The following is a 113,397-nucleotide window of genomic DNA, read 5'->3' as shown; positions in this document are numbered from 1 at the left end:
GTCGCCTGGCAGCGCCCCGAGCAGCCCGTCGTCACCGTGCTCCTGGTGGCGGCGGCCGCGCTGGTGCTGTTCGCCCGCGCGTACATCCTGCTGGCCCTGGCCATCGGCCTCACCGGTTACGGCACGGCGCTGCTGTTCCTCGCCCACGGCTCGCCCGACCTGGCGCTGACCCAGTTCCTGGCCGAGACGCTGAGCCTGGTGGTGTTCGCGCTGGTGCTGCGCCGCCTGCCGGTCGACCCGGTCAAGGGGCGGCTGCCGTTCGCGTTCCGGATGGGGCTCGGGCTCGCGGTGGGCGTGGTGGCCACCGGCGCGGGCATGCTGGCGATGGGCGCGCGGAACGCCGAGCCGGTGGGCGCGCTGCTGGGGCCGGCGGCCGTGGAGGCGGGCGCCCGCAACGTGGTCAGCGCGCTGATCCTCGACATCCGCGCCTGGGACACCATGGGCGAGAGCACGGTGCTCATCGTGCTGACGCTGGGCGTGACGAGCCTGGTGTTCCTGCGGCGCAGGTCGTACAGCATCGAGCGGGCCGAGGGCGGGCACCGCCCGAGAGCGCACTGGCTGGCGGCCACGCTGCCGCACGGGCAGCGGGCGCTGGCGTTCGAGGTGGCGGCCCGGCTGACGTTCCACACCGTGCTGCTGCTGTCGGTGTTCCTGCTGTTCATCGGGCACAGCGGGGTCGGCGGCGGGTTCGCGGGCGGCATCGTGGCGGGGCTGGCGATCACCGTGCGGTTCCTGGCGGGCGGGCGCAACGAGCTGGCGGTGGCCGTGCCGGTGCACGCGGGCGTGCTGATGGGCGCGGGCCTGACGCTGTCGGCGGGCACGGCGCTGCTCGGGCTGCTGTTCGGGCGGGCGGCGCTGGACATGCTGGCCACGGACGTGAGCGTGCCGCTGGTGGGGCACGTGCACCTGTCCACGGGGCTGCTGTTCGACCTCGGCGTGTACGTCTCCGTCATCGGCATGGTCCAGGACGTGCTGCGCGGCCTCGGGGCAGAGCTGGACCGCCAGATCGACACGGAGGGCGCGTGACCGTCTCCCTGCTGCCGTTCCTGGCCTGCTGCGTGCTGATCACGACGGGGGCGACGCTGCTGCTGGAGCGGAGCCTGGTCCGGATCCTGGCCGGCGTCATCGTGCTCGGCAACGGCGTGAACCTGCTGATCGTCACCTCGGGCGGCGGCTCGGGCGGCCCGCCCTTCACCGGCACGACGGGGATGGCCGATCCGCTGCCGCAGGCCATGGTGCTCACGGCCATCGTGATCACCCTGGGCGTGACGGCGTTCCTGCTGGCCCTGGTCCACCGATCGTGGCAGCTCACCGGCAGCGACGAGGTCCAGGACGACACCGAGGACCGCCGCGTGCGGCTGCGCGCCCGGCGCGGCGAGCTGGGCGACGCCGTACGCGCCCGGCGGGACGCCTACCGCCGGCTGGTCGTCGAGCAGCGGGCCGAGCTGGCGAATCTGGAGGCCGAGCAGGCCGAGCGCGAGCGGCTGGAGGAGGCCGACCTGGAGCGGCGCATCGCCCGGGTGCACGACGAGCTGGGGCAGTGGATGGGCCGGCTCAGGCAGGAGGGAGTCTCGCAGGAGGAGCTTGAGGACCGCTTCGAGGAGGCCGGGCTGCGCGCGGACGCGGCCGCCATGGGCAACCTGCAGCGCATCGAGCAACTGCGGGAGGAGCACCGGCGGGGGCGGGAGGAGCAGGCGGCCAGGGAGAAGGCGCTGCGCAAGAAGCTGAGAAGGCGCCAGCGGGAGGCGCTCAAGCAGATGCGGGCGGCCATCAGGGAGGAGCGCGAGCGGCAGGCCCTCGCGCTGGATCCCGAGCTGGAGGGCGAATGAGCCTGATCTGCCTGCCGGTGCTGCTGCCGCTGCTGGCCGCCGGGGTGAAGCTGGCGATCGGCGCCCGGCTGCGGCGGCTGCAGTCGCTCATCAGCCTCGTCACGCTCGGCATCTCGCTGGCCGTGTCGGTGGTGCTGCTGGTCGCGGCCGACGAGCACGGCCCGCAGGTGACCGAGCTGGGCGGGTGGGCCTCGCCGATCGGCATCTGCCTGGTGGCCGACCGGCTGTCGACGCTGGTGCTGGTCGTGTCGTCGGCGGTGACGCTGTGCGTGATGGCGTACTCGGTGGTCAACGCCTATGACGAGCAGGAGCACGACGCCCCGATGGCGATCTTCCATCCGGCGTTCCTGGTGATGGTGGCGGGGGTGGCGGACGCGTTCCTGTCGGGTGACCTGTTCAACCTGTTCGTGGCGTTCGAGCTGCTGCTGAGCGGCTCGTACGTGCTGCTCACCTTCGGCGGCACCGAGTCCAGGATCCGGGCGGGCGCCACGTACACGCTGATGGCGCTGGCCTCGTCGATGTTGTTCCTGATCGCGCTGGCCATCACCTACGCCGCCACCGGGACGCTGTCCCTGGCGCAGCTCGCGGTGCGCTTCGCCACGCTGCCCGAGCAGGTCAAGCTGCTGGTGGAGCTGACGCTGCTGCTGGTGTTCGCGATCAAGGCGGCGATCTTCCCCCTGTCGGCGTGGCTGCCCGACTCCTACCCGACCGCGCCGGCCCCGGCCACGGCGGTGTTCGCGGGGCTGCTCACCAAGGTGGGCGTCTATTCGATCATCCGGCTGGAGGCGCTGCTGTTCCCCGGCGGGCCGGTCTCGACGCTGCTGATGTGGGTGGCGCTGGCCACGATGCTGGCCGGTGTGCTGGGCGCGGTGGCGCAGACGGACCTGAAGCGGATGTTGTCGTTCACGCTGGTCAGCCACATCGGCTACATGGTGTTCGGGGTGGCCCTGTCCACCGTGGCGGGGCTGGCGGGCGCGATCTTCTACGTGGTGCACCACATCACCGTGCAGACGAGCCTGTTCCTGGTGACCGGGCTGATCGAGCGGCGTACCGGCACCACGTCGGTGACCCGGCTGGGCGGCCTGATGACGGCCACGCCGGTGATCGCGGTGCTGTTCTTCGTGCCGGCCATGAACCTGTCGGGCATTCCGCCGATGTCGGGCTTCCTGGGCAAGCTGATGCTGGTGCAGGCGGGCCTGGCCGACGGCGGCCGGCCGGCGGTCACGCTGGTGGCCGCGGGACTGGTCACGAGCCTGCTCACCCTGTACGCCGTCGCCAAGGCATGGGGCAAGGCGTTCTGGCGCGGCCCGCGAAGCGACCGGGTGGGCCGGGTCCTGGAGAGCGAGGAGTACACCGGCGAGGACCCCACCGTCACCACGGCCACGCTGCCGGTGGCGCTGCCGATCGCGGTGGCGGCGCTGGTCGCGCTCGGACTGTCGTTCACGGTGCTGGCCGGGCCGCTGTCGGCGCTGGCGGAGCGGGCGGCGACGGAGCTGATGGCGCGCGAGCCCTACATCACCGCCGTCCTGGGAGGGGTGCGATGAACCGGGAACCGCTGGCGCCCAGGCTGTTCGGCCGGCGGGTGCCACTGCCGCTCGTGGCCTGGCTGGCACTGGTGTGGGTGCTGTTGTGGGGCGACCTGTCGGCCGGGAACGTGCTGGGCGGGCTGGCGGCCGGGCTGGTGGTGTCGTGGCTGCTGCCGCTGCCGATCCTCGATCCGGGCATCAGGGTGCGTCCGGTGGCGCTGGTCCGGTTCCTGGTGTGCTTCGGGTGGGACATGGTGGCCTCGACCGCGCGGGTGGTGTTCTGGGTGGCGCATCCCCGGCCGCCGCCGACGATGATCGTCCGGGTGCGGCTGCGCACGTCGTCCGAGTCGATGACGGTGCTGATCATGATCGCGCTGTCCACCGTCCCCGGCAGCCTGGTGCTGGAGGCGTACGAGAAGGACCTGGTCCTGCACGTGCTGGGCATCCCAGGCGATATCGAAGGCGGCGTCGAAGGCGGTGTCGAAGGCGCGGTGCGGGCGGACGTGGCGGGGCTGGAGTCGCGGATCGTGGCGGCGTTCGGCACCCGCCGGGACCGGGAGGAGCTGCGATGACGATCGTGTACCTGGTGACGGTGGGGCTGCTCGGGTGCGGGGCGGCGGCCGCGCTCTACCGGGTGGCGCGCGGGCCCTCGATGCTGGACCGGGCGGTGGCGCTCGACGTGCTGACCTCGTTGTCGATGTGCGGCGCCGGGGCGTTCGCGGTGGCCAGGGACGACTATTCGGACCTGCCGATCCTGCTGGTGCTGTCGCTGCTGGGGTTCGTCGGGTCGGTGTCGGTGGCCAGGTTCTTCTCGGGGAGGTCGCGATGATGGACGTGCTCGCGGCGGTCTGCCTGCTCACCGGTGCCGCGCTGGCGCTGTCGGCCGGGGCCGGGCTCGTGCGCTTCCGCTCGACGCTGGACCGCATGCACGCGGGCACGAAGCCGCAGGTGCTGGGCGTGCTGCTGGTGCTGCTGGCCATGTGGCTGCACCGGCCCGGCTGGGCGAGCGCCGGGCCCCTGCTGCTGGCCGGGATCTCACAGGTGATCACCGTGTCGGTGGCGGCCTACATGATCGCGCGGGCCGCGTACACGCGTCAGTCCTCGGACGACGACACCGAGCTGCCCTCCGACGACTGATCGTCGGACCGGTCGAGGGACGGCTGCCCGAACCACGTCCACAGCGCCAGCACCGCCAGGACACCGGCGGTGATCCAGGCCAGGGTCGCGTCGAACAGGTAGTCGATCACGAACATGGTGGACGTGGTCATCGACACCACCAGGGAGAGCGCGCCTAAGATGCCGTAGATGTTCGAACGGCGTACCAGGGTCTCCTTGTGGCCCTGGCGGAACAGCACCCGGTGCTGCGCCGTCGGGGCGATGTAGCAGATCGAGGCCAGCGCGGCGCTGACCAGCGCCGCGTAGTACAACCACCGGTCCGTCTGGTCCAGCCGCGCGAACGATGAGGAAAAAGGCACGGTGAGCAGGAATGCGAACAGCACCTGCACCCCGGTCACCGCCACGCGCGCGCCCTGCAGGAGCTCCACGAAGTTCCGGTCCGCGCGCTCCTCGTGCGACTCGTTTTTCACGCCGCCTCCCGCTGGTCGACGAAAAGCTTCCTCTTCCGCATGACGGGCGGCTAAAACCTCGACGTGAGGATCTTGGCCGGAGTGAGCGGGAGATCGCGGACGCGGTGGCCGGTGGCGTGGTAGACGGCGTTGCCGATCGCGGCGGCCGTGCCGACGATACCGATCTCGCCGATGCCCTTGCTGCCCATCGGGTTGAGCTCGCCGTCCCGCTCCTCCAGCCAGTACGCCTCCACGCCGCCCGCGTCGGCGCAGGCGGGCACGTGGTACTGGGCCAGGTCGCGGTGGAGGAAGCCGCCGAACTCCTCGTCGGTGACCGTCTCCTCCATCAGCGCCATCCCGAGCCCCATGGTCATGCCGCCCAGGAACTGCGACCGCGCGAGCTTGGCGTCCACGATGTGCCCGGCGGCGAACACGCCGAGCAGGCGCGGCACCCGGACCTCGCCGGTGACCGCGCTGACGCGGACCTCGGCGAACTGGGCGCCGAACGCGTGCCTGGCCAGCTTCGCGTCGGCCTTGACCTCCTCGGTGGTGTCGGCGCGGCCTGTCCGGCCGTCGCGCCGCAGCTCCTCGCAGGCGCGTACGACCGCCGAGCCCCACGACGCCGTGCCCATGGAGCCGCCGGCGACGGGCGCGTCGGGCAGGGCGCTGTCGCCGAGCTCAAGGTGCACCCGCTCGGGCGGCACGCCCAGGGTGTCCGCCGCGATCCTGGTCAGGACGGTACGGGCACCGGTGCCGATGTCGGTGGCGGCCACCTCGACGCGGACGTCGCCGTCGCCCCGCAGCGAGGCCACGGCCTTGCACGGGCTGCGCCTGGCCGGGTAGGTGGAGGAGGCCACCCCCGAGCCGATCAGCCACTCCCCCTCACGCCTGACGCCGGGCTCGGGGTCGCGCTCGTCCCAGCCGAAGCGGCGGGCGCCCTCGCGCAGGCAGGCCACCAGGTGGCGGGAGCTGAACGGCAGGCCGGTCCCGGGCTCGGTGCCGGGGTCGTTGACGATCCGCAGCTCCACGGGGTCGATGCCGGCGGCGTAGGCCAGCTCGTCCATGGCGGACTCCAGGGCGTACATGCCGGGGCACTCGCCCGGTGCGCGCATCCACGACGGGGTGGCCACGTTCAGCCGGACGAGCCGGTGGGCGGTGCGCAGCGCCGGGGTGGCGTACATGGCACGCGCCGGGACGGCGGTCTGCTCGGCGAACTCCACCAGCGTGGAGCTCTGCTCGTACGCCACGTGCTCCAGCGCCGTGAGCCGCCCCGCCGCGTCGGCGCCGAGCCGCAGCCGCTGGATGGTGGGCGTGCGGTAGCCGGTGACGTCGAACATCTGCTGCCGGGTCAGCGCGATCTTTACCGGGCGGCCCACGGCCCGGGCGGCCAGGGCGGCGAGCACGGCCTGCGGCCGGGTGGTGCCCTTCGAGCCGAACCCGCCGCCCACGTGCCGGGACACCACGCGGACCGAGCCGGGGTCCAGGCCGAGCGTCCTGGCGATGGCGTCGCGGCCGGAGGAGGTGCCCTGTGAGCCGTCGTACACCAGCAGCCCGCCCTCCTCGTCCCAGACGGCCAGGGACGCGTGCGGCTCCATCGGGTTGTTGTGCAGGACGGGCGTCGTGTACGTGACGTCCACGGTCGCGGCGGCCCGCGCCAGCCCGGCCTCGACGTCGCCGTGCCCGGTGTCGGTGGGAAAGCCGGGGTTGACGACCTCCGGCTTGTAGAGGCCGGGGTGGTCGGCGCTCAGGCGCACGTCGTGGTCGTCGGGGTCGTACTCGACGCGGACGGCCGCGGCGGCGGCACGGGCGTTCTCGTAGGTGTCGGCCACGACTGCGGCGACGAGCTGGCCCCGGTAGGCGACGTCGCGGCTCTGGAACAGGGCCAGCTCCCCTTCGGCGCCCTCGCCCAGGGGCGGCGGATCATCGCAGGACAGCACGGCCAGCACGCCGGGCAGCTCCAGCGCCGGGCCGCCGTCCACGCGCTTGACGCGGCCCTTGGCGATGTGCGACTGCACGGGGTAGCAGTAGGTGACGCCCTCGACCGGATATTCGGCCGCGTACGTCGCCAGCCCCGTGACCTTGACGCGGCCCTCGATGCGGTTCACGATGCCAGCTCCTCCAGCGTGGAGACGATCAGGTTGCGGGCCAGCGGCACCTTGTAGGCGTTGCGTGGCAGCGGCCGGGCCTGCTCCAGCTCGGCCTCGGCGGCCGCCAGGAACGCCGCGCCGGTCGCGGGGCCGCCGATCAGGGCCCGCTCGGCGCGTTCGGCCCGCCAGGGGACGTGGGCGACGCCGCCGAGCGCGATCCGGCAGCCCGCGACCGTGCCGTCGGCCCCGACGTCGAGCACGGCGGCGATGGAGACGAGCGCGAACGCGAACGACGCCCGCTCGCGCACCTTGCGGTAGGTGGAGGCGCCGGGCGGCGGCGCGGGCAGCTCGACGGCCGTGATCAGGTCGCCGGGCCCGAGCACGGTGTCCTTCTCCGGCTCCTCGCCGGGCAGGCGGTGCAGGCCGGGCATGGGCACGATGCGGTCGCCGCCCGGCCCCGTGACGTGCACCTCGGCCTCCAGCGCGGCCAGCGCGACCGCCATGTCGGACGGGTGGGTGGCCACGCAGGCGTCCGAGGCGCCGAGCACGGCCAGGCCGGCGTGGTCGCCCTCGATCGCCGGGCAGCCGGAGCCGGGGCGGCGCTTGTTGCACGGCCTGGTCACGTCCTGGAAGTACGCGCAGCGGGTGCGCTGCAGCAGGTTGCCGGCGACCGTCGCGAGGTTGCGCACCTGCCCCGACGCGCCGCTCAGCACCGCGCGCGCCAACATGGGGTAGCGGGCCCTGATCAGGGGATCGACGGCGAGGTCGGTGTTGCGCACGGTGGCGCCGACGCGGACGCGGTCGCGGACGGCCTCGATCGTGTCGAGGGGCAGGCGGCTGACGTCCAGCAGCCGTTCGGGCTCGGCCACGCCCAGCCGCATGAGGTCGACCAGGTTGGTGCCGCCGCCCAGGTACATGGTGCCGGGGGCGTAGGCGCGCACGGCCTCGGCCGGGCCGGTGGCGCGGGCGTACTCGAAGGGTTTCACGGGGCCACCTCGGCGATCGCGCTCACGATGTTGACGTACGCGCCGCAGCGGCACAGGTTGCCGCTCATGCGCTCGCGGATCTCCTCGGGCGTGAGGTCCGGGTCGAGGGTGATGTCGCCGGTGACGGCGCTCGGGCCGGGCTCACCGAGCATGCCGACGGCCGAGCAGAGCTGCCCCGGCGTGCAGTAGCCGCACTGGAACGCGTCGTGCTCGATGAACGCGGCCTGCAGCGGGTGCAGGTCGTCCCCTTCGGCCAGCCCCTCGACGGTGGTGATCTCCAGCCCGTCGACGGCCACCGCCAGCGCCAGGCAGGAGTTGGCCCGCCGGCCGTCGATCAGGACCGTGCAGGCCCCGCACTGCCCGTGGTCGCAGCCCTTCTTCGCGCCGATGAGTCCCAGTCTTTCGCGGAGCAGGTCGAGCAGCGACATCCGCGGATCCACGTCCACCGCGCGCGACACGCCGTTCACCTGCAGGGTGATCTCCATGGCGACCGACTACCCGACCTCCAGAAGAGACAACCTCTGAGCCCGGTAAAGCCGTTCATCCCCGTGCGTCCGTTTTGTGGGCAGAGTGGCGGGTAGCCCGGCGGACATGGGCCGGGCTTGGGACGAGCAGATGACCGAATCGGCGGCGGTGCTGACCGTCAACGCCGGCTCGTCGAGCCTGCGCCTCGACCTCGTGCAGGGCGGCAGCGTGCTGGACAGCGCGTACGCCGAGCGCCCCGTCGATCCCGGGTCGGCCACGGAGGAGCTGTCGGGGTTCCTCGGCGGGCACTTCGACCGCGACATCAGGGCGGTGGCCCACCGCCTGGTGCACGGCGGTGACCTCGTCCGCGCGCCCACGGTGGCCGACGACGAGACGGTCGCGGGGCTGCGCGGCCTGACGAGCCTGGCACCGCTGCACCTGCCACCGGCGCTGGCCCTGCTGGAGGCCGCCCGCGAACAGCTTCCCGCCGTGCCGCACGTGCTCTGCCCGGACACGGCCTTCCACGCCGACCTGCCCGAGTCCGCCGCCGTCTACGCCCTGCCGCAGGAGTGGCGCGAACGCTGGGGCCTGCGCCGCTACGGCTTCCACGGCCTGTCGTACGCCCACGCCGCCGACCGGGTGGCCGAACTGCTCGGCCGGCCCCTCGCCGAGCTCGACCTGCTGATCACGCATCTGGGCGGCGGCTGCTCGGTGTGCGCGGTGTCGGGCGGGCGCAGCCTGGACACCTCGATGGGCTTCACACCGCTGGAGGGCGTGCCCATGAGCAAGCGCTCGGGCAGCATTGACCCTGGCCTGCTCGTGTGGCTGCTGTCCGAGGGCCAAATGCCGGTCAAGGAGCTGGCCGAAGGGCTGGAACGCCGCTCCGGGCTGCTGGGCCTGTCGGGCGGGCGCTCCGGCGACACCCGGGACCTGGTGGCGGCGGCGGGCGAGGGCGACGAGAGGGCCGCGCTGGCGCTGGAGGTCTTCGCGCACCGGGCGGCCAGGGAGATCGCGGCGGCGGCGACCTCGCTGGAGCGCGTGGACGCGCTGGTGTTCACGGGTGAGATCGGCTGGGACCAGGCCGAGGTGCGCGAGGCCGTGTGCCGCCGCCTGGGCCTGCTCGGCGTCCAGCCCCCCGTCCAGGGCAACCGGCATGACGACGGGCCGGTGAGCGCGTACGACGCGGCCGTCCCCGTCCTGGTGGTGCAGGTACGCGAGGAGCTCCAGCTCGCCCGCGAATGCCTGCGCATCCTCGCGGAGGAGGACGAATGACGAGCACCGACGAGGTACGGCGCTCCGCGCTGCCACTGAACACCGCCGACGACCTCGGCCCGCTCATCGAACGCGTCGGCGACGCCCGTTTCGTGCTGATCGGCGAGGCCAGTCACGGCACGCACGACTTCTACCTGTGGCGCGACCGGCTGACCCGCCGCCTGATCGAGGAGAAGGGGTTCGGCTTCGTCGGCGTCGAGGGCGACTGGCCGGACTGCGAGCGGGTCCACCAGGCCGTCACCGGCGACACGGACCCGTTCGAGGCGCTGTACACCTTCCGGCGCTGGCCCACGTTCATGTGGGCCAACGAGGAGGTCGTGCACTTCTGCCGCTGGCTGCGGCGCTGGAACGCCGGGCGGCCGCCGGAGCGGCGCTGCGGCTTCCACGGCCTGGACGTCTACAGCCTGTGGGACTCGCTGCGCGCCGTCCGCCGCTACGCCGCCGTGCACCTGCCCGAGCGGATGGACGCGGTGATGGAGGCCCTGCGCTGCTTCGAGTCCTACGGCCACGATCCACGGCAGTACGCCCTGGCCACCCGGCTGGTGCCGGACACCTGCGAGGACGAGGTCGTCGGCCTGCTGTCCGCGGTCGAAAGGGCCGCCCCCGACGACCTCGGGGTGCGCCAGAACGCCGAGGTCGTGGCCGGGGCCGAGCGCTATTACCGGGCCATGGTCCGTGGCGGCCCCGAGTCCTGGAACGTCAGGGACGTGCACATGGCCGACACCCTGGACCGGCTGTCCGGCGAGGACGGCCGCAAGGGTGTCGTCTGGGCGCACAACACGCACGTCGGCGACGCCCGCGCCACCGACATGACGGCCGCCGGGATGACGAACCTGGGCCAGATCGCCCGCGAGCGGCACGGGGACGCGGCGGTGCTGGTGGGGTTCGGCAGTCATCGGGGGTCGGTGGTGGCCGCGCACCGGTGGGGCGAGCAGCACCACGTCATGGCGGTGCCGCCGGCGCGCACGCCGTCCCTGGAGGCGCTGCTGCACGAGGCGGGCCTGTCCCGGGCGCTGTTCGTGGTGCCGCGGGAGGAGCGGCCGTCCTGGTACGACGAGCCGATGGGGCACCGGGCCATCGGCGTCGTCTACGACCCCGGGCGGGAGCATGTGGGCAACTACGTGCCCACGGCGCTGGGCCGCCGTTACGACGCCTTCCTCTGGCTGGCGGAGACCAAGGCCGTGCATCCGCTGCACGGCGAGCCGTGGTGGGACACCGAGCCGGAGACGTATCCGGCGGCCGTGTGAGCGATTGTCGGTGGCGGGTGGTTTGATCAGGTGCTGTGGAGGCGTCGGTCGAGCAGCTCGTCTACGTCCGGGAGGACGAATACACCGTCGCGCGCATGAGCGCCGACGGCGAGCCCGACTTCGTGGCCACCGGGCGGGCGCTGGCCGGGGTGCAGCCGGGCGAGACGCTGCGGCTGGCCGGCGAGTGGGGGCGGCACGCCCGTTACGGGCGGCGGTTCGCGGTCGGCGGGTGCGAGCGGGTGACGCCGTCGTCGGTGCGGGCGATCCGCATCTACCTGGGCTCGGGGCTGATCAGGGGGATCGGGCCGCGACTGGCGTACGCGATCGTCGACCATTTCGGCGAGGCCACGCTCAAGGTGATCGACGGCGAGCCCGAGCGGCTCACCGAGGTCATCAACATCGGGCCGCTGCGGCAGGGGCAGATCGTCCAGGCGTGGCAGGAGCAGAAGTCGATCGCCGCGCTGATGGTGACGCTGCAGGGGCTCGGGGTCAGCCCGCTGCTGGCGGCCAAGATCTACCAGGTCTTCGGCCAGGACGCCGACGAGGTCCTGACCACCGACCCCTACCGGCTCATCGGGCGGGTCAGGGGCATCGCGTTCCGCATCGCCGACAAGATCGCGCTGCAGTCCGGGGTGCCCGAGCGCAGCCCGCAGCGGGTCAAGGCGGCGCTGCTCGACCGGCTCGAGTCGGCCGGCAGCCGCGACGGGCACTGCTTCGTGCCCGTGGCCGCGCTGGTCAGGGAGACGGCCGAGCTCATCGAGCAAGACCAGGAGCTGGTGCGGCCGATGGTCGACGCGCTGGCGGCCGACCGGCGGGTGGTCGTGGAGTCGTCGCCCGACCAGCCGGGGCAGGTGGTGGCCTACTCCAAGCACGTGCACGCCCGCGAGCTGGCCCTCACCGGACAGCTCACCGCGCTCATGGAGGCCCGCTCGACGCTGCCGCTGCGCTCCTTCCAGGAGGACCCTGGGCTGCACGAAGACCAGCGCGCGGCCGTCACGATGGCGCTGACCAGCACCGTCTCGATCATCACCGGCGGCCCCGGGTGCGGCAAGAGCCACACGGTCAAGGCCATCGCGACCACCGTGCGGGCCGGGGGCGGCACGGTGACGCTCACGGCGCCCACCGGCAAGGCCGCCAAGCGGCTCTCGGAGCTGACCGGGCTGCCCGCGATGACCGTGCACCGGATGCTCGCCCAGCAGCCCGACCCCGACCCCGAGACGCTGTTCGACGAGCGGCCCTCGCAGGCCGACCTGATCGTGGTGGACGAGGCGTCCATGCTCGACCTGCACCTCGCCACCCGGCTCACCGCGGCGGTGCGGCCCGGCAGCCACCTGCTCCTCATCGGCGACAGCGACCAGCTCCCGAGCATCGGCGCCGGCGACGTGCTGGCCGACCTGCTGCGCGTGACGACGATCCCGCGGGTCCAGCTCACCCACGTGTTCCGGCAGGCGGGCGGCAGCGGCATCATCGACGCCGCGCACCGCATCCGCGCGGGCCGGCTGCCGGGCACGCCGGGCGGCGGCGGGTTCTGGTTCGAGGAGCTCGACGACCCCGCCAAGGTGGCCGAGCGGGTGGCGCACCTGGCGATGGTGGCGATCCCGCGCAAACAGGGCGTCGAGCCGGGCCAGGTGCAGGTGCTGTGCCCGATGCGCAAGGGCGAGACGGGCGCCACGGCGCTCGGCCGGCTGATCCAAGACCGGCTCAACCCGGCGGCCGACGACAAGGCCGAGCACTGGTCGGGGGCGACGGTGTTCCGGGTCGGCGACCGGGTGATGCCGATCCGCAACAACTACGACAAGGGCGTCTTCAACGGCGAGACCGGCACGGTGACGGCGGTGGTGCGGGAGGAGCGGGTGATCGACATCCGCACCGACGACGGCGAGAGCGTGCGCTACGGGTTCGATGAGCTCGACGACCTGACACACGCCTACGCGATCAGCGTGCACCGGTCGCAGGGCAGCGAATACCCGTTCGTGGTGGCGCCCATCGTGGCCGAGTCCGGCGGCATCATGCTGCGGCGCAAGCTGCTCTACACGCTGGTGACCAGGGCGAAGGCGTGGGTGGTGCTGGTGGGCCAGCGGGAGGCGCTGGAGCTGGCGGTGCACCGGCTGGGCCACCGCAGGAACACCGGCCTGGCCCGGCGGCTGGCCCTGAGCCTGGACGGCTGAGCACCGGGCGGCGCCGGAACGGGCCGTGGCGTCCGTGGCGCCCGGAGGGCGTGCGCCGGCGGTGGCGCGGGTCCGCCACAGGACCCGCGCCGCTACCGGAGGCTCAGTCCCCCTTGAGGTAGGCGCCGTTCCTGAAGTACGCGAGCAGGGCCGGGCTGTGCGAGCCCAGGGCCTCGGGGTGCACGAGCCAGAGGCCGTACCCCTCCGCGTACAGTTCCGACCCGGACTTGTCCTCCTCGAAGTACTTCTTCGTGTAGGCCGTCAGGGCGACGCCGACGTTGTTGTCGTTGACGAAGCCGACGAGACCCTGTTCACGGCCGGTCACGTATCCCTCGGCCCGGCTGTACTTCTTGCGCCACGCCGACTTGCGCGCGTGCACCTCGGCCCAGCGGTTGAGCTCGTCGTGGTAGGTCAGCCAGGGCTGGTGGTTCGTCTTCCCCGCCAGGTCCTCCTGGATCTTGGTGAACTGGTCGGCGTCGAACTTCTCTCCTCCGTTGATCCTGGTGAGGATGTCCTTGGCGTACACGTACCAGCTATTCAGGTCCCTGTGTTCCTGCTGGAGCTCTTCGAGCAGCGCCTTGGCCGGCTCGAAGCCCTTGTCCGCCTTCATATCCCGCAGGGCCTGGGCGAATACCGCCATCTTCCCGCCCAGTCTCTCGCAGTCGGCGATCTTCGGGTCCGCCGGTTTCCTGGCCGCCACGAGGTTGTAGGTGTCGCGGGCGAGCGTTTCCGCCCCGTTCAGGTCCTTGAGGTCCTGGAACCGGAGCTGGATGGCGTCCGTGATCGGCGCGTTCGCCGGCAACGAACGGTTGGGCGGATAGTGCGGCCCGGCGATGCTCTGGATGGCGAAATCGGCGTTCGCCCGTGATTCGGTCCTGCGGACGACGCTGTCGACCGCGTGGCCGACCTCGTGCAGAATGACCTGAATGCTCGGCGGGCGGGCGGGCGAGTCGTCGCTGCCCCCGTAGAAGCCCTTGTCGTCGCCGGTGAACGCCGCGTCCGTCAGGGTGATCGTGCCCCAGTCGCCCGAGGTCTCCCCCGCCCCGTGCTCGAACCTTCCCTGGGTGTGGGCACCGTGCCTGTCGCCGTCCAGGCTCGGGACACGCCGCACCAGGACCCCCCGCAAGGCCGGCCGGTCCACCACGGGGACGAGGGCGAGCGCGTGGTGGAGCTTGACCATCTCCTCCATGGCCCAGTTGCCGGTGATGCCCGCGAGGTCGTACCTGGTCTTGATGTCGTCCGCCAGTTGGTTGAACTGCATGCCCGGGTCCTGGCCGCCGGTGGGCAGGCCGCGCCCGACGAGGGTGGCCTTGCCGTTGAGGGCCTTGTCGTACGTCAGGATGACCTGCCCGCCGGTCGGGCTGCCGGGGAGGGGCAGGATCGCGCGATAGGTCTTGCCGGCCCGATCCGGCACGCAATAGTGCGCGAGGAGCCACAACAGGGCGTTGTTCTCGTCCTTCGAGAGGTTGTCCGGCCCCCAGATCTCGCTCTTCCTGCCGTTGAGCTGAGTTCCGGCGACCTTTTTGGCGGCCACGTCGGCGTTGAGGACGGCCGGCAGCGCCACGGCGGGAAGGCCCGTGATCTCGTAGTCGATGCGGTCGTGGTGAATGCGCATGGTTCAGCCCTTTCTCGTGGAATCGTGATTGCGTGGCCGCCGGGGAAGTTCGGCGGGCTGGAGCGGGGCGAACGTGTCCCACAGGTCGCCCGGGCCCGGGTTGGCCCTGGTGTCGGCGCCGAAGGCGAGCTTGGCGATGCCCCAGGCGGCGTTCAGGCCCGACTGCAGGGCGTGGTTGACCCAGCCGGCCGACCAGGAGATGTCGTCGCCCGCCAGGAACAGGTTGTTGGACGGCTCGCCGGTGACCTTGTTCTTCATGAAGTGGGAGAACAGGTTCCACTGCAGGTCGTACTGGCCGGGCCGGTTGAACTTGCACAGGCCGCGGAAGTTGGGCTCGTTCTCCCAGGAGATGGTCACCGAGTTGTCCGGGCGGCAATTCGACCAGATGGCCTGGGAGAGCTGGGGGTGGACCCTGGACAGCTCGCGGTCGAAGAGGGTCACCCGCTCGCGCAGCGTGGAGGCGCTCACCTTCATCGCGTCCTCGGCCCAGGTGTAGCTGAGCGCGACCGCGGCGCCGTTGCGGCCGGGCGGCACGGGGCCGTACTGGCCGTAGTCGAAGACGTAGGTGGCGCGCGGCAGGCTGTCGGAGAGCGTCACGCCCATCCGGTAGCGGCCCGCGCCGTCCTTCCAGAAGGGGGCGGGCATCAGGGAGAAGGTCTTGGCCGACTGCCAGTAGCTGGTCTTGTGGATGGAGCTCCACAGCTTGTCGCCGAACAGCGGGATCTGGCCCGAGCTCGGCGGGAAGTTGCGCGGCAGCGCGATCTGCGTCTCGATGGCGTGCAACTGCGGCGTGAGCAGCACGGCCTGGAACGTCTCGGTGACGCCGCCGTCCAGCGTGAGGTCGATCCAGCCGGGCTGTACGCGGCTGCCCTCCATGGCGATCACCCGGCCGCGCGGCGGGCCGCCGCCGTGCAGGGCGGCCAGGCTGGTGCCCTTCGCCCAATGGCGGATGTCGTCGGGCGCGTGCGTCCAGAACCCCTCGGCGAACGCGCTCGAACCCTCCACCAGCAGCATCTGGTCGGCGTCCATGCCGGTCACGAGCATCCGCAGCATCTCCAGCCAGGAGATGTCGTAGAAGGAGTCCCAGCCGCCGGTGCCGAAGCCGACCAGCCCGAAGACGCGGATCTGCTCGCGCGTCATGGCCCCGCTCTCCACGAGGAACTCGTAGAAGCTGGTGCTGTCGTAGCGGCGGACGAGCGGGTTCCAGAGCCGTTTGACGGCCTCGGTGTCGCCGCTCTCGATGGCCTTGGCCAGCTCGGTGAAGCCCACCTGCTCCAGCGCTTCGTTCCAGGCCTGGCTGATCTGGGCGAACATGGGGTAGCGGCGCTGGAAGTCGTCGATGTTGGCGGCCGAATACTGCTTGCCGTCGATGTCGACCGTGGTCATCCCGACGGCCTCCTCGACGAAGGGGTCGGGGAAGAGCTTGTAGGTCAGGCCGAACTGCTCGGCGTACTGGTGCTGGGTGACGGCCGAGGAGGGGAAGCGCATGCAGCCCATCTCGGCCTTGGCCGGGTCGTTCGGATCGAGGGTGAGCGTGTGCATGCGGCCGCCGATCCGGGGGCGGCCGGTGGCGTCGGTCTCGGCCTCGAAGACGACCGGCCGCAGGCCGATGCGCATGAGCTCGTACGCGGCGCACAGGCCCGCGGCGCCGGCGCCGATGACGGCCACGGGCCTGCCCAGGGCGCCCTGGGGCAGGGTGCCGATGAACTTGCGCCGCCCGCTCGGGTCGGGGGCGAGGTAGTCGCCGTAGTCGAACGGGAAGTCCGGCAGCCGGTCCACGGCCTGCGTGGTCCGGATCGAGCGCGGTCGGGACGGAATCATGAATGACCTCCTGTGAGTGGTGACATCGGAAAGCCGCCGGCCAGCCGCTCGTACGCGGCCGCGGCGCGGATCAGGGTGGCCTCGCCACCGTGGCGGGCGACCAGCATCAGGCCCACCGGCAGCCCGTCAACGAGCCCGGCCGGGATGCTGATGGCCGGATGCCCGGTCACGTCGAAGGGGCAGGTGTTGGGGATCATCTCCAGCGCGCGGGCGACCTGCTCGCGCGGCGGCGCCCCGGGCGGCGGGAGCGGCGTGGCCGTCATCGGCAGCGTGGGCATGGCGAGCATGTCCACCTGGCCGAGCGCGGCGTCGTAGGCGGCGGTGAGCGGGCCGGTGAGGGCGCGGGCCGTGGCGTAGTGGGCGCCGCCGGAGGTGCGGATCAGGTGGGCGCCGAGCAGCGCGACCATTTTGACGGTGGCGGACAGCCGGGCGGCGTGCTCGCGGCGGCCCCGGTGCAGGGCGGCGGCGAGGGCCGGGTCGCAGCCCGCGACGCCGCCGGCCAGGTCGACGAGCTGGGTGGTGGCGCCTCCGACGAAGACGACGGTCCAGACGTGGGCCGCGTCGCGGTGCTCGGGGACGCTGACCTCGCTCACGTTCGCGCCCGCCTTGGCGAGCAGCCGGGCGAAGTCCCGCGTGGCGTCGTCCACGGCCGGGTCGCCGCGCCCCGGCCGGCCGAACCCCTCGGCGAGCAGCCCGACGCGCAGCCCCGCCACGTCACCCGCCAGCGCGGGGCGGTAGTCGGGCACCGTGGTGCGCGGGTCCTGGCGCGGGTCCCGGCCGTCGGGTCCCGCGATGACGGCGAGCAGGGCCGCCACGTCCGCCACGGTGCGCGCCATGGGCCCGACGTGGTCGACGCTGGGCTCGATCGGCACCGACCCGGTGCAGGGCACCAGCCCGAACGTCGGCTTGAGCCCCACGACGCCGCACCAGGCGGCGGGGATGCGCACGGATCCGCCCTGGTCGCCGCCGATCGCGAGGTCCACCTCGCCGGCGGCGAGGAGGGCGGCGCTGCCGGAGGAGGAGCCGCCGGCGCTGCGGGTGAGGTCCCAGGGATTGCGTACGGGGCCCGTGACGGCGGTGTGGCTGCCGCCGGACAGGCACAGGTCCTCGCAGACCGACTTGCCGATGATCTCCGCACCGGCGTCGAGCAGCCGGGTGACCACCGTGGCGTCCCGCTCGGGGACGAAGCCCTCCAGCGCGGCCGAACCGCCCGACATCGGCACGCCCGCCACGCAGAGGTTGTCCTTCACTGCCACCGTGCGGCCGGCCAGCGGCCCCGACGCCGCGCCCCTGATCGACGTCCGCCGGTACCAGGCGCCCAGGCGGTCGCCTTCCGGCAGGTGGCCGGGCTCTCGGTGCGGTGCGACCCGTGGCAGCGCCGCCGCCTGGCGTTCGACGACGGCGTACGACTCCAGCGTCTCGGTGATCAGCTCGTGGTAGGCGGCCACGTCGTCGGCGGTGAGGCCGAAGCCGTAGTGGTCGGAGATCGCGGAGAGTTCCGCGGGGGTGGGGGCCGGGCAGGCATGCTGTCCTCCAGGCGGTCGGTTCGACTGCCGGGGACGCTATGTGGAGCGCTCCCAATATGTCAATGAGTCACGACATATAGACTTTTGGGACCTGGGATTTGGGTTCGGCCGTTGCCTCGTGCACGAATCCGCCCGGAACCGCGCGTACCAGGTGCATGTCCTGCTCCAGAAGATCGGGCCTGGCCACCCGGATTCGGCCCCTCGGCCCCTGGAGCGTGCTGCCCGGCAGCGCGCGGCCGATCTCGGCGGGCTCACCGCAACGCGTGCCGCGCGCCGCCGCCGCGTACAGGTGAACGGCCCCGTAGACCGACTCGCTGATGCTCGACACCGGCGGGGCCACGGAACCGTAACTCCGGCGATAGCGGGCGAGAAAGGCGCGGTTGTCCGCGGTGGGGAGCTGCTGGTAGTAGCCGAAGGCGGTGTAGAGGCCCGTTCCGGCCGCGTCGCCGACGTGCTCGCGGGTGGCCTCGTCCAGGGCGAGCGAGAGCGTCCGCACCCGGGCGCGCAGGCCCGCCGCGTGGCAGGCCCGCTCGAACAGCGCCTCGTCGGCGCCGACGAACGTGGACACGACCAGGTCGGCGCGCGACCGCTCGATGTCCTCCAGCAGCGGGTCGAAGCGGCTGGTGCCGATCTTGGCGTACCGCTCCCCCGCGACCTCGCCACCGGCCGCGGCGATGATGCGCCGCGCCTGCCGGTTGCTCGCCCGCGGCCACACGTAGTCGTTGCCCGCCAGGAACCAGCGCCGCCCGCCGGACTCCCGCATCAGGTACGGCACCGCCAGCGAGAGCTGCCCCGCCGGCCGCTCCCCCAGCCGCAGCAGCCCGTGGCCGGTGCGCCCGCCCTCGTTGACCGGCGTGTAGATCAGCAGCACGCCGGTCTCGCGCGCGATGGGCTCGATCGCGGCGAACGTCGCCGAGGTGACGTTCGTGAACACGGCCCGGCAGCCCGCCCGCACGAGCCAGCGCATCCGCGCCGCGCCCACGTGCGCGTCGGTGGCGTCGTCGGCCACGACCAGCCGCAGCGGGCTGCCGCGCACGCCGCCGTCGGCGTTGGCCTCGGCCACGGCCATGCGGGCGAGGTTCTCACTGGCGGCGGCGAACACGCTGGCCGGCCCCGACAGGCTGACCAGCAGGCCGACCGGGTGCGTGCCCGGCTCGGCGGCCGGGCCCGGCACGTCGTAGCCGCTCCTGGCCAGCAGCCAGGCGATCCCGCTCTCGTCGATCTCGGCGACGATCCTGACCTTGGTGCCCGTGCCGTCGGGGGTGAGCGTGCAGGTCACCCGGCCGCGCCACGGCGTCTCGTGGGCCAGCACCAGACGGCGGCCCGGCCGTACGGAGACGATCCGGCCGGTGGCCTCCAGCGTGCCGTCGCCGCCGAGCGCGGCCGGCCACGGGATGCGGAAGCGCACGACGGCGCCCGGTCTCAGACTGTCGAAGGCCGCGTCGAACAGCCACCCGGCGCCCGTGCCCTGCCCGAACAGGGCGAACACCTCCCCGGGGGGAGCGCTGACGCGGGTCTCCTCATTTACGAAGATTCCGCCCACTTCGTCGCCTCGCTCTGCTCGGCCGGAGCTGGTTGCTCCGTCCTGTCTCTGAGCGCGGCGAGCGAGCCCTGATACAGCCCGCGCAGAAACTCCACCATGTCCTCGGCCGGTTTTCTGGCGAGCGAGTAGTAGCGGAAGCGGCCGTCACGGCGTTCGTCCACGAGGTTGGCCATGCGCAGCACGCGCAGGTGGCTCGACACCGTGGTGCGGCCGACGTTGGTGATGGCCTCGGAGATCTCGGAGGCGGAGATCTCGCCGTGGTCGGCCAGCAGGCGCAGGATCCGGCGGCGGGTGCCGTCCGCCAGCGCTTCGAACGCGAGATCCTCGGGGTCCGCCATCTCATGTCCATTCATGACGACATTTCGCGAATCATCGACATGATAGATCGCCTCTGGGGCGCCCGGCAAGGCGATCAGGGGCGGACGATGGCCGCCGCCAGGAGTTCGGCCAGGTGGCGGGCCCTGCGGCCGGTTCCTGAGTGGCCCACCTGGGTGCGGCAGGAGAAGCCGTCGGCCAGGATCTCCTGGTCCGGCCCCGCCGACCGGAGCGCGGGCCAGAGGCCCTCTTCTGCGCAGGCCACGGAGACGTCGTAGTGCCGCCGCTCGAACCCGAAATTTCCGGCCTGTCCGCAGCAGCCGGAGTCGAGCACCTCCGTCCGGATGCCGAACCGGTCGAGGACGGCCTGGTCGGCGTCGTACCCCATGATGGCGCTCTGGTGGCAGTGCACCTGGGCGAGGGCCGCGCCGCCGGTCGAGGAGGGGCGCCAGTCGGGCGCGTGCCGTTCGAGCAGCTCGGCCAGCGTCAGGGTGCGCTCGGAGAGCAGCCGGGTCTGCGGGGTGTTGAGCAGCTCCGGCCCGTCGGAGCGGAACACGGCCGTGCAGCTCGGCTCCAGCCCCACCACCGGGACCCCGGCCTCGGCCCACGGGAGCAGCGCCCGCACGCTGCGCCCCAGCACCCGCCTGGCCGTCGCGAGCTGACCCGTCGAGATCCAGGTGAGCCCGCAGCACAGCGCCGCCGGCGGCACGTGCACCTCGAACCCGGCCGCCTCCAGCACCGCCACCGCCGCCTTCCCCACGTGCGGGTCGAAGTGGTCGGTGAACGTGTCCGCCCAGAGCACCACTCGCCCCCGCGTGCCCGGCCCCGGCCGGTCCCGCCGCCTGAACCAGTCGGTGAACCGCTCGTCCGCGAACCTGGGCAGCTCCCGGCGTCCCGCGACCCCGGCGACGGCCTTGACCAGCCGCGACAGGCCGGGCATGTGGGTGAGGGCGTTCACCGTCCTGGGCGCGGACGAGGCGAGCGCCGCCCACACCGGCAGCCAGCCCATCGAGTAGTGGCTGATCGGGCGGATCCTGCGCCGGTAGTGGTGGGCGAGGAACTCCGCCTTGTACGTGGCCATGTCCACGTTCACCGGGCACTCCGACCGGCAGCCCTTGCAGGACAGGCACAGGTCGAGCGCGTCGCGCACGGCCTCCGACCGCCAGCCGTCGGTGATCACGTCGCCGCGTACCATCTCGGCCAGCAGCCGGGCCCGGCCGCGCGTGGAGTGCTCCTCCTCCCGCGTCACCCGGAAGCTGGGGCACATCACGCCGCCCTCGGACGTGCCCTGCCGGCACTTGCCGATCCCGACGCAGCGGGTGGCGGCGTGGCCGAAACGCCCGTGGTCGTCCGGGTAGCCGAAGAACGTGTGCCGGGGCTCCAACGGGTAGAAGTGCCGCTGCGCGAGGTCCTGGTCCAGGCGGCGGGGGTGGACGACCTTGCCGGGGTTCATCCGGTCGCGCGGGTCGAAGATGGCCTTGAAGCGGCCGAACGCCTCGACCACGCCGTCGCCGTACATGCGGGGCAGCAGCTCGGCCAGCGCCTGCCCGTCGCCGTGCTCCCCCGACAGCGAGCCGCCGTAGTCGGCGACCAGGTCGGCGGCCTCCATCGCGAACGCCCGGTAGGTGGCGATCCCGTCGTCGGTGTGCAGGTCGAGCGGGAGCCTGCCGTGCACGCAGCCCTGGCCGAAGTGGCCGTACAGGGCCGAGTCGGCGTAGCCGTAGCGGCGCAGCAGCCGGTCGTACTCGCGGAGATACTCCCCCAGCCGCGCGGGCGGCACCGCCGCGTCCGACCAGCCCTCGTACGTCTGCCGCCCCGTCGGCGGGTACGCCTCCACGCCCAGCCCCGACTCGCGCAGCCGCCACATCCGGTCCTCCCTGACCGGATCGCCCAGGAACAGGTGGTTCGGCGCCAGCCCCCGCTCACGCCGCCCCACGTCGCGCATCATCGCCTCGGCCCGCTCGCGCGCCTGATCGGGCGTGTCCCCGCCGAACTGCACCAGCAGCCACCCCGCCCCCGGCGGCAGGTCGCGCAGCGCGGGATCGTTCGGGTGCTCGGCGCGGGCCAGCCGGTACATGGTCTCGTCCATGGCCTCCAGCGCGAGCGGCCGGTGCGCGGCCACGGCCGGGACGGCGTCGGCGGCGGTGAAGATGTCGTCGAACCCGAGCACGGCCAGCGACCGGGCGGCGGGCCTCGGCACCACGGCCAGCTCCGCGCGCAGCACGGTGACGAGCGTGCCCTCGCTGCCGACCAGGGCGCGGGCCAGGTTGCCGCCGTTCTCGGGCAGGAGCTGGTCGAGGTTGTAGCCGGACACGCGCCGCTCCAGCCGGGGGAAGCGGGTGCGGATCAGCTCCAGGGTGTCGTCGCGCAGGTCGCGGATCTGCCGGTGGATCTCGGCCAGGCGACCGCCCTCGGCCTGGACGCGGGCGTACTCCTCCTCGCCGGTCGGCCCCACCCACGCGCGCACGCCGTCGTAGGTGAGGATCTCCAGCCGCAGGACCGAGTCCGCCATCTTCCCGTACGCCTGCGCGGACGCGCCGCAGGAGTCGTTGCCGATCATGCCGCCGATCGTGCAGGTCGGATGGCTGGACGGCCTGGGCCCCATCATCAGCCCGTAGGCGGCCAGCGCCCGGTCCACCGCGTCCAGCACGGCCCCGGCCTCGACGACGACCCGCCGGCGTACCGGGTCCACGGACTCGATCCGGCCGCAGTGCTTGGACCAGTCGATCACCACGGCGACGTTGCAGCACTGCCCGTTCAGGCTGGTGCCGCCGCCCCGCGACAGCACCGGCACGTCCCTGGCCCGGCAGACCGCCACGGCCGCCGCCCCGGCCTCCAGGCTGCGCGGCACGACCACGCCGATCGGGACCTGCCGGTAGTTGGAGGCGTCCCTGGCGTAGGCGGCGCGGCTGCCCGTGTCGAAGCGGACCTCGCCGTCCACCGCCTCCTCCAGACGCCGGCGCAGCGTCTCGACGTCGATCTCGCGCGGCTTCCGGGCGACGGGTGTCCCGAGCAGGCTGTCCAGGCTGTCCATGTCCCGGCCCGTACCCCGACCGCCTCACGGGCACCTCAACGGCACGCCAAGGCGGAACCTAGACTCCGAGCAGGTCGGTCAGGTCGTCGGCGTGCTCCTCCTCCTCTTCCAGGATCGACTCCATGAGCCGCCGGGTCGTCGGGTCGCCGTCGCCCAGCCAGCGGATGATCTCCTGGTAGGTGGAGATGACGATGCGCTCGGCCCAGAGGTTGGCCTCCAGCAGGGCGCGCAGGTCGGTGTCGGCCGGGACCTGGTAGTCGGTGTGGGAGCGCTGGACAAGGCTGCCCGGGTCGAAGTCCGGCTCCCCGCCGAGCTGGCTGACCCGTTCGGCGGCGCGCAGCGCGTGGTCGAGCTCCTCCTTGGCGTGCTCGGTGAACTCCTCGGCCACCTGCGCGCGGTCGATGCCCTTGGCCGAGATGGCGTGCCTGGTGTACCTGAGCCAGCACACCACCTCGGTCGCGATCACGTCGTTGAGCACCTCGATGATCTTCTGCGGGTCGCGGCCGAAGGTCTGCGTGATCGGCCCGTCCTCCATCTTCTGCCGGACCTGCTCACGGATCCTGGTGACGTCCACCACGAAGTCGTCGGTCTGAGTCATGTGCGTCCTTCCCCCGGCAAGGCGTTTTCCCTGGTCAAAGGTAACTTCGGGGACCTCTCCGGACGGGCTGCGACACCCGGGGGCCGATCATCGCCGCGCGGGCGTGCCAGAATGAGGGCAAATGTCAGCCGAATCCCTGGCGCGTGCCACCTCCTCCCTGTACGGACTCCTCGTGGGAGACGCCCTCGGCTCCCAGTTCTACGTCCCGGCCAACCGGCGGGCCCTGACCGATCGGGCGCTGCCGCCGGGGCCGTGGCAGTGGACCGACGACACCGAGATGGCCTGCTCGGTGCACCGCGTCCTGGCCGGGCACGGCGGCATCGACCAGGACCTGCTGGCCGCGAGCTTCGCCGCCCGCCACGACTTCGACCGCGGCTACGGGCCGTCGACCGGCCGGATGCTGCGCCTGGTGCGCGAGGGCGGCGATTGGCGGGCGCTGGCGGCCGAGCTGTTCGACGGGAAGGGCTCGTGGGGCAACGGCGCCGCCATGCGGGTGGCGCCGGTGGGGGCGTGGTTCGCCGGGGACGTACCGGAGGCGGCGGCGCAGGCGCGGCTGTCCGCCGAGGTCACGCACACGCATCCGGAGGCGGTGGCGGGCGCGATCGCGGTGGCCGTCGCGACGGCCACCGCCGCGACCGGCTCCCGTCCGGCGCCCGGGCGGCTCTTCGACGTGGTGCTGGAGCACACGCCGCCCGGTCTGGTACGCGACGGGATCGTACGAGCACGGCACCTGCTGACGATCGGCGACCCGGTGCTGGCGGCCCGCGAACTCGGCAACGGCCGGGCCGTCTCGGCACAGGACACGGTGCCGTTCACGCTCTGGGCCGCCGCCCGCCACCTGGACGACTTCGCCGCGGCCTTCTGGACGACGGCGTCGGCGGGCGGGGACGTCGACACGACGTGCGCGATCGTGGGCGGCATCGTCGGCGCCGTGACGAGCCCGCCGCCGGAGTGGATCCGAATGTGCGAGCCGCCCCCGGAATGGGCGGGCGTGCCCGCCTACCGGCCCTCGCCGGGGAACGCACGGTCGTAGCCCCGAACGTGCGCCGGACCTTCATAATTCGGTTGGCCCGGAGAGGCGGGGCGCGGGAGCATGGCGGGGATGGAAGAGCGGCGCATGGTGCGCATTTCAAAATATCTGGCCCGGCATCTGCGGCACGACCCGCAGCGCATCGGCCTCACCCTCGACCCGGCCGGCTGGGTGGAGGTGGAGACCCTTCTGCGGGCGGCCCGCGAGCACGGGTTCACGATCACGCCCGACGAGCTGCGGGAGGTCGTGGCCGTCAACGACAAGCGCCGGTACGCGATCGAGGACGGCCGGATCCGGGCCAGCCAGGGGCACACGATCCCGGTGGATCTCGGCCTGCCCGTCGTCGAGCCGCCCGAGGTGCTCTACCACGGCACCGTGGGGCGGTTCCTGGTGGCGATCAGGAAAGAGGGGCTGCGGCCGATGAACCGGCAGCACGTGCACCTGTCGCCCGACCGGGAGACGGCCGTGCGGGTGGGGTCCCGGCGGGGTGCGCCCGTGGTGCTGGTGGTGGCCGCCGGGGTCATGCACGCCGACGGGCACCCGTTCCGGCGCAGCGCCAACGGGGTCTGGCTGGCGGACCACGTCCCGCCCGGCTACCTGCGGCTGCCGTCCTGAAAGGCGCCTACCCGCGCCTGCCCTCCTGAAGGGTCGCGCGGGCGGACATCAGGGCGAAGCCGAGCAGGTTGAGGCCGCGCCAGGTCTCCGGTGCGGCGGCGCGCCGGTCGTCGGCCGTCAGGCCGATGCCCCACACCCGGTCCACCGGGCTGGCCTCGACCAGGACCCGGTTCGCGGTCCCGAGCAGGTAGTCCCCCAGCTCGGCGTTCTGCCCGAACTTGGCCACGCCGCCGCGCGCCACGATGGCGGAGCGGTGCGCGTTCCAGGTGTCCTCGTCGAAGCCCCGTACGGTGCGGCCGATCGCCTTGGCCTTGGCCGGATGCCCGCTCCCGAGGATCTCGGCGGCGCTCTCCTCGTCCCCGAACAGCCACGCCTTGTGCGCCATCATGTAGTGCTCGGCGGTGGCGAACCGGTGCCCGTCCTCGGTGAAGGGGGACGGCCACCACTGGCTCAGGCAGCCGGGGCCGGCCCCGCCGCCGCGGGCGGGCTGGTGGCCCCAGAAGTACAGGTACTTGAGACGCCGGCCGGTCCTCGTGGCGGCGATCGCCTCGTCGACGGTCAGGGGCAGTTCATCGGACATGTCGCCTACCGTCCCACATGCCGGGCGAGACCGGCTCCAGGGGCGCGTGGAGAGGGAACGCCGGTGCGCCAGGGCGTCAAGAACGCGTGGTGAAGTCGTCAAGGAGACGTAAGTGCGCTGGTGGTCCTGGGGGCTGTTACGGTAGTGCGCGGCGCGCCGGGAAGTCTGGTCGGCATGGACTGGCGGCTGGAGTCTCTCGGGGGAGGCATTCGCGATGCGTGGCCCTTGTGGCTGTATCGAGATCGGTGACCGATGATGCGCGGGCCCTCGTTCTCGGCCAGGTTCCGGCACCCGGCACAGGTCGTGGTGGCCGCCTTCGTCGTGGCCGTGGCCATCGGCACGGTCCTGCTCTCCCTTCCCATGGCCACCACCGCCGGTGAGCCGGCCGACTGGGTTTCCGCGCTGTTCACCTCGACCTCGGCCGTCTGCGTGACCGGGCTGGCCGTGGTCGACACCGAGGCGCACTGGTCGGTGTTCGGCGAGGTGGTGATCGCCGGGCTGGTCCAGGTGGGCGGCCTCGGGATCATGACCATGGCCACCCTGTTCACCCTGCTCATCTCCGGCCGCCTGGGTCTGCGGGCCAAGATCGCGGCGCAGGCCGAGACCAAGACGCTGAGCACGAGCGACGTGCGCCGCGTGGTGCGCAAGGTGGTGCTGTTCAGCCTGGTGTGCGAGGTCATCGCGGCCGTCGTGCTCACCGGCCGCTTCATGATCGGCTACGGCGAGTCGTTCGGCCGCGCCCTCTACCTGGGCGCCTTCCACTCGGTCACGGCGTTCAACAACGCCGGGTTCGCGCTCTGGCCCGACAGTCTCATCCGGTTCGTCACCGACCCGTGGATCTGCCTGACCATCGCGATCGCGACCATCGTCGGCGGGCTGGGCTTTCCCGTGGTGTTCGAGCTGGCCCGCTCCTGGCGGCACCCGCGCAAGTGGACGGTGCTCACCAGGATCACCGTGGGCATGACCGTCGTCCTGCTGGTGCTCGGCACGCTCGTCTTCCTGATGACCGAGTGGCGCAACCCGAGGACGCTGGGGGCGCTCGACGATCCCGGCAAGCTGCTGGCGGCGTTCTTCACCGCCGTCATGCCGCGCTCGGCCGGGTTCAACTCCCTCGACATCTCCCAGATGTACCCGTCGAGCTGGCTGGCCACCGAGCTGCTGATGTTCATCGGCGGCGGCAGCGCGGGCACCGCGGGCGGGCTCAAGGTGACCACGCTCGGGCTGCTGGTGTTCGTCGTGTGGGCCGAGCTGCGGGGCGAGACCCGGGTGAACATCGGCCACCGCCGGCTGCCGGAGGCCACGCAGCGGCAGGCGGTCACGATCACCACGCTGGGGGTGGCGCTCGTCGCCGTGTCCACCTACGTGCTGCTCGCCCTCACCCCGCACACCCTCGACCAGGTGCTGTTCGAGGTGGTCGCGGCGTTCGGCACGGCGGGGCTGTCCACCGGCATCACCGCCCACGTGGGCGTGGCCGGCCACCTGCTGCTGGTCTTCCTGATGTTCATCGGCCGGCTCGGCCCGCTCACGCTGGGGTCCGCCCTGGCCCTCAACACCCGCGCCCGCCATTACGAGCTACCCGAGGAGCGAGTCATCGTTGGCTGATCACAAGAGCGACCCGGTCGTCGTCATCGGCCTGGGCCGGTTCGGCACGTCACTGGCGCTGGAGCTCACCCGGCGCGGCACCGAGGTCCTGGCCATCGACCACCGGCCGAAGATCACCCAGAGCCTGGCCGGGCGGATCACCCAGATCGCCACCGCGGACGCCACCGACATGGAGGCCCTGCGCCAGCTCGGCGTGCCCGACTTCTACCAGGCGGTGATCGCCGTCGGCAGCGACATCGAGGCCAGCATCCTGGCCACGTCGCTGCTGGCCGAGCTGGAGATCAACGACATCTGGGCCAAGGCGGTCAGCACCCAGCACGGCCGCATCCTGAGCCGCATCGGCGCCCACCACGTCGTCTTCCCCGAGCACGACATGGGCGAGCGGGTGGCCCACCTGGTCAGCGGGCGCATGCTCGACTACATGCAGGTGGACGAGAACTTCGCGCTGGCCAAGACCACGCCGCCGAAGGAATACGTCGGCATCCCGCTGGGCCGGTCCAACCTGCGGCGCAAATACGGCGTCACCATCGTGGCGGTGAAGCCACCCGGCGAGGAGTTCACCTACGCCACCGCGGACACCGAGCTGACCTACGGCGACGTCATCCTCGTCTCCGGCCGGACCGAGCAGGTGGAGCGTTTCGCCGAGCTGCCGTGACCGTGCCTTTCGCCGAGCTGCCGTGAGCCCGTCGGGCGGCGTAGGGTGAGGGTCCCGGGGGCCTGAAGGGTTTCAGGGAGGCGCCCATGCCTGCCGTCCTCGTCACCGGCCTGTTCAAGCGATACGGCAAGGTCCGCGCGCTGGACGGGCTCGACCTCACCGTACGCACCGGCGAGGTGCACGGCTTCCTCGGGCCCAACGGCTCGGGCAAGACCACCACCCTGCGCATCCTGCTCGGCCTGCTGCGCGCCGACGCCGGGCACGCCGAGCTGCTCGGCGGCGACCCCTGGCGCGACGCGGTCGCCCTGCACCGGCGGCTGGCGTACGTGCCGGGCGACGTGGTGCTGTGGCCCACGCTGTCCGGCGGTGAGGCCATCGACCTGCTCGGCCGGTTGCGCGGCGGCCTCGACCCGCGCCGCAAGGCGGCCCTGCTCGACCGCTTCGACCTCGACCCGACGCGGAAGGGCCGCGCCTACTCCAAGGGCAACCGCCAGAAGGTGGCCCTCATCGCCGCGCTGGCCTCCGACGTGGAGCTGCTGCTGCTCGACGAGCCGACGTCCGGGCTGGACCCGCTCATGGAGGCGGCCTTCCGCGAGGCGATCGACCAGGAGCGCGACGGCGGCCGTACGGTGCTGCTGTCCAGTCACATCCTGTCCGAGGTCGAGGCCCTGTGCGACCGGGTCACGATCATCCGGGCCGGCCGCGCGGTCGAGACCGGCACGCTGGCCCAGTTGCGGCACCTCACCCGTACGTCGATCAGCGCCGAGCTCGACCGTGTGCCGGAGGGCCTGGCCGGCCTCAAAGGGGTGCACGACCTGGCCGTCAACGGGACGCGGGTGCGCTTCCAGATCGACTCCGAGCGCCTCGATGACGCGCTGCGCCTGCTCACCGGCGCCGGCGTACGCGGCCTGACCTGCCGGCCGCCCACCTTGGAAGAGTTGTTCCTGCGGCACTACCGGACCGGCCCATGATCGCGTCGAAGGGCGCGCTCGCCCTCCTGCGGCTGGCGCTGCGCAGGGACCGGGTGGTGCTGCCGGTCTGGATCGCCGTGCCCGCCGTGGTCGTGGCCGCCATCGGGTCGGCGCTCGCCGACCTGTATCCGCAGGCCGGCCGGCGTGCCGCGCTCGGCGCGACCGTCACCTCCGCTCCCGCGCTGCGGGCGCTGACCGGTCCCGTCTACGACACCTCGATCGGCGGGCTGACCGCCTGGCGGGCCGTCACGTTCGTCACGGTTCTGGCGGCTTTGATGAGCATCACCACGGTGATCAGGCACACCCGGGCCGACGAGGAGAGCGGCCGGGCCGAGCTGGTCGGGGCCTGCGTGGTCGGCCGGCACGCGATCGTCGCCGCCACGGTCCTGCTCGCGGGCGCCGCGAACCTGGTCCTCGCCCTGGTCACCGCGCTCGTCCTGGCCGCTCAGGGGTTGTCGGTGGCGGGCTCGCTCGCGTTCGGGCTGGCGGCCGGCGGCGCGGGGTGGGTGTTCGCGGGGGTGGCGGTGGTGGCCGCCCAGCTCACCGAGCACGCGCGCACGGGGCGCGGGCTCGCGGTCGCGGCGCTGGGGCTGGCGTTCGTCCTGCGCGCCTCGGGCGACGCGACCGGCGACGAGGCGGTGTCGTGGCTGTCGCCGCTGGGGTGGGCCCAGCGGGTACGTCCGTTCGCCGGGGAGCGGTGGTGGGCGGTCGCCCTGCTCGCCGGTACGGGGCTGGCGCTGGTCGCGGTGGCCGCCGTACTGGCCGGGCAGCGTGACCTGGGCGCCGGGCTGGTCGCGCCCCGGCACGGCCCACGGGACGCGGGAGCCCGGCTGGCGAGCACGCCGGCGCTGGCGTGGCGGCTGCAGCGCGGGAGCCTGCTCGGATGGTCGGCGGCGTTCGCCGTGGCAGGGGGCATGTTCGGGTCCCTGGCGCAGAGCGTGGGCACGATCATCCAGGACAACCCGCGACTGGCCGCCATGCTGGCCCTGATGGGCGGCGAAGGCGCGCTGGTCGACACGTTCCTGGCGACCGTGCTGGGGCTGCTCGGCCTGGTCGCGGGCGGGTACGCGGTGCAGGCGACGCTGCGGCTGCGTACCGAGGAGTCGGCGCTCCGGGCCGAACCGGTCCTGGCCACGGCCGTACGGCGCGCGTCGTGGACGGCGGGTCACCTCGGCGCGGCGCTGGCCGGAACGGTGGTGATCCTGGCCGCCGGCGGGCTGGCGGCGGGTCTCACGCACGGGATCCGCGCGGGCGGTCCGGCCGCCGAGGTGCCGCGCCTGGTGGCGGCCGCGGTGCTCCAGGCTCCCGCCGGATGGACGCTGGCGGGGCTGGCGATGCTGCTGTTCGGGGCGCTGCCCAGGCTGGTGGCGCTGGCGTGGGCGGCGCTGGTGGCGTTCGCGCTGATCGCCCAGCTCGGCGAGCTGCTCCGGCTGGACGACCGCGTCATGAGCCTGTCCCCCTTCACCCATCTGCCCCAATTGCCCGGCGGCACGGTGACGGCCGGGCCGCTGCTCTGGCTGACGGGTGTCGCGGCGGCGCTGGCGGTGGCCGGAGTGCTCGCGTTCGGCGCGCGCGACGTGAGCGGTGACTGATATGCCCCTGTCGTAGGCTTGGTCCTATGATCAAGGCCGCGGCCCGACAGCCCGTACCCGCCAGGCGTGCGGACGCCGAGCGCAACATCGCCGCGATCCTCGAAGCGGGGACCCGGCTGCTCAGCGCCGACCACACGGCCAGCGTGGCCGAGATCGCCAAGGCCGCCGGGGTGGGCCGGGTGACCCTCTATGGTCATTTCCCGTCGCGGGAGGCGCTGGTCGACGCCGTGATGGACCACGCGGTGGGCGTGGCGGACGCGGTGCTGGCCGACGAGTCGCTCGACACCCTGCCCGCCCCCGAGGCCATGGCCCGGCTGCTGCGTTCGTCGTGGGAGCTCCTCGACCGGCACCGGCGCCTGTTCATGGCCGCCGACCGGGCGCTGGCCACGGAGCGGATCAGGGAGCATCACGAGGGGCCGCTGCGGCGGGTGGAGCGGCTGATCGCGCGGGGGCAGGGAGATGGGGACTTCCGGACCGACCTGCCGCTGACGTGGCTGGTGACGACGTTCTTCTCGATCATTCACAGCGCCGCCCAGGAGCGGGAGACGGGACGGCTCGCGCCCGACGAGGCGGAACAGGTCCTGACCAGGACGATGCTGTCCCTCCTCGCCCCGCAGCGGTAGAGCGGGCCTCCTGGGCTTCTGGGTCCATCGCGCCCTTCTTCCGTTACTGAATGTCATCGATTCACAGCGCAGCGCGACCTCGACACCCTGCCCCGGTATGGGTTAACTTGAACACTGATGTTCAAGTTAAGGAGTTGGGATGAGTCTCGATATGGCTCCGGCCAAGGCGCGGAGTGGCGGGTGGGCCGTGCTGGTGCTGCTCTGCCTGGCGCAGTTCATGCTGATCGTCGACATCACCGTGGTGCAGGTGGCGCTGCCGACCATCGGTGCGGAGCTGGTGCTCGGCCGGGAGGCGCTCACCTGGGTGGTGACCACGTACACGCTCTGCTTCGGCGGCCTGATGGTGCTCGGCGGGCGGCTCGCGGACGTGCTCGGCGCCCGCAGGACGCTGCTCGCGGGGCTCGGGCTGTTCACGGCGGCCTCGCTGGTGTGCGGGCTGGCCGGGAGCGGTGGTGTGCTCATCGCGGGGCGGGCCCTGCAGGGGGTCGGTGCGGCGCTGCTGTCGCCCGCGGCCCTGGCGGTCATCACCGGCACCTTCCACGGTGAGCGGCGCGGGCGGGCGCTCGGCGTGTGGGCGGCCATCGGCGGGACGGGGGCGGCCCTCGGCGTGCTCGTCGGCGGCGTGCTGACCGCCGGACCGGGGTGGGCCTGGGTGTTCTTCGTCAACGTGCCGATCGGGCTGCTGGTGCTGGCCGCCGTACCCGCCGTCGTGCCGCGGGCGGCCGGGCGGAGGGAGCGGGTCGACGTGCCCGGCGCGCTGGTCGTCACGATGGCGACGGCGCTGCTGATCTACGGGCTGGTGACGGCGGGCGACTCCGGCTGGACGGCGGCGGGCACGGTGCTGCCGTTGATCGGGGCCGTGCTGCTGTACGTGCTGTTCGTGGTGATCCAGAAGTCGGTACGGTCGCCGCTCATGCGGGCCGCGACCCTCGCCAGACGGCCGGTGATCTCGGGGACGTTCGTCATGCTGGTGGCCACCGGGCTGATGCTGGGCCTGTTCTTCCTCAGCTCGCTCTACCTGCAGCACGTGCTCCGCTTCAGCGCCCTGGAGACCGGGCTGCTCTTCCTGCCCGTGGCCGTCGCGATCACGGCGGGCGCGCAGGCCGGCGGGCATCTCATCGGCCGCCTCGGCGGGCGGGCCGTGGCGGTGGGGGCGTTCGTGGTGACGGCGGCGGGGGCGGCGCTGATGACGCGCATCTCGCCCGACGCCAGCGCCTACACCACGCTGCTGCCCGGGTTCGCGCTGGCCGCGCTGGGCATCGGACCGGCGTTCGTGACGGCCACCACGACGACCATGGCCAACATCCCTCCCGGTGAGAACGGGGTCGCCTCCGGGGTGATCAGCACCTTCCACGAGCTGGGCGGCTCGATCGGCGTGGCCGTGGTGTCCACGGTCGCCGCCGCCAGCCTCACACCCGGGACGGGGGCGGGCATCGGGGGGTTCGTCTCCGGGCTCACCCTGTGCGCGGTGGTGGCGGGGGTCGCGGCCGTCGTCGCGCTCGGGCTGGTGCCCCCGGGCAAGCCGGCGGCGGCCTTCGTCGGGCACGGCCACGGGCACTGAATCCGGCACGGGCATGTGTCGGATGGGGCTCGGCGGGGCGCACGGAAATGTGGGATATCGCCGACGACTCCAGCGGACTACCCTTCATTGATGGTCATGTTCCGCTGGCGAGAGCGGTGAAGCCGTAGATGCCGCCATTAACGCTGGCGCACCAGCACCTGCCCGGGGTGACCGTGCTCGCCGTCCATGGCGAGATGGACGCCACCAACCGAGCCCAGCTCGAGACCTATCTCCGGGAGAACCGGGGGGATCCATCGAAACGGCTGGTGTTCGACCTGTCGCGGGTGCCGTTCATGGACAGCTCCGGCCTGCACGTTCTGCTGTCGTGTACGACCGACTGTCTCAGGCACGGGGGCGCCGTCCACCTCGCCGCCGTGCAGCCCCTGCCCGCCCGGCTCTTCGAGATCACGGGCGTCCTGGCGCACGTGCCGGTGCACGACACCGTCGAGGACGCCATCGCGGCGGCCCTGAAGCCCTCGGAACGCTCCATCTAGCGGGCCGGGGCGGCGGTGGCGTGCCATTCGTGGACGCCGCCGTCCGACCAGCGGTCCAGGAGTTCGGTGTCGTGGCTGATCGCCAGCACCCCCGCCCCGGTACGTTCCCGGTACGCCTCGATCCTGGCCACCAGGTGTGCCTGGGTCGAGGCGTCCAGCATCGTGGTCATCTCATCGCAGATCAGGTAGCGGGGTTCGAGGGCGAGCGCCCGCGCCACGCACGCCCGCTGGAGCTGCCCGTCCGACACCTCGTGCGGCCGGCGCCCGAACAGTTCGGCCGTCAGCCCCAGTTCCTCCGCCAGCAGATGGGCCCGGTCCAGGGGGCGGCGGGCGGCCTTGAGGGGTTCGGTGATCACGTCCAGGAGGGTGAAGCGGGGATCGACGGCCAGCCGGGGCTGCTGGAAGATCAGGCCGATCGAGGTACGCCGCGGCGCCCGGTGCCGCCATCCCGTCACCGCCTGCCCGTCCACCGTGACCGTGCCCGCGGCGGGGCGCAGCAGCAGGGCCAGGACGCGGGCCAGCGTGGACTTGCCGCAGCCGCTGGGACCGGCCAGGCCGAGCACCTTCCCGGGGCGTACGGCCAGCGAGGTCCGGTCGAGCACCTTGTGGCGGCCGAACGTGACCGTGATGCCGTGGGCTTCAAGCATGGTGACACGCCACCTTGTTTCCGTTCAGGACCGGCTGTTCGGCGCACTCGGGGGTCGCCAGGGAGCAGCGGGGCCGGAAGGCGCAGCCGTCCGGCAGGCGGGTGAGCTCGGGCGGCCGGCCGGGAATCGGGACGAAGGCCCGTGACGGCAGCGCGTCCAGCAGGCCCCGCGCGTACGGGTGCCGTGGCCCGTCGAAGAACGAGCGCGCCGGGGCCAGTTCGACGACGCGGCTGGCGTACATGACCGCGATGTCGTCGGCCACCCGCTCGGCCGCCCGCAGGTCGTGCGTGATGACCAGCACCGCCCGCCCCTCGTCGCACAGGCGGCGCAGCTCGGCCATGGTGGCCTCCACCAGCGGCCGGTCGAGGCCGGTGGTGGGCTCGTCGGCCAGGATCAGCGGCGGGTCGCCGGCCAGGGCCAGGGCGTTGGCCACCCGCTGGGCCATGCCGCCGGAGAGCTGGTGCGGGTAGCGGTCCAGGTCCTGGGGGCGCAGCCCGGCGCGTTCCGCGAGCTCGTCGGGGCTCTCGGGGCGGCCGAGCTCGCGCAGCGTCTCGGCGAGCTGGGCGCGGGCCGTGCGCACGGGGGTGAGGTGGGCGGCCGGGCTCTGCGGCACGAGCCCGATGAGACGCCCGCGCACCTGCCTGGCCAGCACCTTCTCCGACGCCGCCACCAGATCAAGCGGGCCATCGGATCGGTTAAGCCCGCCGGACCGGTCGAGCCAGGCGTGGCCGGTGACGGTGGCGTTGCCCGGCAGGAGGCCGAGCAGGGCGTGGGCCATCACGGACTTGCCGCACCCGGACTCGCCGACCAGTGCCAGGCAGCGGCCCGCCGCCAGTTCGAAGCGGGCGTCGGTGACCGCGTGCACGTCCGCGCCGGGCAGGTGGAAGCGTACCGAGAGCCCGTCAACGCGCAGCCTCACAGAACCAGCTCCGATCTCCAGCGCGGGTTCGCGCGATCACGTACGTACTGCGCCAGCGCCGACACCGCCAGCGTCGGCACCAGGATGAGCAGCCCCGGGAAGAGGCTGGACCACCAGTCCCCCGCCAGCAGCGACCGCTGCCCGTCGTTGATCATGTTGCCCAGCGAGGCCAGGTGCGCGGGCAGCCCCAGGCCGAGGAAGCTGAGCGCGGTCTCGTGCCAGATCGCGTGCGGGATCATCAGCACGGTCGCCAGCAGCAACTGTGGCGCCAGGTTGGGCAGGAAGTGCCGGACGACGATCCGCAGGCGGCCCGACCCGCCGGAGATCGCCGCGTCCACGAACGGCCGCCCGCGCAGGGACAGCACCTCGGACCGGACGATCCGGGCGGCGGTCGTCCAGTGGGTGACGGCCACGGACACCACCACGGCCGTGGCGCTGGGCGCGAACAGCGCCACGATGAAGATCCCGAACAGCAGGTGCGGCAGCGAGTTGAAGCCGTCCACGACCCGCATCAGCAGCCGGTCGGCGAACCCGCCCGCGGCGCCCGCCACGAGCCCGGCCAGCCCGCCGATGGTCACGCTGGTCACCGCCGCCACCAGGCCGACCATGAGCGAGACGCGCAGCCCGTAGATCGAGCGGAGCAGCACGTCCCGGCCGACCTCGTCGGTGCCGAACGGGTGCGCGAGGGAGGGCGCCAGCCCGGCCGCGCCCAGGTCCACGAGCTGCTGGTCGAGCCGCGCCAGGAGCGGCACCAGCACGACGGCCAGGACCAGCACGGCCAGCGTGCCGAAGGCGAGGCGGTGGCGGCGGGCGGGCCGCAGCCCTTCCCGGCCGGCCCTCCCCCGCCGCCACGTCCAGGGGCCGGCCATCAGCTCACCCCGAGCACGCGCACGCGCGGATCGGCCACCGTGTACGCCAGGTCGGCCACCAGGTTGCCGGCCACGACCGCGAGCGTGGCCAGCAGGGTCAGCGCCGCCAGCAGCGGGAAGTCCACCGCCAGCGCCGCCTTGATCGTCGTCCCGGCCACCCCGGGCCAGGAGAACACCGCCTCGACCAGGATCGCCCCCGTCACCAGCTCCGGCACCCGGGCCCCCATGATCGTGATGAACGGCAGCAGCGCCGAGCGCAGCGCGTGCCGCAGCAGCACCGTGCGCCCGCGCAGCCCCCGGGCCCGCGCCCCGGTCACGAAGTCCTCCCGCAGCACGCCGATGACCGACTCCCGCACGAACAGCAGCAGCCACGACGACTGTGAGAAGGCCAGCACCGCCACCGGCAGCACCAGGTGCCGCGCCAGGTCGGGCAGTGTGACCGTGGTGGCGGCCGCGTCGGTGAGCCCGCCGGCGGGCAGCCAGCCCAGCGTCACGGAGAACACCCAGATCGCCAGCAGCCCCACCCAGAACACCGGCGCGGCCTCGTTGGTGAACGCCGTGCCGGTGATCAGCCGGTCCACCCACGAGTCGCGCTTCCAGGCGGCCAGCGTGCCGACGGCCAGTCCGGCCACCAGCATGACCACCAGCGCGCACCCGACGACGAGCAGCGTCCAGCCGAGCCGCTCGCCGATCACCTGGGCGACCGGCAGCCGCAGCGACCTGGACTCGCCCAGGTCGCCGGTGAGCAGGTTGCCGAGCCAGGTCGCGTACTGCTCCAGGAGCGGCCGGTCCAGCCCCCAGTTCGCCCTGATCTCGGCCATGATCTCCGGGCTGGTGACCATGGCCCGCTCCCCCAGATACTGCCGTACGGGGTCGAACGGGGACGCCTTGGCCAGCGCGAACATCCCGAACGTCACGGCCAGCAGCAGCGGCACGGCGAACGCCAGCCGCCACAGCACGATCCTGACCCAGATCACGAGGCGGGCTTCCAGTTCACGACCGTGCCGAGCAGGCCGCCGGTCGCGTGCTCGTGCGCCTCGACGCCGGGCGTCACGCCGCTCCAGTCACCGCGTACGACGTAGGTGTGCTTCAGGTAGACCAGGTACAGCCAGACGGCGTCGTCGCTGATCCGCCGCTGCACCTCGTCGTAGACCTTCTTGCGGGCGGCGGTGCCGGAGGTCTCCCTGCCCTCGTCGAGCAGCCGGTCCACGTCGGCGTTCCGGTAGCGGCCGGGGTTGAAGTAGCCCTGGCCGGCGAACGAGGAGTGGAACAGCTCGTAGTTGGTGTAGTCGGGGTCGTACGGGCTGCCCCAGCCCATGATCAGCGCGTCCTTGTCCATGCGCTGGTCGATGGCGTCCCAGTCGAGCCCGGCCAGTTTCACGTCGATGCCGACCCGTTTGGCGTCCGAGGCCACGGCCAGCGCCAGCTCCTTGCGCAGCGAGTCCCCCGCCGGGTACATGAGCGTGAACGTGGCCGCCGTGCCGTCCTTGGACCTGATCCCGTCGGCGCCCGCCTTCCAGCCGGCCTCGTCGAGCGTGGCGGCGGCCTTGGCGCGGTCGGCGGTGGCGGAGCCGGTCACGGCGGGGTTGTGCCAGTCGGTGCCGGGCGCGATCGGCCCGAACGCGGGCTCGCCGGAACCGGCCAGGATCGCCGAGACCATCGCGGCGCGGTCCACGGCCAGGCTCAGCGCCCTGCGGATGGCCAGGTCGCCGGTGACGGGCCGGTCGAGCGGGAACATGACGCCGCGGTAGTCGGCGCTGCGCGCCTCGTGGACGGTCATGCCCTGCTGGTTTCTGAACCGGGCCACTGCCTTGGGCGGCAGCACGGTGGCGGTGAACTCGCCGGCCGCCATCCTGGTGGCGCGGGCGTTGTCGTCGGCGGTGTACGCCATCACGAGGTTCTTGATCGCGGGCGCCTCGCCCCAGTAGCGGTCGTTGGCCTTGAGGGTGACCTTGTCGCCCTTGGTCCAGGAGACGAAGGCGTACGGGCCGGTGCCGATGGGCGTACCGGATATATCGGATTTGTCGGGAATGATGCCCAGCGTCGTCCGCTGCAGAATCGGCGCGTACGCGTACTTCAGGCGGAAGACGACCTCGCGCGTACCCGCGGCCTCGACTTTCTCGATGGCCGCGAAGTCGCCCCTGACCGGCGAGTTGTTGGCGGACTTCAGCACCTGCCCGTAGGTGTAGGCCACGTCGGCGGCGGTCAGCGCCCGGCCGTCGTGGAACGTGACACCCTGCCGCAGCGTGAAGGTGACCACCTTGCCGTCCACCTCGGGCAGCGACTCGGCCAGCGCGGGCTCCAGCTTCAGATCCGGGGTACGCCGGACCAGCCCGTCGAACATCAGCGAGCCGCCGTCCACCGCGTACCCGAGCACCGGGTTGAGCGAATCGGGCTCCGAGCCCACCCCCAGCACGACCGTGTCCTGCCCGGCCGGCGCCCCCGACGGAGCCGAGCACCCGCCCAGCACCAGGACGATTCCCCCGAACAGGGCCAATCTTCGCCTCATACCGGCGACCTTAAAGCGAAGGCGAAGTTATTGCAAGATAGTCGCAATAAGCGCGCTCTCGATCGATCCGGCCGTGCGCAGTACCGTCATTTCGAGAGAGATCATCGACCGGATACGTCCTGTGATAGATAGATGACAACTTGCCGCTATCGCGCGCGGCTTGCGCATCCGGCTACTCTCTCCGCTACCTGAGGAAGCCCGGGCGAGTACGGAGGACCGGTCATGAGCGACTCCACCGTCGGCACGTCCCGTTCGGCCGCGCGCGGCAAGCGCGCCCGAGGCCCCGGTGAGGCCGGTGAGGAGCCGGAGCTGCGCCGGCTCCTGGCCGGTCTGACCGCGGTCAGGGACGGCGACTTCCGCACCAGGCTCCCCGACGACGCCGACGGGCTGCTCGGGGAGATCGCCTCGGTCTTCAACGGCATGGTGGACCAGTTGTCCCTGTTCACCTCCGAGGTCACGCGCGTGGCCCGGGAGGTCGGCACGGACGGGCGGCTGGGCGGCCAGGCCGACGTGCCGGCGGTGTCGGGCACCTGGAAGGACCTGACCGAGTCCGTCAACGCCATGGCGGGCAACCTCACCGACCAGGTGCGCAGCATCGCCCAGGTCACCACGGCCGTGGCCAAGGGCGACCTGTCACAGAAGATCACCGTGCACGCGCGCGGCGAGATCCTCGAACTGAAGAACACCGTCAACACCATGGTCGACCAGCTCTCGTCGTTCGCCGACGAGGTCACCCGCGTCGCCCGCGAGGTCGGCACGGAGGGCCAGCTCGGCGGCCAGGCCGACGTCAAGGGCGTGGCCGGCACCTGGCGGGCGCTGACCGACTCGGTGAACTTCATGGCCGGCAACCTCACCGACCAGGTGCGCAACATCTCCCAGGTCGCCACCGCGGTGGCCAAGGGCGACCTGTCACAGCGGATCACGGTCTCCGCCCGGGGCGAGATCCTCGAACTGAAGAACACCCTGAACACCATGGTCGACCAGCTCTCGTCGTTCGCCGACGAGGTGACCAGGGTGGCCCGCGAGGTCGGCACGGAGGGCAACCTGGGCGGCCAGGCCACCGTTCGCGGCGTGTCGGGCACCTGGAAGGACCTGACGGAGAACGTCAACGTCATGGCCTCCAACCTGACCAACCAGGTACGCAGCATCGCCCAGGTCGCCACCGCCGTGGCTCGCGGCGACCTGTCCCAGAAGATCACCGTCGAGGCCAAGGGCGAGGTCGCGGCCCTGGCGCAGACGATCAACACGATGGTCGACACGCTCGGCGCGTTCGCCGACGAGGTGACGCGCGTGGCCCGCGAGGTCGGCACGGAGGGCCAGCTCGGCGGCCAGGCCCGCGTCCCGAACGTGGCCGGCACCTGGAAGAACCTCACCGACAACGTCAACTCCATGGCCGACAACCTGACCAACCAGGTACGCAGCATCGCCCAGGTCACCACCGCCGTGGCCCGCGGCGACCTGACCCGCAAGATCGACGTGGACGCCCGCGGCGAGATCCTGGAGCTGAAGACCACGATCAACACGATGGTCGACCAGCTCTCGTCGTTCGCCGCCGAGGTCACCCGGGTGGCCCGCGAGGTCGGCAGCGAGGGCAGGCTGGGCGGCCAGGCCGAGGTCGAGGGTGTGTCCGGCACCTGGAAGCGGCTGACCGAGAACGTCAACGAGCTGGCCGGCAACCTCACCCGCCAGGTCCGCGCCATCGCCGAGGTCACCAGCGCCGTCACCTCCGGCGACCTGACCAGATCCATCACCGTCGACGCCGAGGGCGAGCTGGCGGACCTGAAGGACAACATCAACTCGATGGTGAAGTCGCTGCGCGAGACGACCAGCGCCAACGAGCAGCAGGACTGGCTCAAGTCCAATTTGGCCCGCATGTCCGGGCTCATGCAGGGGCACCGCGACCTGGCCGCGGTGGCCGAGCTGGTCATGAGCGAGCTGGCACCGCTGGTCTCGGCCCAGTACGGCGCGTTCTTCCTGGCCGTGGAGAGCGAGCTGCAGCTCATCAGCGCGTACGGCTACCCGGTGGACCCGGAGCGGCCGACCCGGTTCCGGCTGGGCGAGGCGCTGGTGGGGCAGGCCGCGCGCAGCCGCAAGACGATCGCCATGACCGACCTGCCGACCGGCTACATCACGATCTCCTCCGGGCTCGGCCGGACCGATCCCTCGTCGGTGATCGTGCTGCCCATCGTGGTCGAGGAGCAGGTGCTCGGGGTGATCGAGCTGGCCTCGGTGCAGGCGTTCACGCCGGTGCACCGGGCCTTCCTCGACCAGCTCATGGAGACGATCGGCGTCAACCTCAACACGATCGTGGCCAACGCGCGCACCGACGAGCTGCTCAAGGAGTCGCAGCGGCTGGCCGTGGAGCTGCAGACCCGCTCGGAGGAGCTCCAGCAGCAGCAGGAGGAGCTGCAACGCTCCAATGCCGAGCTGGAGGAGAAGGCCACGCTGCTGGCCCGCCAGAACCAGGACATCGAGACCAAGAACCTGGAGATCGAGCAGGCCAGGCAGGAGCTGGAGGACCGGGCGCACCAGTTGTCGCTGGCGTCCACGTACAAGAGCGAGTTTCTCGCCAACATGAGCCACGAGCTGCGCACCCCGCTCAACTCGCTGCTCATCCTGGCCCAGCTCCTGGCCCAGAACCACACGCGCAACCTGACGCCGAAGCAGGTCGAGTACGCCGGGATCATCCACTCGGCGGGCTCCGACCTGCTGCAGCTGATCAACGACATCCTCGACCTGTCGAAGGTCGAGGCGGGCAAGATGGACATCAACCCCGAGTGGGTGCAACTGCGGCGGCTGCTCGACTACGTCGAGGCCACGTTCCGGCCGATGACCGGCCAGAAGAGCCTCGACTTCCGCGTCACCACCGCGCCCGGCGTGCCCGCCGAGCTGCTGACCGACGACTCGCGGCTGCGCCAGGTGCTGCGCAACCTGCTGTCGAACGCGGTCAAGTTCACCGAGTCCGGCAGCGTGGAGCTGCGCATCGAACCGGCCGCGCCGGGCGAGCCGCCGCCCTCCGTACGCCCGCACGGGCCGGCCATCGCGCTGCGCGTGGTCGACACCGGCGTGGGCATCGCGGAGCAGCAGCTCGAAGTGATCTTCGGAGCGTTCCAGCAGGCGGACGGCACGACCAGCCGCAAGTACGGCGGCACCGGGCTGGGCCTGTCGATCTGCCGCGAGATCGCCTACCTGCTGGGCGGCGCCATCACCGTGCAGAGCACGCCGGGGCAGGGCAGCGTGTTCACGCTCTTCCTGCCGGTGGCGCGGCCCGGGTTCGACGTGGTGCCGGCCACCGAAGGTGGGGAGCCGGCGCAGGTCGCGGAGCGGGCGCCGGTGGCCGCGCGGCGGCTGCTGGTGATCGAGGAGCGGCCGCACGGGCTGCTGTCGCTGGTCTCCGAGAGCGTCGTGGGCGATCTGACGAACGCCCGCGACCTCGGCGGGTCCATCGTGGTCGCCACGGCGGCGGGCGCGGAGCAGGCGACCGGCATGCTGACGGGCGAGCCGTGCCACTGCATCGTCCTCGACCTCGACATGCCTGACATGTCGGCTTATCGGCTGCTGGAGGCGATGGAGCTCGACGCGCGGCTGCACGGGGTGCCGGTGCTGGCGTACAACAACTGGCGTTCCCACCCGCAGCAGGAAGTGCGCCTGGCGCACCAGCCGCTGGAGCTGCTGACCAGCCTCGACGAGCTGCGCGAGCGCATCGCGCTGCACCTGACCGCCAACCAGCCCGGCGACGTGCTGCCGCTGGTCAGGGCCGAGGCGGTGGGCGCGGCGGCGGCGCGGGAGATCGACAACACGCTGGCCGGGCGTACGGTGCTGGTGGTGGACGACGACGCCCGCAACCTGTACGCGCTCACCAGCATGCTGGAGATCCACGGCATCACCGTGCTGCACGCCGAGAACGGCCGCAAGGGCATCGACACGCTCACCGCCCACACCGAGACCGACCTGATCCTGATGGACGTGATGATGCCGGAGATGGACGGCTACACGGCGACGGAGACGATCCGGGCCATGCCACAGTACGCCGACCTGCCGATCATCGCGGTCACGGCCAAGGCGATGCCCGGCGACCAGGAGAAGAGCCTGGCCGCCGGGGCCAGCGACTACGTGACCAAGCCGGTGGACGCCGACCATCTCATCGAACGCATCCAGCACTGGATGGATCCGGCTTGACGACCTCGTGAGGAGCGGCGACGTGCACACTCCCGCCGACGACCCGGCCGGCACGATGGACGACCCGGCCCTTGAGCGGCCCGATGAGCGTGATCTGGACAGGCTGGCGGAGACCGTCGAGCGGCTGCGGCGCGAGGTCGCGCGGGTCCGCCGCGCCGCCGACGACCGCGCCCTGATCGAGCTGGCCAAGGGCGTCCTCGTCGAACGGCTGCGCTGCCGCCCCGCGCAGGCGGCCGAGCAGCTCACCCTGCTCGCCGCCAAGGCCGGCGTGTCGCAGCTCGAACTGGCCGCCGACGTCGTGAGCGAGATCGCCGACGACCGCATCGGCGAGGCGGGCCGGGACGAACCGGAGGTCGCGGTACGCCTGCGCGCCGCCGAGAGCGCCGCCCTGGCCACCGGCGACATCCAGTCCGTGGTCCACTCGATCCTGGAACACGCGCTGACCCCGCTGGGCGCGACGGCGGTGGCGGTCTGGGCGGCGACGCCGGGCTCCTCGCTGGCCCTGGCCGCGTACGCCGGGTTCGGCGAGGAGGAGGCCGGGCGGTGGCGGCACGTCCCGCCCGGCGTGATCACCCCGGCCGGGCGCGCGCTGACGGAGCGCCGCCTGATCTGGCACGCCGACGTGGGCCTGCCCGCCATCGGCCGCCAGACGGCCGCGGGCGGCCGGGTGACCGTGCCCATCACCACGGGCGGGCGGGTGCTCGGGGTGCTGGAGATCTGCTGGCCGCACGCGCTGCCGCCGCGACCGCCCAGGATCGAGCGGCAGATCCAGGCGCTGGCCGAGCTGTGCGGGCACACGCTGGACTCGCCGTTCGCGCCGATCGTGCCCGCCGTGCCCGCCTTGTCGGAGATCGTGAACCTGGCCGACGCGCTGCCCGACCCGGCGCTCGTGCTGCGGGCGGAGCTGGACGTCTACGGCGACCTGGCCGACTTCCGCATCCAGCACGTCAACGAGCGGCTCAGGGGCGGGGACGGGCTGCTGCTGGAGGCGTATCCGCTGATCTCCGGCGGGCTGCTGCTGGAGGCGTACCCGCGGGCGGCGGGCGGAATGTTCGCGCGGATCGAGCAGGTGCACGCCACGGGCGAGCCGTTCCGCACCGAACGGATGCCGCTGGGCCTGAGCACGACCGGCGTGGCCAACGTCAGCGCCACCCGGCACGGCGACAGCGTGCTGCTCGTGTGGCGCGACGTCGACGCGGACGCGCGGCTGGCCGGCCTGCTGGAGCACGCCCAGCGGCTCGGCCGCATCGGCGGCTTCGAGGAGAACGCGGTCACCGGCGAGCTCACCTGGAACGCCCAGCTCTACTCCCTGTACGGCCTGGTGCCCGGCGACCAGCCGATCCCGCTGGAGCGGCTGCGCGACCACGCCCACCCCGACGACGCGATCGCCATCGGCCGCTTCCTGCGCACGGTGCTGCACCACCGGCGCTTCGCGGCCACGGCGTTCCGGCTCGAACGTCCCGACGGGGTCGCCCGGCACATGCGCGTGGTGGCCGAGCCGGTCCTCGGGCCGGACGGGCGGCTGATGGCGGTGCGGGGGGCGTACCAGGACATCTCCTCCCAGCACTGGACGGAGGTCGCGCTGTCGGTCACACGCGACCAGCTCGCCCACACCGAGCAGCAGTCCGCCGAGCGCAACCGGCTGGCCCTGCAGCTACAGCAGGCGATCATGCCGCCTTCGCACGGCCGGATGGACTCCCTGGGCCTGCGCATCGCCGTCCGCTACCGGCCCGCGCAGAAGGAACACCTGGTCGGCGGCGACTGGTACGACGCCGTCGCACTCCCCTCCCACCAGGTGCTGCTGTCGGTGGGCGACGTGGCCGGGCACGGCGTGGAGGCCGCCACCGGCATGGTCATCCTGCGCAACGCGCTGCGCGGCCTGGCCACCACCGGCGCGGGGCCGGCCCAGCTCATGGAGTGGCTCAACCTGGTCGCCCACCATCTGGCCGACCGCATGACCGCGACCGCCGTCTGCGGCCTGTACGACCCGCCCACCCGCGTCCTGCGCTGGGCCAGGGCCGGGCACCTGCCGCCCATCCTGCTGCGCGGGGCGGACGGCTCGGAGCTGCCCATGGTCAAGGGGCCGCTGCTGGGGGCCTTCACCGACGCCCAGTACGAGGAGGGGCGACTGCAGTTGCAGGCCGAGGACACCCTGCTGATGTACACCGACGGGCTGATCGAGCGGCGCGACCACAACCTGCGCCACGCCCAGGACCGGCTGCTGGACATCGCCAAACGCTCCTCGAACACGCTCGACCACCGCCTCGACGACCTGCTCACCCACTGCAACTCCGACACCGACGACGACACCTGCCTCATCGGCGTGCACCTGAGTTGATTTCCGTCCCCTGTGTGAACTGTCGCACCGCTGGGGCATCCTTGGTCCGGTGGACTTCCGTGACGCCGACCGGCTGCTCGCCGACGCACGCGCCCTGCTCGACGAGCACGCCACCGTGGACCGGCGGGTGCGCCAGGCCCTGGGCGCGCTGCGCGCCGAGGTGGCCAGGGCTGGGCTCGGGTCCATCCCGGTCTCCCGGCTGAAGGACGTGACCGATGGGCGGCTGCGCATCGGCACGCTGGAGAAGGCCGGCTACGCCACGGTGCTGCAGGTGCTGGAGTCGACGCCGTACCGGTTGCAGTTGCTGCCGGGCATCGGCGCGCGGACGGCGGGGCAGATTCACGCGGCCGCCCGCCAGATCGAGCAGGCCGCCGCCGAGGCCGCGAGCATCCGCATCGACGTCGAGCGGCCCGACCGGCACACCACGGAGCTGGTGATCGCCCTGCACCGCCTGGTGGCGGTGGGTCCCGAGCTGCCGCGCGCCCTGGAGGCCGCCCGCGACCTGGCCGGGCGGCTGGCGCCGCTGCTGGCGGAGGCGGGTCCGGCGCGCGGGCGGCTGCGGCTGATGTTCACGCTGCCGGGGCGGCGCCGGCGGGCCCGCGAGGCGGTGGCGGAGCTTGAGGGGCTGCTGGACGGGGTCGCGGAGACGCGGCTGCTGCTCGCCCAGGTGACCGCCGACCTGCTGCGCCCGCCGGCGCGGGACTTCGAGGCGTGGGCGGACTTCGAGTCCCGCTCCCCCGAGTATTTCGCGCTGCTGGCGGAGCTGGCCGGCGAGCCCGTCGGCACCGGTCAGGGGTTCCTGCCCGACGACCTGGCCGCGAAGGTGGCGGCGCAGCCGCTCGACGACACTCACCGGCGGGTGTCCCTGCGCGGCTACCAGGCGTTCGGGGCGCGGTTCGCCCTCGCGCAGGAACGGGTGATCCTCGGTGACGAGATGGGGCTGGGCAAGTCGGTCGAGGCCATCGCCGCGCTGGCGCACCTGCGGGCGCGGGGCGAGACGCACTTCATGGTGGCCTGCCCGACCAGCGTGCTGATCAACTGGACGCGGGAGATCGAGTCGCGCAGCACGCTGCGGGCCCACCCGCTGCACGGGCCCGAGCGGCTCGCGGCGCAGCAGGAGTGGATACGGGAGGGCGGGGTCGCGGTGGCGACGCTCGACAGCCTGCACCGCCTGGCTCCGGCGGAGATCGGGCTGCTGGTCGTGGACGAGGCCCACTACGTCAAGAATCCGGAGACCAAGCGGTCCAAGGCGGTGGCGGCGTGGTGCGGGCGGACGCGGCGGGTGCTCTTCCTGACGGGCACGCCGATGGAGAACCGGGTCGAGGAGTTCCGGGCGCTCATCTCGTACCTGCGCCCTGATCTGGCGGTGAGTCTGCGCGGCAGTGACGTGGTGGCGGGGGCGCGGGCGTTCAGGAAGGCGGTCGCGCCCGTCTACCTGCGGCGCAACCAGCAGGACGTGCTCACGGAGCTGCCCGACCGGGTGGAGGCCGAGGAGTGGGTGGAGTTCAGCGGGGCCGACTTCGCCGCCTACCGGGAGGCCGTGGCGGCGGGCAACTTCATGGCCATGCGCCGGGCCGCCTACGCCGAGCCCGCGACCTCGGCCAAGCTGAAGCGCCTGCTCGAACTCGTCGAGGACGCCGCGGCCAACGGGCTGAAGGTGGTGGTGTTCTCGTACTTCCGGGCGGTGCTCGCCACCGTGCGGACCGCGCTCGACGGGCGGGCGCACGGGCCGCTGTCCGGTGACGTGAGCGCGGCGGGGCGGCAGCGGGTGGTGGACGAGTTCTCGGCCGCGGCCGGGCACGCGGTGCTGCTCAGCCAGGTGCAGGCGGGCGGGGTGGGGCTCAACCTGCAGGCGGCCTCGGTGGTGATCATGTGCGAGCCGCAGGTCAAGCCGAGCATGGAGACGCAGGCGGTGGCGCGGGCACACCGGATGGGGCAGATACGCAAGGTGCAGGTGCACCGGCTGCTCACGGTCGACGCGGTGGACCAGCGCATGCTGGACATCCTGCGGCGCAAGTCGAAGCTGTTCGACGCCTACGCCCGGCGCAGCGATCTGGCCGAGTCCGCGGCCGACGCGGTGGACATCTCCGAGGCGTCGCTGGCGCGGCAGGTCGTCGAGGAGGAGCAGCGCCGGCTGCTGGCCGACTGATCCACTATCGAGGGTAGTAGACATCCCGCCGGCTTTCCCGTATACCCTCTATAGGTATTTTCGAGGAAGGTGGCACCTATGGAAGACCACGGAACGCACCAGCCGCCGCAGGCCACGTGGGGCATGGCGGCCCAGGCGACCGCCCACTGCCTGACCGGCTGCGCCATCGGCGAGGTGCTGGGCATGGTGATCGGCACCGCGGCCGGGATGTCCAACGCGGCCACGGTCGTGCTGGCGATCGCGCTGGCGTTCGTGTTCGGCTACGCGCTCACCATGCGCGGCGTGCTGCGGGCCGGGGTGGGCTTCAAGGCGGCGCTGAAGGTGGCGCTGGCGGCCGACACCGTGTCGATCGCGGTGATGGAGATCCTGGACAACGCCGTGATGCTCACCGTGCCGGGGGCGATGGAGGCCGGGCTGACGAGCTGGCTGTTCTGGGGGGCGCTGGCCGGGTCGCTGCTCGTGGCGTTCGTCCTGACCACGCCGTTGAACAAGTGGCTGATCTCGCGCGGGAAGGGGCACGCGGTCATTCACCAGTATCACCACTGACGGCGCCGTGACGAGACGGAGATCATCGGCGGCGGTGATCGGCGCATGAAGCGTCTGAGCGTGACGCTGGTGGTGGCCGGCCTGCTGAGCGTCACGATTCCCGGCGGCGCCGTGCACGCGGCTCCCGAATCGAGGTCTCTCGACTCCGTCGTCAAAGCGATCAGGAAGCAGTTCGCGAAGAAGAGCAGCGTGCGCTTCACCGTCAAGCGGGCCGGCGGGCCCCCGGCCACCTGGGACATGAAGGCGTCCGGCGCGTACCGCTTCAACGCTTCAGGCGTGTACGCCGCCGACACCACGGAGATCACCCAGCAGCCGGATGGGACGGGCCGGGACCGGGGAATCAGCATCGGCCGGACGTTCTACTCACAGGCCTACGTGCGTGCCAAGAACGGCAAGTACATCTGGAAGTCGCCGTCAACGCTGGGGAAATGGTCCTACGGGGAGAATTTCGCCGGGGTCATCTGGGGAGAGGACCTGATCAACGGGGTCAACCCGGGCTTCCTCAAGCTGGGCGCCTCGCACGGCGCGACCAGCGCCGACGGCGGGACTTTCGAGGGAGTGAAGACGACCCTCCACAGCGGCACGGTGAAGGTTCCCGTACTGAGTGAGAGGCAGGCCGGGATGTCCTTCGAGACCGAGGAGAAGTACGGCTCGTGGGGAGGGCCGATCACCTGGAAACTCTGGGTGGGCCCGGACAACCTGCCGCGGCGTTTCCACGCCATCGTGAGGTTCATCCGGAAGGGCGGTGGCGGCGAGGCCGAGACCATGACGATGAACATCCCTGCACCACTGCGACGACATCGGCCGCGGGTGGCTGAACGGCTCGTGAGCGCTGAGCGGTTCAGCCGGTGCCGAAGCAGACGAACGTGGAGGCCGGCTCGTCCGCCGAGGCCGTGGCGAGGGCGTCAGCGGGGCGCGCGCCGTCGGCCACGTTCCGGTGGTAGGCCATCATGACCTGCTCGGCCACGGGGTCCGGCACGCGGGTGAGGCTGGAGATGACGGTGGACGTACCGAGATAGAGCAGCGCGGCCGTGAAGCCCAGCAGTTCGTCGCCCGCCCTGACCACCGCCTGGCCCACGTCGCACGCCGACAGGACGACCTGGCCCGGCGCCTTGCCGAGCCGCTGCAGGTCGTAGGCCATGAGGGGGCCGTCGGCCAGGTCGAGGCGGGAGAAGAGCACGTTCTCGCGTTCGTGGTGGCCGTGCGCGGCGAAGTGCGCGAAGGGCGCGCCGTCCAGCGCCGCGAGCGTGGCCGACACGGTGGCCAGCTCGCCCGTGAGCCGGTGCGCCTTGGGGTGTACGGCTCCGAGCTGCTCGATTTCGCGCTCGGCGTGCTCCAGGTCGGGCCCGGCCACCAGAACCGGGGCACGGCCACCGGCGTACGGCTTACCGGCGCAGGGTTCACCGGCGTAGGTTTCACCGGCGTAGGTTTCACCGGCGTACGACCCACCGGCGCAGGACCCACCGGCGTACGACCCACCGGCGCAGGACCCACCGGCGTACGACCCACCGGCGCAGGACCCACCGGCGTACGACCCACCGGCGTACGACCCACCGGCGCAGGACCCACCGGCGTACGACCCACCGGCGTAGGACCCACTGGCGTAGGACCCACTGGCGCGCCGGGCCGCCAGCCAGACCAACGCGGACGGCGCCACCACCAGCGGCCGGCCGCGCAGGTCGGGCAGCAGGCCCCAGGGGACGGCCGACAGGCCCATGGTCGGGATGAGCACGATGCCCCGGGCAGCGGACAGGGCCTGCCTCAGAGGTGCGAGCAGCGCGTCGGTGATCACGCCGAGCTGCCGCTGCACGGACGCCTCGATGACCGCCTTCATGGCGGGGCGCAGGTTGCGGCCGGCCTGCGCGTTCAGGTCCCCCGCCAGCCGCCGCGCGGCCTCGGCCACCGGTTCGTACGCACTCAGCCGGTGCAGGTGGCACCGGCCGCGCGCCAGCACGAGCGCCAGCAGGCCGCCGCCCACGTTGAGCAGGCTGACCATCGCGTAGTCGTCCGCGGCCAGCGCCTCCTCCACGGCCGCCGCCGACGCCGGGGCCAGACGCGGACCGGCGCCGGGGAGCTGCCAGCCGCGTTCCCTGATGACCTGTTCGAGCTCCAGGCACCGGCGGCGCAGGGCGGGGCTGCGCTGACCGGCGGCCTCGTCGGCGTGCATACGCTGGGCGAGCTGCCGCAACTCGGCCAGGGCCTCGGCGGTCTGGGGGTCTTCGGGGGCCTGCGGCGGCCTGAACCGGAACGCCTGCGCCCGGCACCGCTCGGACCAGGCGAACACGTGCCTCGGCGACCCCCCGGCCAGCGCTGTCCCGAGCCCGTGCGCGGCCAGATCGGCACCCAGGGCGGCCACGCCGGTGAGCATGTCGAGGCTGCCCAGACGGCCGCGATGGGAATGGATGAGCGCCAGCCCGTCCCTGACCTTGCGCAGCGCCAGTCCCCGCTCCCCTTGCGCTCCGGCCAGCTCGGCTTCGGCCAGATGCCGCATCAACCGCACATCCAACGACCCACCCCGCACCGCCCGGGCCCTCACATCCTGCGCCACGACCAGCACCTCCCGCCCCCTGACCTCCCCCCGACCCACCCCTGAACCCTCCCGACCACCGAATTCGCCCCGCCCCCCGGACGCCACCTGGCCCTCCCCTGAACCCTCCCAACCGCCGGACTCCACCCGACCGCCGGACTCTGCCGAATCGCCGGACGCCACCTGGCCCTCCCGACCGCTGAACTCTGCCGAATCGCCGGACGCCGCCTGGCCCTCCCGACCGCTGCGCTCCGCCGGACCGCCGGACGCCGCCAGGCCGCCGGACGCGGCCTGGCCCTCCCGACCGCTGGGCTCCGCCCGGTCCTCCCCCGGGTCACCATCGGGCCCCCCGTGCGGCTCACCACCGGGCGCCACTCGCCGCCCGTCACCAGGCGCCCCATGCACCTGACCGCCAGACCTCCCGCGCGGCTCACCACCAGGCACCCTGCCCGACTCACCATCGGACACCTCACCGCCAAACGCCCCGCGCGGCTCGCCATCGGGTGGCCTGTGCGGCTCGTCGGTGGGGGTGCCGGGGGTCGCCTCTGGGAGGCGGCCTGCCGCAATCAGGGCTCTGATCGAGATCAGCCTGGCCATCTCACCGTCGTCGCGCATGTCCAGGGCAGCGAAGCGGGCCGCCAGCTCGGCAGCGCGCCTGGCCACGGAGGCCGGTGCCCTCCCCGGCGCGCTGGCCCGTGGCGCCGGGGCCGATACCGGGACCGGTGGCGGGGTCGGTGGCGGGGTCGGTGGCGGGGTCGGTGCCTTGCCAGAAACCTCACCCGGGGTCGTGTCCGGCGCCTCACCTGGTGCCGTGCTTGGGACCGTGCCTGGCGCCGTCCCTGGTGCCATGCCTGGTCCCTTGCCTGGTCCCTTGCCTGGGGCCGTCCCTGGGGGCGTGCCTGGGGCCGTACCTGGTGTTGTGGCTGGTGACCGAGACTGGGCCAGGTCACAGCGGAGGCGCATGAGGGCGGCGCGGAGGGCCCAGGGGGTGCTGCCTCGGCGTTTGAAGTGGGTTTCGGCTTGTTTGGCCCAGTGGCGGGCCTCGTCGTGGCGGCCCGCGTCGAGGGCGCACTGGGCGCGGGCCAGCTCCGCCTCCGCGTAGTCCTGCATCAGCCGTTGCCTGCGGAAGCCGTCGATGGCCCGGTCGAGTGTGCGGCCGGCCTCGTCGGTCAGGCCCACGGTGAGCAGGGCTCTGGCGCGGTCGAGGGCGAGTACGGGCAGGAAGCCGGGGTTGACGTCCTCGTAGAGGGACTCCACCTCGGCGAACACCCGCAGTGCCGCCGGTACGTCCCCGAGCAGCAGGTCGCAATAGCCGTCGTTGTGCAGGGCCTTGGCGGCGAGCACCGGATGGCCGTGGGCGTGGGCGAGCTGGGCACTCCTGCGGGCGTCGTCCCTGGCCAGGCGGACGCGACCGGTCATGAGGTGGATGACCGAGCGGTTGAGCAGGACCCTGGCCAGTTCGACGCGATCGCCGTCGACGAGCAGCGGGGCGGCGATGTCCAGTTCGTGGAGGGCCTGGGTGTTGGCGCCCATGCGGAGGTGCAGGAGACCGCGCTGGGCGTGCACGATGGCCAGCTGGGCCGGGGGCGCGTGGTGCTGGGCCGCGTCCAGCAGTTCCATCCCGAGCGCGGTGTCCCCTTGCTCGGCTTCGGCGTGGGCAAGGCTGGTCAGCAACCGAGCGAGCAGATCGTCGTGACCGGTGGTGGCGGTGGCGGCGGCAGCCGATTCACCAGGATCGAGGGCAGAAGCGGAACCAGGGCCAGGGGCGGGGACGAGGGCAGGGGTAGGGCCGGGGTCGGGGTGGGGAGCAGAGGCAGGATCGGTCGTGGGACCCGTGGTGGGGCCCATCGTAGGACCAGGCGTTGGACCCGTGAGGGGTCCGGTCGTGGGACCGGTGGTGGGACCAGGCGTGGGGGTGCAGGTGGGGGCAGGGCCGGGAGCAGGGGCAGGGTCGGTGGTGGGACCGGTGGTGGGACCGGTGGTGGGAACGGTCGTGGGAACGGTCGTGGGAACGGTCGTGGGAACGATCGTGGGACCAGGGGTGGGCCAGCCGAGGAGGTGGAGGGCGTGGCGGAGTCTGCGGGCGGCCAGTGCCGGGCGGCCGTTGTCGGTCGCCTCGACGCTGAGCTTGTGCAGGTGCTCAACGCGCTCCCGGAGCGCCGTCAGCCCGCTGTCGCGCAATCCCGCCTCGCGGTGGTCAGAGGATGAGTGAGGGCGTCACCGCCAGTATCGTCGCCTGCGCCGGATCATCAAGTCCCTGCCGCACCACGAGTTGCGACAGGCCCCGTGGCACGACGTCGAGGACGAACCGGCCCTGGTCGTCGGCCCTGACGGTGTGCGCGCCCTCGCCGGTGCGCAGTTCGACCAGGTGGTCGCCGGGCGGGGCCAGCCAGCCGTCGACGCGCACCGCGTACTCGTCCCGGGCGCTCACGCTGATCATGATGGTGAGAATCTCGCTGTCGAAGGTGATCGTCCGGCTGTCCTCGCCGCCCCGGACGCCCGCCGGCAGCACGGCCTCCTCCTGCATGCGCAGGATCTCGAATTCGGGTGATTCCCAAGCCTCCAGGGCCAGCGCGAACTGCAGGCGTTCGACCAGCGTCGCCGGTACGGGGTCGACGATGCGGTAGACGTCCGCGATCTCCTCGGCGAGGAGCTGGTCCTCGGGGGTGAGGTGGGGAGGGTTGCTCCCCTCGGCCGTGTTCATCAGGCGCTCCAATCCGGATCCTTCGCGAGCACGAGGCGCAGCTTCGCGAAGCACCGGCCGCGCGTGGGCCCGATGCTGCCCAGCGGCATGTCCAGTGCGGCGGCCACCGCGTCGTAGTGCGGGCGGGGTACGAAGGCGATGATCCTGAGCAGTTCGGCGCAGCGCTTTGGCAGGCTCTCGACCGCGTGCCAGAGTGCGCGCCGCCGCTCGTCGTCCACGAGGACCTCGTCGGGGGTGAGGACCCCGTCGTCGGGCAGTTCCTCGAAGGCGTCGTCTCCGGGCAGGTCGTCCTTGCGGGAGGCGGCGCTGACCCGCCACGCCTCGCGGCGGGTGGTGGTGACGAGCCATTCGATGAGGGCGCCGGGCGCGGAGATGGTGTCCAGGTGGCGCAGCAGGATCAGCCAGGTCGTCTGGATCACGTCCTCGGCCGCCTGCGGGCTCAGCCCCTGGTTCCTGGCCGTGTGCCAGAGCACGGGCGTGAGCTCGGCGACGATCGCGTCCAGCGCGCCGTTCTTGCCCTGGCGCGCCTCGATGAGCAGTCCGGCCAGGCGTTCGCGGCGCTGAGCGCCGGCGGTGGGCGGGCGTTCGCGAGGCTGGGCGCCGGCGGTGGCCGGGCGTTCGCGGCGCTCGGCGCCGGCGGTGCGTGGGCGTTCGAGTGCGGGGTCTCCGGTCATCAGATCGGTACGACTTCCGGGCGCACCACCTTGTCGTTGATCATCGTGTCGATGACCGTTCTGGCCCGTTCGACGGGATCGACGACGACCTGGCCGATGGTCTTGGTCAGTTCGGCGGCGATGGTGCCCGCGACGACCGGCGCGGCGAACGACGTACCGCTCCAGCCGCAGAACGGACCCACCGCGTCGCAGTCCAGCGACGCGCGCTCGCCCGTGCTGAGCGTGGCGTTCTGGGCGCCCCGGAACTGGGGTGGGAAGGTGCTGACGACCATCGCGCCGGGCGCGAGCCACCGTACGGCGGGATGTTCGTTGCTGAAGATCGCGATCGTGCCGTCCGGGTTCTTGGCCGCGACGCCCAGCATGGGCGCGAGCGGCGGCCCCTGCACGGCCGTCTCTGAGAGGGCGGCGAGGTAGAACGGCCTGGTGGTGGCGTAGTTGCCGGCGGCGTTGACCACGATGACCCCGCGCGCCCGAAGCTGGTTGACCTTGTTGAACAGCGCGTTCATGGCCGGGTCGCCGGTCTCGGCGAAGCCGCCGAAGGAGCAGCACAGGACGTCCACGGGCTCGCCGTCGTCCATCCGGGCCAGCAGGCGGTCGAGCGCCGCGTGCACGGCCTCCTCGGGGACGACGCCGTCGCTGTGCATGACCTTATACATCACGACGCGGGCGTCGGGCGCGATCTGGGCGACGAGCCCGGCCAGCATGAGGCCGTGACCGGTGTGCGAGTTGAGCGTGCCGACGAGCGGGTTGGGCAGGTGGCCGAGGTCCTCGTAGCCGACGAGCCTGGCGATGTCCCGGCCGGCGTAGGCGGGGTGGGTGTCCTCGATCAGCTGCTGCCCGGGCGGGTCGACGGTCAGGAACGCGTCGGCGGCGTCCACCGGCTTGAACCAGGGGTGGCCGGCGACGCCGGTGTCGAGCATGACCACGGTGATCCTGGGCCCGCCGAGCTGCTCGACCGTCCTGCGGCGCGGCGGTCCCGCGACCACGGTGACGGGGACGCGGCCGTAGCCGGGGCGGGCGGTCACACCGGGCTCGTCGATCACGGCGTGGCCGCTGGTGGCGGGCTCGCCGCCGAGGTTGAGCGAGCCGATCCCGCTCGTGGCCGACCCGACGAACAGGTGGTCGAGGGAGATGTCCGCGAGCTCCGACCGCAGCGCCCGCTCGGCCGGCTCGCCGTCCAGCGCCCTGCGCAGGGCCCGGAGCGCGGGCCAGGCGTCGGCTCTGACGTCGCGGCTCTCCTCGTTGATCTCGAGTACGGCGGGCACCCAGGTGGTGCCGGGGCCGTAGTCCCGCTCGCGGGCGCGTACGACGCTCTCCTCGGACAGCTTCAGCCCGATGTCCGCGAGCGTCGCGTCGATCCAGGTCACGGCCTCGTCGGAGCGCAGCACCGTACCGGGGACGAGGAGCACGTCCGCGCGGTAGACCGTGCTGTCGGGGCGGGTCTCGCCGGGGTCCAGGCCGACGGCCCACGGGTCGAGGATCTTCGCGCCGTGCCGGTCCAGGATCTCGCGGGGAAGGGTGACGCCCTGCCAGGGCGGGCCGAATCTCTCGCCTTCGGTCGCGCCGGGTGGCTCGGGGATGTAGTCGATGGTCATTTGCACCGTCTCCGTTCTGCCCTCTGTGCCGTACGAGAGCGGATCTCGGGTGGCGATACGAGAGGCTTGGTAACGGAAAGGCCACGATCCTCGTCTTGCAGATTTTCTGAAATTTGCAGAAATGTATTGCACTGTCCGGGCCGCGTAGGTAGCTTCCGGGCAACACCCCCCAAAGGGAGAAGCCTTATGAAATCCTTCGCCCTGTTATCCGTAGTTCTGGCCACGTTCCTGCACGCCGCGCCCCCGGGCGACAAGGACGTGATCGCCAACCTCTGGAGCTGGAACTGGAACTCCGTGGCCAGGGAGTGCACCGGCCACCTCGGCCCCGCCGGGTACGGCGGCGTGCAGGTCGCGCCGCCCCAGGACTCCCTCACCCGGGGCGGCGCGGTCTGGTGGGACGTCTACCAGCCCGCCCGCTACACGCTGACCAGCAAGTTCGGCACCGAGAGCCAGTTCGCGGCCATGGTCAGGGCCTGCCACGACGCCGGCGTCAAGGTCTACGCGGACGCGGTGATCAACCACATGACCGGCCAGGGCAGCACCAGCTACGGCGGCGCGAGCTTCGGCAAGTACAGCTACCCGGGCCTGTACTCGGCCGCCGACTTCCACTACTACGCCGAGGACTGCGGCAACTCCGACAACCTCGTCCACGACGGCGACTACGCCGGCAGCGCGCGCAACGTCCAGAACTGTGAGCTGGTGGGCCTGTCCGACCTGGAGACCGAGGAGGAGTACGTCCGTGGCGCCATCGCCGGTTACCTGAACAAGCTCATCGGCCTCGGCGTGGACGGCTTCCGGGTCGACGCGGCCAAGCACACCAGCCCCGGCGACCTGGGGAACATCTACGGCAGGCTGACCGGCTCGCCGTACATCTACCAGGAGGTCATCTACGGCGCGAACGAGGCCGTGCAGCCGGGCCAGTACACCGGGATCGGCGACGTGCTGGAGTTCCAGTACGGCCGCTACCTGCGCGAGAAGTTCAACGGCAGCATCTCCGACCTGCGGACGTTCGGCGAGTCGTGGGGCGGCATGCAGCCGAGCGCCAAGTCGGTCACCTTCGTCGCCAACCACGACACCGAACGCGGCACCAGCGCGCTCAGCTACAAGGACGGGGCCACGTACCGGCTGGCCAACATCTTCCAGCTCGCCTGGAACTACGGCACGCCGCAGGTGTACGACGGCTTCACCTGGAGCGACAGGGAGGCCGGCCCGCCGCATGCGAACGGGTTCGTGACCGACACCGTGTGCGGGAGCGGCTGGGAGTGCCTGCACCGCGACCCGGCGATCACCGGCATGGTCGGCTTCCACAACGCGGTCAAGGGCACCGGCGTCGGCAACTGGGCCGCCCCGAACTCCGGCGTGATCGCCTTCAGCCGTGGCGCCAAAGGCTGGATCGCGCTCAACAACGGCGGCGGCGCGTACGCGGGCACGTTCACGACGGGCCTGCCCGCGGGCACGTACGCCAACCTGACCGGCACCGGCACGGTCACCGTGAACGCCGCCGGCCAGGCCACCGTGACCGTGCCTGCCAAGGGCGCGGTCGCGATCACGAGCACGGCCGCGCCGGGGAACAACGAGGCCACCGTCTACTACCGGACCTCCTGGTCCGCGCCCAGCATCCACTACGGCGTGAACGGCACCTGGACCACGCCTCCGGGTGTGGCCATGGAGAGCGCGTGCGCCGGCTGGTTCAGGAAGACGGTGGCGCTCGGCCAGGCCACGTCGTTCGCGGTGACGTTCAACAACGGCTCCGGCACATGGGACAACAACGGCGGCCAGAACTACACCGTCGGCACGGGGCTGAGCACTGTCGCGAACGGTGTGGTGACCGGTGGCGCCGCCGACCCGTGCGCGGGCTCGTGCCAGGTCACCTCCAACACCGGGAAGTGATCAGGCGGCCGTCGGGTCGATGCCGCGCAGCATCATGCCCTGCCCCCTGGACCGGTGCACGTCGCCGGCGGGCCGATCCTCGGGGTCGCGATACTGGACGAGCAGCGTCGTACGCGCCTCGCCGGACCGGTTCACGCCCGACCCGTGCACGGTCAGGTAGCCGAGGAACAGCACGTCTCCGGCCCGCGCCTCGATCGGCACGGCCTCCGCCAGCGGCCACCGCGACGGCGGCAGGTGCCAGCCGCCCTCCTCGACGTGCGGCAGCGGGCCGTCGCGGTGGCTGCCCGGCACGACCCGTACACAGCCCTTCTCCTCGGGCGCGTCGTCGAAGTGGAAGATGGCCGCGCCGACCGTGTGCCGGGTGTGCGGGAAGTGGGCGGCGTCCTGGTGCATGGGGAACGGCGAGCCCTTCTCCGCCGGTTTGACGAAGATCTTGGTGTGGTGGAGCTGGACGTTCTCCGAGCCCATCAGGGCCGCCGCCACGTCGGTGAAGCGCGGATCGAGCATGAGCCTGGCGAACGCGGCCGAGTAGAACTGCGCGTCGTGGCAGTGCCGCAGCTCGGTGGCGCCGCCGGCGATCCGCCTGGCGCTCCCCCAGGTCGGATCGGACGGTCGCAGCCGCGCCAGCACCGCGTGGCACTCGTCACGGTACGCCCGCGCCTCCTCCGCGCTGATCAGCCCCTTGACCAGCAGGTAGCCGTGCTCCTGGTAGAAGGACACCATCTCCGCCTCGGTCATGCGCCGTCCTCACCCTCAGGGCTCGCAGGTCACCGGATAGCCCGCCTGCCTGACCGGCTTGTTGTGGTCGAGCGCCTCAAGGGCGACCGTGCCGTCCTTGCGCTCGGGCCGGTCCCAGGAGGCCGCCTGCACCTCCAGCAAGCCGCTCTGCCCAACGGTACGCGTCACGGGCGCGACCGGGTTCCCATCCGTCACCCAGCGGAAGGTGATCTCCGTGCCGGGGGCCGCGCGGAACCGGCCGTGCGCGCTCACGTAGGGGGCGTCCACGCAGTCGCCGTAGTAGGCGAGCGACCACAGCTCGTCGATCTCCACGGTGCCCGGACTCGCCGTCTCGCAGGTCAGGCTGTACGGCTGTTGCATGGCGGGCCTGTTGTGGTTGAGAACCTCCAGGCGGACGACGCCGGTGCCGCTGGTCCGCCGCGCGCTGTACCAGAAGTCGCCGATCTTGCTCTTGACGCCGGGTTTGAGCACCTCGGTCCTGATCACGCCGGGCTTGCCGTCCACGACGAGCCGGTATTTGACCTCGGCCTCACGGTCCGTCGTGACGAGGCCGTCGCCGCGCAGGCCGATGGAGCCGTGGCACACGCCCTGGAAGACCGGGGTGAGCAGGTAGTGGAAGGTGAGCCGGGCGTCGCCGGGGTCGTCGGTGCAGGCGAAGGTGAACTGCCGGGTCACGGGCTCGCCCTCGGTCATCAGGCCGAGCGTGTGGGTGCCGGCCCCGTCCCGATCGATGTTCCAGGCGGCCGAGACGTCCTGGGTGCGCGGCTGATCGGCGGCGGGGAAGTCGAGCACCTGCCGCTGCCAGGCGGCCCCGTCGAGGATCCAGCCGTACGTGACCTTCGTGGCCGGGCCCGCGGGCAGGGAGATGCGGCCGGTGGCCTGGTAGCCGACGGGTTCGAGGCAGTCGCCCGCGTAGTCGCCGGGGGTGACCGCGACGATCCGCGCCTCCGGGGTCGCGGGTGGCGCGGTCGTGGGGGTCTGGGTCGCGGTCGGAGTCGCGGTCCCGGTCGGGGTCGGGGTGCCGGTCGGGGTCGGGGTGCCGGTCGGGGTCGGCCTCGGGGACATCTGCGGCGGCGGGCTCGGCCGGGGTGTGGTCGGCCGGGGCGAGCCCGTTGTGGGTGACGGGGAGGGCGATCGGGTGGCCCGGCCGGGCGTGCAGGTCACCTCGTACGCCGCCCGCCCCGAATCCTGCCCCGGCGTGAGCAGCCGGATGGCCTTCCACCCGCTCGCCGAGCCGCCCGCGCTCAGCGGAAGGACCACCTGACGGCCGCGCGGCCCGCCGGCGGGAAAGAACAGCGACTCCAGCCGCCCCTCCCCCGTGGCACTGTCGATCCACCGGTAGTCGACCTTGGCCGGTGTGCGGGACACCTGGACGGTGCCGGTGAACGTCAGGCTCGCGGGACACGGCCCCCGGTGCACGGGCGGGCTGACCTGGACGCTCGCCACGACGGCGAGCGGCCCGCCGGGACGGGCGGGCAGCGGGTGGGCTGCGTCGTAGCGCGCGGCGGTGCCGGAGCAGGTGACGTCGAAGCGGGCCTTGGCCGACAGGCCGTCCTCGCCGAGGATCTCGATCGCCTGCCAGCCGGAGGTGGCGCGGTCGTAGGTCTGGCGGTCGGTCACGACCGTCTTGCGGGTGCCGTTCACGCGCAGGCTCTTGACGGCGCTCGTGCCACCGTCGCCGCGTACCCATCGGTAGCCGACCGTGCCTCTGCCCGTGGCCGTCACCACGGCCGAGAAGCCGACCGTCGTGGGGCAGTCACCGGCCGGTCCTGCGGGTTGGGCCTCGACCCGGGTCACGGCCACCTCCATGGCGGGCGCGGCGAGGGCGGGCGGGGTGGCCAGCAGCGCGCTGAGCAGTGTGACGCCCAGCGGCAGCGCTGTCCTTCTCATCAGGGGTCCCTTTCTGTCCGTGCGAAGGGGACCATGATCCTTGAGACGACTTGTGCGTCACTTGGATCGCTCTTGTGTCCTCAGCCGTCGAACGTCGGTGTCCGCGATTCCACCGTACGCCCGAAGTGCCGGGGCCGATCAGCGGGCGGCCAGGCGGTCCAGGTGGTAGCGGACGGTGGCGAGGGCCTGGGCGGGTTCGCGTACGCCCAGGAGCAGGTCGGAGCCGAGCCCGTCGATCATGGCGAGCAGCGCGACGGACTCGTGGCCGGGATCCAGCCCCGCCCGGAACTCGCCGGCCAGCTGGCCCTGGGTGATCAGGTCGGCCACCCGGCCGTGCAGCCACCGGTCGCTCTCGCGCAGCACCTCGACCAGCTCGGGTACGCCGACGGCGCGGGCGGTGAACGCCTGCCCGGCGCGGCGCTCGGCGCGGCGGCGCTCGTCCAGCGGCAGCATCTCGGCCGCCATCGCCATCAGGAACGACCCGGCGGAGGGCGCCTCCACGCCTTCGCGGATCCCGGCCATGATCCGCTCGGTGACCCGCCCGCCGAGGTGGCCGACGACGTAGCGGAGCATCTCGTCCTTGGTGCCGAAGTAGTGCTGCACGGAGCCGAGCGAGATGCCCGCCTCCTCGGCGACGTCGCGCAGCCTGGCCCCGTCGAGCCCGTCGCGTCCCGCGATGCGCAGCACGGCCTCGGCGATGTGGCGGCGCCGCTCCACATGATCCACCTTTTTCGGCATGAGCCCTCCTATCTCATACCACCGTATTATAATACGACCGTATGGTACTTTATCGGAGTTCGTAAAACGTTTCACTTTTCTGGAAGGTCCCTCTTGGACTACGAACGCCAGCCGTACAGACGTTGTGGCCGTAGCGGCCTCCTCCTCCCCGCCGTGTCGCTCGGCCTGTGGCACAACTTCGGCGAGGGCAAGTCACTTGAGAGCCAGCGCGCGATCCTGCACAAGGCGCTCGATCTCGGCATCACCCATTTCGACATCGCCGACAGGTACGGCCCGCCGATCGGCGCCGCGGAGGCCGCCTTCGGGCGGATCTTCCCGCGGTCGCTGCGCGACGAGGCCGTGGTCACCACCAAGGGCAGCAACCCCATGTGGGACGGCCCGTACGGCAAGGGCAACTCGCGCAAGCACCTGCTGGCCACCCTCGACCGGTCGCTGGCCCGGCTCGGGCTCGACTACGTGGACATCTTCTACCTGCACCGCGAGGACGCGGACACGCCGCTGGAGGAGCAGGTCGCCGCGCTCGACCACATGGTCCGCACCGGCCGCGCGCTCTACGTCGGCGTCTCCAACTTCTCGCCCGAGAACACGGCGGAGGCCGCCCGCCTCCTGCGTGAGCTCGGCACCCCGCTCCTGGTGCACCAGCCGCCGTACTCGCTGCTGAACCGCCGCATCGAGAAGTCGCTGCTGGGGGTGCTGGAGCAGGAGGGCATCGGCTGCGTGGTCTACTCGCCGCTGGCGCAGGGCCTGCTGACCGACCGCTACCTGAACGGCATTCCGGCCGACTCGCGGGCTGCGGAGGGCCGGTTCCTGACGGCGGACCGGGTGACGCCGGAGGTGCTGGCGTTCGTACGGTCGCTGTCCGAGCTGGCCGGCGCGCGCGGCCAGTCGGTGGCCCAGCTCGCGCTGGCCTGGGCGCTGCGGGATCCGCGGATCACGTCGGTGCTGGTGGGCGCGTCCAGCCCGGAGCAGCTTGAGGCGAACGTGGCCGCCGTCGACCACCTCGACTTCACCGACGAGGAGCTGGCGACCATCGAGCGGGCCGCCAAGGAAGCCGGCATCGAAGGCTGACCGGGGTGCGGCCGCGAGCCGGCCGCACCCGAGGTCAGCCGGCGGTGAGGCGTTCGTGGACGGCCGTCAGGGTGGCGGGCAGGGTCGGGTGGACGAGCTCGCCGGGGCGGGCGAGCCGGGTCTGCACACGTACGTCCTCCGCCCGTGGATAGCCCGGGTCCGCCCCGATCACGATCCGGCGGGCCGGGTTGTCCAGCGCGGCGCCCAGCTCCAGCAGCGCGATCGGCTGCATGCTGTCCCCCGCCGGGAACCAGAACATGGTCAGCACCTCCGGCAGGTGCAGGTGGTGGTGCTCCCATGCGATCTGGGCCGGCGCCTGCGCCGGGTCGTCCATCGGGAAGTGGCGGCGGCGCGGGTTCAGCACGATCGCGCCGCCGAGCGCCGCCGCCGCCCGCCGCTGCCAGTCCTCGACCCCGGTGATGCCCCCGGCCAGGAAGACGGCCGGCGGGTCACCGGGCGCGGGCTCGTAGTAGTCGGGGGCCTCGAAGTAGCCGTTCATCGGCAGGGGGCGAACGGCTGGTCGTACAACGAATAGTCCTCGGGCTTCTTCAGGGAGTTGAAGCCGGTCGTGGCGGCGCAGAAGTCGTCCGGCGAGGTCTTGTACTCGACGTGGAACACCGCCTTGCCCGCCTCGGTGAACGGGCTCAGCTCCGAGCACTCGTCGTGCTCGAAGCACTCTTCGTTGACCGCGTAGTCGAAGCTCGACACCAGCTCGGCGGCCTGGCTGAGGTCGTTCTTGAGAGCGACGGACAGGCCCTTGCGGTGCGCCATGCCAGCCAGGGCCCGATTGTAGACGAGCTGGGTGGCGGGACTGATCGCCCAGCCGGTCGTCTCCTCGCCGGCCTCGTGGGCGTGCACGACGTCGAACTCGACCCCGTCGAACCCGGCCTGTACGCACTTGTCGACCCGGGCCGCCATCATCTCCAGCAGGAAGTCCCGCTGGCCCTTGTCGTTGTTGATGTTGGCCCAGCGCTCGTTCGGGAACTCCGGGCTGAACGGCTTGCCGAGCAGCGACCCGTCGTGCTCGTTGTGCCAGTCGACGAACTGCTGGTAGTCGGGCCGGAACTCCTCGATCGAGCCCGCGTCCACATAGCAGATCGCCTTGGCGCCCCGGGCGTGGATGGCCTGGACGGCGGCCGTGTTGAGCGTCGCGTTGTCGCCGGCGACCTCTTCGGCGGCGTACAGGTCGATGTCGAACACGGTCGGCCGCACGCACGCGCCGCCGCTCTGCGGGACCTCGCAGATGCCGACGTTGACGCCGCCGGTCTCCGGGAAGTCCGGGTTACCTTCGAGCTGGTACTGCCAGCGGCTGTCCACCGGCGGCACCCAGACGGCCGCTGCCTGGACTGGGGTGGCCACGAGCGCGGCGACCGGCAGCAGAGCTGTGGCGATCCGGGCTAACAAGGTACTGATCATGGTGATCGACCGTACCGGGCTTCATGACGCCTCGTCGGCGATCTCCGTCAGAACGCGTTGCGCGACGGCGAACGCGCTGTTGGCGGCCGGCACGCCGCAGTAGATCGCGCTCTGCAGCAGCACCTCGCCGATCTCGTCGGGGGTGAGGCCGTTGCGCAGGGCCGCCCGTACGTGCATGGCCAGCTCGTCGAGGTGGCCGCGCGCGACGAGGGCGGTGAGCGTGATACAGCTGCGCGTGCGCCGGTCGAGGCCGGGGCGGGTCCAGATCTCGCCCCACGCGTACCGGGTGATCAGGTCCTGGAAGTCCCTGGTGAAGCCGGTCGTACGCGCGATCGCCCGGTCCACGTGGGCGTCGCCGAGCACGTCGCGGCGTACCCGCATGCCGGAGCGGGACGGCAGGTGCGCCAGCAGCGCGGCGGTGACCGGTTCCGGGCGGTCGGCGTTGGCCAGGTGGGCGGCGCCCGCGACCTCGACGAGCGTGGCGCCGGGGATGCCGTCGGCGAGCAGGCGGGCGTGCGCGGGCGGTGTCGCCGGGTCCTCGCGCCCGGCCACGACCAGCGTCGGAGCGGTGATGGCGGCCAGCTCGCCGCGCAGGTCGTAGCCGGCGAGGGCGTCGCAGCAGTCGGCGTACCCGGCGGGGTCGGTGGCGGCCAGGTCGTCGAGGAGCGCGGGGTCGGGCGGCCCGGCGAACCAGCGGCCCGCGGTGGGCCCGAGCAGGGGCGCGGTGCCCTCCGCGCGGACGAGCGCCGCCCGTTCGTGCCAGGCGTCCGGCTCGCCGAACCGGGCGGAGGAGCAGAGCAGCGCCAGCGACCGGAGCCGCTCCGGGTGGCGGACGGCGAGGGTGGCGCCGATGGCGCCGCCGATCGAGACGCCCGCGTAGTGGAAGCTCTCCCAGCCCTGCTCCCTGGCGGCCGCGAGCACGAGGGCGGCCAGGTCGTCCATGGTCCGCGCGCCCGTCACCGGTGAGCCGCCGTGCCCCGGCAGGTCGAACCTGAGCACCCTGAACGTGCCCGCGAGCGCGCCGAGCTGCGGCGCCCACACCCGGGTCGAGGTGCCGAGCGACGGGCCCAGGACGAGCGGCGGCCCGCTCTCGGGGCCGTCCACCTGGTAGTGCGGGACCGTCACTTCTCCTCCAGGGCTCGCGCGACGAGTTCGGCCGCCGAGCCGGTCGTTCCGTCCAGGGTCAGGTTGGCCCGCATGCGGTCGGGGTGCACGCGCAGGTCCGCGAGCAGTTCGGCGGCGTCGTGGACGGCTCCGGCCACCAGGCGGAGCGCCTCGCGCAGCGGTTGCCATTCGGCGTGCCAGGCTCCGGCGGGGCGCTCGTCCTCGGCGGCGAGGGAGCCGTACAGGATGGCGGCCAGCGCGGGCACCTGCCGGGCGGCGGCGGCGATCATGGTGGCTCTGACCGGGTTGTGCTTGTGCGGCATGGACGACGAGCCGCCGCCGACGCCCTCCGACACCTCGCCGATCTCCGTACGGGACAGCACCAGCACGTCGGCGGCGAGCTTGCCCAGCGCCCCCGCCGCGAACGCCAGCGCCCCGGCCAGGTCGGCGATGGGGGTGCGCAGCACGTGCCAGGGCAGGACGGGCTCGGCCAGCCCCAGCTCGGCGGCGAACCGGCCCGGCAGCGCGACGCCCTGCTCCAGTGTCCCGGCGGGGCCGCCGAGCTGTACCGGCAGCGTGACGGCGGCCAGGCGGTCGCGGGCGTCGAGCGCCAGTTTGCGCCAGCCCGCCGCCTTGAGCCCGAACGTGGTGGGCACGGCCTGCTGGGTGAGCGTCCTGGCGGCCATGACGGTGTCGCGGTGCGCGCCGGCCAGGGCGGTGAGCCGGGCGATCACCTGGTCGAGCTCGGCCAGGATCGGGCCGCGGGCGCGGCGGGTGACGAGCATGAGGGCGGTGTCGACGATGTCCTGGCTGGTGGCGCCCAGGTGGACGTGCTCCCCGTACGGCCGCGCGGCCGTACGGAGGTCCGCCACGAGCGGGATGACCGGGTTACCGCCGGAACGGGCGCGAACGACCAGGCCACGCAGGTCGAACGCCCCGTCCCGCGCGGCGGCCGTCACCGCGACGGCGGCTTCGGGCGGGACCAGGCCCAGCCCGGCCTGGGCGCGGGTCAGGGCGGCCTCGGCGTCGAGCATGGCCCGCAGCACGGCCGCGTCGCCGGTGTCGCCGGCGGTCTCGGCGGCGGCCCGCATCGGGGACAGCAGGCCCAGGTCACCGCCCGGTTCAGCCGAAGTCAAAGAAGACCGTCTCCTTCTCGCCCTGCAGGTGGATGTCGAAGCGGTAGACATTCTCCCGCTCCTTGGCCGCCAGCACCGTGTGGGCGCGCTCGGGCGGCAGGGAGTCGAGGAAGGCGTGGGGGGCGAGGTAGACGCGGGTGTAGAGGTGGTGCAGCAGGCCGCGGGCGAACACGCAGACGCTGATGTAGCCGTTGCCGGGTTCGAGCGTGCGCAGCACCCAGCGGCCGTCGGCGTCGGTGGGCACGCGGCCGAAGCCGGTGAAGTCCACGCCGTGCCGGCCGATGATCGCGCCGTCGACCGGGTCGCGGCGCAGCGTGCCGGGCGCGCCGGTGAGGTCGCCGGAGGGATCGGCCTGCCAGAACTCCAGCAGCGCGTCGGGCACCGGGTCGCCGGCGCCGTCGTAGACGTGCCCGTGGACGGTGATGCCGCCGGTGGCCAGGTCGCCGCCGCCGGGGAAGGGCAGCGCGTAGCCGTAGAAGGGGCCGACGGTCTGCGAGGGGGTGGGGTTCATCGGCCCTCCTCCATCCAGGTGCCGGCGGGGCCGTCGAGGACGATGTCCCAGCGGTAGCCGAGCGACCATTCGGGGACCGACAGCTCGTGGTCGTACGCCGAGACGAGCCGCTGCCTGGCCCGGTCGTCGGTCACCGACTGCAGCACAGGGTCGTAGGCGAAGAGCGGGTCGCCGGGGAAGTACATCTGGGTGACCAGGCGCTGGGTGAAGGCCGTGCCGAACACCGAGAAGTGGATGTGCGCGGGCCGCCAGGCGTTGACGTGGTTGCGCCACGGGTAGGCGCCGGGCTTGATCGTGGTGAAGGTGTAACCGCCGTCGTCGCCGGTGAGGCAGCGGCCGACGCCGGTGAAGTTGGGGTCGAGCGGGGCCGGGTGGTCGTCGCGCTGGTGCGGGTAGCGGCCGGAGGCGTTGGCCTGCCAGATCTCGACGAGCTGGCCGCGCACCGGCCGCCCCCCGCGGTCCAGGACGCGGCCGGTGACGGTGATCCGCTCCCCCAGGGGCTCGCCCGGGTGCTGCCTGGTCAGGTCGGCGTCGTGGGCGGTGACGTCGGTGACGCCGAACACCGGCCCGGCCAGCTCGGCCGCCTCCGGGTCCTTCAGGGCGACCAGCGGCTGCTTGGGGTGGCGCAGGGTGCTGCTGCGGTAGGGGGCGTAGTCCCGGGAGGGATGGTTCGCCTCCGCACCGGCGCCGGCGGCGCGCAGCTCCGCCATCTCGCCGTCGATGTCGGACTGGGTCAGGGGCTGGGGCATGAGACCTACCTTTCGAGGACGATGGCCAGTCCTTGGCCGACGCCGATGCACAGGGTCGCCAGCCCGGTGCCGGAGCCTGCCTGGGCGAGCCGGTGGGCGACGGCGCCGGTGACGCGGGCTCCGGAGGCGCCGAGGGGGTGGCCGAGCGCGATGGCGCCGCCGCCGGGGTTGACGAGCGCGGGGTCGAGGTCGGGCAGTTCGGCCAGGCAGCCGAGCACCTGGGCGGCGAACGCCTCGTTGAGCTCGGCCGTGGCCAGGTCGCCGAACGTCCGGCCGGCCTTGGCCAGCGCCTTCTTCGCGGCCTCGACCGGGCCGAGGCCGAAGTAGCGGGGTTCGAGGGCGCTGACGCCGCTCGCCACGATCCGGGCGAGGGGCTCGCGGCCGCGCAGTCCCGCCTCGTCGGTGAGCAGCAGCGCGGCGGCGCCGTCGTTGAGCGGCGAGGCGTTGCCCGCGGTGACGGTGCCGTCCTTGCGGAAGACCGGCTTGAGCTTGGCCAGCGCCTCCAGGGAGGTGTCGGGGCGGATGCCCTCGTCTCTCGTCACCCCGTCGATGGGGACGATCTCGCGCTCGAACGACGCCTTGGCCGCCTTCTGGTGGCTGGCCAGCGCGTACGCGTCCTGTTCCGCCCGGGTGACGCCATATTTGTCGGCGATCAGTTCGGCGCCCTCGCCGAGCGCGACGGTGTGCTCGGCGGGCATGGCCGGGTTGACCAGCCGCCAGCCGAGCGTGGTCGAGACCAGCTCCTGACCGCCGGCCGGGAACGCCTTCTCGGGCTTGGGCAGCACCCAGGGGGCGCGGGTCATCGACTCCACGCCGCCCGCGATCACCTCGGAGGCGTCGCCGAGCGCGATCGCCCGGTACGCCTGGACGACGGCCTCCATGCCGGACCCGCACAGCCGGTTGACGGTGGCGCCCGGCGTGGTCACGGGCAGGCCGGCGAGCAGCGCGGCCATCCGGGCGACGTTGCGGTTCTCCTCGCCGGCGCCGTTGGCGTTGCCGAGGATCACCTCGTCCGCACGCCGCTGGTCGTTGCGCTCGGCGATGGCCCTGACGACGTGCGCGGCCAGGTCGTCCGGGCGGATCCCGGCCAGCGCGCCGCCGTAGCGGCCGAAGGGCGTGCGCACCGCGTCGACGACATAGACGGCCTTCATACGAGCACCTCCGCTCCGGTACGGGCGCGCAGCTCCGCCACCTCGACCCCGGGCGCGGTCTCCACCAGCGCCAGGCCGTCCGCGGTGACGTCGAGCACGCCGAGGTCGGTGATGATCCGGTGCACGCACGCCTGCCCCGTCAGCGGCAGCGAACACTCCTTGACGATCTTCGGGGTGCCGTCCTTGGCGGTGTGGTCGGTGATCACGATCACCTTGCGGGCGCCGTGCACCAGGTCCATCGCCCCGCCCATGCCCTTGACCAGCCTGCCCGGCACCATCCAGTTGGCCAGGTCGCCGCGGGCCGAGACCTGCATGGCGCCGAGCACCGCCACGTCGATGTGCCCACCGCGGATCATGCCGAACGACAGCGAGGAGTCGAAGAACGACGCGCCGGGCAGGACGGTCACCGTCTCCTTGCCCGCGTTGATCAGGTCGGGGTCGAGGGCGTCGGGCGCGGGGTAGGGGCCGACGCCGAGGATGCCGTTCTCCGAGTGCAGGACCACGTCGACGCCGGGCGGCAGGAAGGAGGGGATGCGGGTGGGCAGGCCGATGCCGAGGTTGACGTAGTCGCCGTCGCGCAGCTCGGCCGCCGCCCTGGCGACCATCTCGTCACGGGTCCAGCTCATCGGGCGACCGTCCCTTGCTCGGCGGGGGTGGAGACCGTGCGGCGTTCGATGGCCTTGTCGGCGGCCTGCTCGGGGGTGAGCACGAGGACGCGGTGCACGAAGACGCCGGGCAGGTGCACCTCGTCGGGGTCCAGTTCGGTCAGCTCCTCGATCTCGGCGATCGTGATCCGGCCCGCCATGGCGGCCAGGGGGTTGAAGTTCCTGGCGGCCTTGTGGAAGACGAGGTTGCCGTGCCGGTCGCCCTTGGCGGCCCGGACGAGCGCGAAGTCTGTACGAATGCCGTGTTCGAGCACATAGGGGCGGCCGTCGAACTCGCGTACCTCCTTCGGCGGCGAGGCGACCGCGATGGAGCCGTCGGGGTGGTGGCGCAGCGGCAGGCCGCCCTCGGCGACCGGGGTGCCGACGCCCGCCGGGGTGTAGAAGGCGGGGATGCCGGCGCCGCCGGCGCGCAGCCGCTCGGCCAGGCTGCCCTGCGGGGTCAGCTCGACCTCCAGCTCGCCGCCCAGATACTGGCGGGCGAACTCCTTGTTGTCGCCGATGTAGGAGGCGGTCACGCGGGCGATGCGCCCGGCGGCCAGCAGCACGCCCAGGCCGCCCCCGTCCACGCCGCAGTTGTTGGACACCACGCCGATGTCGCGGACCCCCGTGTCGTACAGGGCTCGGATCAGGACGTTGGGGATGCCGCTGAGGCCGAACCCGCCGACCGCGAACGATGCGCCGTCATGCACTCCCGCCAGCGCCTCCCCGGCGGTGGCCACCACTTTGTCCCTTGGCACGAGAGCTCCGTTCGACCGAAGTGTTCGCAGAGTGAACATTAGTTCATTATTATGCGATCGAGTATCCGTAACGGGCGCGCTCCTGTCAAAGTTCGGTTCAGGGGCGTCTGAGGAGGGCCGATGGAGCCGGCTGGCACGTTGGAACGCGGCGTGGCCGTGCTGCGGGCGCTGGCGGCCGAGCCGGCGCGGCGCACGCGGGCGACGGATCTGGTTCGGGCCACCGGTCTGGCCAGGTCCACGGTGGACCGGGTGCTGGCCACGCTGGCGCACCTCGGTTACGTGCGGATGCGGGAGCGGGAGGTGGTGCTGGCGCCGCGGCTGATGGAGCTCGGGGAGGCGTACCTGGCCTGTGGCGGGCTGCGCGACCTGCTGTCGCCGTTCGCCGAGGCCCTGGCCGAGCAGCTCGACGAGTCGGTCTCGCTGGCCGTGCCGGACGGCGACGGCGTGCGTTTCGTCGGGCAGTTCACCCGGCGGCGCACGATGTCGGTCGCGTTCGAGGTCGGCGACCGGCTGCCGGCCGACCGGTGCGCGGCGGGCCTGGCGCTCCGCGAGCCCGCCGGCTGGGCCGAGGACGACCAGCTCATCGAGCCGGGCCTGGTCGCGGTGGCGGTGCCCGTACGGGATCCGGCCGGGCGCAGGGTCTGCGCGGTGAGCGTCGTCAGCCACACCAGCCGCCACACCGCGACGGGGCTGCGCGACCACGCCCTGCCCGTGCTGCGCGAGACGGTGGCCAAGATGGAGACCGCGCTCACCGCGCCCGCCGCGACCGGGTCCGCGCCCCGGGTGGATCCGTCGCGGGGGCTCAAGGAGGAGCTGGGGGCCGCCTACCTGCAGTCGCTGGCGCGCGGGCTGGCCGTGCTGGTGTCGCTCGGCTCGGCCGCCGGCGGGCTGTCCCTGGCCGACGCGGCCAAGGTGACCGGGCTGCCCAGGGCCACCGTGCGGCGGGCGCTCATGACACTCGGCGAGCTGGGGTACGCCGCCGGGGACGGCCGCTGGGTGCTGCTGCCCCGGGTGCTCGACCTCGGGTACGCCCACCTGTCCGGCTTCACCTTCACCGAGGTGGTCCAGCCGCACCTGGCCGACCTGGTGGCCGCCGTCGGCGAGTCGGCGTCGGCCGCCGTGCTGGCCGGCGACGACGTCGTCTACGTGGCGCGGGTGCCCACGAAGAGCATCATGAGCGTCACCATCACGGTCGGCACCCGGTTCCCCGCCTACGCCACCTCCATGGGCCGGGTGCTGCTCGCCGACCGGCCCGAGGAGGAGTTCGCGGCCCTGGAGTTCCGGCCGCTGACCAAGCGCACCATCACCTCCGCCGCCGAGCTGGCGGCGGCCGTGCGGCAGGTGGCCAGGGACGGTTACGCCGTGGTGGACCAGGAGCTGGAGGAGGGGGTGCGGTCGATCGCCGTCCCCGTGCGCGACCGTACCGGCCGGGTGGTCGCCGCCGTCAACGTGGCCACCCACGCCAGCCGGGTGAGCACCGCCGGCCTGCTGCGCGACATCCTGCCCGCTCTCCGGCGGACCGCCGCGCGCATCGAGGCCGATCTGGTGCTCACCCGGGTGACGCCCTGACCTATCGCGTCACTTCAGCCCGTACGCCCGGTGCACGATCTGTTCGACCGTGTTGCCTTCGGCGTCGGTCGCCTGGACCTTGAGGCCCACGGCTCCCTTCGTCATGGCCAGCGGCGGCGGCGACACCGAGGCGCGGCCGGAGGCGGACGGGTCGAGCGGGGTCCAGTGAGCGCCGTCGTCGAAGGTGGCCCACATCTTGAGGTCGGTGACCTTGGCGTCGGCCTGGCCGAGTGAGCCGTTGTAGCCGGTGACCGAGATCCGGTGCGGCATTCCGGCCTTGATCCGGTTGTCCAGGTCGAGCGGCACGTCGTAGCGCACGTTGAGCCGCCTGACCGGCTCGCAGCGCCGCACCGTGAACGTGACGAACCAGTACATGCAGATGCCCTCGTCCGTCGTGCCGATGCCGCCGGTGGGCCGCTGCGAGCCGAACGTCCAGGCGGACTCGACGTCCCTGGCGTACAGCTGGCCCGGGTTGAGCGTGTGGTAGCGGTCGGTCATCCGGTATTCGGCCCGGGCGGGCTCCAGCGGGAAGGTGGGCATGGTCACCGCGAAGATGCCGATGATGGCCTTGACCTCGGCGAGCGGGATCTCCCGCCCGTCGCGGTACAGGCGCAGCTCGTCCTTGCCGCCGTGCTTGTCGCTCTGGAAGTTGGCGTTGTAGGTGAACGCCTCCTGGTGGGTCGGGACCGGGCCCATGATCGGTACGGAGGCCAGGAAGGTGTCGTCGGTCCGGCAGGCGAAGCACATCGCGGCGCCGATCTCGTACACCGCCTTGGAGACCATGATGTTGCCCGGCACCCGGGGCTGGATCCCCCACGCCTCGGTTCGGGAGCCCGCGGTGTCGAAGACCTCCACGGCGGTCGCCTGTCCCCCGCGGCCGGAGTAGAAGTCGGTGCCGCCGTCGTAGGTCGTCGTGACCGCGCGGGTCCAGACGAGGTCGGGCGACACCGGGCCGACGTACTCGTCCATGATGGACTGCGAGCGCCGGTCGTGCTCGATCGACGCGGTGCCGGCGAACCTGCCCGGCCTGGTCACGATCGTCACCGCCGTGTCCATCTTGATCGTGCCGGGCCGGTCGGCGTGGAAGCGGTCCTGGATGCTCTGCACGTCACTGGTCTTGACGTCGTAGCCGAGGTCGGCGGGGACGCGGCCGCTCTCGGGGAACATCAGCGAGTACAGGTACGGGGTGCTCTTGACGCCCTCGGCGGTGATGGTCACCGGCCTGCCCCCGGTCCTGGCGGCCAGCGCCTTGCCCTGGTCGGCGGTCAGGCTCATGGTCGGGATGGGGTAGAGCGGCCAGCTTCCGGCCGGGTTCAGGAAGGTCCGGCCCTGCCCCCCGTAGCCGAGGACGCCCGCCGCGCCCGCCGCCTGGGCCGCCTTGACCCGGTCGAGGGCGTTGCCCGTGCAGGTCAGGGCGGGGCAGAGGTCGCTCAGGTCGAGCAGGACGAGCTTGCCACGCACGTCCAGGCCGGTGAAGTCGGTGCCCTTGCCGCCGTTGGCCAGCGTGAGCTCGCTCTTGCCGTCGAGCATCACGGTCACCTTGGACAGGTTGAGGTAGCGGGGGGTGAGCTCGGGGCCGCCCGCGACCTTCATGGTGATCGCGGGGGCGCCGAGCTGGTAGCGGCCGCCGAGGGTGAAGGTGCCCTGGGTGACGCGCTCGGTGGGCAGCATGACGTACTCGTGCAGGCCGTACTGCGGGAACAGGGACTGGACGTCCACGGAGGCGACGCCGTTGGCGGCGGCGCGGCGGAAGGCGTACTGGGAGGCGTAGACCTCCGACGCGCGCGGGGTCTTCACCGACACCCGCTCGGCCTTGCGCAGGTCGAGGGTGATCGTCGTGTCCCCGGTGATCTCGGTCTGCGGCTCGATGGGCAGCGACTGCACCCAGTCGCCGTTCTTGTCGCGCCAGGCCAGCGCGGAGAGCACGCTGTAGGTGCCGGGGTAGACCTCGGCCTCGCTCTCCGCACCCGAGGCCGGGTAGTAGGCGTACTGGAGGTCGTCCCGGTCGTCGGTCCGCATGAGCATCCACGGGATCGCGGTCGGGCTGGTCGCGCCGTCGGGCAGCACCATCTTCGTCCGCACGGTGACCTTGCGCGGCTCGACGAACGCGCCGACGGCGGTGGTGACCTGGACGTCGCCGGCCGTGGCGCGGACGAAGCCCTCGTACCAGGTGTCCGGGCCCGAGGGGTCGAACGTGACCGCGACGGAGGCGGTGCCGCGCGCGGGAACGGTGACCGAGTCGCGGTCGACGGTGAGCGTGCGCGCGGGCACGGCGCCGCCCCGGTGGGCGGTGACGCCCGTCTTGAGCGCGAAGGTGACGGGCTGGTCGCCGTCGTTGGTGTACGTGATCGTCTTGCTGACCGGGCCGTTCTGCGGCGAGGCCAGGAAGCCGAAGTCGACGGCGCCGGAGCCGGTCACCCGCTGGGCGACGGCCCTGGCCACGTCCACGCGGCCGGCGCCCTGCTCGTACGCGTCGCCCCCGTCACCGTGAGCGGCGCTGGTCAGGGCGGCCTTGAGCCGGGGGCCGGTCCAGTCGGGGTGCTGCCCGGCCAGCAGCGCGGCCGCGCCCGCGACGTGCGGGGTGGCCATCGAGGTGCCGGAGGCGGCCGTGTGCGTGGCATCCACGGGCACGCCCATGGAGGTGCCCTGCGCGCGGGCGGCCACGATGTCCACGCCGGGCGCGGAGATGTCCGGCTTGAGCGTGTAGTCGAAGGCGGTGGGCCCCTTGCTGGAGAACGACGCCACCTGGTCAGAGCGGTCCACCGCGGCCACGGTCAGCGCGGACGCGGCGGTGCCGGGCGAGCCGATGGTGCGGCTGTCGGAGTCGTTGCCCGCCGCGACCACGAAGAGCGCCCCCGACTGTGCCGAGAGCCGGTCCACGGCCTCGTCGAGCGGGTTGCCGGCGCCGGGGCAGCAGACGCCGAAGCTCATGCTGACCACGCGCGCCTTCTGGGCGACCGCCCACTCCATGCCGGCGATCGCGTCGGAGACGTTGCCGCCGCCGGCGTTGTTGAGCACCTTGCCGATCAGCAGCGAGGACTCGGGGGCCACGCCGGTGTACTTGCCGCCGTTGCCCGCGATGGTGGAGGCGACGTGGGTGCCGTGCCCGTTCCCGTCGCGCGCGCTCGTCTCGGCGGTGAAGTTCGCCGTCTCCGCGACCCGACCGGCCAGGTCGGGGTGCGTCTCGTCGACGCCGGTGTCGAGGACGGCCACCCTGACGCCCTGGCCCTTGAACCCGGCCGCCCACGCCTGCGGGGCGCCGATCTGCCGGACGCTGCGGTCGAGCTTCACCTGGATCTTGCGGTCGAGCCAGATCTTGCCCGGGGCCGCCTTCGCCGTGCCGGTCGTGGACCAGAAGCGGGCGGCGTCCTTCTTGTTCACCTTCACGGCCGCGCCGCCGATGCTGGGCAGGGCCTTCGCGCCGGCGATCCCCTGGCCCCGCTGGACGATCAGGGGCAGGGTGGCGCTCTCCGCGTCGGTGTAGCCGTTGGCGGCCAGGTAGGCGACGTCGAACAGGCCCCGGTCCAGGCGGCCGGACGACACCCGGTCCAGCGCGTCGGTGGGGTAGACGTAGTAGGCGTCGCGCTCGCGTACGGACATGAAGAAGACCTGCCTGCCGTCCGGGCGCGGGGCCGGGACGACCTCGGCCTGCGGACTGCCGTCCGGCCCTGCGGCGTACGTCACCACGTCACCGGTGATCAACGTGATGCGGCGCGCGTCCGGCGGCTCGGCGACGCCGGGTAAGGGGGCCGCGGGCGGCGGGGCGGCGGGGGCGGCCATCGCGGTGGATAGCAACAGGCCCAAGGCGGCGAATGACCGACGAATCATGGTGCTCCTCAGAGATCATCGAGTCCCCGGGAACCATGACAGATCGCAGTAAAGACGCGAAAGACGGAAGTGAGTCCTCTTCCCGCCATAGGCGGAAATAGGACAACATGGGGTGGTGCTGGAGATCATCGGGCTCTCCCCCGAAGCGCAGGCCCTGTACGAGCGGCTCGTCGAACGCTCACCGGCCACCCTCGCCGACCTGACCCCCGCCACCCCCGGCGAGCTGGCGGAGCTGGCAGAGCTCGGCCTGGTCACCCCGCTGCCCGGCGACCCGCCGCGCTACGTGGCCGTCTCCCCAGGCAGAGGGCTGGACGCGCTGATCAGGGCCCGCTCCCAGGAGCTCACCGCGGCCCGGCACCGCGTCGCGCAGCTCTCGGCCCGCTTCCACCGCTCGGTCCCCGACGAGGACGCCGCCGGGCTGGTCGAGGTGGTGGTCGGCAGGGAGGCCGTCAGCGGGGCGTTCCTGCGGCTCCAGCGGGGCGCGCGGCGGCAGGTGCGGGTCTTCGACGCGCCGCCGTACGCGACCCCGATGGGCGGCAACGCGGTGGAGTTCGAGCTACTGGGGCGGGGGGTGGAGGTGCGGGCGCTGTACGACAGGCGGGCCATGGAGGTGCCGGGCACGCTCTCGCTGATCGCCCGCTACCTGGCGGCCGGGGAGCACGCCCGGGTCGGGGACGTGCCGGTGAAGCTGGCGCTCAACGACGAGCCGATGGCGGTCATGCCGCTCCGCCACGACCGGCACGTGGTGGAGTCGGCGCTGGTGGTGCACGACTCGACGCTGCTCGACGCGCTGGCGGCGCTGTTCGAGATGTGCTGGGAGCGGGCCGTGCCGCTCCAGGTCCGTCAGGGGCGCCTGGCCGAGGCGACTGAGGCCGCCGACGCGCGGCGCGACCTGCTGCCGCTGCTGGCGGCCGGGCTGACCGACGCGGCCATCGCCGCCCATCTCGGCTGGAGCGACCGCACGGTACGCCGCCACGTCCACGCCCTGCTGATCCAGCTCGACGCCAGGACCCGGTTCCAGGCCGGCTACCAGGCGGCCGCGCGGGGCTGGCTGTGACCGCGCTCGGCCCCCTCGGGCTCACCCCGGAGGAGGAGACGCTGTACGAGGTCCTCCTGGACCACTCACCGGCCACCCTCGACGACCTGACCGCCGCCTGGCCCGGCGCCTGGCCCGGCTCCGATCCGGCCGGGACGCTCGCGTCGCTGGCCGCCAAGGGGCTCGTGCGCACCTCACCGGGGCCGCCCGCCCGCCACGCCGCCGTCGCCCCGGAGGTCGCGCTCGACGGTCTCGTCCTCGCCGCCGAACGCGACCTGCTGCTGGCCCGCGACCGGGCCCGCGAGCTGGAGGAGGCGTTCCAGGAGCGGGCCAGGCAGCGCACACCGTCCGCCGTCATCGAGGTGATCACCGGCCGGCACGCGGTCGAGCAGCGGCACGCCCAGCTCCACCGCGCCGCCCGGCGACTCTTCCGCTGCCTGTCCAAGCCGCCCTACCTCGACCCCGTGGGCAGCGTGGCCGCCCAGCACGAGCTGCTCGACCGCGGCCTCACCAGCCAGATCGTCTACGAGCGGGACTTCGTGGCCCGCGCCGGGGCGCTGCGGCAGATCGAGACGATGGTCGAGTCGGGCCAGCAGGCACGGGTGCTGCCCGGCCTGCCCATGAAGCTGTACCTGGCGGACGACCGGCTGGCGCTGCTCCCGCTCAGGCACGAGCCGGCCGGCGCGGTCGCGGCGCTCGTCATCCATCCGTCGGGCCTGCTCGAAGCGCTCATCGGGCTCTTCGACGGGCTGTGGCAGCGGGCGCTGCCCCTGGGCCTGGACCCGTCCGCCCCCGGCCCGCCCACCGGCGACGCCCGGCTGGTGGCGCTGCTGCTGTCGGGGCTCACCGACGAGACCATCGCCCGCCATCTCGGCGTCGGCCACCGGACCGCCGAACGGCGGATCGCCGAGCTGATGGCCCGGCTCGGCGCGCGGACCCGCTTCCAGGCCGGTGTCCGGGCGGCCCAGTCTCAATCCCCGGCGCCGCCGGTCCGTAAGGAACCATAACGTTCCCGGCTCGGCGGGCCGGTGGCACGATGCGGATGCCGCCTCTTCAGCATGGCCGTGCCGGGGGTCAACACATGGGGAGGTTCGTCGTGCGCAGCTACGTCACGGAGTTCATCGGTCGCGGCCGGGGCGTTCGCGGTGGGCGGCATCTCCGGCGGCGCCTTCAACCCCGCCGCGGCCATCGGGGCGGCCACGATGGGCCTGTTCGACTGGTCGATGATCTGGGTCTGGCTGCTGGCCGACCTGGCGGGCGCGCGCTGGCGGGGATGGCCTTCCTGGCGCTCAACCCCCAGGAGCGGGCCCCGCTGGAGCCCTCGGCCACCTGAGATCCGCCGCTCCGGCACCATTCCGGTAGTCCTCCTGGGACGTTAGCCTGGGAGCGCCCTTCGCAGGGCGTACCCGATGGTCCCAACTGATCGGGAGACGTGATGGCAGCCGCGCTGAGGCTGACCCACCGGCATCTGCCGGGCGTGACGGTGATCGCCCTGGCGGGAGAGCTGGACACCACCAACTACGAGCACCTGCCCGCCTATCTCGGCCGGTGCCTCGGCGATCCCGCCGATCAGGTGGTGTTCGATCTGGCGAAGCTGACCTTCCTGGACAGCAGTGGCCTGCGCGCCCTGCTGCTGTGCCGCCGTTCCAGCCTGGAGGCGGGCGGTGAGCTGCGACTGGCCTGTCTGCAGCCGCTGCCCGCCCGGCTGGTGGAGATCACCGGCGTCGGAACGCACATGGCCACGCACGAGACGGTCGACCAGGCCGTCGCCGCGGCCACCACCTAACATGACACGAGGTGAACATTCTATGGCTGTCTGTGTCATAACCCCTCCTTGCAGGGCGTAGAGAACGAGACGGACACTCGAAGCGGTAGTTCCTCGCCCAGCCGGGGGTGGTTCCTCGTGCGCGACGGATTCGAAACCCGCGAATCCTGGCCTTTCGAGTGCCTGCGGTGCCTGTTCGTCTGGGAGGCGGACTACGTCGTCCGTCATCTGACCGACGATCACGGCAACGAGGTGGAGATCTGGCTGAGCTCGGGGGTGACCGTGCAGCCACCCTGGTCGGGTACGGACTGCCCGGCCTGCGGCGCGTACCACACGACGTCGTTCCCCGCGGGTTACCTGACGCGCCATCCCGAGCTGATGGCGCCGCCCGAGCCCGTGGCGCTGGCCGACGTCCCCGTCCAGCCGGTCAAGGAGATCAGCGTGCCCCTCGAACGGGCGGCGCCGCCCCGGCGCCTGCTGATCGCGGTCGGCGTGCCCGTAGTCCTGTTCGTGGGCTACGAGCTGTACGAGAACCTGCTGGGACCGACCCTGCATCACTGATGCCGCTCGATTCTTGCCCAGTGCAATGAACACTTCCGTACCATGCCGCGTACCCCTTCATGAACCCAATCCAGAAGGGGATGACGGCACATGCGCTTGCCTTGGGGCCTCCACACCGTTAGCGGCGTTGCCGCCCTCTTGTCACTGACCGCCTGTGCCACCTACGCCCCATCGCCACCCGCGAACCTGCCTCCGCTCGAAACCGCGCCGGCGGCCGTCGAGGTGGAGGACACGACCGGCCCGACGGAGCCGGAGGACACCGGCACTCCCACCGACGGCGCGGTCGAGGTCGGCGGCACGGACACACCCACCGACGGCGCGGTCGAAGTCGGCGGCGGGAACACACCCACCGATGGTGCGGTCGAGGTGGGCGGCACGAGCACGCCCGGCGCTTCGGCGGCGCCCTCGGCGTCGGCGGCGCCCGGTGAGAAGGGCGGCACGTGGCAGACCAAGTGGGGGCCGCTGTCCGAAGCCGACCGGGATCTCATCAAGAAGGTCCGTCTCGCGACCCTCTGGGAGATGGTGATCGCCCAGGAGGCCATCCAGCGGGCCAGCACCGACCGCGTCCGCAAGGTCAGCGCGGAGATCGCGAGCCAGCATCACACGCTCGACCAGCAGGTCCGCAAGCTCGCCACCCAGCTCAAGGTCAAGCTGCCGGTGAAGCCGACCACGCAGCAGGCCTCCTGGATGACCGACATTTCCGCCAAGTCGGGCTCGGCCTACGACGCCACGTACGTCAAATGGCTGCGCCTGGCCCACGGCCAGATCTTCGTGCTGATCGGCACCGTCCGCGGCAGCACCCAGAACACCCTCGTACGCCGCTTCTCCGAGCAGGCCAACGCCGCGGTGCTGAACCACCAGCGTCTCCTGGAGAGCACCGGGCTGACCACCCCGGAGAGCTTCCCCACGCCGTCGGCCTAGACGCTCGCGTCGGCCCAGCCGAGCGGGTGCTGCGGGTGCGTCGGCCCCTCGCCGCCCGCCTCGTTGAACGCCTGCATGGCCGAGATCAGCGCGTGCCGCTGCGCCTCGGTCATCCGTGACACGATCGCGCCGATCTCCTCCCGGCGGTGCGCCATCACCTGATCGACGATGCGCCTCCCCTCCTCCGTCAGCCGCATCAGGCTCTCCCGCCGGTTGTGCGGGTTGACCTCCCGCACCATCAGCCCGGTGCCGGCCAGACGGTCGGCCATGCGCATGGCCGTGGAGGAGTTGACGCCGAGCAGCTCAGCCATGGTGACCAGCTTCGTCTCACCGTGCCCGGCGAGCACCACCAGCATCCGGAACTGCGCCAGCGTGACCTTGTCCTCGACCGCCGCCAGCGACCGCGCGGCCACCGCGACCAGCAGCCTCGACCCGGCCAGGACCGCCGAGACGACGGCGGATTGATCCTCCCCCTGCGCCGGACCCTCATCGTCAGCCATAGCCACTGTTGTACACGTCCGCCCCGCCCCGATCGGCACTCTCACCCGAAGCAAGCTTCCCCGCTTAATTGCACCGTGCAATGATGAGAGGTGATGTGCGCAGGTCCATGCCAGGCGGAGGAGTGGAATGGGAAGCGTTGACCGGACAGGCTTCTCCTGGGTCGTCACGCAGAGCGACGACGCCGCCGTGATGAGTGTGATGGGAGAGCTGGACCTGGCCTCGGTCATCGAGTTCCGCCGCGGTCTGGGGCAGGCCATGGCCAATCCCACCCCGCCGCTCGTCATCGTCGACCTGGCGGCGGTCGACTTCTGCGACTCCTCCGGCCTGAACACCTTGATCTGGGCGGCCAACACGGTCGAGGCGGCGCACGGCCACCTCGTGCTGAGCGGCACCCAGCCGCGACTGACCCGGCTGCTGCGGATGACGGGGTTGCACAAGCGGTTCCGCACGTGCGAGTCGGTCGCTGCCGCCAGCGAACTGCTGTCGTCACCCGACCGCTAGCCTCACTCCTTCTCACCGGTCAGTTCCCGCATGCGGCGCAGCAGGGCGCCGCGGTGGGCGTGCGCGCGGACGGCCAGCGTCAGCGCGGCGGCGACGAACACCAGCCCCACCACGAGCGGGAGCGCCAGACCTGTGCCGCGCTGCGCCGCGATCGTCGCCACGAGCGCGGTCGTGGTGGTCGAGGCCGCCACGGCGACCCAGGCGGCGATCACCCGCTCGGTGGCGAACAGCGGCACCCTGTGCTTGAGCAGCCAGCCGCCGTAGCAGGTCCAGGCCAGGCAGAAGGCGGTGAAGAGCCCGAACGCCACCTGTGTGCGGCCGGGCAGCGGGCCGGGCTCGCTCCCCCACAGCGCCGCGATGAAGACCGTCCCGGCCAGCCCGGCCACCAGCGCGGCCACCGCCCTGACGCGGGTCCGCCGCGACAGCGAGGGGTCCAGGCGCTCCATCAGCTCCCGCGCCGACAGGCGCGGCTCCTCGTTCATCATGATCTGTGTCCCTTCTCCGTCAGTAGCTCGCGTAGCAGGCGACGGGCCCGGCTGAGCCGGGATTTGACCGTGCCCACCGGGATCCCGCAGACCTGGGCGCAGTCCTGCACCGTGAGGTCCTCCAGGTAGAACAGGACGACGATCTCCCGTTCCAGCACCGGCAGGCCGGCCAGCACGGCCATGAGGTCGGCCCGTTCCACCACCGCGCCCGCCAGGTCCTCGGCGACCGGCGGCTCCGCCCCGGCGTGCGCCTCGGCCTCGGCGTACTCGCCGCGCAGGCGCTCGGCGACCGACCTTCGGGCGATGGTGAACAGCCAGGGCCTGAACCGGCCTGGCTCGCGCAGCCGGGGCAGGCCGCGGATCACGGCCAGCCAGATCTCCTGGGCCACGTCGTCGGCCCGCTCGGCGTCCAGCATGCGCCGGGCGTACGTCCACACCGGCACCCGCCAACGGTGCACCAGCTCGGCCAATGCCGCGCGCTCACCCAATTGAGCCCGCACCACCAGCAGTTCATCGATCATCTCGGCCTCCCGTCACCCAGCACAGTCGGACGAGAGGGCCGCCGGGTTCACGCGGGTTGACGGAAGGCTTCGGAGCGCTTACCGTTCCGGCGACCGGTGAAATTATCGACATATATCCGAAACTTTCGGAACCTGCTTCGGAGGCCATCGGTGAAGCCACTCCTCATCGCCCTCGCGCTCGTCCTCGCCGCCCCCGCCCCCGCGTACGCCCATCCTCGCCCGCCGCGCGACCTGCGCCAGCTCGCGCAGCAGCACGGCATCAAGATCGGCTCCGCGGTGGACATCGCCGCCCTGCGTGCCGAGGCCGACTACCACAAGACGCTCAACCGCGAGTTCAGCCACGTCACCGCCGAGAACGCGATGAAGTGGGAGTCGGTGGAGCCGGAACGGGGCGTGTTCACCTGGGCCGACGCCGACGCCCTCGTCGACAGCGCCCGCCGCAACCGCCAGCAGGTACGCGGCCACACCCTCGTCTGGCACAACCAGCTCCCCGCCTGGCTGACCGCCGGGGTCGCCGACGGCTCCATCGACGCCGGCGAGCTGCGGTCGATCCTGCGTGACCACATCACCACCCAGGTCCGCCGCTACAAGGGCAAGATCAGGGCGTGGGACGTGGTCAACGAGGTCGTCCAGGACGACGGCACGATGCGGCCGAGCATCTGGCTGACCCACCTCGGCCCCGGCTACATCGCCGACGCCTTCCGCTGGGCGCACCGCGCCGACCCGCGCGCCAAGCTCTACATCAACGACTACAACCTGGAGTGGAACGCCCCCAAGATCGAGACCACCCTGGCCCTGGTCAAGGGCCTCCAGGCACAGGGCGTGCCGATCCACGGCGCCGGCTTCCAGGGGCATCTGGGGATCCAGTACGACTATCCGGGCGACTGGGCCAACGTCATGCGCCGCTTCGCCGACCTGGGCCTGGAGGTCGCGGTCACCGAGCTCGACGTGCGCATGGAGCTGCCCGTGACCGCCGAGAAGCTGGCCGAGCAGGCCGGCTACTACAGCCGGGCGCTCACCGACTGCCTCAGCGTGCGGGCCTGCCGCGAGCTCACGGTCTGGGGCTTCACCGACCGGCACTCGTGGGTGCCGGGCTGGTTCCCCGGGCAGGGCTCGGCGTGCCTGTTCGACGAGAACCTGGCGCCCAAGCCGGCGTACCAGGCACTGCTGGCGGTGCGGAGCCCGCGCTAGCCTCCCCTCCTTCGGGGTCAGCGGCGATCGAGGCGCTGGTGCAGGCCGTAGACGAAGCGGGCCCGGTATGCCACCCCGTCGTGGTCGAAGTCGACCGCCCAGTGGTGCGGCGCCGGGCCCTCCAGTTGCACGGCCCCGGGGAAGCTGATGCCGACGTCGGCCACCACGCACGTCCACGGCAGCAGCTCCGGCAGGGTCAGCGGGCCGCCGCCCGCGGGCCGGACGAACCACTGGTTCCACAGCTCGCGGCCGGGGCCGACCAGGGCCTCGAACTCCAGCTCCGGCCAGGACGGCAGCACCCAGCGCAGCACGTCGCAGGTCAGGCTGCCGACCGGCCGGCGCTCCCGGCAGGCGGGCGGCCCGAGCGCCATCCGCAGCGCGGCCGCCCCTTTCGGGCCCCTCGGGGCGTGGGCCAGCCGGGTCCAGTGGGCGTGGGCGGCGCGCAGCTCGGCCCGGGTGGCGCCCATGCCGTCGAGGGCCTCTTCGACCTTGGCGGCGTTGAGGTCGCGCATCCGGTGCATCAGCGTCAGCTCGAACTCGCGTACCCCGAAACCCATGGTCTCTAGGGTCTCACCGCTCCGTTGGAGGTGATGACGTCGGCCAGGGTGATCTCGCTCAGCAGGGCGTCCTCGTGGCTGCGCAGCCGGGCCCAGATCTCGGTCAGTGGCGCGGCCGCCCGGGGGAAGGGCCGGGCGGCGGGCTCGGCCCCTTCCGTGACGCGGATGACGTCGGCCAGCGCGATCTCCCCGGGCGGGCGGGCGAGCCAGTAGCCGCCCTCGGGGCCGCGCTGGCTCTCGATGAGACCGGCCCGGCGGAGCTGGAGCAGGATGTTGTCGCAGAAGCGGCGGGGAATCTCCTGCGTGACGGCGATCCGTTCAGCGTGTACCGGGTGGCCGGCCTCGGCGAGGGCGAGCATGGCGCCGAGGGCGTACTGGGTGCGGGCGGAAATTCTCATGGGCGGCGGGGCCTCAGGCCGAGGCCGTTTCCTCCTCCGCGGTCCGGCTGCGAAGCTCTCCGTCCACCGCCTCGACCGACTCGTTGGCCTTGTCGCGGCGGTACTCGCGTACCGAGTAGGCGATGGCGGCCGCCCAGATGGCGGCGATGACGATGTAGGCGACCGTCTGGACGCCGCCGGAGGCGTCGATCCAGTCGCTGCGCAGCAGAGTCCGTACGTTGGTCAGCACGATGACGCCGCCCACCGCCGAGCCGAGGATGCGCGGCGGGATGTGGCGTACCAGCCAGGCCGCGATGGGCGCGGCGATGACGCCGCCGAGCAGCAGCACGCCCACCCAGGCGAAGTTGATGTTCTCCGAGCCGATGCCGACGAAGAAGCCGACGCTGGCGGCGATGGCGACCAGGAACTCGCTGGCGTCGATGGAACCGATCACCTTGCGCGGGGCCAGGCGGCCGCTGGCCAGGATGGCGGGGGTGCCGACCGGGCCCCAGCCGCCACCGCCGGTGGCGTCGACGAAGCCGGCGAGCAGGCCGAGCGGGGCCAGGAACCGCCTGCGCAGCGGCTTGCCCAGGTTGCCGCGCGGCAGCCCGAAGGCGGTGAAGCGGATGAGGATGTAGACACCCAGCGACAGCAGGATGATCGACATGACCGGCGCGGCGATCTCGGTGGACAGGTTCGACAGGAACGTCGCCCCGGCGAAGGCTCCGATGGCTCCCGGCACGCCGATCTTGGCGACGACCTTCCAGTCGATGTTGCCGAAGCGCCAGTGGGAGATGCCCGAGGCGAGCGTGGTGCCGATCTCGGCCAGGTGCACGGTCGCGGACGCGGCCGCGGCGTTGGTGCCGATGGCGAGCAGCAGCGTGGTTGAAGTGACGCCATAGGCCATGCCCAGGCTGCCGTCGACGAGCTGGGCCGCGAAGCCGACCAGCCCGAGGAGGATGAGCGCTCGCACGTTCTCCCCTTTCCTACCATTCCTACTATACAAGTAGGAATAATAATTTAGGGTGCGCGGCCTCCTGTCAACCCCTGGATGCGGACCAGTCCGGGGCCGCCGTGCGCGGCGGCCCCGGGTCACTCGGTGATCAGGGCCTTCACGGCCAGTTGCTCTTCGCCGGCGGGCCCGTTCAGCCGGATCGACAGCTCCCAGACGCCGCTCATCGCGAACAACTCGCCCTCGGCGAGGAAGCGGCCCGGCTCGGGCTCGCGGGCGGTGAGCTCCGGTGTGGCGTGGCCCATCTCGGGCATGACCGCCGACAGTGCCACGGAGTCGGCGTCGCCCGAGGTCACGGTCACCTCGACGGGCACGCGTCCGGTGGTCGGGCGGTCCAGTACGACGGTGGCGGCGTAGCGGGTGCCCGTGGTGGTCACGGTGATCGGACCGGCCGACACTCCCCTGCCCACGACGAACAGCGCCACGGCGGCCACCACGAGCACGGCGAGGGCCGCGACGCGCTTCATCGGAGCGTCTCCGAGGCCGTGACGTCCACCGTGAAGGGCGCCGTCACGATGCGGTCGCCGGTGGCGTACTGGGCCCAGGCCAGGTAGCGGCCGGGCTCGGGGAAGCTGAAGGTGAAGCGCAGCCGGCCGGCGGTGGTGCCCATCTCGTGGACGTGGCCGAGGAAGGAGCCGTCCTGGCTGCGTACGAGCAGGTGGCCGGCCATGCCGAGCCAGGGCCGCACGCCGGCGGGGGCGTCGAGCTCGATCGTGGCGGGCCGCCCGGCCACGGGAACGGCCGGCCGCAGCCGCGGGCTCACAACGGGCCGGCCGGCCGACGCGGAAGGATCGGCCGTCGCGGGCTGGTCGGCTTTGGCCTGTGGCGTGGCCTTGCCACCGATCGTGAAGTCGCCGGACAGGAGTTGCCCGCCGGAGTCCTCCCGTTCCAGCTCGGCGTGCGCCAGGTAGCGGCCCGGCCGGTCGGCCCGCAGCCGGACCTCCAGCCGGCCCGGGGCGGTGCGCAGCGGGTGGACGTGGCGGAAGTACTTCCCGTCCTCGCTGGTCACGACCATGTGGACGAGCGCCTCATGGTGGAGGGTGAGATCGTCCACGGGCCGCCCGGTGGAGCCGTCGACGAGATCGAACCGCAGGGTGAACTCCTCCCCCGCCTCCGGGCGGGCGGGCAGCGCCGCCACCTTTCCCTGCACGAACGGCCGCCCGCCCGCCTGCGCCGTCTCGACCGTGGGCGCGGCGCCATCGGCCGGGGCGGGAGGCAGTCGCGGTTCGAACACGATGACCATGACGGCCACCGTCAGCCCGGCCGCCGCGCCGCCGGCCAGCAGCAGGCCGGGGCCGCGCCGGGTCAGCGCGCCGGTGAGCAGGCCGCCCACCAGCAGCATCCCGGCCACGAAGAACCCACCGTAGATCAGGAAGTCGCCCGCGGAACCGCGCTCCACCAGGACGCGGAACGGCACCACGGCGACCTCGTTCCCGGCGCGCAGCGTCAGCTCGTGCGGCCCGGTGCGCCCGACCTTCAGCTCCGTGTACCGCGGGTCCCGGGCCGCCGCCGTGGCCACGCCCTTGACCGTCCGGCCGTCCTCGACCGAGCGGACCTCGACGCCGATCCGCGGCGCGGCGACCGGCTCGTACGCGATGACGCCGATCCGCAACGGCCCGGGCACCCGGGACGTCCCCTTGATCACCACCGTGAGCTCCGTGCCGGCGATCGTCTGGGCGATGCGCAGGTCCGCCCCCGCCATGACGTTGTGCGCCGCGGCGGGAGCGGCGGTCGCCAGCACGAGGACGGCGACGAGGCAGAGAACGCGAATCATGCCTGCTCGGCGTCGACTGCGGCAGGGGCCGGGGCTACGGCGTTGGGGAGGAACAGGACCCCGAGCGCCAGTCCGAGCAGCCCGGCCACGATCGGCGCGCCGGTCCACAACTCGGGCACGCTGGGCAGTCCGCCGCTCGCGACCGACGCGAACCCCAGGTACAGCGACCAGGTGGCCAGCCCGGACAGCCCGGCGAAGGCCCAGTACGCCGCCCGCCGCGCACCCGTCGGGCGCAGCCAGTAGATCAGCAGGTCACCGGCGACACCCGCGGCCACCAGGGACACCAGGACCGGCACGTTCTCGAAGCCCGTCTGGGCGCCCGGCATGAGAACGGCCAGCGTGTACATGATCGTCATCGACCCGGCCGGCAGGCTCCAGCGGCGCAGCAGGAGCAGCACGGGGGCGAGCGTGACGACGTTGGTGACGACCATCGCGGTGGCGAGCCGGTGGGCTCCCGGGTCGTCGATCGAGGAGAACGCCTCGACGATGCGGACGGCCTGCCACTGCAGGGCGTCGCCGTACGAGAGGAAGAGCGACACCAGCGTGGTCGCGAACGCCAGCCCGATCAGCGCGGGAAGGAGGCGCCCCAGCGACGGCCGGTCACCGATGTCAGGGGCGTTCCAAGCGGAACGCACGGGTGTGGTGAGCATGATGAGCATCGTCACGATAAGCCCTAGATGGGAAGGGCTGAAAAGAATGTCGATGCTGGTCTCGATGCCGAGCAGGGTGTGCCACATCATGTCCACGAACCCGAAGGCGGCGAACCCGGGAATGGCCAGCAGCCCCGCCAGATAACCCTGCGGTACGGCCGCCAGCCCCTGCCGCCCGGCGCGGACGTTGCGCCATACCTGCCAGATGATCCACCCGGAGACCGCGGCGAAACCCGAGTAGAACGCCGCGTGCCAAGGGGTGAAGAACGTCTCCAGTTCGCTCTTGGTGCTGTGCGCCCAGGCGTCGATCATCAGCCCGACACCGAACCAGATGCCCAGCACCGCCAGCACGAGGTCCGCTCTGGGGGACACCCATCCCCGTGACTCCCCCGAGTCCACCAGTAATCGCCGTACGCCGTCATTAGCCAAAGCCACCTCAGAACTCCTTTCTGTCGGCACAAATCTATCGACACCCGGCGGAATGAATCAGCCCGGATATTCTCACGTTCCGCACGGGACCGCACACGTCGAATTCAGCCCCACAGCCATTGAACTGGGAAAACACCGCGATATAAGATATTCATAAACCCCCCTGTAACAATCGCGAGAATTCTTGCGGTCACGCTACGTGGCTCTCCGGTCGCAATTCCCCCGGAGTGCCGCGCTTGAGAAGAACGCGCGCCCTGCGCGATGCTGGTACGTCACTACGGGAATCGGGGAGTGGGATGAGGTCTTTGCAGGTCCTGCGCTGGCTGCCCTTCGTCGTCATGTTCGGCGTGGCCCTGCTGGATCTGCTCGGCGGCCGGAACCTGGTGTTCCTGCCGCTCCTCACGCTGGGCCCGGCCTTCGCGTCGGTGTCGGGCGGCGTACGGCGTACCGCCCTGGTGGGGGCGGTGGCGCTGGCCATCCTCGTACCCATGGCGATCTACAACGGGCTGCTGTTCACCTGGGAGAACAACCTGACGGTCGTCAGCATCCTCGGGGTGACCGGGGCGAGCATGCTCGCCAGCCGACTGCGCCTGCAGCGCGAACGCGAGCTGGCCAGTGTGCGGCAGGTCGCCGAGGCGGCCCAGCGCGTGCTCCTGCGGCCGGTGCCGCGCCGGGCCGGTGATCTGCGGGTGGCGCTCTCCTACACCTCGGCCGCGGCCGAGGCCCAAATCGGCGGCGACCTGTACGAGGTCGTCACCACCCCGCACGGCGTCCGGCTGCTGATCGGCGACGTCCAGGGCAAGGGCCTGGCGGCGGTCGAGACGGCGGCGTGGGTGCTGGGCGCCTTCCGCGAGGCCGCGTACGACGAGGCCGACCTCGCCGACATCGGCGACCGCCTGGAGGCCAGCCTGGCCAGGCATCTGGGCCGCGAGCAGTTCGTCACCGCGATCGTGGCCGAACTGGGCGACGACGAGATGACGCTGGTGAACTTCGGCCATCCGGCGCCGCTGCTCATCCAGCCCGACGGCGAGCTGCGTACCGTCGAGCCGCCCGAGCAGGGGCTGCCTCTCGGGCTGGCCGCGTTCGACCCGTCGGCCGCCAAGGCGCACCGGACCCCGTTCGGGCGCGGCGACCGCATCCTGTTCTTCACCGACGGCGTCATCGAGGCCCGCAGCCCGGAGGGCGACTTCTATCCGCTCACCGAACGGGCCGGGTTCCTGACCCGCGACGACCCCCAGGCGGCGCTCGACGCGCTGCGCGCGGACCTGGTCGAGCACACGGGCGGCCCCCTGCTCGACGACGCCGCGATGCTCCTCCTCCACCGCCCCCACTGAGCCCGAGGTGCGCGCCGACCGTCCCGCGACGCGGCGCGTCCGGAAAGCCTGCTGGGGCGCGCTGCTGCGTCTCCCGGATCCGACCGCGGCGCTCCCGTCTCCCGCGAGAGGCCGTGCCGTCAGGGAGGCGTGAGAGGGAGGGTGGTGGACTCGCGGACCACCAGGTGGCAGGGGCGTAGGTGGCGGCCTGGTTCGGGGGCGCCGTTGATGGCGGACAGGAGCAGGTGGGCGGCGGTTCGGCCGAGGCCCTCGAGGTTCATGTCGATGCTGGTGAGCGGCGGCTGGCAGGCGTCCGTCATGACGTCCCAGTTGTCGAAGCCGACCAGGGCGACGTCGTCGGGGACGCGGCGGCCGACGGCGCGCAGGGCGTCGGCGACACCGCGCGCGATCTGGTCGCTGCCGCAGAAGACGGCGTCGAACGGGGTGCCGCCGGCCAGCAGGATGCCGACGGCCTGGCGGCCCCAGACCTCGCTCCAGGCGCCGAACAGGGGCGGTGCGGTGAGCGGGTGGCCGGCCTGGGCGAGGTGGTCGGTGGTTGCGGTGGCGCGGACCTGAGCGGAGTGGTGGTGTTCGGGTCCGGTGATGTGCGCGATCCGGGTACGTCCGATGGCCAGCAGGTGGTCGGCGGCCTTGCGGGCGCCGGCGGCCTCGTCGGGCATGACCGAGCAGTCGTCGGGGTCGGTGGAGCTGGTGAAGGCGTAGACGACGGGAACGGGCAGCCCGGGCGCGATGGGGGTGCGGGGCTGGGTGCGTCGGCCGGTGACGATGATGCCGTCGACGCGGCGGCTGAGCAGGGTCTTGACGTGGTACTGCTCACGGATCGGGTCATCGCGGCCATCGCACAGGAAGACCGACATCTGCCCGGCCCCGAGCGCCTCTTCCGCGCCCATGAGGACGGGGATGCTGAACCGGCCGATGGTGTCCGTGGTGATCATGCCGACGGTGTACGTGCGACCGGTGTGCAGGTTGCGGGCACCGGCGTTGATCTCGAAGTTGAGCTGCCTGGCGGCGTCCTTGACCCGGGTGCGGGTCTCCTCGCGCAGCGATCCGCGGTCGTTGAGGGCTTTGGAGGCCGTGCCCACCGACACCCCGGCCAGCGTCGCGACGTCGGCGATCGTGACGTGACGCTCCAATTTCCCCATACTTTCCTCCGCTTTCCGAACCCCTTGCCTGCTCTACTGTACAGCCGTTGACTAGGCCGTCAGAGCGGCGCTAGGTTGAGGCAAACGATTTCCTAACTTTCCTGAAGAGAGCCGATGACTTCTCTGAAACCCGCAGTCAACCCGTCGGCCACCCCTCCCTCGTTCGCCGGACCGGCCGCTCCCGCCCCCGGCGCGATCGCCGCCCTGCACCCCTTGCGGCTGGACCAGGTGCGCCTCGACGACGGCGGGCTGCTCGGCCGGTGGCGGCGGCGCAACGCCGAGGAGACGCTGCCGCACTGCCTGGAGCGGCTGGAGAGCAGCGGCAACCTGGGCAATCTGCGGGCCGCCGCCGACGGGACCGGGCGCGAGTTCGCCGGGATGTGGTTCGCCGACTCCGATGTGTACAAGACCTTGGAGGCCGTGCTCTGGGAACTGGCCGCCACCGACGACTCAAGCCTGCGCGGGTTCGCCGAGGACACGATCGGGCTGCTGGCGCGGGCTCAGCAGGCCGACGGCTACCTCAACTCCTACTTCACGCTCGCGGAGCCGGACCAGCGCTGGGTGAAGCCGGTCTGGAGCCACGAGCTCTACTGCGCCGGGCACCTCATCCAGGCCGCCGTCGCCGCGGGCCGTACCGGCGCCGGTGACAAGCTGGTCGAGGTCGCCCGCCGCTTCGCCGACCTGCTGGTCGAGCGGTTCTCCGAGGTGGAGGAGGTGTGCGGGCACCCGGAGATCGAGACCGCGCTGGCCGAGCTCTACCGCCTCACCGGCCACCGCCCCTACCTCGATCTGGCCCGGCGGTTCCTCGATCTGCGCGGGCACGGCCTGCTGCCGCACGGCCGCTTCGGGCCCCGCTACCACCAGGACCACGTGCCGCCGCGCGAGGCGCGGGAGGTGGCCGGGCACTCCGTGCGCCAGCTCTACCTGCTGGCCGGCATGGTGGACGTCGCGGTGGAGACCGGCGACCGCGCGCTGCTCGACGCGGCCGGGCGGCTGTGGGACGACGCCTTCCGTACCAGGACGTATGTCACCGGAGCGCACGGGTCGCGGCACCGCGACGAGGCGTACGGGGACCCGTACGAGCTGCCGCCCGACCGCGCGTACGCCGAGACGTGCGCCTCGATCGCGAGCTTCCACGTGAGCTGGCGGCTGCTGCTGGCCACCGGCCAGGCCCGCTACGCCGACGAGCTGGAACGCGTTCTCTACAACGCCGTCGCCCCGGCCGTCTCACAGGACGGCAGGCACTTCTTCTACTCCAACCCGTTGCAGTTGCGCACCGGCCACGCCAACGCGGGCGAGGAGGCGGCCGGTCACCGCCTGCCCTGGTACTCGTGCGCCTGCTGCCCGCCCAACATCGCCCGCCTGATGGCCTCGCTGCCCGGCTATCTGGCCACCGGCGACGCCGACGGCCTGCAGATCCACCTGTACGCCACCGCGACCCTCGAAGCCGGCCCGGCCAGGGTCGAGATGCGCACCGCGTACCCGTGGCAGGGCCGGGTCGAGCTGGCGGTGACCTCGGACAGCAGCGAACCGTGGACGTTGGCGCTGCGCGTCCCGTCCTGGTGCGCGGCGTACAGCGTGCTGGTGGACGGCGAGCCCGCGCGAGCCGCGGTGGACGACGGCTACCTGCGCCTGACCAGGGTGTGGGGCTCCTCGACGAGCGTCGTTCTCGATCTGACCATGCCCGTCAGGCAGATCCGCCCGCACCCCCGCGTGGACGCGGTCCGCGGCTGCGTCACGCTGGCGCGCGGCCCGCTCGCGTACTGCCTGGAACAGCACGACCTGCCCGAAGGCACGGTCCTGGAGGACGTACGGCTGCACAGGGACGGCCCGTTCCAGGCCGCCGAGGGCGACGCCGCCCCGATCGTGATCACCGCGTCCGGCTCGGTGCTGGACACGGGCACCACACCGCTCTACGACGACCGGCGCGAACGCGGCGGGCCACGGACGAGCCCGCTGGAGCTCACGGCGGTGCCGTACTTCCTGTGGGGCAACCGGAGCGAGGGCCCGATGCGGGTCTGGATTCCGGTGGCCGACGCGGGATGACCCGGCGGGCCGTCCCGCACGACGGCCCGCCACCCACCTACACAGAGCGAGGTAAGTACGTGATCACCCCCCAGATCAAACGTGCCATCGCCACCGGTCTGGCCGCCGTCCTCCTCACCGGAGGGCTCGCGGCACCGGCCGAGGCGGCGGGCGCGACCCTGACCGTCAACGTCGCGCAGCCGTTCCGGCCGGTCACCCACGCCGCCTCGGGCGGTCTGTACGGCCTGGCGGAGAACAACCGGCCCGCCGACTCCACCCTGCTGCCGATCAAGGTCAACTCACTGACGCAACCCGCGCCGGGCGTCGGCCAGCGGCCCAACGGCCAGCCGCCGGGCGGCGACGCGCTGCTGGTGGCGCCGCAGGCCACGCGGGTCGGGGCCGGCCAGTTCATCCGGATGCCGGACATCTACCCTGATTTCCCGTACCGGTGGGTGAGCTGGGACGACTGGCTGGCCAAGGTCACCACCATGGTCAACGCCCGCCTGTCGGCGACCACGGTCACGAACGTGCTCGGCTGGGAGCTCTGGAACGAACCCGACTACACCTGGAACACCGCCGCCGCGGGCAACTTCAACGACGGCTGGGTCCGTACGTTCCGCGCCGTCCGCGCCCTCGACTCGCTGACCCCGATCGTCGGCCCGAGCACCGCCGTCTACAACCGCTCGTGGATGCAGGCGTTCCTGACCCGCGCCCGGGACACCGGCACGCTGCCCGACATCATCTGCTGGCACGAGCTGACGGACGCCGGCCGGATCGCCTCCGACCTCGCCGACTACCGCAACCTGGAGGCGTCGCTGGGCATCAGCCCGCGCCGGATCTCCATCAACGAGTACGCCGCCCCCGCCGAGGTGGACGTGCCCGGCCGGATCGCCAGTTACGTGGGCAAACTCGAACGCGGCAACGTGGAGTCGGCCCACCGCGCCTTCTGGTACGAGTACGGCACCATGAACGGCCTGGTCACCGGCAACAGCCAGCCGACGGGCACGTGGTGGCTGTACAAGTGGTACGGCGACATGGCCGGCAGCATGGTCGCGACCTCGCCCACCTCGCAGAGCGGCCTGGACGGCTTCGCCTCCTACGACGGCACCCGCAGGATCGTGAACGTGGTGTTCGGCAACGAGGCGGGCACCAACACCGTCAACCTGACCGGTCTCGGCGCGCTCGGCTCCAGCGTGCGGGTGACGCTGCTGTCCACGCCGTCCAGCGGCCGCTTCACCGCCGTGAACGCGCCGACCACGGTCTCCACCACCACGAGGACGGTCACCGACGGGCGGCTCAGCGTCTCGGTGCCCGGCATGGTGGCCACCAGCGCCTACCAGCTCGTCGTCGAACCGGTCAGCGGGGTGCCCGCCTACCAGCAGCGGTACGAGGCCGAGAACGCGTCGGTGTTCCGGGCGCAGCGGCTGAGCGCCACGAGCGCCTCCGGTGGCGGGTACGTCGGGCGCATCGACAACGCGGGCACGCCGCGTACCGACAGCTATGTCGACTTCGTGGTCAACGTGCCGACGGCGCGCGCGTACACGATGACCATCGGCTACGCCAACGGCACGGGCGCGACCGCGACGCAGGGCCTGGCGTACAACGGCGGCGCCTGGGCCACGGTCAGCTACCCGCCGACCGCCGGCTGGGGCCAGTTCGGGGCCACGGTCAGCACGAGCGTCACCCTGCGCGCGGGATACAACGTGATCCGCCTGGCCAAGGGCTCACCGCACTTCGCGGGCGGCACCGGATACGCCGAGCTGGACTACCTCCAGCTCACCTGATTTCGAGAGGAAGCAACGGCCACCGCCGTCATCGCCTCCATCCCGGCCACCGTCCTGCTCGTCATCGCCCAGCGCTACGTCGCCGCCGGCATCACCGCCGGGGCCGTAAAGGACTAGGAATGATCACCCGAGCCATCCTCCCCGCCGTTCTCACTCTCGCCTTATGCACGGTCCCGGCCGCCGCCGCGCCGGCGGTGCCCGCCCCCGTGCTCGTCTACGAGTTCGACGCCGACGACGTCACCACCGGCACCATCACCGACTCCTCCGGCAACGGCCTGGACGGGACGCTGGTCAACGGCTCCACCGCGGCCCTGGTCGACGGGGCGGGCGGCGGTCACGCCCTGAGCCTGCCCGGCGGTGCCCCCACCTCCGACGGCGCCTACGTACGCCTGCCGGCGGCCCTGCTCCAGGGCAGGACCGACCTGACCGTGTCGGCGCGCGTGCGCTGGGACGGCACGACCGCCCCCTGGCAGTGGATCTACGCGCTCGGCAAGGACACGAACCGCTACCTGTTCAGCACGCCGTACAACGGTGACGGGCGGCTGCGCACGGCGGTCACGACGTCGGGCGGCGGGGGTGAGGCGCAGGTCACGGGCTACGCGCGGCTGCCCGCCGACGCGTGGAAGACGCTGACGGTCACCCTCGGCGGCGGGCGTCTCACCACCTACCTCGACGGGGCCGCCGTCGCCTCGGCGGCGACCAGCGTGACCGCCGGGCAGCTCATCGACGCCGCCACGACCTCCGCCGGGTTCATCGGCCGTTCGTTCTACCAGGATCCGCTGTTCGACGGCGCCATCGACGACTTCCGCGTGTACGCCGCCGCGCTGTCCGCCGAGGAGGTCGCGGCGAGCGTGGGCACGGAGCCGCCCACCCCGACGGGCCTGGCGCAGAGCTCCTTCGACGTCCGTACGATCGTCGGCACCGCGCCGCCCCTGCCGGCCACGGTCCGCGCCACCTTCTCCGACGATTACGACCGCGACCTGCCCGTCACCTGGCCGCCCGTGGATCCCGGGGACTACGCCGAACTGGGGACGTTCACGGTGACCGGCACCGCCGGCGGCCGGCCCGTCACCGCCCGGGTGACGGTGATCCGCGAGGGGCAGCTGACGATCGACCTCGGCAAGGACACCGGCGCCTTCCACGGCGGCGCGTCGGGGACGCTCTACGGCCTGTACGGGCCGGGGGTGCCGACGAACAACCTGATCGAGGGCATGCGGCTGCGCACGGTGTCGACCAAGGCGCAGGACGGCCCGCAGCACCCGGGCGCCGACGCGCTCGAAGTGGTCAAGCCGCTGGCCGACAGCACCGGCGGCGACGTGTACATCTACATGACCGACATCCACCGCGGCTTCCCGTACCAGTGGCCGGGGAGCACGCCGCAGGAGAAGCTGGACCTGTTCAAGCAGAAGATCGCCAAGCAGGTGGATCAGGTCCTGCAGCTTGACCCGAAATATCAGGACAACATCGTCTTCGTGCCGTTCAACGAGCCCGAGGGCAACATGTTCGGCACCGGCGAGTGGAGCTACAACCGCATTAGCTGGCTCAGCGACCCGCGCGACTACTTCAAGGCGTGGGACGACATCCACGCGATCATCAAGGGCAGGATGCCCGCCGCGCGCATCGCGGGCCCCAACACCAGCGTGCTGTACGCCCAGGTCAAGGGCTATCTCGAACACGTCGTCGCGGCGGGCACCGTACCCGAGGTGATGACCTGGCACGAGCTCAGCCACCCCGAGCAGGTGCGCGCGAGCGTCAAGCGGTATCGCGAGATGGAGGCCGAGGTCTTCGCCGGCACCGCGTACGCCGGTAAGAAGCTGCCGATCAACGTCAACGAGTACGCCTTCAACTATCACACCTCGGTGCCCGGCCAGATGATCCAGTGGATCTCGGCCATCGAGGAGTCGAAGGTGGACGCCGACATCGCGTACTGGAACATCGACGGCAACCTGTCCGACTCCGCCGTGCAGGCCAACCGGGGCAACGGCCAGTGGTGGCTGTTCAACGCCTACGGCTCCATGAGCGGCCACACCGTCCAGGTGTCGCCGCCGTACCCGGGCCAGAACTACACGCTGCAGGGCGTCGCGACGCTCGACGACAGGAAGCGGCAGGCGCGCGCGATCATCGGCGGGGCCGGCAGCGCGGGGCACATCCGGTTCGAGAACGTCCCCGCCGGCGTCCTGAGCTCCACCGTGCACGCGTGGGTGCGGGAGATCCCATGGACGGGCCAGATCGGCGACTCGGCGCAGCCGGAGGTCGTCGCCGAGTACGACGTCCGGGTCAAGAACGGCACCGTGGTCTTCGACTTCGGCAGCGGCGGGCTGCCCAGGCTGAAGGAGTCGTCGGCGTACGAGATCGTCCTCACCCCGGCCGGGTCCGGCACCGCGACCTCGCCGTCCCCCAAGCTGTGGGAGCAGTCGTACGAGGCCGAGGACGCGAAGTACACCGGCACCGGCTACAGCCGCAACGGCCCCGAGGGCTCACCGGCGGACGTGTCGAAGTTCTACACCTCCGGCCGCTACAACGTGGGCGGGCTGCGTACCGGTTCGGACGGGGTGCTCGACTTCACCGTCGAGGTGCCGAAGACCGGCCGCTACGACCTCGGCGTCTTCGCCAACTCCCTCAACACCTTCGACCGGGTACGCGAGCAGGGGCCGACCAACGTCTTCCTGCGCGTGGACGGCGGCGCGGAGCAGGAGTTGTTCCTGCCGCTGGGCTACAAGTGGGTGGTGTGGGACCACGCGGACACGACCGTCCAGCTCACGGCGGGCAGGCACGTCATCTCGCTGGCGGCGCGGAGCCTCGACGGCGCCAGGGTGACGAAGGGCGACGCGATCGTGGACCGCGTACGGCTCTCGCTGCCGAACCCGGCGGCGGCCACCTCGATCTACGAGGCGGAACTGGCCGATCTGAAGGGGGCGCGGACGTCGTACGAGAAGGGCGTTTCGGGCTCCGGCGTCGTCACGGCCGGGCGCGGCCAGTCGGCCACCTTCTGGGTGTACTCCGCCAAGGACGCCGCCGCCCGGCTCGACCTCAGGCTGCTCGGCTCCGGCAGGGCGTCCATGGCCGTCAACGGCAGGGAGGTGCGCACCGACGAGGACGCCGTGGTGGTGTCGCTGTCGGGCGGGGTCAACAAGGTCACGGTCACCGGGACGTCCGGCACCGCGCTCATCGACCGCCTGGAGGTACGGCCCGCGGCGCTGCCGGTCAGCGCGTACGAGGCCGAGTCGGCGCGGCTCGAAGGCACGGCCAAGGCGTCCCCGTTCACCCTGGCCGGCGGCGGGTCCGCGGTGACCGGGGTCGGCGGCGCGCCGGGAAACGCGAACACGCTCACGTTCACGGTCAAGGCCGACGAGCCGGGCCTGTACGCGATGCGCGTCCGCTACTCCAACCCGGAGCAGTCCCCCGCCACGCACTACAACCCGGACCCGCTGGCCCGGCACGCCGACCTTTCGGTGAACGGCGGTGCCGGGGAGCGGGTGTTCTTCCCGCACAGCTTCCACGAGAACAACTTCTGGGAGCTGACCGTGCCGGTGACGTTGAAGAAGGGCGGCAACACGGTGCGGTTCTCCTCCGAGGAGCTGCCGAACTTCGACGGCGAGACCTACGCGTCGGAGACGTTCCCCGGCGTGCTGCTCCGGTCGCAGTTCGCCCCGGTGATCGACAAGATCACGCTCGCACCGTTCAGCGCCCGAGTCACCGGCCGAGGCTGATCGACGGCGCTCCTCCGGGGGCCTCCCGGCCTCCGGACCTCCGGTTTCCGGGCCTCCGGCCTTCGGAGGAGCGCCTCAAAGGTACTGGCCGGTGTCCCCGCCGGCCGCGCCGCGAGGCGTCGCCGATCCCGGCAGCTCCAGGCTCTGACCGGCGGCCTGCTGGAGGGTCAGCCCGGTCCTGATGCCCTGGAACACGCCGTCCAGCCAGCCGACGAGCTGGCCGTGCACGATCCGGATCTCGGTCTGGGTGAGCGGGCCGTTGGGGGTGGGCAGCAGGCGTTCGAGCTCGTCGCGGAGTTCGGGCGCCACGGAGTCGGCGATCTCCTCGACCGCGCGTGCGTGGATGCGTCCGAGCTGTTCGCGCGCGTGTTCGTCGAGGGGCAGCCCGCGCGCCTCCTCCAGCAGCGAGCGGGTCATGGCGCTCACCCGCAGCAGTTTCGCCGGTTCCCTGACGCGCTCGATCTCGTTCTCCGCGGTCGGCCGTTGCGGATCAGGCGTGTGTGTCATCACAGCGTTCCCCCGTTTCGCTCACCCCGAGCCCTGCCCACAGATCCGCCTGTCACGCGGGCCGCCCGTGCGGCTACAAGATGCCCTCAAAATCCAGATGATAAGGTCATCCGGGCGATCGAGCACGGCGAAAGGGGCCGCCATGGCCAGGCTGACCAGGGCACAACAGCAGGAACGCACGCGAGCGGCCGTGCTGGCGGCGGCCCGCGCGGAGTTCGCCGAACGCGGCTACACGGACGCCAAAATCGACCGCATCGCAGAGCGGGCGGAGCTGACCCGGGGAGCGGTGTACTCGAACTTCCCGAGCAAGCGCGCTCTGTACCTGGCGGTTCTGCTCGACACCCCCGCCGGCGCCAGCGGCAGCACCCACGCCGGCGCCCATGTAGGCACCACCGACGGTGCCCTCAGCACCACCGGCGACACCTACGGCGGCGGCATCGGGGGCAGCCACGGCGGCGGCATCGACGTGCTGTCGCCGGCCGGGCTGGGTGAGGCGCTCGGTGCGTTCGCCCGGGTGTGGCTGGAACGGCTGCCCCTCGTCGGTGACACGCCGGCCGGTGGGAAGCTGCAGGCGCGTTCGCTCGCCGGGGTGTTCGACGACGAGCCGGGCCGCAGCACGCTGGCCCAGATCGGCCGGCTTGAGGCGCTGCTGCTCGCGCTCGCCCTGGAGCCCCGCCTCCCCCACCATCCACGCCGGGTTCGGACGGCCGAACTGGTCCTTACCCTCCTGCACGGAGCCGGTCACCTGGCCGAGACGGCTCCCGGGTTCGGTGACCCCTTCGATGTGGCGAGCGCCTGCGCGCATCTGGCGGGCCTCGATCTCGCCGACACCTGGGACCCGCCGTACCTGGCCTTCGTACCGGCCGCCCCCCGCCTCCAGGAGGACTGGACGCCGCCAGCGGGACTGCCGGATCTGATCAGCGGCCGCCCGGCCGTGTTCGATGCCGACGGTGTGATCGCGGTGCTCGGGACGAGCCGGCTGGAGGCGGCCGAGGAGGCCGTGCGCGCCGCCGGCCCAGGTGAGCAGGTCACGCTGGTCGTGGTGACGGACGATCCCGCCGAGATCGGACGTCTCGTACGGCTGCGTGCGGGCGACCTGATGGGATGCCTGCGGCGGGTGTTCGGGCCGGACGTCTGGCCGAGCCTGAGCCTCGTCCTCGACGACGGCACCATCGCCGCAGCCACCGGGGTCGGCGGGAACGGTGACGCCACCGAAGCCGCCGTACGCGTCCAGGCGGGCACGATCACCGCCCGCGCAACCGGCCGAGGCGCCGCCCACGCCGTGGCCACAGCCGCCCGACCTGCTGTTGCCGGTCAGCCCACCACCGACCAGCCCGCAAACACCGGCCAGTTCACCGCCGATCGGCCCGCCACCGATCGGCCCGCCACAACCGACCAACCCACCGGTCGGCCCGCTGCTGATCGGCGCGGTGGTGGGCGATGAGCTGGTCAGAAGCGTGGGATGCCCAGGGTGACCAGGAGGTCTTCGTGGAGTTGGAACCAGATGGTGTGATACGACGCGAGGTTGTCCGACACGTACTCCAGCTCACCCGCCCTCGCCCGCTTGAGCGCGTTCGCGAATCGGAGGCGGTACCGCTGGAAGCGCCGCAGTGCCCTGGACAGTTCGGCGCAGACGACCTCCGCGCGCCCGTCGAAGTCCATCAAGAGCCCCAGCACTCGGGCGTCGTAGTCGGGGTCGGTGTGCTCGTTGACCGTCATGACGCCATCGACGGTACGGGTCTGCCAGGCCGTGCACAGATCGAGCAGTTCGGGGTTGAGCACGAGGAAGGTCTCGAAGGCTTGGGCGACCACGGCCCGGCGGCCGGACGCGTCCAGTTCGCCGGTGATGCGCTCGGCGTCGGCGGCCCGGCCGGCGTCGGTCAGGCCCCAGCCGCCGAAGTCTCCCGCGTTGTGGGTGACCAGCCCGGCCACGGCCAGGTCGATCAGTTCGGACTCGGCGTCGGGCTCGGACAGGCCCGTCGCCTCGGCCACCCGGGCGACACCGGCGAAGCCGATGCACCGCAGGGTGTGCAGGACGAGCAGGTCCACGCTGGTCGCATGGGGCGAATCGGGCACGTGAAGATCATACAGTCATGACCTGGATCCATCCGATCTCCGCGCACACCCGGCAGCCGGTGGACGTGCTGGGCGGCAAAGGACACGGCCTCATGGTGCTGCGCCGGCTGGGACTGCCCGTGCCGCCGGGGTTCGTCATCGGCACCGCCGCCTGCCGGGCCTTTCTCCGTGACGGGCGGTTCCCCGACGGCCTCCATGCCGAACTGGCGGCGGCCGTCACCGAACTGGAGGCCGCCACCGGGCGACGCCTCGGCGGGCCTGAACGGCCGCTGACGGTGTCGGTCCGCTCGGGCGGCGCCGTGTCGATGCCCGGCATGATGGACACCATCCTGAACCTGGGCCTCACCCCCGAGGCTGCGGAGGGTCTGGCGGCCGAGAGCGGCGACCCCCGGTTCGCGCTCGACGCCCGGCAGCGTTTCCTGTCCGGCTTCACCTCGGTCGTCCACGGCCGCCCCCCACGATCCGGACAGGGCGCCCCGGGTAATCCGGCGCGGCTCGCCCCCAACGACCTGACGCGGCTCCCCCCGGACGACCTGACTCGGCTCGCCCCGGACGACCTGACGCGGCTTGTGCCGGAGGATCCGATGCGGCAGCTTGAAGCCGCCGTTGGGGCCGTTTTCGCGTCGTGGGAGGCGCCGCGCGCTCGTACCTATCGTGTGCTGAACGGCATCCCGCACGACCACGGCACCGCCGTCACCGTGCAGGCCATGGTGTACGGCAATCGCGACGCCCGCAGCGGCAGCGGCGTCGCGTTCAGCCGAGACCCCAACACCGGCGAGAACATCCCGTTCGGAGACGTGCTGTTCGGCCACCAGGGCGACGACGTCGTCTCCGGCAGAGCGACGACCAGGCCGCTGTCCGACCTGGCCGGGCACGAGCCGGCCGCATGGGCCGGTCTCCTCGCGGCACTCGGGCGGATCGAGGCGCACCACCGCGCCCCCTGCTACGTCGAGTTCACCTTCGAGGCCGGCGAGCTGTGGCTGCTGCAGGCCCGCCCCGCCACGCTGACCGGCCGCGCCGCCGTCCGCGTCGCGGTCGACCTGGTGGACGAGAACGTCATCGACCGCCGCGAGGCACTACGCCGGGTCGACCCGCGGCGGCTCAAGCCTTCGCGCACGCCCCGGATCGACACGACCGCCCCCATCGACCTGCTCATCCGGGGCCTGGGCGCCTGTCCGGGGGTCGCGACCGGGCGGCTGGCGGTCACCGCCGACGCCGCGGCCCGCATGGCGGCCGGTGGCCCGGTCATCCTGGCCCGGCCCGAGACGAGCCCGCTCGACCTGCACGGCCTGGCCGCCGCCGCGGGTGTCGTCACGGCCCGGGGCGGGCCCGCCAGTCACGCCGCCGTCGTCGCCCGCGCCATGGGCAAGCCGGCCGTCGTCGGCGCCTCCGGCCTCACGGTCGACGCCGTGGCCGGTCATGTCCGCGCCGGAGGGCGTACCCTGCCGGAAGGCGCGATCGTCACGATCGACGGAACGAGCGGCGAGGTCGTCGCCGGCGACGTCCCCACGCTCACGGACGCCCCCGACCCGCACCTGAGCCGCCTGCTCGGCTGGGCCGAGGACCGAGGACTCGGGGATCGATGACCCTCAGGCGCCGGCGGCGCGCGGGTCGAGCAGGATGAGGACGGTCAGGAACATGATCCAGGCGACGACCACGGCCAGCAGGACCCTGTTCGCCGAGACAGGCCGCTTCACAGCCACCCACTCTTCCGCAGCAGCCGGTAGACGATGATCACGGCGACGACCATGGCGGTCAGGCTGAGCGGATAACCGAGCAACCAGTGCAACTCCGGCATGTAATCGAAGTTCATGCCATAGATGCCGGCGATCATCGTGGGTACGGCGATGAGGGCCGCCCAGGAGGAGATCTTGCGCATGTCGGCGTTCTGCTGCATGGCCACCTGGTTCTGCTCGCTGCTCACCAGGGCCAGGTGCGCGCTCAGGGCGCTGGTGAGCAGTTCGTTGTGCTCGTCGACCTGGGCGTCCACGCGGAGCAGGTGGTCCAGGACGTCGCGGAACTGTTCGCGGGTGCTGGAGCACAGCTCCACCCGGCCCTTGACGATCTCCTCCAGCACCGGGATCAGCGGGTCCTGGGCGGTACGGAACTCCAGCACCTCCCGCTTGAGCGAGTAGATGTCGGCGGTGGCGTCGTGGTGCTCACCGCTGAAGACCCGGTGCTCCAGGGCGATGAGGTCGACCTCGATCTCGTGGGAGATGCGGGAGTAGGTGTCGACGACCTCGTCGCAGATCGCGTACAGGACTGCGGCGGGCCCGGCGGCCAGCAGGTCCCGGTCGGACTCGATGCGGCGGCGTACCCCGCCCAAGGGGTTGGCCTTGCCGTGGCGGACGCTGATGACGAAGTCGCGGCCCAGGAACAGGTTGATCTCGCCGACCTCGATGTCGGAGCTCTCATCGACGTACAGCAGCGGCTTGAGCACCACGAACAGGGTGTCGTCATAGCGTTCGAGCTTGGGCCGCTGGTGGGCGTGGATGGCGTCCTCGACCGCCAGGGGATGCAGGCTCACCTCGTTGGTGATCAGATCGAACTCCTCCTGGGAAGGCTCGTGCAAACCGATCCACAAGAAACAGTCGCCTCTGGGCCGGGCAGCGGAGAAGGCATCGCTGATGTCGCCGGTGATGGTCTCACGGACGCCGTCGCAGTAGATCGCTTTGTCGACAATCACATCCGGCATTGTCCCGTATCAGGCGGGATCGGGCAGAGTGTGGTCCTCGTCGAAGATGTCGGCGGCGGAGGTCACGATGCGCGGATCCGGTACGCCGACGACGTCGTGGTCTTTGCCCTCGTAGTCGAACAGGCTCAGCACGTGCCGCATGGCCTCCAGCCGGGCGCGCTTCTTGTCGTTGCTCTTGATGACCGTCCACGGCGCCGACTCGGTGTCGGTGTGCAGGAACATGTACTCCTTGGCGCCGGTGTAGTCGTCCCATCGGTGCAGTGAGGCCAGGTCCATCGGCGACAGCTTCCACTGCCGGACCGGGTCCACCTGGCGGATGATGAACCGGGTGCGCTGCTCGGCCCGCGACACCGAGAACCACAGTTTGACCAGGTGCAGGCCCGACTCCACGAGCAGGTTCTCCAGGCGCGGCACCTGCTCCATGAACTCCAGGTACTCCTCCTCCGTGCAGAAGCCCATGACCCGCTCCACGCCCGCCCGGTTGTACCAGGAGCGGTCGAACAGCACGATCTCGCCCTTGGCCGGCAGGTGGGCGATGTAGCGCTGGAAATACCACTGGCCCTGCTCGCGCTCGCTCGGCTTCTCCAGCGCGACGACGGTCGCGCCGCGCGGGTTGAGGTGCTCCATGAAGCGCTTGATGGTGCCGCCCTTGCCGGCCGCGTCGCGCCCTTCGAACAGCACGACCAGCCGGCCGCCGGTCTGCTTGATCCAGTACTGCAGCTTGAGCAGCTCGATCTGCAGCAGCCGCTTGTCGTGCTCGTACTCGCCGCGGGGCAGGCGCTCGTCGTACGGGTAGTGCTGGCGCCAGGTGTCGACCGGCCGGCCGTCGGACCTGAGCAGCACCGGGTCGTCGTCGTCCCGATCGTCCACCCACAGGCCGGGGGTCGCGTCGAGCAGGTCACTGTGCGCGGCGGCGATCGGCGACTCGCCGTTCGAACGGGTCATCTGACAAGCATGACGTACGGGTGAGCTGCGGGCTTACTCGATGACCAGGTTGACCGCGACGTTGCCGCGGGTGGCGTTGGAGTAGGGGCACACCTGGTGGGTGGCGTCGACGAGCTCGCGGGCCGTCTCCGGCGCGAGCGTGTCGGGCAGTTCGACCCGCAGCGTGGCGTCGAGCTGGAACCCGCCCTTGCCGTTGGGCGCGAGCCCGATCTCGGCCGTGACCGACGCGTCGGAGACATCGATCTTCTTCTGGCCCGCCACGAGCTGCATCGCCGAGGCGAAGCAGGCGGCGTAGCCCGCGGCGAAGAGCTGCTCGGGGTTGGTGCCCGCGCCGTCGCCGCCGAGCTCCTTCTGCAGGGCCAGCTTGACGTCCAGCCGGCCGTCGGAGGAAACGGCGCGGGCGTCGCGGCCGGCGGAGGTGGCGATGGCGGTGTAGAGACTCATGGCTTCGTTCTCCCTCAGATCAGACAGACCTGTCTGTCTGCCTTCATGCCAAGAGGGTAGACAGGTCTGTCTGGTATCGTCAAGTGGTGAACGCAGAGACGCTTGCCCGCCCGAGCCCGGCCCGCGACCGGGTGCTCCGGACCGCGGCCCGCCTGTTCTACGGCGAGGGCGTGCACGCGGTCGGCATCGACCGGATCATCGCCGAGGCCGGGGTCGCCAAGGCGACCTTCTACCATCATTTCCCGAGCAAGGACGACCTGGTCCGGGCGTACGTGACGGAGCAGGGCGCGGTGGTGCGCACGGCGGTGGACTCGATACGCGACGGCTCACCGCGCGAGCGGTTGATGGCGATCTTCGCCTTCATGTGCGAGTTCGGCGCGGGCCCCACCTACCGGGGCTGCCCCTTCGTCAACACGGCGGCCGAATATCCCGACCCGGCCCATCCCGTACGGCTGGCGATCGCCGAGCACCGCCGCTGGAACCGCGACCTCTACCGCGACCTCCTGGCCGCCGACGGCCACCCCGGCGCGGAGCTGACCGCCGACATCCTGCTCCTGCTCAGGGACGGCCTTGTCGTCGGCTTCGACCTCGACGACCCCGCCACGGTCCGGGCCGCCGTCGAGGAGACCCTCAACCGGGTGCTCACCGGCTGAGCCTCAGGGTTTGCGGGCCACTCCCCCGTACTGGGAGACCTCCCGGTCGACGTACCGCGTGTCGAGACCGGGCCGCCACTGCGGCAGGGAGACCACGCCCGGCTCCAGCACGTCCATCCCGTCGAAGAAGCCCAGCAGTTCCTTCGGGTCGCGCAGGGTGATGGGCGTGCCGCCGCCCTCGTTCCACAGGGCCGCCGCCTGCTCCATGGAGGGGCTTCGCACGCTGCCGGCGATCGCCAGGAAACTGCCGGAGGGCAGGGCGGCGGTGAGGGTGCGCACGATCTCGTAGGCGCGGTCCAGGTCGGGGAGGAACTCCAGGATGCCGAGCAGCAGCAGGCAGATGGGCTCGTCGAAGGTCAGCGTCCGGCTCGCGCCGGCCAGGATGGTCTCGGGTTCGCGCAGGTCGGCGTCCAGGTAGGCGATCCTGCCCTCCGGGGTGCCGCGCAGCAGAGCGCGGGCGTGGGCGAGGACGATCGGATCGTTGTCGACGTACACGATCGAGGCTTCGGGGACGGCGCGCTGGGCCACCTCGTGGGTGTTGTCCGCGGTCGGGATGCCGGTGCCGACGTCCAGGAACTGGCGGGTGTTCGCACCGATGACCGTGGCGACGACCCGGCCCAGGAACTCGCGTTCGGCGCGGGCGATGACGGCCAGGTCGGGCGCCACGGCCAGGATCCGGTCGCCCACCTCGCGATCGACGGCGTAGTTGTCCTTGCCGCCCAGCCAGTGGTTCCACACCCGGGCGGGGTGCGGCACGCCGGTGTCGACGCCGCTCTGCCGGTCCTGGTCCATGAGTTCCCTTCCAGCACAAGTGTGTTAGTACCGCACGGTGATGCGGCCGGTGGTGGCGTCGACGGTGACGGTGCCGCCGTACGGGACCACCAGTTGCGGGTCGGTGTGCCCGATGTCGACGTTGAGGACGAGTGGGATGTCCGGGTTGTACTCGGCGAAGGCCTTGAGCACGGCCTCCTGCTGGGCGGCGACATACGCGGCCTTCCGGTCCGGCGGGCGCTGGTCGTCCAGCGACCACGCCTTGGGCCGGCCCATGATCGCGGCGCCGAACCGCTGGAGCAGGCCGCGCTCGCCCATGCACATCAGCACGCGGTAGACGTAGTTCGCGTCGGGAAGCTCCTCCGAGGTCTCCAGGAACAGCACGCAGCCGTCGTACGCGGCGGCCTCCTGGATGTGGGTGCCGACGCGCAGGTTCCAGTCGAGGACCTCCAGGCAGCCGCCCCACGACGGGCCGGTCACCGTGCGGCGCGGGCCGTGCCATCGCCAGCCCTCGCCGGTGAACAGCTCCGGCTCGCCCGCCGTCGACGCCGGGTCGTTCCAGTCGCGGTCGACGTCGCTGTACGCCTGCGCGGGGCGCAGCTCGTAGGTGTCGTGGGTGAACAGCGCGGCCCGGACGGCCTCGGCGGCCTGCGCGTTCATCGCGCCACCACGCCCGAAGAGCGTCATGATCGTGCCGCCGTAGTAGGACACGATGCCGAGGTTCCACAGGTAGTTGCACAGGTTGGTGTTGTCGCTGATCCCGAAGAACGGCTTCGGGTGGGCGCGGAGGACGTCGGGGTCCAGGTGGCGCAGCACCTTGATCTGGTCGTCGCCGCCGATGGAGGTGAGGACGGCGCCGATCGACGGGTCGGCGAACGCGGCGTTGACGTCCCCGGCCCGGGCGGCCGGCGACGAGCCGAGGCGGCGGGTGGTCGGATACTCGACCGGCACCAGATCGAAGTCCTCGCGGAGGCGGGTCAGGCCCAGCTCGTACGGCGCGGGGAAGATCTCGGGCAGTCCGGCGCCGGGCGACAGGATCGCCACCTTCGCACCCGGCCCGGGCTTGTCGGGGTAGGCGAGCATGCGGATCAAGTTACCCGAGTCCTCCGGATCGGCTCTATACATCCGATCACTGAGATGTCGGCACTGCGAGTAAAGGTAGGATGTCTTATTGTCCTCCTGTGGTCAGCCGGACGACGTTCGACGGGGGTCCGTAGCGGAACGCGCGCACCCGGTAGGTGGCCTGCCGCTCCTCGGGGAGGGTGACCAGGTCGAAGGTGCCGACGCCGGGGTCGACCAGGGCCACCACCCGGAACCCGGTCCGGCCCGCCGGGCGGTTCTCCAGGAGGGACCCGTCGGCCCCGCGGCCGGTCCACGTGAAGGCCACGCTGTCGGGTCCCGTGACGGTGGCCCGCAGGTCCCCCGATGACGCCTGTTCGCCGCCGTCCACGGTCACGTCCACCTCCGCCGACGCCCGGCCGTAATAGGGGCGCAGGCGGTAGTGGAAGGTCGTCTCCGGGATGAGGTCGGGATGGGTGTAGCCGCTCTCCTCCGCCGGGAGAAAGGCCAGGATCGTGTACGGGCCCCGCGGCTCGGTGGCGAACTCCAGCACGTGCCCGGCCGCGCCGGGATCACGGCCGGCCCAGCGCAGCACGACGTCGGTCGGCGACACCAGCTCGGCCCTCAGCACCGCAGGGCGAGGGGCAGTGGCCGCGGAGCAGCCCGCGACCAGCAGCACCACCAGCGCCGCCAGGGCCCGCATCACTTGCGCCAGAACCGGATGCCGCTCCACTGGACCGTCGCGGGCCCCTGCCCGCTGTTGGTCCGGTAGGCGCCGAACTTGTCGTAGAAGCTCCCGCTCTCACTGGCCACGGTGTGCTTCAGCGACCCGTTGATGTAGGTCCGATGGGTGCTGCCCACCACGTGCACGGTGTTGACGCGGACCGTGGTCCCGACCGTCGCGCCGGTGGCGATGGTGGTGCCGCCGTGCACCGCGTACAGCCGGCCGCCGCGCTCGACGGCGAGCATGAAGAACGGGCCGGTCGTCTTGAACGTCTGCTTCAGGCTGATCCGGGTGCCCGGCAGGCTGGTGATCTTGAAGTGGCCCTCGAACTGCCGGGTGCCGCCTGAGTAGGTGGCGTAGCGCCGCTCGGCCCGCTGGTCGCCGCTGCCCGTGGAGCAGGTCAGCGTGAACGTCAGGTCGCCGACGTCGCCGCAGCCGCGCTCCTGCACGTTGAACGTCGGCTCGTACGAGGTCCACGGCCCCGGTTCGACGGGATCGGCCGCGGCGGGAAGAGCCGCCACCAGGAGCAGCCCGGCCGCCGTGGTGCCCATGAGGAGTAATCGCATCGATCCTCCGAATTAGGAAACTTTCCTATCCAGCTTCGGAGATTCATGGGACCACCCGGGCGGCCACACGTCAAGTCACTTCTCTTGACCGGCTTCTTTACCGGACATTCATCGGAGCGGCAGTCGGCGCACGCCGGTCATGGTGGGGGTGGGGATGAAGGCCACCGGATCATCAGGATCGGTGCGCAGCCGGTCGAAGCGGTCGAGCAGGATGTTCAGCGCGATCCGCCCCTCCAGCCGGGCCAGCGGGGCGCCCAGGCAGAAGTGGATGCCGCGGCCGAAGGCGAGATGCGGGTTCGGGTCGCGGCCGGGGTCGAACAGGGCGGGCTCGGGGAACTGCCGGGGGTCCCTGTTGGCGGCGCCGAGCCACACCATGAGCAGCTGATCGGCCGGGATCGTCTCGCCGCCGAGTTCGGCCGCGCGGGTGGTGGTGCGGCTGATGGCGGCGAACGGGGTGAGGTAGCGCAGCGACTCCTCGATGAGGGCCGGGACGGCGGCGCGGTGGGCGCGTACCCGATCCTGCTGTTCGGGGAAGGCGTCCAGGCAGAGCACGGTGTTGCCGAGCAGCATCGTCGTGGTGACGTGCCCGGCGAGGAGCAGGAGGATCGCGAAGTTGACCACCTGTCCGGCGGGCAGGCGTTCGCCGTCCAGTTCGGCCTCGACCAGGCGGGTGAGCAGGTCGGCGCGCGGGTTCCGCCGGCGTTCCGCGGCGTGGTCGGCGAGGTAGGCCGACATGTCCCGCCACGACTTCATGGCGTCGATGTCCTCTTCCCGCTGCTCGGCCGGCTCGGTGAGCGAGATCTTCGCGTCGCGCTGGAACAGCGCGTCGGCCCACTGTTTGAACAGGGCGCGATCGCCGCCGGGCACGCCCAGCAGTTCGGCGATGACGATGACCGGCAGCGGATAGGCCAGGTCGGCCACGAGCTCCAGCCGGCCGCGATCCCGGGCCGCGTCCAGCAGCTCGTGGGTGACGGCGGCGATCCTGGGTTCGAGGTCCGCGACGACCTTGCGGGTGAAGGCGCTGCTGACCAGTTTGCGCAGCTTGCCGTGCTCGGGCGGGTCGATCTGGGTGATGAAGCCGGCGAGCGAGAACTCCTCGGCGTCCGGCATCAGGGGTTTCGGGATGACGCGGAAGGTGTCGGAGGAGAAGGTCTCGGGGTCACCGAGGATCTCGTGGGCCTCCGGATAACCGTGCACGCCCCAGATTCCGGCGGCGGCGTCGTACTCGACCGGCCGGTCCGACCGGGGACCGTGCAACCAGAAGTGCTGTACGGGGATGTCGTACCGCTCGACGATGTCGGTCATTTCCTCTCCCTGGTGTGAATACGTCAGAACGTGAACCGGTATTCGCGCATCATGTGCCGGAGTGCCGGCACGGCGTGCATGAGCCGGTAGAGGACGCGGTAGCGCCGTACCGGAATGCGGTGGTAGTGGGTGGTGAAGGGGACCTGTTCGGCGCACTTCAGCCGGGGGTTCCAGCGTTCGACCTCCCGGCCGTCGCGCGGGGCCCAGCGGCAGAGCTTGACCAGCCGGCCCAGCCAGGGCGACGACGCGTCGAAGATCACCTCGCCTGACGGGAAGTGGTCGGTGAGACGCTGCAGCAGGCGGCGTACCTCGGTCGGGGCCAGGTACGGGAACAGCCCTTCGGCGATGATCAGGGCGGGGCGGTCGGCGGGGATGGCCTCCAGCCAGCCTTCGTCCGCCACCGACGCGCCGATCATCTGGTAGCCGCCCTGCTCCTCGTAGAGCTTGCGGCGCAGGTCGATGACCTGCGGGATGTCCAGGTCGTACCAGCGCAACCCGGCGTCCGGGTCGAGCCGGAGCATCCGGCTGTCGAGGCCGCAGCCCAGATGCAGCACCGCGGCGTCGGGGTGCCGCGCCAGGAAGGCGGTGCTCCAGTCGTCGAGCTGCCGGGCCCGCAGCGCCACCAGGAACTGGTTGCTCTCCGGCCGGAGGCGCCGTTTCAGCGCGGCGAAGTCGTAGTCGATCCGATCGATGGCCTCCGCCGCGTGGCGGTCGCCGAGAATGGGCCGCGCCTGACGGCTCTCCCAGGCCCGTAAGTAGAGGGTGCCCAGCATGGTCCAGGTCACCCCCTCGTCGGTGATGCTCCTGAAGTCGACCTTCTCCGTGTTCATGCGTCGCTCCGATCGTCGTTGTGCTGCTTGTCGCGGTACTGCCGCCAGCGTTCGAGCATCTCGTCGGCGTCGCGTTCGAGGAAGACGAAGAAGTCCCGCTGCTCCTCAAGGCGCTCCCGTGGCCCGCGCGGCTCCTCGCCGACGAACTCCAGCGCGAAGTCGAGCGTCTCCCGAACCGGCCGTACGGCGGCGAACTGGGCCCGCAGCACCTGCGTCCAGCCACCCGGGACGATCCGATAGCGGTGCTGGCGGTCCTGCGCCGGCACGTGCTCGATCATCCCGCCCGTCTCCAGTTGCCTGGCGATCGTACTGATCGCGGTCTTGCTCACGCCGAGCTGCGCGGCCAGCTCGGTGAGCGACTGGTACGGCGGGTCGCAGATCATCAGCCACGCGTAGAGGCGGCCCATGGTCCGCGTCCCGCCGAACCGCTCCATGACCAGGCCCATCCGGTCGATGAACTCGCTCTCCTGGGGATTCATCTCGTCCACTCCGGCATCATCGTCAAGTACGTACTTTACGTACGCTACGCGCGCTACCGTCGCGGGACAAGCACCATCAGCGCCGAGGGGTCCAGTGGGCCGTGCCGGCCACGAGGCGGACGGCGGCGCGGGCCAACGGTACGAGGCTCGCCACGTCGACCTTGTCGATCGTGTCCGCCGAGTCGAACAGGTACATCGGCGCCGACAGGAAGTGCACCAGGGGCACGCCCTCCGGGTGGAAGAACGCGCCGTCGGTGGGCGGCATCGGGGAGAACGCGTCCGGCGGCAGCACGAACGATCGGCGCAGCCCCTCCGCCGCCAGCGTCCCGGCGACCAGGGCCTCCAGTTCGGGCAGGCGGCTGGTGAACCACCAGCGGACCTCCGGGTCACCGGTCGGCACGAGGGCGCCGCCGACGGGTTCGCAGCGCAGCGCCGCGTGTTCGAGGTGCACCTGGAGCACGACGCCGGCGAGCAGGGCGCGGTGCCGTTCGATGAACGCCCTGGTGCCCGCCGCGTGCGCCATGTGGCCGGAGGTGAGCAGGAAGAGCAGGTTGTGCGGGCGTTCCTCCCGCGGCACCCGCGACCAGTGCCGGGCGGCGGCGAGGACGAGCGCGATGCCGGAGGCGTCCTCGACGGCCGAGGCCCACGGCCCGTCGTGGTGGGAGGCCACGATCACCCAGTGCGGCGAGTTGCCGGGCAGGGTCGCGACGACGTTGTGCGTGGTCACGTCGTCGATGACGGACTCGGCGACCAGTTCGCCGGTGCACGGGAGCCGCTCGATCAGCCGCCGCGAGTCCGGCCCCGACAGCCACAGGCCGGGGATGGGCCGCCGGACCGCGTCGTAGGGCACGTAGTAGTCGTGCGTGTCCCAGGGCACGCCGGTCAGCGCCCCGACGTAGCCGGCGGCGCCCGCCTCCAGCGCGGGCTCGACGACCGCCATCATCCGCGGCCCGAACGGGATGGTCTGGACGAGCGAGTCGAAGACGCCCTCGGGGTCGTAGGAGGAGGTGGCGATCGTCTTGACGTACGACTGCGGCAGCTCGGTGAAGGTCAGCTCGTCCACCGCGATGTCGCCCGGCCGGGCGTCGGCCAGCGGGGCGATCCTGGCGCGTAAGCCGGTGGCCGGGGCGGTGAACGGCAGCGGGAAGCCGGTGAACTCCTCGCCGGAGTCCAGCCGGAGCAGTGCCGTGCCGGGCTGCCAGCGGGGCAGCTCGACCGGCTCCAGTTCGACCTTCAGCCCGAACTCGGCGAAGCGGGCGGCGAGCCAGCGCTCGGTCCACGCGTCCGCCGGGTAGCCGGGCCGCCGGATCCCGCGCGCGGTGATCGTCTCGATCCAGGCGAGCATCTCGGCCGCCGTGGGCACATGTTCCATGTCCTGGATCTAACCATTGACAGCGCGGCCGGTGAAGCGAAAGATGCGGTCATCCGTACAAATGTGGAGGCCGTATGAAGCTGCTGGTCGCCGGGGTCTTATCGCTGGGGATCATGGTCTCCCCCGCCCGGGCCGCCGACACGATCGAGTCCCACTACGGGGTGGCCGGGCCGTGGGCGGTCGCGACGGCCGACGTGGGCACCGCGTACAAGCTCTACTACCCGGCCGACCTCGGCGCCGGTGGGTTCAAGCATCCAATCGTCACCTGGGGCAACGGCACGAACGCCGTGCCGACGCAGTATCCGGGGGTGCTCGGCCGGCTCGCGTCGTGGGGGTTCGCGGTGATCGCGTCGACCGACATGACGACGGGCACCGGGTCGGAGATGATCGCGGCGGCGACATACCTGGTGGACAGGAACGCGGACACGGCGAGCGTCTTCTACGGCAAGCTCGACGTGACCAAGGTGGGCGCCGTCGGGCATTCGCAGGGCGCCGGCGGCTCCGTCAACACGGCCACCAAGTCGGGCGGCCTGATCAAGTCGGTGGTGCCGATCGCGCTGCCCGCCCCGATCTGGGTGGGTTCGGGGGACAAGTTCTTCGTAGACCAGTTGACGTGTCCCGTCCTGTTCCTCAGCGGCACCAACGACGGCCTGATCTCGCCGCACTCCGCCGTCCTGGGCTACTACAACGCCGTCCCCGGTGCCGCCGCCAAGGCCATGCTGAAGGGTGCCGGGCACAACACGATCCAGGGGACGGGCGGTGGCTTCCTCGGTTACCTGACCGCGTGGCTGATGTACACGCTGCAGGGCGACTCCTACGCCCGTGGGGCCTTCGCCGGCGCCACACCGGAGATCGGCACCAACGCCTCCTGGGAGAACGCCGCCCAGAAGAACCTCCCCTGACCGGTCAGGGGAGGTTCAGGGCCGCTATCTCTCCACGATGGTGACGTCCTTGACGAACACGATCCCGTCGCACCCGGTCAGGCCGGCCGGGTCCAGCGGGAAGTAGCCGAACCAGGAGGACTCGCGGGGGGCGGGCGGCTCGTCGCCGAAGACGGCGGCCAGCCGGCGGGCGTCGACGACGTAACCGTCCTCCGGGAGCGCGTACAGGAGCCCTTCGACGGTGTCCGGCGGCGGGGTGTCCACGTCCTTGTTCCGGATCGTGCCGAGCGCCGAGGCCACGAAGGCGTACTCCTCGCCCAGGTGGGCGCTCACGATCGCGCCGGCGCACCACCACACCTGCGGCGGCAGGCCGGTCATCGCCATCGTGCTCTTCTCCCGCTTGAGATGCAGGTTGTGGGAGCTGACCAGCGCCGGGCCGCGTTCGGCGACGGCGAGGAGGTTGGCGGCGATGATCGCGTCCCGCTGACTCAGCAGCCGCCGCATGCGGCTCGGTGAGGTGTCGGCCATCGCGTAGTGGTAGCGCAGCAGGCCGACGGCGGCGCGCCCGCACAGGTGGGCCCGGTCGAAGTCGTCGCGCCAGGACGTCGCGATCAGGTGCGGCGTCTGCGCGTCGAGCGCCGCCACCAGCTCGTCGGCGAGCAGCCGCAGCTCGGTGGCCTCCGCCGACCGCCCGATGGACCGCGACGGGTCCATCATCGCGTCGGGGTTGGTCCACCGGTCGTCGGCGCCGAGCAGGCGGTCGAGCGTGTCCGCGTCGCAGGGGAGCAGGTCGGCGTCCAGCCGGGCGGCGAGGTAGCCGTGCAGTTCGGTGAGGGCCTGGCGGGGGCTGGAGGCGCCGGTGATCTCCATCGGGCCGTCGACACCGGCGAAGCGCAGCCGCTCGGAGGCGGGGCGGCCCTCGTTGTACGCGCGCATCCAGCGCACGAGCTCGCGGTTGCCCGGGAACGCGCCCCACTCGTGGCTGAACCCGCGCTCCATGACCTCGTCGAAGGTGCCCGTGCCCGTGGTGACGTAGTCGTCCACGATCTGGCCCATCAGGCAGTCGCTCTCGATCGCGATCGTCCGGTAGCCCTCCTGTTCGACGAGTTGCCTGAAGAGCTCGTTGCGCGTGGCGAGCAGGACGTCCGCGGCGTGGGTGGGCTCGCCCAGGGCGAGGAGCCGCGGCCGGCCCGCGAACAGGCTCATGACGGCGGCGGCATCGACGGCATGGGTGGTGGCCTTGATGTCGGTATCCATGCCTTCAACGGTATCGTTGAACCTTCGGCTTAAACTTTTCCGCGATTTCAGGCGGTAGACGTCGGAGAACCTTCAAACGCGAAGGCTACGGCGGGGTTCTCCGTGAGTGCCGCCGTCGCGACCTCGCCCAGCCCGGCGGCCGCCAGCCGCGGGACGAACCGGTCCAGCAGATACGACAGCCCGGGGCCGCCTCCGAGGCTCGGCCAGTAGGACCTGCGGGCGAGGTCCATGCCGAACAGCAGCCGGTGGCCCAGCCCGCGTGCCGCCAGCGCCTCGACGAGGGCCACGATGTCGCTGTCGGGCCCGTACTTGATCCGTCCTGGCCGGTCGAAGGCCAGGTACGCGCCGCGCTCCGCCAGCGAGGCGAGATATCCGGGGTCGGGGTTGTGGT

Annotated in this window: 100 protein-coding genes and 1 pseudogene (2 of these 101 running past the window's edge); 42 read left to right on the top strand and 59 right to left on the bottom strand. The window is 72.0% G+C overall.

The window, feature by feature from the left end; all coding sequences use genetic code 11:
• The 6 genes in view from C4V41_RS32280 to C4V41_RS32255 are tightly spaced (each overlapping or abutting the next) and all read left to right on the top strand, a layout consistent with a single transcriptional unit that may run on beyond the window.
• Window positions 1-1,026: the 3' end of a Na+/H+ antiporter subunit A gene (locus C4V41_RS32280; protein WP_103959746.1), read on the top strand. 1,722 nt of this gene lie to the left of the window's left edge; the window shows 1,026 of its 2,748 coding nt (coding positions 1,723-2,748); its start codon lies beyond the left edge, outside the window; its stop codon occupies window positions 1,024-1,026.
• Entirely contained in the window at window positions 1,023-1,829 is an 807-nt protein-coding gene (locus C4V41_RS32275) for a Na(+)/H(+) antiporter subunit C (RefSeq protein ID WP_103959745.1), read from the top strand. The genes C4V41_RS32280 and C4V41_RS32275 overlap by 4 nt, the downstream gene beginning before the upstream one ends.
• Window positions 1,826-3,373, top strand: a complete 1,548-nt coding sequence (locus tag C4V41_RS32270) for a Na+/H+ antiporter subunit D (protein WP_103959744.1) — start codon at window positions 1,826-1,828, stop codon at window positions 3,371-3,373. The genes C4V41_RS32275 and C4V41_RS32270 overlap by 4 nt, the downstream gene beginning before the upstream one ends.
• Window positions 3,370-3,927 carry a Na+/H+ antiporter subunit E gene (locus C4V41_RS32265; RefSeq protein WP_103959743.1) on the top strand — a complete coding sequence of 186 codons (558 nt, stop codon included), beginning with the start codon at window positions 3,370-3,372 and terminating at the stop codon, window positions 3,925-3,927. The genes C4V41_RS32270 and C4V41_RS32265 overlap by 4 nt, the downstream gene beginning before the upstream one ends.
• On the top strand, window positions 3,924-4,184 hold the full coding sequence (locus C4V41_RS32260; RefSeq protein ID WP_103959742.1) for a monovalent cation/H+ antiporter complex subunit F: 261 nt from the start codon (window positions 3,924-3,926) through the stop codon (window positions 4,182-4,184). Before C4V41_RS32265 ends, C4V41_RS32260 begins: the two co-directional genes overlap by 4 nt.
• Window positions 4,181-4,492 (top strand): cation:proton antiporter, encoded by a 312-nt coding sequence (locus C4V41_RS32255; RefSeq protein WP_103959741.1) that lies wholly within the window; start codon window positions 4,181-4,183, stop codon window positions 4,490-4,492. The genes C4V41_RS32260 and C4V41_RS32255 overlap by 4 nt, the downstream gene beginning before the upstream one ends.
• On the opposite strand, the gene C4V41_RS32250 is transcribed toward C4V41_RS32255, so the two are convergent.
• Genes C4V41_RS32250 through C4V41_RS32235 form a run of 4 tightly spaced genes read right to left on the bottom strand, consistent with a single transcriptional unit; the run spans window position 4,450 to window position 8,478 of the window.
• Window positions 4,450-4,941, bottom strand: a complete 492-nt coding sequence (locus C4V41_RS32250; RefSeq protein ID WP_103959740.1) for a DUF6328 family protein — start codon at window positions 4,939-4,941, stop codon at window positions 4,450-4,452. The two genes, C4V41_RS32255 and C4V41_RS32250, sit on opposite strands and share 43 nt — an antisense overlap.
• A 50-nt stretch (window positions 4,942-4,991) precedes the next feature.
• Window positions 4,992-7,025 carry a xanthine dehydrogenase family protein molybdopterin-binding subunit gene (locus C4V41_RS32245; RefSeq protein WP_103959739.1) on the bottom strand — a complete coding sequence of 678 codons (2,034 nt, stop codon included), beginning with the start codon at window positions 7,023-7,025 and terminating at the stop codon, window positions 4,992-4,994.
• Window positions 7,022-7,993: an FAD binding domain-containing protein gene (locus tag C4V41_RS32240; RefSeq protein ID WP_103959738.1), complete on the bottom strand. Its 972-nt coding sequence runs from the start codon at window positions 7,991-7,993 to the stop codon at window positions 7,022-7,024. Before C4V41_RS32240 ends, C4V41_RS32245 begins: the two co-directional genes overlap by 4 nt.
• Complete coding sequence (locus tag C4V41_RS32235; RefSeq protein ID WP_103959737.1) at window positions 7,990-8,478, bottom strand: (2Fe-2S)-binding protein; 489 nt, start codon at window positions 8,476-8,478, stop codon at window positions 7,990-7,992. Before C4V41_RS32235 ends, C4V41_RS32240 begins: the two co-directional genes overlap by 4 nt.
• A 106-nt stretch (window positions 8,479-8,584) precedes the next feature.
• Here C4V41_RS32235 and C4V41_RS32230 point away from each other — a divergent pair, with 106 nt between their 5' ends.
• Genes C4V41_RS32230 through recD2 form a run of 3 tightly spaced genes read left to right on the top strand, consistent with a single transcriptional unit; the run spans window position 8,585 to window position 13,145 of the window.
• The gene (locus tag C4V41_RS32230) at window positions 8,585-9,730 is read left to right on the top strand and encodes an acetate/propionate family kinase (RefSeq protein WP_103959736.1); all 1,146 of its coding nucleotides are present in this window, start codon (window positions 8,585-8,587) and stop codon (window positions 9,728-9,730) included.
• Complete coding sequence (locus C4V41_RS32225; RefSeq protein WP_103959735.1) at window positions 9,727-10,977, top strand: erythromycin esterase family protein; 1,251 nt, start codon at window positions 9,727-9,729, stop codon at window positions 10,975-10,977. The genes C4V41_RS32230 and C4V41_RS32225 overlap by 4 nt, the downstream gene beginning before the upstream one ends.
• Window positions 10,978-11,012: 35 nt before the next feature.
• Window positions 11,013-13,145 carry an SF1B family DNA helicase RecD2 gene (gene recD2, locus C4V41_RS32220; protein WP_103959734.1) on the top strand — a complete coding sequence of 711 codons (2,133 nt, stop codon included), beginning with the start codon at window positions 11,013-11,015 and terminating at the stop codon, window positions 13,143-13,145.
• A gap of 103 nt (window positions 13,146-13,248) precedes the next feature.
• Here the strand turns inward: recD2 and C4V41_RS32215 are convergent, their stop codons facing one another.
• The 7 genes and pseudogenes from C4V41_RS32215 to C4V41_RS32185 all read right to left on the bottom strand — a co-directional run bounded on the left by C4V41_RS32215 (window position 13,249) and on the right by C4V41_RS32185 (window position 23,597).
• Complete coding sequence (locus C4V41_RS32215) at window positions 13,249-14,760, bottom strand: hypothetical protein (RefSeq protein WP_103959733.1); 1,512 nt, start codon at window positions 14,758-14,760, stop codon at window positions 13,249-13,251.
• 3 nt (window positions 14,761-14,763) lie between these two features.
• Window positions 14,764-16,581 carry a flavin monoamine oxidase family protein gene (locus tag C4V41_RS32210; protein ID WP_103959732.1) on the bottom strand — a complete coding sequence of 606 codons (1,818 nt, stop codon included), beginning with the start codon at window positions 16,579-16,581 and terminating at the stop codon, window positions 14,764-14,766.
• A pseudogene (locus C4V41_RS32205) lies at window positions 16,578-18,083 on the bottom strand (amidase); the annotation flags it as partial. The gene C4V41_RS32210 and the pseudogene C4V41_RS32205, both read right to left, overlap by 4 nt.
• Window positions 18,084-18,174: 91 nt before the next feature.
• The gene (locus tag C4V41_RS32200; RefSeq protein ID WP_103959730.1) at window positions 18,175-19,650 is read right to left on the bottom strand and encodes an ABC transporter substrate-binding protein; all 1,476 of its coding nucleotides are present in this window, start codon (window positions 19,648-19,650) and stop codon (window positions 18,175-18,177) included.
• Window positions 19,632-19,988 (bottom strand): ArsR/SmtB family transcription factor, encoded by a 357-nt coding sequence (locus C4V41_RS32195; RefSeq protein WP_103959729.1) that lies wholly within the window; start codon window positions 19,986-19,988, stop codon window positions 19,632-19,634. The genes C4V41_RS32200 and C4V41_RS32195 overlap by 19 nt, the downstream gene beginning before the upstream one ends.
• Window positions 19,989-20,062: 74 nt before the next feature.
• On the bottom strand, window positions 20,063-22,999 hold the full coding sequence (locus C4V41_RS32190) for an FAD-binding and (Fe-S)-binding domain-containing protein (protein ID WP_103959728.1): 2,937 nt from the start codon (window positions 22,997-22,999) through the stop codon (window positions 20,063-20,065).
• 58 nt (window positions 23,000-23,057) lie between these two features.
• The gene (locus tag C4V41_RS32185) at window positions 23,058-23,597 is read right to left on the bottom strand and encodes a DUF892 family protein (protein WP_103959727.1); all 540 of its coding nucleotides are present in this window, start codon (window positions 23,595-23,597) and stop codon (window positions 23,058-23,060) included.
• A 121-nt stretch (window positions 23,598-23,718) separates the two neighbouring features.
• Here C4V41_RS32185 and C4V41_RS32180 point away from each other — a divergent pair, with 121 nt between their 5' ends.
• Both C4V41_RS32180 and C4V41_RS32175 read left to right on the top strand, forming a co-directional pair.
• A complete protein-coding gene (locus C4V41_RS32180; protein WP_103959726.1) occupies window positions 23,719-24,630 on the top strand; it encodes an ADP-ribosylglycohydrolase family protein in 912 nt (303 codons plus the stop codon).
• A 60-nt stretch (window positions 24,631-24,690) separates the two neighbouring features.
• Window positions 24,691-25,242, top strand: a complete 552-nt coding sequence (locus C4V41_RS32175) for an RNA 2'-phosphotransferase (protein ID WP_456093859.1) — start codon at window positions 24,691-24,693, stop codon at window positions 25,240-25,242.
• 7 nt (window positions 25,243-25,249) lie between these two features.
• Here the strand turns inward: C4V41_RS32175 and C4V41_RS32170 are convergent, their stop codons facing one another.
• Complete coding sequence (locus C4V41_RS32170; protein ID WP_103959724.1) at window positions 25,250-25,822, bottom strand: NADAR family protein; 573 nt, start codon at window positions 25,820-25,822, stop codon at window positions 25,250-25,252.
• A 252-nt stretch (window positions 25,823-26,074) separates the two neighbouring features.
• On the opposite strand from C4V41_RS32170, the gene C4V41_RS32165 reads away from it, so the two are divergent.
• From C4V41_RS32165 to C4V41_RS32135, 7 genes are all read left to right on the top strand, one after another.
• Window positions 26,075-27,424 carry a TrkH family potassium uptake protein gene (locus C4V41_RS32165; protein WP_103959723.1) on the top strand — a complete coding sequence of 450 codons (1,350 nt, stop codon included), beginning with the start codon at window positions 26,075-26,077 and terminating at the stop codon, window positions 27,422-27,424.
• Window positions 27,417-28,079: a potassium channel family protein gene (locus tag C4V41_RS32160; RefSeq protein WP_103959722.1), complete on the top strand. Its 663-nt coding sequence runs from the start codon at window positions 27,417-27,419 to the stop codon at window positions 28,077-28,079. The genes C4V41_RS32165 and C4V41_RS32160 overlap by 8 nt, the downstream gene beginning before the upstream one ends.
• A gap of 86 nt (window positions 28,080-28,165) precedes the next feature.
• Window positions 28,166-29,050 carry an ABC transporter ATP-binding protein gene (locus C4V41_RS32155; protein WP_103959721.1) on the top strand — a complete coding sequence of 295 codons (885 nt, stop codon included), beginning with the start codon at window positions 28,166-28,168 and terminating at the stop codon, window positions 29,048-29,050.
• A complete protein-coding gene (locus C4V41_RS32150; RefSeq protein ID WP_103959720.1) occupies window positions 29,047-30,642 on the top strand; it encodes an ABC transporter permease in 1,596 nt (531 codons plus the stop codon). Before C4V41_RS32155 ends, C4V41_RS32150 begins: the two co-directional genes overlap by 4 nt.
• Before the next feature lie 26 nt (window positions 30,643-30,668).
• Entirely contained in the window at window positions 30,669-31,265 is a 597-nt protein-coding gene (locus tag C4V41_RS32145) for a TetR/AcrR family transcriptional regulator (protein WP_103959719.1), read from the top strand.
• A gap of 139 nt (window positions 31,266-31,404) precedes the next feature.
• Window positions 31,405-32,826 (top strand): MFS transporter, encoded by a 1,422-nt coding sequence (locus C4V41_RS32140; RefSeq protein WP_103959718.1) that lies wholly within the window; start codon window positions 31,405-31,407, stop codon window positions 32,824-32,826.
• Window positions 32,827-32,954: 128 nt separating this feature from the next.
• Window positions 32,955-33,320 carry an STAS domain-containing protein gene (locus C4V41_RS32135; protein ID WP_103959717.1) on the top strand — a complete coding sequence of 122 codons (366 nt, stop codon included), beginning with the start codon at window positions 32,955-32,957 and terminating at the stop codon, window positions 33,318-33,320.
• On the opposite strand, the gene C4V41_RS32130 is transcribed toward C4V41_RS32135, so the two are convergent.
• The 5 genes from C4V41_RS32130 to C4V41_RS32110 are packed head-to-tail and all read right to left on the bottom strand — an operon-like array spanning window position 33,317 to window position 38,264.
• Window positions 33,317-33,967, bottom strand: coding sequence for an ABC transporter ATP-binding protein (locus tag C4V41_RS32130; protein ID WP_103959716.1), 651 nt, complete (start codon window positions 33,965-33,967; stop codon window positions 33,317-33,319). The genes C4V41_RS32135 and C4V41_RS32130 overlap by 4 nt on opposite strands.
• On the bottom strand, window positions 33,960-34,886 hold the full coding sequence (locus tag C4V41_RS32125) for an ABC transporter ATP-binding protein (protein WP_200824375.1): 927 nt from the start codon (window positions 34,884-34,886) through the stop codon (window positions 33,960-33,962). Before C4V41_RS32125 ends, C4V41_RS32130 begins: the two co-directional genes overlap by 8 nt.
• Window positions 34,883-35,755, bottom strand: coding sequence for an ABC transporter permease (locus tag C4V41_RS32120; protein WP_103959714.1), 873 nt, complete (start codon window positions 35,753-35,755; stop codon window positions 34,883-34,885). Before C4V41_RS32120 ends, C4V41_RS32125 begins: the two co-directional genes overlap by 4 nt.
• The gene (locus C4V41_RS32115) at window positions 35,755-36,732 is read right to left on the bottom strand and encodes an ABC transporter permease (RefSeq protein ID WP_235030497.1); all 978 of its coding nucleotides are present in this window, start codon (window positions 36,730-36,732) and stop codon (window positions 35,755-35,757) included. The genes C4V41_RS32120 and C4V41_RS32115 overlap by 1 nt, the downstream gene beginning before the upstream one ends.
• Window positions 36,729-38,264 carry an ABC transporter substrate-binding protein gene (locus C4V41_RS32110; protein WP_200824374.1) on the bottom strand — a complete coding sequence of 512 codons (1,536 nt, stop codon included), beginning with the start codon at window positions 38,262-38,264 and terminating at the stop codon, window positions 36,729-36,731. The genes C4V41_RS32115 and C4V41_RS32110 overlap by 4 nt, the downstream gene beginning before the upstream one ends.
• Before the next feature lie 222 nt (window positions 38,265-38,486).
• Between C4V41_RS32110 and C4V41_RS32105 the strand changes: the two genes are divergently transcribed.
• From C4V41_RS32105 to C4V41_RS60945, 5 genes are all read left to right on the top strand, one after another.
• A complete protein-coding gene (locus tag C4V41_RS32105) occupies window positions 38,487-42,443 on the top strand; it encodes a HAMP domain-containing protein (RefSeq protein ID WP_103959713.1) in 3,957 nt (1,318 codons plus the stop codon).
• A gap of 22 nt (window positions 42,444-42,465) precedes the next feature.
• The gene (locus C4V41_RS32100) at window positions 42,466-44,781 is read left to right on the top strand and encodes a SpoIIE family protein phosphatase (RefSeq protein ID WP_235030496.1); all 2,316 of its coding nucleotides are present in this window, start codon (window positions 42,466-42,468) and stop codon (window positions 44,779-44,781) included.
• Between the two features lie 49 nt (window positions 44,782-44,830).
• Complete coding sequence (locus C4V41_RS32095; protein ID WP_235030495.1) at window positions 44,831-46,930, top strand: DEAD/DEAH box helicase; 2,100 nt, start codon at window positions 44,831-44,833, stop codon at window positions 46,928-46,930.
• A 78-nt stretch (window positions 46,931-47,008) separates the two neighbouring features.
• Window positions 47,009-47,476, top strand: coding sequence for a DUF4396 domain-containing protein (locus C4V41_RS32090; protein WP_103959711.1), 468 nt, complete (start codon window positions 47,009-47,011; stop codon window positions 47,474-47,476).
• 45 nt (window positions 47,477-47,521) lie between these two features.
• Window positions 47,522-48,430 (top strand): hypothetical protein, encoded by a 909-nt coding sequence (locus C4V41_RS60945; RefSeq protein ID WP_146103870.1) that lies wholly within the window; start codon window positions 47,522-47,524, stop codon window positions 48,428-48,430.
• Here C4V41_RS60945 and C4V41_RS32075 read toward each other — a convergent pair.
• From C4V41_RS32075 to C4V41_RS32055, 4 genes are all read right to left on the bottom strand, one after another.
• Window positions 48,318-51,677 carry a CHAT domain-containing protein gene (locus tag C4V41_RS32075; RefSeq protein WP_146103869.1) on the bottom strand — a complete coding sequence of 1,120 codons (3,360 nt, stop codon included), beginning with the start codon at window positions 51,675-51,677 and terminating at the stop codon, window positions 48,318-48,320. The genes C4V41_RS60945 and C4V41_RS32075 overlap by 113 nt on opposite strands.
• Before the next feature lie 523 nt (window positions 51,678-52,200).
• Complete coding sequence (locus C4V41_RS32065) at window positions 52,201-52,707, bottom strand: hypothetical protein (protein WP_146103868.1); 507 nt, start codon at window positions 52,705-52,707, stop codon at window positions 52,201-52,203.
• On the bottom strand, window positions 52,707-53,381 hold the full coding sequence (locus tag C4V41_RS32060) for an RNA polymerase sigma factor (RefSeq protein WP_103959707.1): 675 nt from the start codon (window positions 53,379-53,381) through the stop codon (window positions 52,707-52,709). The genes C4V41_RS32065 and C4V41_RS32060 overlap by 1 nt, the downstream gene beginning before the upstream one ends.
• A complete protein-coding gene (locus C4V41_RS32055; RefSeq protein WP_103959706.1) occupies window positions 53,381-54,976 on the bottom strand; it encodes a S8 family peptidase in 1,596 nt (531 codons plus the stop codon). Before C4V41_RS32055 ends, C4V41_RS32060 begins: the two co-directional genes overlap by 1 nt.
• A 186-nt stretch (window positions 54,977-55,162) precedes the next feature.
• On the opposite strand from C4V41_RS32055, the gene C4V41_RS32050 reads away from it, so the two are divergent.
• Complete coding sequence (locus C4V41_RS32050) at window positions 55,163-56,866, top strand: carbohydrate binding domain-containing protein (RefSeq protein WP_103959705.1); 1,704 nt, start codon at window positions 55,163-55,165, stop codon at window positions 56,864-56,866.
• On the opposite strand, the gene C4V41_RS32045 is transcribed toward C4V41_RS32050, so the two are convergent.
• The 3 genes from C4V41_RS32045 to C4V41_RS32035 form a co-directional block, all read right to left on the bottom strand.
• Window positions 56,867-57,604, bottom strand: a complete 738-nt coding sequence (locus C4V41_RS32045) for a phytanoyl-CoA dioxygenase family protein (protein ID WP_103959704.1) — start codon at window positions 57,602-57,604, stop codon at window positions 56,867-56,869.
• A gap of 15 nt (window positions 57,605-57,619) precedes the next feature.
• Complete coding sequence (locus C4V41_RS63260) at window positions 57,620-59,494, bottom strand: hypothetical protein (RefSeq protein WP_103959703.1); 1,875 nt, start codon at window positions 59,492-59,494, stop codon at window positions 57,620-57,622.
• A gap of 138 nt (window positions 59,495-59,632) precedes the next feature.
• The gene (locus tag C4V41_RS32035; protein WP_103959702.1) at window positions 59,633-60,232 is read right to left on the bottom strand and encodes a TetR/AcrR family transcriptional regulator; all 600 of its coding nucleotides are present in this window, start codon (window positions 60,230-60,232) and stop codon (window positions 59,633-59,635) included.
• A gap of 93 nt (window positions 60,233-60,325) precedes the next feature.
• On the opposite strand from C4V41_RS32035, the gene C4V41_RS32030 reads away from it, so the two are divergent.
• Window positions 60,326-61,300: an aldo/keto reductase gene (locus tag C4V41_RS32030; RefSeq protein WP_103959701.1), complete on the top strand. Its 975-nt coding sequence runs from the start codon at window positions 60,326-60,328 to the stop codon at window positions 61,298-61,300.
• A 34-nt stretch (window positions 61,301-61,334) separates the two neighbouring features.
• Here C4V41_RS32030 and C4V41_RS32025 read toward each other — a convergent pair whose 3' ends face one another.
• Genes C4V41_RS32025 through C4V41_RS31985 form a run of 9 tightly spaced genes read right to left on the bottom strand, consistent with a single transcriptional unit; the run spans window position 61,335 to window position 68,769 of the window.
• On the bottom strand, window positions 61,335-61,799 hold the full coding sequence (locus C4V41_RS32025) for a nucleoside 2-deoxyribosyltransferase domain-containing protein (RefSeq protein ID WP_103959700.1): 465 nt from the start codon (window positions 61,797-61,799) through the stop codon (window positions 61,335-61,337).
• On the bottom strand, window positions 61,796-62,716 hold the full coding sequence (locus C4V41_RS32020) for an endo alpha-1,4 polygalactosaminidase (protein ID WP_103959699.1): 921 nt from the start codon (window positions 62,714-62,716) through the stop codon (window positions 61,796-61,798). Before C4V41_RS32020 ends, C4V41_RS32025 begins: the two co-directional genes overlap by 4 nt.
• 21 nt (window positions 62,717-62,737) lie before the next feature.
• Window positions 62,738-63,841 carry a bifunctional 3-oxoadipate enol-lactonase/4-carboxymuconolactone decarboxylase PcaDC gene (gene pcaDC, locus C4V41_RS32015; RefSeq protein ID WP_103959698.1) on the bottom strand — a complete coding sequence of 368 codons (1,104 nt, stop codon included), beginning with the start codon at window positions 63,839-63,841 and terminating at the stop codon, window positions 62,738-62,740.
• Window positions 63,838-64,956, bottom strand: a complete 1,119-nt coding sequence (pcaB, locus tag C4V41_RS32010; protein ID WP_103959697.1) for a 3-carboxy-cis,cis-muconate cycloisomerase — start codon at window positions 64,954-64,956, stop codon at window positions 63,838-63,840. The genes pcaDC and pcaB overlap by 4 nt, the downstream gene beginning before the upstream one ends.
• On the bottom strand, window positions 64,943-65,467 hold the full coding sequence (gene pcaG, locus C4V41_RS32005) for a protocatechuate 3,4-dioxygenase subunit alpha (RefSeq protein WP_103959696.1): 525 nt from the start codon (window positions 65,465-65,467) through the stop codon (window positions 64,943-64,945). Before pcaG ends, pcaB begins: the two co-directional genes overlap by 14 nt.
• On the bottom strand, window positions 65,464-66,177 hold the full coding sequence (gene pcaH / locus C4V41_RS32000) for a protocatechuate 3,4-dioxygenase subunit beta (RefSeq protein ID WP_407670099.1): 714 nt from the start codon (window positions 66,175-66,177) through the stop codon (window positions 65,464-65,466). Before pcaH ends, pcaG begins: the two co-directional genes overlap by 4 nt.
• Before the next feature lie 44 nt (window positions 66,178-66,221).
• Window positions 66,222-67,367 carry a thiolase family protein gene (locus C4V41_RS31995; RefSeq protein WP_103959694.1) on the bottom strand — a complete coding sequence of 382 codons (1,146 nt, stop codon included), beginning with the start codon at window positions 67,365-67,367 and terminating at the stop codon, window positions 66,222-66,224.
• Window positions 67,364-67,993, bottom strand: a complete 630-nt coding sequence (locus C4V41_RS31990) for a CoA transferase subunit B (protein ID WP_103959693.1) — start codon at window positions 67,991-67,993, stop codon at window positions 67,364-67,366. Before C4V41_RS31990 ends, C4V41_RS31995 begins: the two co-directional genes overlap by 4 nt.
• Window positions 67,990-68,769, bottom strand: coding sequence for a CoA transferase subunit A (locus C4V41_RS31985; RefSeq protein WP_235030494.1), 780 nt, complete (start codon window positions 68,767-68,769; stop codon window positions 67,990-67,992). Before C4V41_RS31985 ends, C4V41_RS31990 begins: the two co-directional genes overlap by 4 nt.
• A 120-nt stretch (window positions 68,770-68,889) precedes the next feature.
• On the opposite strand from C4V41_RS31985, the gene C4V41_RS65915 reads away from it, so the two are divergent.
• Window positions 68,890-70,338, top strand: coding sequence for an IclR family transcriptional regulator domain-containing protein (locus tag C4V41_RS65915; protein ID WP_103959691.1), 1,449 nt, complete (start codon window positions 68,890-68,892; stop codon window positions 70,336-70,338).
• 9 nt (window positions 70,339-70,347) lie between these two features.
• Here C4V41_RS65915 and C4V41_RS31975 read toward each other — a convergent pair whose 3' ends face one another.
• Window positions 70,348-74,166 (bottom strand): S8 family serine peptidase, encoded by a 3,819-nt coding sequence (locus C4V41_RS31975; RefSeq protein ID WP_146103866.1) that lies wholly within the window; start codon window positions 74,164-74,166, stop codon window positions 70,348-70,350.
• Between the two features lie 115 nt (window positions 74,167-74,281).
• Between C4V41_RS31975 and C4V41_RS31970 the strand changes: the two genes are divergently transcribed.
• From C4V41_RS31970 to C4V41_RS31945, 6 genes are all read left to right on the top strand, one after another.
• A complete protein-coding gene (locus C4V41_RS31970; RefSeq protein ID WP_146103865.1) occupies window positions 74,282-75,223 on the top strand; it encodes a helix-turn-helix transcriptional regulator in 942 nt (313 codons plus the stop codon).
• Complete coding sequence (locus C4V41_RS31965; protein ID WP_103959688.1) at window positions 75,220-76,209, top strand: helix-turn-helix transcriptional regulator; 990 nt, start codon at window positions 75,220-75,222, stop codon at window positions 76,207-76,209. Before C4V41_RS31970 ends, C4V41_RS31965 begins: the two co-directional genes overlap by 4 nt.
• A gap of 138 nt (window positions 76,210-76,347) precedes the next feature.
• Window positions 76,348-76,581, top strand: coding sequence for a hypothetical protein (locus tag C4V41_RS31960; RefSeq protein ID WP_103959687.1), 234 nt, complete (start codon window positions 76,348-76,350; stop codon window positions 76,579-76,581).
• Window positions 76,582-76,637: 56 nt separating this feature from the next.
• Window positions 76,638-76,988, top strand: coding sequence for an STAS domain-containing protein (locus tag C4V41_RS31955; RefSeq protein ID WP_103959686.1), 351 nt, complete (start codon window positions 76,638-76,640; stop codon window positions 76,986-76,988).
• 117 nt (window positions 76,989-77,105) lie between these two features.
• Window positions 77,106-77,528 (top strand): hypothetical protein, encoded by a 423-nt coding sequence (locus C4V41_RS31950; protein WP_103959685.1) that lies wholly within the window; start codon window positions 77,106-77,108, stop codon window positions 77,526-77,528.
• Between the two features lie 138 nt (window positions 77,529-77,666).
• Window positions 77,667-78,449, top strand: coding sequence for a DUF4142 domain-containing protein (locus tag C4V41_RS31945; protein WP_146103864.1), 783 nt, complete (start codon window positions 77,667-77,669; stop codon window positions 78,447-78,449).
• On the opposite strand, the gene C4V41_RS31940 is transcribed toward C4V41_RS31945, so the two are convergent.
• Window positions 78,446-78,949: a MarR family winged helix-turn-helix transcriptional regulator gene (locus C4V41_RS31940; protein WP_103959683.1), complete on the bottom strand. Its 504-nt coding sequence runs from the start codon at window positions 78,947-78,949 to the stop codon at window positions 78,446-78,448. The two genes, C4V41_RS31945 and C4V41_RS31940, sit on opposite strands and share 4 nt — an antisense overlap.
• A 127-nt stretch (window positions 78,950-79,076) precedes the next feature.
• Between C4V41_RS31940 and C4V41_RS31935 the strand changes: the two genes are divergently transcribed.
• The gene (locus C4V41_RS31935) at window positions 79,077-79,451 is read left to right on the top strand and encodes an STAS domain-containing protein (RefSeq protein ID WP_103959682.1); all 375 of its coding nucleotides are present in this window, start codon (window positions 79,077-79,079) and stop codon (window positions 79,449-79,451) included.
• A 2-nt stretch (window positions 79,452-79,453) separates the two neighbouring features.
• On the opposite strand, the gene C4V41_RS31930 is transcribed toward C4V41_RS31935, so the two are convergent.
• Together C4V41_RS31930 and C4V41_RS31925 are read right to left on the bottom strand one after the other, a co-directional pair.
• Window positions 79,454-79,936 (bottom strand): hypothetical protein, encoded by a 483-nt coding sequence (locus C4V41_RS31930; protein WP_235030493.1) that lies wholly within the window; start codon window positions 79,934-79,936, stop codon window positions 79,454-79,456.
• The gene (locus C4V41_RS31925) at window positions 79,933-80,457 is read right to left on the bottom strand and encodes an RNA polymerase sigma factor (protein ID WP_103959680.1); all 525 of its coding nucleotides are present in this window, start codon (window positions 80,455-80,457) and stop codon (window positions 79,933-79,935) included. The genes C4V41_RS31930 and C4V41_RS31925 overlap by 4 nt, the downstream gene beginning before the upstream one ends.
• A gap of 150 nt (window positions 80,458-80,607) precedes the next feature.
• Here C4V41_RS31925 and C4V41_RS31920 point away from each other — a divergent pair, with 150 nt between their 5' ends.
• Entirely contained in the window at window positions 80,608-81,648 is a 1,041-nt protein-coding gene (locus tag C4V41_RS31920) for an endo-1,4-beta-xylanase (RefSeq protein WP_103959679.1), read from the top strand.
• A gap of 17 nt (window positions 81,649-81,665) precedes the next feature.
• Here C4V41_RS31920 and C4V41_RS31915 read toward each other — a convergent pair whose 3' ends face one another.
• From C4V41_RS31915 to C4V41_RS31890, 6 genes are all read right to left on the bottom strand, one after another.
• Window positions 81,666-82,205 (bottom strand): hypothetical protein, encoded by a 540-nt coding sequence (locus C4V41_RS31915; protein ID WP_103959678.1) that lies wholly within the window; start codon window positions 82,203-82,205, stop codon window positions 81,666-81,668.
• 5 nt (window positions 82,206-82,210) lie between these two features.
• Window positions 82,211-82,603: an RrF2 family transcriptional regulator gene (locus C4V41_RS31910; protein ID WP_103959677.1), complete on the bottom strand. Its 393-nt coding sequence runs from the start codon at window positions 82,601-82,603 to the stop codon at window positions 82,211-82,213.
• A 13-nt stretch (window positions 82,604-82,616) separates the two neighbouring features.
• Window positions 82,617-83,555: a sulfite exporter TauE/SafE family protein gene (locus C4V41_RS31905; protein ID WP_103959676.1), complete on the bottom strand. Its 939-nt coding sequence runs from the start codon at window positions 83,553-83,555 to the stop codon at window positions 82,617-82,619.
• A gap of 119 nt (window positions 83,556-83,674) precedes the next feature.
• Entirely contained in the window at window positions 83,675-84,061 is a 387-nt protein-coding gene (locus C4V41_RS31900; RefSeq protein ID WP_103959675.1) for a hypothetical protein, read from the bottom strand.
• Window positions 84,058-85,368: a hypothetical protein gene (locus C4V41_RS65470; protein ID WP_146103863.1), complete on the bottom strand. Its 1,311-nt coding sequence runs from the start codon at window positions 85,366-85,368 to the stop codon at window positions 84,058-84,060. Before C4V41_RS65470 ends, C4V41_RS31900 begins: the two co-directional genes overlap by 4 nt.
• Window positions 85,365-86,453 (bottom strand): hypothetical protein, encoded by a 1,089-nt coding sequence (locus C4V41_RS31890; RefSeq protein WP_235030492.1) that lies wholly within the window; start codon window positions 86,451-86,453, stop codon window positions 85,365-85,367. Before C4V41_RS31890 ends, C4V41_RS65470 begins: the two co-directional genes overlap by 4 nt.
• A gap of 290 nt (window positions 86,454-86,743) precedes the next feature.
• On the opposite strand from C4V41_RS31890, the gene C4V41_RS31885 reads away from it, so the two are divergent.
• Window positions 86,744-87,781, top strand: a complete 1,038-nt coding sequence (locus C4V41_RS31885) for a PP2C family protein-serine/threonine phosphatase (protein ID WP_103959672.1) — start codon at window positions 86,744-86,746, stop codon at window positions 87,779-87,781.
• Between the two features lie 119 nt (window positions 87,782-87,900).
• Here the strand turns inward: C4V41_RS31885 and C4V41_RS31880 are convergent, their stop codons facing one another.
• On the bottom strand, window positions 87,901-88,923 hold the full coding sequence (locus C4V41_RS31880; protein ID WP_103959671.1) for a LacI family DNA-binding transcriptional regulator: 1,023 nt from the start codon (window positions 88,921-88,923) through the stop codon (window positions 87,901-87,903).
• A 114-nt stretch (window positions 88,924-89,037) separates the two neighbouring features.
• On the opposite strand from C4V41_RS31880, the gene C4V41_RS31875 reads away from it, so the two are divergent.
• From C4V41_RS31875 to C4V41_RS31860, 3 genes are all read left to right on the top strand, one after another.
• Window positions 89,038-90,969, top strand: coding sequence for a glycoside hydrolase family 127 protein (locus C4V41_RS31875; RefSeq protein WP_103959670.1), 1,932 nt, complete (start codon window positions 89,038-89,040; stop codon window positions 90,967-90,969).
• Between the two features lie 59 nt (window positions 90,970-91,028).
• Entirely contained in the window at window positions 91,029-92,732 is a 1,704-nt protein-coding gene (locus C4V41_RS31870; RefSeq protein ID WP_235030491.1) for a carbohydrate-binding protein, read from the top strand.
• 119 nt (window positions 92,733-92,851) lie between these two features.
• Window positions 92,852-96,442 carry a LamG-like jellyroll fold domain-containing protein gene (locus C4V41_RS31860; protein ID WP_103959668.1) on the top strand — a complete coding sequence of 1,197 codons (3,591 nt, stop codon included), beginning with the start codon at window positions 92,852-92,854 and terminating at the stop codon, window positions 96,440-96,442.
• A 75-nt stretch (window positions 96,443-96,517) separates the two neighbouring features.
• Here C4V41_RS31860 and C4V41_RS31855 read toward each other — a convergent pair whose 3' ends face one another.
• The gene (locus tag C4V41_RS31855) at window positions 96,518-96,949 is read right to left on the bottom strand and encodes a proteasome activator (RefSeq protein ID WP_103959667.1); all 432 of its coding nucleotides are present in this window, start codon (window positions 96,947-96,949) and stop codon (window positions 96,518-96,520) included.
• A 142-nt stretch (window positions 96,950-97,091) separates the two neighbouring features.
• Here C4V41_RS31855 and C4V41_RS31850 point away from each other — a divergent pair, with 142 nt between their 5' ends.
• The gene (locus tag C4V41_RS31850; protein WP_103959666.1) at window positions 97,092-98,393 is read left to right on the top strand and encodes a TetR/AcrR family transcriptional regulator; all 1,302 of its coding nucleotides are present in this window, start codon (window positions 97,092-97,094) and stop codon (window positions 98,391-98,393) included.
• 5 nt (window positions 98,394-98,398) lie between these two features.
• On the opposite strand, the gene C4V41_RS31845 is transcribed toward C4V41_RS31850, so the two are convergent.
• Complete coding sequence (locus C4V41_RS31845) at window positions 98,399-99,025, bottom strand: transcriptional regulator (protein WP_103959665.1); 627 nt, start codon at window positions 99,023-99,025, stop codon at window positions 98,399-98,401.
• Window positions 99,026-99,042: 17 nt separating this feature from the next.
• Here C4V41_RS31845 and C4V41_RS31840 point away from each other — a divergent pair, with 17 nt between their 5' ends.
• Window positions 99,043-100,611 (top strand): pyruvate, phosphate dikinase, encoded by a 1,569-nt coding sequence (locus C4V41_RS31840; RefSeq protein WP_103959664.1) that lies wholly within the window; start codon window positions 99,043-99,045, stop codon window positions 100,609-100,611.
• A gap of 107 nt (window positions 100,612-100,718) precedes the next feature.
• Here C4V41_RS31840 and C4V41_RS31835 read toward each other — a convergent pair whose 3' ends face one another.
• Genes C4V41_RS31835 through C4V41_RS31825 form a run of 3 tightly spaced genes read right to left on the bottom strand, consistent with a single transcriptional unit; the run spans window position 100,719 to window position 103,109 of the window.
• Window positions 100,719-101,720 (bottom strand): magnesium and cobalt transport protein CorA, encoded by a 1,002-nt coding sequence (locus tag C4V41_RS31835; RefSeq protein ID WP_235030490.1) that lies wholly within the window; start codon window positions 101,718-101,720, stop codon window positions 100,719-100,721.
• A gap of 9 nt (window positions 101,721-101,729) precedes the next feature.
• Complete coding sequence (gene ppk2, locus C4V41_RS31830) at window positions 101,730-102,665, bottom strand: polyphosphate kinase 2 (RefSeq protein ID WP_103959663.1); 936 nt, start codon at window positions 102,663-102,665, stop codon at window positions 101,730-101,732.
• A 33-nt stretch (window positions 102,666-102,698) separates the two neighbouring features.
• Window positions 102,699-103,109 (bottom strand): organic hydroperoxide resistance protein, encoded by a 411-nt coding sequence (locus tag C4V41_RS31825; RefSeq protein WP_103959662.1) that lies wholly within the window; start codon window positions 103,107-103,109, stop codon window positions 102,699-102,701.
• A gap of 86 nt (window positions 103,110-103,195) precedes the next feature.
• On the opposite strand from C4V41_RS31825, the gene C4V41_RS31820 reads away from it, so the two are divergent.
• Window positions 103,196-103,762, top strand: a complete 567-nt coding sequence (locus C4V41_RS31820) for a TetR/AcrR family transcriptional regulator (RefSeq protein ID WP_103959928.1) — start codon at window positions 103,196-103,198, stop codon at window positions 103,760-103,762.
• A 3-nt stretch (window positions 103,763-103,765) separates the two neighbouring features.
• Here C4V41_RS31820 and C4V41_RS31815 read toward each other — a convergent pair whose 3' ends face one another.
• From C4V41_RS31815 to C4V41_RS31780, 8 genes are all read right to left on the bottom strand, one after another.
• On the bottom strand, window positions 103,766-104,554 hold the full coding sequence (locus tag C4V41_RS31815) for an SAM-dependent methyltransferase (protein ID WP_103959661.1): 789 nt from the start codon (window positions 104,552-104,554) through the stop codon (window positions 103,766-103,768).
• 24 nt (window positions 104,555-104,578) lie between these two features.
• Window positions 104,579-105,616, bottom strand: a complete 1,038-nt coding sequence (locus C4V41_RS31810) for a S66 family peptidase (RefSeq protein ID WP_200824372.1) — start codon at window positions 105,614-105,616, stop codon at window positions 104,579-104,581.
• Window positions 105,617-105,701: 85 nt separating this feature from the next.
• The gene (locus tag C4V41_RS31805; RefSeq protein WP_200824371.1) at window positions 105,702-106,298 is read right to left on the bottom strand and encodes a fibronectin type III domain-containing protein; all 597 of its coding nucleotides are present in this window, start codon (window positions 106,296-106,298) and stop codon (window positions 105,702-105,704) included.
• Entirely contained in the window at window positions 106,295-106,882 is a 588-nt protein-coding gene (locus C4V41_RS31800; protein ID WP_200824370.1) for a hypothetical protein, read from the bottom strand. Before C4V41_RS31800 ends, C4V41_RS31805 begins: the two co-directional genes overlap by 4 nt.
• A 108-nt stretch (window positions 106,883-106,990) precedes the next feature.
• The gene (locus C4V41_RS31795) at window positions 106,991-108,187 is read right to left on the bottom strand and encodes a cytochrome P450 (protein ID WP_103959658.1); all 1,197 of its coding nucleotides are present in this window, start codon (window positions 108,185-108,187) and stop codon (window positions 106,991-106,993) included.
• Window positions 108,188-108,210: 23 nt separating this feature from the next.
• Window positions 108,211-109,017 (bottom strand): class I SAM-dependent methyltransferase, encoded by an 807-nt coding sequence (locus C4V41_RS31790; RefSeq protein ID WP_103959657.1) that lies wholly within the window; start codon window positions 109,015-109,017, stop codon window positions 108,211-108,213.
• The gene (locus C4V41_RS31785; protein WP_200824369.1) at window positions 109,014-109,505 is read right to left on the bottom strand and encodes a GbsR/MarR family transcriptional regulator; all 492 of its coding nucleotides are present in this window, start codon (window positions 109,503-109,505) and stop codon (window positions 109,014-109,016) included. The genes C4V41_RS31790 and C4V41_RS31785 overlap by 4 nt, the downstream gene beginning before the upstream one ends.
• Before the next feature lie 67 nt (window positions 109,506-109,572).
• On the bottom strand, window positions 109,573-110,868 hold the full coding sequence (locus C4V41_RS31780) for a M28 family peptidase (protein WP_103959656.1): 1,296 nt from the start codon (window positions 110,866-110,868) through the stop codon (window positions 109,573-109,575).
• Window positions 110,869-110,942: 74 nt separating this feature from the next.
• Between C4V41_RS31780 and C4V41_RS31775 the strand changes: the two genes are divergently transcribed.
• On the top strand, window positions 110,943-111,770 hold the full coding sequence (locus tag C4V41_RS31775; protein WP_103959655.1) for a poly(ethylene terephthalate) hydrolase family protein: 828 nt from the start codon (window positions 110,943-110,945) through the stop codon (window positions 111,768-111,770).
• 24 nt (window positions 111,771-111,794) lie between these two features.
• On the opposite strand, the gene C4V41_RS31770 is transcribed toward C4V41_RS31775, so the two are convergent.
• Both C4V41_RS31770 and C4V41_RS31765 read right to left on the bottom strand, forming a co-directional pair.
• On the bottom strand, window positions 111,795-113,006 hold the full coding sequence (locus C4V41_RS31770; RefSeq protein WP_103959654.1) for an erythromycin esterase family protein: 1,212 nt from the start codon (window positions 113,004-113,006) through the stop codon (window positions 111,795-111,797).
• 47 nt (window positions 113,007-113,053) lie between these two features.
• Window positions 113,054-113,397, bottom strand: partial view of a phosphotriesterase family protein gene (locus C4V41_RS31765; protein WP_103959653.1) — the final stretch only. 598 nt of this gene lie beyond the right edge of the window; 344 of the gene's 942 nt are visible here — the last part of the coding sequence; the start codon falls outside the window, past its right edge; the stop codon is at window positions 113,054-113,056.

Source organism: Nonomuraea solani (assembly GCF_900108335.1).
GTDB classification, from domain to species: domain Bacteria; phylum Actinomycetota; class Actinomycetes; order Streptosporangiales; family Streptosporangiaceae; genus Nonomuraea; species Nonomuraea solani.
This window is presented reverse-complemented; position numbering and strand designations above follow the sequence as displayed.

Excerpts from the sequence above, each read along its gene's own strand:
- C4V41_RS32270 (WP_103959744.1), top strand. The coding sequence starts at position 1,826 with ATGAGCCTGATCTGCCTGCCGGTGCTGCTGCCGCTGCTGGCCGCCGGG.
- C4V41_RS32265 (WP_103959743.1), top strand. The coding sequence starts at position 3,370 with ATGAACCGGGAACCGCTGGCGCCCAGGCTGTTCGGCCGGCGGGTGCCA.
- C4V41_RS32260 (WP_103959742.1), top strand. The coding sequence starts at position 3,924 with ATGACGATCGTGTACCTGGTGACGGTGGGGCTGCTCGGGTGCGGGGCG.
- C4V41_RS32255 (WP_103959741.1), top strand. The coding sequence starts at position 4,181 with ATGATGGACGTGCTCGCGGCGGTCTGCCTGCTCACCGGTGCCGCGCTG.
- C4V41_RS32235 (WP_103959737.1), bottom strand. The coding sequence starts at position 8,478 with ATGGAGATCACCCTGCAGGTGAACGGCGTGTCGCGCGCGGTGGACGTG.
- C4V41_RS32230 (WP_103959736.1), top strand. The coding sequence starts at position 8,585 with ATGGGCCGGGCTTGGGACGAGCAGATGACCGAATCGGCGGCGGTGCTG.
- C4V41_RS32225 (WP_103959735.1), top strand. The coding sequence starts at position 9,727 with ATGACGAGCACCGACGAGGTACGGCGCTCCGCGCTGCCACTGAACACC.
- C4V41_RS32215 (WP_103959733.1), bottom strand. The coding sequence starts at position 14,760 with ATGCGCATTCACCACGACCGCATCGACTACGAGATCACGGGCCTTCCC.
- C4V41_RS32210 (WP_103959732.1), bottom strand. The coding sequence starts at position 16,581 with ATGATTCCGTCCCGACCGCGCTCGATCCGGACCACGCAGGCCGTGGAC.
- C4V41_RS32195 (WP_103959729.1), bottom strand. The coding sequence starts at position 19,988 with ATGGCGGACCCCGAGGATCTCGCGTTCGAAGCGCTGGCGGACGGCACC.
- C4V41_RS32190 (WP_103959728.1), bottom strand. The coding sequence starts at position 22,999 with ATGGACAGCCTGGACAGCCTGCTCGGGACACCCGTCGCCCGGAAGCCG.
- C4V41_RS32185 (WP_103959727.1), bottom strand. The coding sequence starts at position 23,597 with ATGACTCAGACCGACGACTTCGTGGTGGACGTCACCAGGATCCGTGAG.
- C4V41_RS32180 (WP_103959726.1), top strand. The coding sequence starts at position 23,719 with ATGTCAGCCGAATCCCTGGCGCGTGCCACCTCCTCCCTGTACGGACTC.
- C4V41_RS32175 (WP_456093859.1), top strand. The coding sequence starts at position 24,691 with ATGGCGGGGATGGAAGAGCGGCGCATGGTGCGCATTTCAAAATATCTG.
- C4V41_RS32170 (WP_103959724.1), bottom strand. The coding sequence starts at position 25,822 with ATGTCCGATGAACTGCCCCTGACCGTCGACGAGGCGATCGCCGCCACG.
- C4V41_RS32165 (WP_103959723.1), top strand. The coding sequence starts at position 26,075 with ATGATGCGCGGGCCCTCGTTCTCGGCCAGGTTCCGGCACCCGGCACAG.
- C4V41_RS32155 (WP_103959721.1), top strand. The coding sequence starts at position 28,166 with ATGCCTGCCGTCCTCGTCACCGGCCTGTTCAAGCGATACGGCAAGGTC.
- C4V41_RS32150 (WP_103959720.1), top strand. The coding sequence starts at position 29,047 with ATGATCGCGTCGAAGGGCGCGCTCGCCCTCCTGCGGCTGGCGCTGCGC.
- C4V41_RS32145 (WP_103959719.1), top strand. The coding sequence starts at position 30,669 with ATGATCAAGGCCGCGGCCCGACAGCCCGTACCCGCCAGGCGTGCGGAC.
- C4V41_RS32140 (WP_103959718.1), top strand. The coding sequence starts at position 31,405 with ATGAGTCTCGATATGGCTCCGGCCAAGGCGCGGAGTGGCGGGTGGGCC.
- C4V41_RS32135 (WP_103959717.1), top strand. The coding sequence starts at position 32,955 with ATGCCGCCATTAACGCTGGCGCACCAGCACCTGCCCGGGGTGACCGTG.
- C4V41_RS32130 (WP_103959716.1), bottom strand. The coding sequence starts at position 33,967 with ATGCTTGAAGCCCACGGCATCACGGTCACGTTCGGCCGCCACAAGGTG.
- C4V41_RS32120 (WP_103959714.1), bottom strand. The coding sequence starts at position 35,755 with ATGGCCGGCCCCTGGACGTGGCGGCGGGGGAGGGCCGGCCGGGAAGGG.
- C4V41_RS32110 (WP_200824374.1), bottom strand. The coding sequence starts at position 38,264 with ATGAGGCGAAGATTGGCCCTGTTCGGGGGAATCGTCCTGGTGCTGGGC.
- C4V41_RS32105 (WP_103959713.1), top strand. The coding sequence starts at position 38,487 with ATGAGCGACTCCACCGTCGGCACGTCCCGTTCGGCCGCGCGCGGCAAG.
- C4V41_RS32090 (WP_103959711.1), top strand. The coding sequence starts at position 47,009 with ATGGAAGACCACGGAACGCACCAGCCGCCGCAGGCCACGTGGGGCATG.
- C4V41_RS60945 (WP_146103870.1), top strand. The coding sequence starts at position 47,522 with ATGAAGCGTCTGAGCGTGACGCTGGTGGTGGCCGGCCTGCTGAGCGTC.
- C4V41_RS32065 (WP_146103868.1), bottom strand. The coding sequence starts at position 52,707 with ATGAACACGGCCGAGGGGAGCAACCCTCCCCACCTCACCCCCGAGGAC.
- C4V41_RS32060 (WP_103959707.1), bottom strand. The coding sequence starts at position 53,381 with ATGACCGGAGACCCCGCACTCGAACGCCCACGCACCGCCGGCGCCGAG.
- C4V41_RS32055 (WP_103959706.1), bottom strand. The coding sequence starts at position 54,976 with ATGACCATCGACTACATCCCCGAGCCACCCGGCGCGACCGAAGGCGAG.
- C4V41_RS32050 (WP_103959705.1), top strand. The coding sequence starts at position 55,163 with ATGAAATCCTTCGCCCTGTTATCCGTAGTTCTGGCCACGTTCCTGCAC.
- C4V41_RS32045 (WP_103959704.1), bottom strand. The coding sequence starts at position 57,604 with ATGACCGAGGCGGAGATGGTGTCCTTCTACCAGGAGCACGGCTACCTG.
- C4V41_RS63260 (WP_103959703.1), bottom strand. The coding sequence starts at position 59,494 with ATGAGAAGGACAGCGCTGCCGCTGGGCGTCACACTGCTCAGCGCGCTG.
- C4V41_RS32035 (WP_103959702.1), bottom strand. The coding sequence starts at position 60,232 with ATGCCGAAAAAGGTGGATCATGTGGAGCGGCGCCGCCACATCGCCGAG.
- C4V41_RS32025 (WP_103959700.1), bottom strand. The coding sequence starts at position 61,799 with ATGAACGGCTACTTCGAGGCCCCCGACTACTACGAGCCCGCGCCCGGT.
- C4V41_RS32020 (WP_103959699.1), bottom strand. The coding sequence starts at position 62,716 with ATGATCAGTACCTTGTTAGCCCGGATCGCCACAGCTCTGCTGCCGGTC.
- pcaG (WP_103959696.1), bottom strand. The coding sequence starts at position 65,467 with ATGAACCCCACCCCCTCGCAGACCGTCGGCCCCTTCTACGGCTACGCG.
- pcaH (WP_407670099.1), bottom strand. The coding sequence starts at position 66,177 with ATGGCGGAGCTGCGCGCCGCCGGCGCCGGTGCGGAGGCGAACCATCCC.
- C4V41_RS31995 (WP_103959694.1), bottom strand. The coding sequence starts at position 67,367 with ATGAAGGCCGTCTATGTCGTCGACGCGGTGCGCACGCCCTTCGGCCGC.
- C4V41_RS31990 (WP_103959693.1), bottom strand. The coding sequence starts at position 67,993 with ATGAGCTGGACCCGTGACGAGATGGTCGCCAGGGCGGCGGCCGAGCTG.
- C4V41_RS65915 (WP_103959691.1), top strand. The coding sequence starts at position 68,890 with ATGGAGCCGGCTGGCACGTTGGAACGCGGCGTGGCCGTGCTGCGGGCG.
- C4V41_RS31975 (WP_146103866.1), bottom strand. The coding sequence starts at position 74,166 with ATGATTCGTCGGTCATTCGCCGCCTTGGGCCTGTTGCTATCCACCGCG.
- C4V41_RS31955 (WP_103959686.1), top strand. The coding sequence starts at position 76,638 with ATGGCAGCCGCGCTGAGGCTGACCCACCGGCATCTGCCGGGCGTGACG.
- C4V41_RS31940 (WP_103959683.1), bottom strand. The coding sequence starts at position 78,949 with ATGGCTGACGATGAGGGTCCGGCGCAGGGGGAGGATCAATCCGCCGTC.
- C4V41_RS31935 (WP_103959682.1), top strand. The coding sequence starts at position 79,077 with ATGGGAAGCGTTGACCGGACAGGCTTCTCCTGGGTCGTCACGCAGAGC.
- C4V41_RS31930 (WP_235030493.1), bottom strand. The coding sequence starts at position 79,936 with ATGATGAACGAGGAGCCGCGCCTGTCGGCGCGGGAGCTGATGGAGCGC.
- C4V41_RS31925 (WP_103959680.1), bottom strand. The coding sequence starts at position 80,457 with ATGATCGATGAACTGCTGGTGGTGCGGGCTCAATTGGGTGAGCGCGCG.
- C4V41_RS31915 (WP_103959678.1), bottom strand. The coding sequence starts at position 82,205 with ATGGGTTTCGGGGTACGCGAGTTCGAGCTGACGCTGATGCACCGGATG.
- C4V41_RS31910 (WP_103959677.1), bottom strand. The coding sequence starts at position 82,603 with ATGAGAATTTCCGCCCGCACCCAGTACGCCCTCGGCGCCATGCTCGCC.
- C4V41_RS31900 (WP_103959675.1), bottom strand. The coding sequence starts at position 84,061 with ATGAAGCGCGTCGCGGCCCTCGCCGTGCTCGTGGTGGCCGCCGTGGCG.
- C4V41_RS65470 (WP_146103863.1), bottom strand. The coding sequence starts at position 85,368 with ATGATTCGCGTTCTCTGCCTCGTCGCCGTCCTCGTGCTGGCGACCGCC.
- C4V41_RS31885 (WP_103959672.1), top strand. The coding sequence starts at position 86,744 with ATGAGGTCTTTGCAGGTCCTGCGCTGGCTGCCCTTCGTCGTCATGTTC.
- C4V41_RS31880 (WP_103959671.1), bottom strand. The coding sequence starts at position 88,923 with ATGGGGAAATTGGAGCGTCACGTCACGATCGCCGACGTCGCGACGCTG.
- C4V41_RS31875 (WP_103959670.1), top strand. The coding sequence starts at position 89,038 with ATGACTTCTCTGAAACCCGCAGTCAACCCGTCGGCCACCCCTCCCTCG.
- C4V41_RS31860 (WP_103959668.1), top strand. The coding sequence starts at position 92,852 with ATGATCACCCGAGCCATCCTCCCCGCCGTTCTCACTCTCGCCTTATGC.
- C4V41_RS31855 (WP_103959667.1), bottom strand. The coding sequence starts at position 96,949 with ATGACACACACGCCTGATCCGCAACGGCCGACCGCGGAGAACGAGATC.
- C4V41_RS31850 (WP_103959666.1), top strand. The coding sequence starts at position 97,092 with ATGGCCAGGCTGACCAGGGCACAACAGCAGGAACGCACGCGAGCGGCC.
- C4V41_RS31840 (WP_103959664.1), top strand. The coding sequence starts at position 99,043 with ATGACCTGGATCCATCCGATCTCCGCGCACACCCGGCAGCCGGTGGAC.
- C4V41_RS31835 (WP_235030490.1), bottom strand. The coding sequence starts at position 101,720 with ATGCCGGATGTGATTGTCGACAAAGCGATCTACTGCGACGGCGTCCGT.
- ppk2 (WP_103959663.1), bottom strand. The coding sequence starts at position 102,665 with ATGACCCGTTCGAACGGCGAGTCGCCGATCGCCGCCGCGCACAGTGAC.
- C4V41_RS31825 (WP_103959662.1), bottom strand. The coding sequence starts at position 103,109 with ATGAGTCTCTACACCGCCATCGCCACCTCCGCCGGCCGCGACGCCCGC.
- C4V41_RS31815 (WP_103959661.1), bottom strand. The coding sequence starts at position 104,554 with ATGGACCAGGACCGGCAGAGCGGCGTCGACACCGGCGTGCCGCACCCC.
- C4V41_RS31810 (WP_200824372.1), bottom strand. The coding sequence starts at position 105,616 with ATGCTCGCCTACCCCGACAAGCCCGGGCCGGGTGCGAAGGTGGCGATC.
- C4V41_RS31800 (WP_200824370.1), bottom strand. The coding sequence starts at position 106,882 with ATGCGATTACTCCTCATGGGCACCACGGCGGCCGGGCTGCTCCTGGTG.
- C4V41_RS31795 (WP_103959658.1), bottom strand. The coding sequence starts at position 108,187 with ATGACCGACATCGTCGAGCGGTACGACATCCCCGTACAGCACTTCTGG.
- C4V41_RS31790 (WP_103959657.1), bottom strand. The coding sequence starts at position 109,017 with ATGAACACGGAGAAGGTCGACTTCAGGAGCATCACCGACGAGGGGGTG.
- C4V41_RS31780 (WP_103959656.1), bottom strand. The coding sequence starts at position 110,868 with ATGGAACATGTGCCCACGGCGGCCGAGATGCTCGCCTGGATCGAGACG.
- C4V41_RS31775 (WP_103959655.1), top strand. The coding sequence starts at position 110,943 with ATGAAGCTGCTGGTCGCCGGGGTCTTATCGCTGGGGATCATGGTCTCC.
- C4V41_RS31770 (WP_103959654.1), bottom strand. The coding sequence starts at position 113,006 with ATGGATACCGACATCAAGGCCACCACCCATGCCGTCGATGCCGCCGCC.